This window comes from Gordonia jacobaea (assembly GCF_965344965.1).
Lineage (GTDB): Bacteria > Actinomycetota > Actinomycetes > Mycobacteriales > Mycobacteriaceae > Gordonia > Gordonia jacobaea.
In genome coordinates this window covers 344,847-459,047 of the sequence record NZ_CBDRLS010000005.1, presented here as the reverse complement: position 1 = coordinate 459,047, position 114,201 = coordinate 344,847, and the positions used below count along the sequence as shown (strand labels likewise).

Here is a 114,201-nt window from a genome sequence, read left to right as displayed (position 1 = left end):
GCACCTTCGCCGTGGCCTACCTCCCCCGCTGACCACCCCACCCACCGACCAACCCAACAACCGCGATGATGCGCGTACCGTCGGATCCAGTGGGTCCATCTCCCGCGGGTCCGCGGAAAGTGCGTTGCACATGAACCAGCCAGTACCAGTTCCGCCACCACCGCCCACGCCGACGCCGGCTCCTGAGCCGATTCCGGAACCCCCGCCAGAGCCGCCAATCCCGGTCCCTGCGCCGGAACCGATTCCTGATCCAAGCCCGACTCCTCCGTCACCAGAACCACCCGAGCGGCCCCTCGTGATCTGAAAGCTTGGGTCAGGACCAACGACGCTAACAGAGCGCCAAAGTCGGTGAGACACTGTAAACATGCCACGTCGAGCAGTGCTGATCAGAGCGATCAACGTCGGTGGTGCGAAGGTTCCGATGAAGGAATTGCGCAGCATCGCAGGCGATCTCGGAGCAACCGACATCTCGACCTACATCGCTTCCGGCAACCTGATCTGCACGCCACCGGCGGCGCCGAACCATTTCGACAGAGCGCTCGAGGCGGCAATCGAGCAGCGCTACGGATTCTTCCGCGAAGTGATCAGCCGTTCGCGCGACGAACTCGTGACCGCTCTCGACACCCACCCGTTCGACGTCGTCGACGAGAAGTTCTCGTACGTCTACTTTTTGGTGGATACGCCACCGGAGGATCGACTGAAAGCGTTTTCGGACAAGGTCTTCGGCAACGATCTCTCCCAGGTCATCGGCTCCGATCTCCACATCCGCTACGCGGAGGGCGCAGGCACCTCGAAGCTGACGGCACCTGTGATCGCACGGGGACTCGGCGTGCAGGGCACAGGACGCAACCTACGGACAGTCCGCAAGCTGATCGAGCTGACCGCCTAGTGTCAGGCCCGCCCGATCGTGCTGATCGCGGCGTCGATATCGCTGCGCTGCTGCTCCGCGGGCGTCTCCCACAGCTTCTTCGGTAGTTCCTCGAGTTCGACGATGGCGGCGTCGATCGCTTCGAGTTCCGAGTCCCGCTCCTCCTCGGGGAGGGTCGAGACGTGAATGAGCTTGTCGTCCAAGTCGAACACTGCCGCGTCGAGACGATCGCGCTCGGCCACCAGGCCGGCGTCGTTGGCGATCCACGGGTTCTGGTGGACGTCGGCGATGGCATAGCGGATTCGACGGTGCATCCGCGCCTCACGTGACGTCGACGTCGTCCAGTCATCAGGGGCGCGGCTCGGCTGGCCGGGGATGAGGTCGTTGGAGCGCGCGAAGCGTCGAACCCGCTTGTCGGAATCGACGGCGAACCACGCCGCTCCTGCCAGAATGATCAACGCGACCGCAATGGTCACGATGATGACTATCCACGCGACCGCGCTCATGATTGGACTCCCTGCACCGACATCTCACCCGACACGGACATAGTCCGACCTTAGCCGTGGTGTCGCGCCGCGACGTCGGGATGCGCGCGTGTCCTCGACTTCCACGCGTTCTCCCCGTACGTCGAGTAGAGCGGGTTGGCCGGATCCTCTTCGACGCCGCGCGAGAGTTGTGCGAGGTCGGGCGGTAGGGCGAGCGTCGGGACCCGGGCGTCGAGCGCCGGATTGAGGAAATACGGGATCGAGATCCGGTCGGTTCCCGGCGCCGGAGCGAGTACCCGGTGCCGCGTCGCCCGCAGGAAGCCGCCCGTCGCGACCTCGAGCAGTTCTCCGATGTTCACGATGAACGCACCCTTGAGCGGCGGTGCGTCGATCCACTCGTCGGCACCCGCCTCCACCTGTAGGCCGGTCGAATCCGGTTCGACGAGCAGCAGCGTGAGCACACCTGAATCCTTGTGCGCGCCAACGCCTTGCGATGTCTGCGTGGTGCCCGGATAACGCACCACCTTGATCAGAGTGGCCGGTGCCGTCGCGAAGGCGTCGTCGAAGACGGTCGCATCGCCGGTGAGTGCGTGCGCCCAGTGACGCAGCAGTTCGAGCCCAACCTCCGACAGGGCGGCGTCCCACTTCTCGAACGCGGGACGCAGCTCCGGAAGGGCAGACGGCCACAGGTTCGGCCCCTGCAGATTCCAATACCCCTGCGCATTCTCGATCACGTCGCGCTCGGGTCCGATATCGATCTGCTCGCGCCAGTCGACCTCCGAGTTGGTCAGTTCGCCACCAAGGCGCGAGTAACCACGGAAATGCGGACTCTCGAGCTGGCTGATCTCCTCCTTGGCTTGAGCGGGAAGCGCGAAGAAGCGCCTGGCCAGCGCCAAGATCTCGTCGATCTGCTGTTGCGGGACGCCGTGTCCGACGAGGTAGAAGAAGCCGACTCGATGCGTCGCGTCGAGGAGCGCGGATTCGAACCCCGCGGGATCGGAGGCGGCCGTCGAGAGGTCGATGATCGGTAGACCCATCAGTCCATTATCTACCCGAGCTAAAACGGGGCCTTACGCGCTCGGCGCCTTCGCCGCCGCGACCGCGGCCGTGTTGACGCGCGTCAGGGCTCGGTGCAACTCTTCGAGATCAGACAGCTCGACGCCCAGTGCATCGACGACGGCCCCGGGAATCGACAGCGCCTGCTCACGCAGTGCACGACCCGACGACGTGAGCTCGACGTCGACGTTGCGTTCGTCATCGCCGCGACGCCTGCGCACGATGAGTTGCTGTTGTTCGAGTCGCTTGAGAAGCGGAGAAAGGGTCGCGGAGTCGAGCTGCAGCACCGCACCGATATCTTTGACCGCCCTCGGTTCCGACTCCCAGAGCGCGAGCATGACCAGATACTGCGGATGCGTCAGGCCGAGCGGATCAAGCAATCGGCGATAGATGCGCAGTACCGAACGATTCGCCACGGCCAACGCGAAACAGACCTGCCGCTCCAGGAGTAGCGGGTTGGTGTCCATGTCGTGCGGATCGGCCGTGTCCTGCGAACTCACCTATTCAGTGTGTCATATTCAATCGTTCGCTATCGATTGGCGAGGTGCTCAGGCGGCAGTGCTCGGTGCTTCGGGGTCGGGCTGCGACGGCCTACCCGCGACGAGGTCGGCAAGCTTCAGTCCATAGGAACCGAATTGCGCGTCGAAATGCTCCGCGCGGTACGTGGCACGGTCCAGTTTGGCCTTCGAATAGTGCTTGCGTGCCCAACGAGAACCCGGGCGCGCCAACCGAACTGCGCCGATCCACGCGACCGGCGGGAGGTACGCCCCGATGACGGCCGTCGAATACTTGCCCTTGGCCACGCAGACGAGCAGCACACCGATGTGCACGACGAGGACCACGAGAATCACCACGTGGCCTGCGCCGAACCGGGCCGACTCGTCGTCGTCGGTGGTGACGGGATTGAGACCGAGCAGCAGTAGCCCGAGTGCCGCCACGGTGAGGGCAACGACCTGCACCGAGAGTTGGCCCTCACGCGACCAGTACACGTCCTGCATGTGCAGGATCATCGCGAACTCGTCGAGCACCAGCGACGCCCCGATGCCGATCAGCACTGCCGCGATCTCGCCGGCGGGCGCAGTGCCGTCGGCCGCCACGGACGTGATGGCGCCGATGATCAACAGGATGATCCCGGGTACCGCGTGATGGATGTGCACGCCACCGGAGACGTTGTTGCGGAACGGCCCCTTGCCGGCACGGATCAGGCGGGTGATGACGCGGGTGATGACGAACGTCAGCAGGAACGCCACGAACAGCAGCGCCAGTGGTAGTCCCGCCGGACCGTGGTTCATCGCTTCGGCGTGATCCCGGTGCGTTGCTGCTCGATCTTGAGGCAACGATCCTCGACGTAGAGCAGTCCGGCTTCCTCGGCGATCGCACGCGCCTCCGGCGACGTGATCCCCAGTTGCAACCAGAGCGCCTTGGCGCCCGCGGCAACGGCCTCGCGAGCGATCTGCGGGCAGTCGGCCGACGGCCGGAACACGTCGACGAACTCCACCTGCTCCGGAACGTCGGCGAGAGTCGGGTAGACGGTCTCTCCGACAATCGTCTCGGCAGTGGGATTGACCGGGATGATGCGCCAGCCAAGCGACTTCATCAGGGCGGGAACCCCGTTCGACGGCTTGGCAGGGTTGGCGCTTGCCCCGACGACGGTGATCGTGTCGAAGGTGCGCAGGATCTGTTCGGCGACATCATCGGTGCTCATGGTGCCCAAGTCTAGGTGTGCACTCCCTGCGCAGCGGGCTGCTCGCCTTCCTCACTCGTCAACCACGCAACCAGCGACGCACCGATGATGGCGCACACGAAGCCGACGACCGCGAGCCACTCCAGTCCGTCGACGGCCTTGTCGCCTAGGAACACCACACCGACGATGGCGGGAAGACCTGTCTCTCCGACGACGAGCACTGCGGTGACGGCGTTGACCGGTCCGATCTGCAGCGCAAGGGTCTGGATGTAGAACGCCATGGCACCCGCGATCGCGATGGTCCATGCTGCCGGATCTTTCAGCACCGTGAGGGGGTCGAACGGGGAGACGCCGTCGAGCACACGCACCGCGACTGCCAGCGCGCCGTACATGAGACCCGCGATCGCGCCTCCGAAGATGGCTCCGCGACTTCCGAGTGCCCGCATGACCGCGACGCCGAGTACCGCAACCGCCGTGGTGATCACGAACAGCGCCCAGTGGAATTTCATGTCAGCGTGTGTCGACGCCTCTTTGGACGCCGATGCGCCGAGTACACACAGCGCGAACACGACGAGCAGGATCGCCGCCCAGTCTTTTGCGCGCAGTGCGGTATGGAGCATCACCGTGCCCAACAGTGCGGTCACGATGAGATTGCCCGCCACGATCGACTGCGCGAGGAACAGCGGCAGGAATCGCGCCGCGATCGCGCCACCGATGAAACCGAGCATCACGGTCAGCGTGCCGAGGAGAAACGTCGGATTGGTGAACGCGGCTAGCGCACCGCTCGCCGATCCGCTGTTGCCGGAACCCTGTGCCGCCTCTTGTGCCCCTTTGGCACGCAGGACCGTCGAGAGTCCGTATGCCAATGCAGCCAGACACGCCGCGACGATACCGATGACGTACATGTCACTCGTCGGGGTAGGGCTGATGCGCTCTGCGAGGGTCGCCGTAGGTGATCGCTCGTTCGCTTCGAGTTCCGGTGATCAGCGTGGCCGACCAGGTCACCAGCGCGCCCATGCGGTTCCGAACGCCCGCGAGGAAGGCCACGTGGATCACTCCCCACGCGAGCCAGCCCAACGTTCCCGACATTTCCAGCGGACCACTCTGCACGATGGCATTTCGTCGCGCGATGTAGGCGGCATTTCCGAGGTCGTGATACTTGAACGGCTTACGTTCTGATTGTCCCGCAACGAGATCCGCGATCACGCCACCCACGTGACGTCCACCCTGCATGGCCACCTCTGCCACGCCCGGCAGTTTGTTCAACGACGACGTGTCGCCCGCGACGAATACCTCGGGGTGTCCTTCGACGGAGAGGTCGTCGCGCACCGGAATCCGACCGGAGCGGTCGGCCTCGACGCCGAGCGCCTTGGCGAGAGTCCGCGCGAACGGGACAGCCTCGACGCCCGCTGTCCACAACGTCGTCCTGGCTTTGTATGTCGTGGTCTCGTCGGTCTTCTTGTCCTTGGTCGTGACCGTGTCCTCGCCGACGTCGACGACATGGACCCCGAGATGGGTTTCGACGCCGATCTTGTCGAGGGTGCGCTGCGCCTTCTTGGACAGCGACTCGGTGAACGACGGCAGGATGCGATCAGCTCCGTGGAAGAGGAGAACCCGGGCTTCGGTCGGGTCTATCGAATCGAACTCTCGACCGAGTGCGAGCGTCGCCAATTCGCGTATCTGTCCGGCGATTTCGACGCCGGTAGGGCCCGCGCCTGCGACAGCGAAGGTGAGCCACTTCCGACGCTCCTCGGGATCGGTGAGCGTCTCGGCAATCTCGAAGGCGCCCAACACTTGTCGTCGAATCGCAAGTGCGTCGTCGAGCGTCTTCATGCCGATCGAGTTCTCGATCGCGTCGTCGCAGCCGTGATACGCGGTCCGCATGCCGGTCCCGACGACGAGGTAGTCGTAGCTGATCTCGGCGGGACTGCCGTCGGCACCGAGAACGGTGAGAACCTTTGCCGCGACGTCGATGTCGTCGGCCTCGCCGAGCACCACGTTGACGTTGCGCTGACGTCGAAGCAGATGCCTGATCGGGCTGGTGATGGCACCTTCCGAGAGCACCCCGGTTGCGCACTGGTAGAGAAGCGGCTGGAAGAGGTGGCTGGTGCCGCGATCGACGACGGTGATCGAGACCGGCACCTTCCTGAGTCGCCGAGCTGCGTGTACTCCGGCGAACCCGGCTCCGATGATCACTACGTGTGGCTTGGAGGCCATGCTTCAGGCTCCCGTGTGAGAGGTGGTGGCGGTGCGGGAGGTGACCGCGTACGTCGCGGCGCCGAATGCACCGGTCACCGCGAAGACCGATGGCCATGCGCCGATCTTCTTCGCGAGTGGGTGTGACAGCCCGAACGCTGCGAGGTAGCCCGTGAGAAGTCCGGCCGCCGGTCCCGGACCCCTGCTCAGCCACTGGCGCGTGCACCAGGCGCCCGCGATTCCGAGGACCACGCCCCCGAGTGGACGTTTGCCGGTGTACCTTGCGGTCGCATATCCGCCGATCAAGCCAGCACTGGCAACACCGACAGTGGGATCCACATGCATGCCGGTCAGCCTAGCAATGGTTGCGGCTGCGCCGCGTGGTTGCGCGTCGAGCTGAGCGCCCACTCGACCGACGCCGATTCCTGCCACACTGGAGCCATGGGTGACCAACCCGCAATCGTGCTCGTGTCGTCCGGCCACGCAGAGCAACTTCGCGGCGAGTTCGGCCGGTACCTCCGTGACTATCGCATCGAGTGTGCGGAGTCGGCCGTCGGAGCGGTCGTGCTCCTCGGCAGCCTTGTGGGCGAGGGTGTTCCGGTGGCGCAGATCGTCGTCGAGTCCGAGTTGCCCGACATGTCGGTGTTCGAGGCGCTGAGCACTTTCCGAAGCATCGTGCCGACGGCCAAGCGTGTCGTCGTCATCTCGTGGGAGAACTTCGGCGCCCACATCGAGTTGCTGCGACCCGCCCTTGCGAAGGGCAAATTCGACACATTCTTGCTCATGCCGCGCGGCGCTCGCGACGAAGAATTCCACTACGCGATCACCGAGATGCTCTCGGATTGGGGAGCGACTGTCGCGACCCCGGTCGTCGATTCCGTTCGTGTCATCAGCGACTCGGCGTCGGCGCTCACGCTCGGCATCAGGGACATCCTCGACCGCATGGGGATGCCCAATCGGGTGTACCCCAGCGACAGCGTCGAGGGGCAGGCAGCCATCGCGCTGTACGACTCGGGTGGCGCGCCCGTTCCGTTTCCGCTCGTCCACTCCATGGCCCCGAAGTTGCGTAACCGTGTGATCTCTCCGGGCACAGCCCGCGACGTGTCGGCGCTCATCTACGGGCGGCCGTCGGATGTGGACGAGGACGAGATCGTCGACCTGGCGGTCGTCGGCGCGGGACCTGCGGGACTTGCTGCAGCCGTGTACGGCGCTTCGGAAGGCTTGTCGACGGTGGTTCTGGAATCCGATGTCGTTGGGGGACAAGCGGGTACGAGTTCGATGATCCGTAACTACCTCGGCTTCCCGCGCGGCATCTCCGGGATGCGTCTCGCGCAACGAGCCCGCACGCAGGCAACACGTTTCGGTGCGCGCTTCTACTCCGGCTGGCCGGTCGACGAACTGCGACTCGGCGTCGACGATGCACCGCATCGCCTCTGCACCCAAGGTGGAGACGTGCTTGCGAGAAGTGTGCTCATCGCGAGCGGTGTCGCGTATCGACGGCTCGGTGTCGAATCGCTGGAATCGCTTGTCGGGTCTGGTGTGAACTACGGTGCGGGGATGTCCGCGGCACGCGAGATGGACGGCCGTGACGTGTTCGTCGTCGGTGGCGGCAACTCTGCCGGACAGGCCGCGATTCATCTCGCCCGCTTCGCGCGCTCGGTGACGATACTGATTCGACGAGCAGACCTCACCGAGACGATGTCGCAGTATTTGATCGGCGAGATCGCCTACCACCCGCGGATCAGCGTGCGTGGCACCACCGAGGTCATCGACGGCGGTGGCGATGGTCAACTCGAATGGCTCGAGTTGTGCGACACCGTCACTCGCGCCAGCGAACGGGTGAACGCAGGCGGACTGTTCTTGCTGATCGGCGCCGAACCTCACTGCGACTGGCTGCCCGACAGTATTGCGCTCGACGACCGCGGATTCGTGCTGACCGGACGCGACGTTCCGAAGGATCAGTGGCCTGGCGAACTGCCGCCGCCGAATCTTGCCACAAGTGCCGCAGGGGTTTTCGCCGCCGGCGACATCAGGGCACAGTCGATGAAGCGTGTCGCTGCAGCGAGCGGCGAGGGTGCAAGTGCTGTCCCGATGGTGCACGCGTGGTTGGCGGCACGAAGGACGGCATCAGCCGAGAGCTGACTTACTTGCGTTGCAGCACTTCTCGCGTGTCGAGGTCGTCGAGGAACTCTTCGACGCGCGGCCACGTCTGTTCCGCGGCGGCGTCGCCTGCGATCAGACCGAGATGACTGGTCTCGACCGTCTGGAAGTGCACTTCGGTTGACCTGCCGAGAAGTTCGACCCCGTGGTGGGCGGCTTCCCAGCTCGCGATGGCGTCGCGGTGGCTGCCGAAGAGCTGGATGGGCTTGCGGATCGTCGTGAGATCGACGACGCGACCATCGAAATCGACTACGCCCGAGGCCAATTCGTCCCGGAAGACGAAGTTCTCCCACATCTGGAGCGATACCTTGCCCGCGTAACCGGGCATGGCGTTCTGGAATCGGTCGATGACCTGCATGCGGGCGAGTGCCTCGTGGTCGTCGGCGTTGCGCATGATGTAGAGCGGCTTCTTCAGTTCACGGTCGGCGGCCAGCGCCCTGTACGCAATACGCACCAGTGGCGCGGGAATCCCACCCATCACCTTGAGCGCGCCCGTGATCGGCGCGCCTCCGACCGGTCGCATGACCCGCTTGACGAGCGGGTACGGCGTCACGGCGTCGTAGTCGAGCGGCGTACCGATAGCGGTGAGGGAACGCACCGGCAGGTCCGGGTGCGCTGCGAGCATCAGGAGCGACACGGTCCCGCCCAGGCTCCACGCGGCGACGTCGAGCTCGTCGGCGGAGTAATCCGCGAGCACTCGGTCGATCGCCTGCGGGACGATGTCGTCGAAGTAGGTCTCGAAGCCGACCTGACGGTGCGCCTGCCCGACGTCACCGAAGTCGACGACGTACGGGATGCGACCCGCGGCGAGGAGATGCTCGACGGCCGACTGTCCCGGCCCGAGGTCGTAGCAGCGAGCAGGCACCGCGAGTGGCGGGACCAGCAGGATCGGCGGCCTTCCCGACGCGCGGGCGGCCGCGACCTGCTCGGTGGTGCCGTAGCGGCGCAGCGTGCGCTGCGGATCGTCGAAGAGGGTGACGTGAGGGGTCTCGGTGTCTGGCGCTACCTGATGTCCGCCGAGGATGCGTGCCAGTGTCTGCACTCGTTTCCAGCGTGACGCGGCCATCTGCACTCCTCTATCGCGGTGATCGAACAGCAATCTACGCGACGGGCCGACCGGCATACTCGGGGTATGGAGGCAACAGGTTCAGGATTGGTGGCTATCGTCGGAACGTTGAATCTCGACCTGGTCGTCACACTCGCTCGTAGACCGGCCGTCGGCGAGACCGTCCTCGGTCGGTCGTTGACCGAGCGTCCCGGCGGCAAGGGAGCCAATCAGGCACGGGCAGCCGCCGCAGTCGTGTCAACCGCTCTGGTGGGGGCGACGGGTACCGACGCCGCCGGAGACCGGATGGTGTCTGATCTCGTCGACGCGGGCGTCGACGTCACCTACGTGCGTCGGGTGTCGGGCACCAGCGGCCATGCGGTCATCGAGGTCGACGACGATGGCGACAACAGCATCATCGTGATCTCCGGCGCCAACAGCGAACTGACCCCCGACAATGTCGGCGCGGCACTCGATGCACTGCACCCGGCCGTCGTGATCACACAGTTGGAATCACCCACCGAGGTCACCGCTGCAGCCGCGAAGTGGTGCCACGACAACGAGATTCGTTTCGTCCTCAATCCCAGCCCGACGGCACCCGTTGACTCGTCGATACTCAGCGAGGCCGACCCGCTGATCGTCAATCAGATCGAGGCGGCGTACTACGCCGATTCGACAGACGATGCCGAGCCGGCTGATCTCGCGCGAAAGTTGTTGACTATCAGCAGATCAGTCATCATCACGCGAGGTGGCGACGACGTGGTGGTCGCCGGGAGCGAATCTCTGGACATTCTCGACGTTCCACAGGTCGACGTCGTGGACACCACGGGCGCGGGCGACGTCTTCGCGGGCACGCTTGTCGCGCATCTGGCCAACGGCGCAACACTTCTCGACGCCGCACGCGCCGCGAACAGGGCGTCGGCCGATCACGTTTCCGCGTCGAGATGAGGCGCGTTGGCTGTGGGCCGCAGCATCGACAGCCGGCTGAGCGTGCGGGCCGCGTCGGGCGGCGGGGGCAGCGCGCGGAGGATGTTATGTGGAGTTCCCCGGGACACGACGTGCAGGACGACGTCCCGGTCACAACAGATGTCGACCAGATTTCCCAACCGGCGCAGCGGTTCTCGATCAGTGCAGGCAAGATCTGGTACGTCGCGGAGAGTGATTTCGCGGAAGCGCTCGGTCATCGCGAGGTACTCCCGCATTCCGAGCGGCCGTTCGCAGAGCTCTGCGAACGTCACTGCAGCCGACGTGGCGTTGTGTAGTACCTCGACCGACTGGCCGTTTATATCGATACTCGCGGGGAGCATCCGCGCGATCTCCTCAGACTCCGACGGCGACCAGGTTCCGGATGCGAAGCCTCGTCGCGACGCGCCGTCGAGTCGTCGGTAGTCGTCACCCTCACCGATCCAGATGACCGAGAACTCTCGCTCGACAATATCGATTGCCTGGTGAAACCGATGGTGCAGCAATGGGTTTGGCAGTAGCTTTTGTGGCGCATAGTTTGACGTCGCGATGAACAGTGTCCCGTCGCGGGCGATGCGTCGAAGAGTTGCGGTGAGGTAGATGGCGTCGGCGACATCGTGGACGTGAAACTCGTCGAACATGATCGCCGTTGAGCCACCGAGCAACTCGTCGAGCGCGTCGTCGACAGTCCATCTGGTCGATGCGATGAGTTCGTCGATCGCGGCGAAGAACTCGTAGAAGTGGAAGCGACGCTTTGATGTGGTGGGGATGGCGTTGAAGTACAGGGACGACAACGCGGTCTTGCCCCGTCCCGGATCTCCCCAGAGGTAGAAACCGTTGCCGACATTCCGCGCCATCGACGTGGTCGCTTCACGCTGCGCGACGTCGAGTTTCAGCTCCGACTCAGCGACGGCGACGAGGAACGCCTCACGCATTGCTTCCGCAGCTTTCTGCCTCGCGCGATGTCGCATCTAGTCACCTCGTCTCGGTTACTCTATATTTGTAGAGTAACCGAACGGAGATGTCGATGCCCCGACCCGGCGACCGCCGCCCACTCATCTGCGACCAGGCGATCACGCTGCTGGCCGACGGTGGCGCACGCGCGTTGACACACGGCGCCATCGACCGGGCGGCCGGACTGCCGAAGGGCTCGACGTCGTATTACTTCCGGACTCGTGAGGCGTTGATCTCTGCGACCATCGAACGAATCCGTACGCACTCACGTGAAGCCATGACCAACGCCGAGCCGGTCAGTGACATAACGGCCGACGTCGCAGCGGTGTTCATCACGGAGCAGCTGGTGGCGTTCGATGGCGTTCGACGCGCCGATGCTCTCGCGGTGTTCGCGCTCCTGCCCGAAGTTCGTGAAAATGATTCGCTGCGAGACGAACTCGGCTCATGCTTGTTCTCAATGGAACGCGCAACCGCTCTGCTCGAGGTCTTGGGATCATCGACGCCGCGTGAGGACGCCGCCGACCTCATCGCATTCCTCTCCGGGATGCTGTTCGACATGTTCTTCGGAGTACGCAGCCACAACGTCGGCGGCGCCCGCCCGGCATCGGACTCTGTCGAGAGAATGCTCCGGCGAATGATCTCCGCCCCAGGATGATTGGCGCGGGGCGCGTCTAGCCCCCACTAGTAGAGAAGGAGAAGCGTGTGCAGCGACCGTCGCGTGCAGTCGTGTTGTCGGGATGCTCGGGCGGCGGCAAGTCAACTGTGCTGGAGGACTTGGCGTCTCGCGGATTCACGACGATTGACGAACCTGGCAGACGGATCGTTCGCGACGAGCTCGCAACTGGTGGTCTAGCGTTGCCATGGGTGGACGCCACTGGCTTCGCTCACCGCTGCATAGATACTGCACGAGCCGACCTTGCCCACCACGAGCGCGATCAGTGGGTGTTCTTCGACCGCGGCCTCGTCGACGCCGACACCGCTCTGCGTCACTACGAGGACGGTCATTGCACGGGTTCATCGGCATGCTCGATCGAGGAACTGCAGAGCTACCACAAGCGGGTCTTCTTCACGCCGCCGTGGCCGGAGCTCTACGCCAATGACGAAGAACGCCAACTGAATTTCGCTGACGCTGTCGACGAGTACTCACGTTTGCTCGACGCCTATGAACGGCTCGGCTACAGCATCACCGTTCTGCCGAAAGTAGGCGTCACCGGGCGCTCAGACCTGATACTCGCCGAGCTGGACCTCCTGTGACTCGCTCTGATCCATAGAGCCTGGCCGACTTCGGAATCCGTTGCGCGACTTCGCCGCAAGACGGATTCCACAGCCCGCCGCGCACGGAACGAAAATTGTCAGACCCCGTCTGTATGTTCGATGTATGTCCTTGGAAACCTTCTCCGACCCGGCCGCCGCGGCCGCCGCCACAGGCGTGCCCGCGTCGCAGCCGCCGGTGCTCGCGCGTGTTGCCGAGGACGAATCCCTGTCGAAAACCGATCTGGTCGAGGTGATCGCGCACTGCGCGTCGACCATCGCCTCGGCACAGTTCCGCCTGTTGACGGCGATCAGCCTCATCCACGAGGAACACGAAGAAGACTACGGCGCCGAAATCGGCGAACTCACCGACGGCCGAGCCGACTCACCAGAACAGTTGCGCGAGTTCGCTGCTCGCGGCCGTTCGGGTGAGGACCCCCGCGCGCAGTACGGCCCGAACGGCCTGGAACGCACCATCGCCGACGTCGGCGCAGTGTTGTTGCTACCGCCGGGTCGGGCACGCGAACTGATCATCGACGCCCACGCCCTGCGCTACCGACTCCCCTACACCTCCTCACTCCTGGCGTCTGGGCGCATCGATCTGCAGCGGTTCCATATCGCTGTCGCCCGCACCAGCCTGTGCGGCTCGGACACCATCGCCGAGGTCGACGCCCGCCTCACCGCCGCCCTCTCGGCACGCGACCATCTATCGACAACCCGCTTTGCCGCGCTCGTCGATTCGGTTGTCGCCCAGGTCGATGCCGACGCCGTCAAACGCCGTCGTGCCCGCATCGACGCCGACCGCAACATCCAGGTGCGTCCCGATCGGTGGACCCCCGGCCAAGCCCGACTGACCGGCACCGTGCCCGCCGCCTCCGGGGTGTTGATCGACCAACGCCTCACCCAACTCGCCAACAGCGTCCACGACGCCGACCCCCGTACCCACGCACAACGTCGCGCCGACGCGTTGACCGCGTTCGCCAACGGCGACACCACCCTCGCCTGCCGATGCGACACCTGCACCACCCCCAACACCGAACCTGCTGACTCAGACTCCGACCCGACGCCAGCACCAATGCCGGTGGGTCCGCGCGCGATGATCCATGTGGTGGCGAATCAGTCCACCCTTGATGGTCAGGACGATCAGCCCGGCTACCTCGACGGGGTCGGAGTCATCGACGCCGACACCGTCCGCGAGTTGGCCGCAGACGCAGCATTCGACTACCTCGACACGGGCGCCGGCGTCGGCGCTCTGGATCCGCGCCACCCCGACCACGCCGCGGCCGCCCGCGCCGCCTTGCGCTACGTGCCCAGCAAAAAACTCCTCTCGCTGGTCCGCTCGGGGGAACTGTGTTGCACGTTTCCCGGGTGCACCAACCCGGTGTGGCAGGCCGACGTCGACCACAGCACCCCGTTTGACCACCACAACCCGTCCAGCGGTGGGTTGACCGTGCGCGCAAACCTCAAACCGTTGTGCCGGTTTCATCACCGAACCAAAACGTTCAGTCGATGGCGTGACTATCAACTCGACCTGCAGACAGCGATTTTCGTATCCCCCACCGGGCACACCTTTGTCGGCAACGCCTTCGGCGGACTCGACCTGTTCCCCAAACTCATCACCGACAAGCCACCCGATCACCCCGCGCGCCGAACCATCGACACCATCCACGCCCAACGACGCGCCAAAGTCACACGCGCCGAAGAAAAGTGGAACGAAGAAAACCCGCCTCCCTACTGATCAAAATGCAGTGCATGTGAGCGGTCGCGGCTGCTAACGTCACGCCCGCTATGGAGGTGAACGTTGAGTAGATCCGCGCCGTCGAGTGAGTCCCTGTCATTGGGTGAGCCCGACTGCTTTCATGTGTCGTCCGTCCTCAACAGAGACTCGATCGCGGCCCACGGTCTCGACGTTAGGCGGATGGGTGCTGCGCGAGGCATCGCCGGCAGTCGCCGACCCGAGCAAGACGGCTGCTTCATTGCGCGCGGAACGTGGCAGCGCGACTACTTCGTCAACATGAACAACACCGGCGGGCCAGTCGACGTGTGGCGAGTCTCGAAAATCGATCCCGAAGCGTTTGTGACCTCACCCGAGGGATACAGCTACGTGCCCGGCGCCATTGCGGCATCACAACTTGTCCTCACCGACACGGACATCCACCCGCGGGCGTGAGCCGCGCGAATATCGCGACTTCGACCTGGCGTTTCGCGGTCAGCCCCGCCCCGCGCCCAGCTTGTCGGCAGGGGTGAACGGGGTGGGAACCGAGCCCACGTCGACGGCAAGCGCGAGGGTCTCGCCGATCGTCGGTGCGTGCTTGAACAGGTTGTGCCCAGCGAGGGCGAAAACCGGTCCGTTCTGCCAGATCCCGACGCCGTCGTCGCCCCACGGCAGGGCGGTGACCCAACAGTGCACGATGCCGGTCGGCGTCGGATCGAATCCTGGGAGTGCGCGCGACACATAGGCGCGGGCGTCGTGGGCATGGCGCGCGAGGGCGTCGCCGTCAACGATCGCGCCGTCGACGTCGGCATCGACCGAATCGGCGAGACCGAGGCCGTACGCCGACCTGTCCGGATAGGCGGCCGCGTAAATCCCACTGAAACCGAAGGCGTCACTACCGTCCTGCAACGTCGGAAGCCGACCAGCGCCATCGCGCACTGCGAACGAAACCCGCACGTGCGCACCGAGTTTCACCGGGATCTCGATCCCGACGCCGCGCGCCAGCGCCGCGGTTCCACGCCCGGCACACACGACGGCCGCGGCGTGCTCACCCACCACCGTGGGGCAACGAACCTGCACGCCGTCGTCGACACTCCTCAGCGAGATGACCTGTTCGCGCACAACGCAATCGCCCAGGTTCTGACTGAGTAGTTCGATGGCCGTGCGCGTGTGGATGGAGCCCGCAGAGGGATCGAACACCGCCGGGCCGTCGTAGTCGGCCAACTGCGGCAGTAGCGAGTGCAACTCTTCCGATCCGATCTCACGCGCACCGATCTCCGAATACTGTTGCATTGCAGGCAATCTCCGTAACGCGGCGTCGCCGAGAGCAAGACCGCCGTCGCCGGACACCAAGGGTGCACCGAGTTCGTCTTCCCATCGGCGCCAGTGCGCTCGAGCGCGCACAGCGAGTTCGACGAGGCGCGGGTCGTCGTGCGCGTGCCGGAAGATCCGTGACTGCCCGGCCGACTGGCCGAATCCCGGCGTTCCGGTCTCGTACACCGTGACGGTCGATCCCTGTTGGGCGAGTTGATATGCAGTCGAGAGTCCGATGATCCCGGCGCCGATCACTGCAACGTCTGACGTCAGTGCCATGCCCTCACCGTACGTCCGCCCTGCGCATCCGCGTGCGGACCTTCGCACCCATCTCGACGCGTACGGTCGAAGTAGGGGAGAACAAACGAGAGGAATCGTGTCACATGGCAGACGAACTCAATGGGATCACCGTCGCCTTTCTGGTCGCACCGGAGGGCATCGAGCAGGTCGAGTTGACCGAACCGTGGCGCGCCGTCGAAGAAACCGGCGGTACACCGAAACTCGTATCCACCAGCGACGGCGAGGTGCAAGCATTCAACCACCTCGACGCCGCCGACAAGTTCACCGTCGACGCGACAACCGATTCGGTCACAGCAGCCGACTTCGACGCGCTGGTCCTACCGGGTGGCGTCTCGAATCCGGATTTCCTGCGGACAGACGCATCTGCGGTCGCATTCGCCAAGGGCTTCTTCGAGGCGGGCAAACCCGTCGCGGCAATCTGCCACGCACCATGGACGCTCGTCGAAGCCGACGTCGTGCGCGGACGCACACTCACCTCGTGGCCGAGCCTGCAGACCGACCTTCGCAATGCGGGCGCCACCTGGGTCGACGAGGAGTTGGTTGTCGACCGCGACGGCCCGAACACCCTGATCACCAGCCGCAAGCCCGACGACCTACCGGTGTTCGACGCCGCACTGGTCGCCGAGTTCGGACGGAGCACGGTCGCGCACTGACACCTCCGACGCGCCCTACAGTCGGATATGTCGGATACCAACCTGCAGACGACGCGCCTGGTAGCGTGCCGCACCCAATCGAGGGTGCTCCAGCGGTAAGTCGAGATCGTCTGCGATCTGCTCGACCACTTCGTCGATACTCAGATCATCGGTGGGGATATGGGTTGCGAATCTGCTGTCCTGCAACGCAACGACGCAGCGCTGTGCTTGCTGCATCGCCCACGTCTCATCGGTGCCGATCAGACGTCCGACGACGGACGCCAATCTAGATCTCAAGCGCTTGTGAATCACCTCGACCGACGCAGTCAATGCGTAGTGGCGCACGTCGACGCCTTCGGCGCGTAAGCCTCCCACTACTTCATCGAAGTAAGTCGTATCGACCAGCGTCATCGGGACGATTACTGGGCACCGGGTCTCGTGGTCTGCCTGTGCAAGGGTCTCGACTACCCCGGATCGCCCCTGCGGACGGTCTTGAAAGTCAGCTCGGCTGGTCGCCGGAAGCATCTTATGAATAGCGAATCCCAGGAGCTCGGGATCGGCGACATGCGAGGCCGCGAGCCTACGACTCAGTTCATGAGCGGTCTGCGTTTTGCCGACCCCGAAAGCGCCGTTGATCCAGATGATCATGCGCCGAAGCTACCGCGCCAAACCCGACCTACCTGTCCCGCGCGTCGAGCTCGGCGGCGATGTCGGCGGGAAAGCCGCCCGTGGCGACCGGACCCCACGACGTCGGGGTGATGCGGATCAGCGACTTGTTCTGCACCCGCATCGCCGCGCGGTATTCGTCCCAGTCGGGGTGCTCACCGGAGATCGATCGGAAGTAGTCGACGAGCCCGTCCTCGGCGTCGGGCATGTCCAACACCTCCGCGGTGCCATTCACCTGGACCCAGGGTCCGTTCCATTCGTCGGACACGACACACACGCTGACCGTCGAATCACGTTTGGCATTAGTTGTTTTCGCTCGGCCCGGGTAGGTCGCGATGACGATGCGGCCGTCTTCGTCGACTCCGCCGGTCACCGGCGAGAGCTGCGGCGAGCCGTCGCGCCTGCGAGTGAGCAGCAGTAGATGATGACGCGGGCGAACGAAATCGAGAAGCGCATCACGGTCGACGGCGTCGGCGGTCGCAATTGTTTTGGCCATGTCTCGACCATACGTTCTGTGCCCCGACACAACCTCTGCCCCGACACAGAAGGCCGCGCGCGTGCAACAACACACATCGCTGTGCCCTCGGCCTTAGAGTTGACGAACCAGTCTCGGCAGGCGACGGACACCGAGTGTCCGGGATGCGAGAGGAACTCAGATGTCCGTCACGGCTCCAGAACGTCCGACAGGTCTTCGCGAACTCACGCTGCGCGGGGTGATCCTCGGCGGCGTCATCACCCTGGTCTTCACGGCGGCCAACGTCTACCTCGGCCTCAAGGTCGGACTCACGTTCGCCACGGCGATCCCCGCAGCAGTCATCTCGATGGCTGTGCTGCGCAACTTCGCACACCACTCCATCGTCGAGAACAACATCGTCCAGACCATCGCGTCGGCCGCGGGAACGCTCTCGGCGATCATCTTCGTGATCCCCGGCCTCGTCATGGTCGGCTACTGGACGGGCTTCCCCTACTGGATCACCGTCGCGGTCTGCCTCGTCGGCGGCATTCTCGGCGTGATGTATTCGATCCCGCTGCGCCGCGCACTCGTCACCGGATCGGACCTCCCCTACCCCGAAGGCGTTGCCGCCGCAGAGGTCCTCAAGGTCGGTGACACCGCAGAGGGAGGTCGACGCAACCGAATCGGACTGCGCGCCATCACGATCAGTGGCATCACGTCGGCGGTCTTCGCACTACTCGGCAACCTCAAACTGATCAGCACCGACGTCTCAACGGCATTCCGGGTGGGTTCGGGCGGCACGATGGTCGGTGCGGGACTTCAACTCTCACTCATCGGCATCGGCCATCTCGTCGGACTCACCGTCGGCCTCGCCATGTTCCTCGGTGTCATCATCTCGTACGGCGTCATCCTCCCGATCAAATCCGCCGGAGAGTTCGCCGCCAACTCCGACGTCGCAGACGTCGTCAGCACAGTGTTCAAGAACGACGTCCGATTCGTCGGTGCGGGCGCCATCGCGATCGCCGCGATCTGGACCCTGCTCAAGCTCATCGCCCCCATCGTCAAGGGCATCGTCGACGCTCTGGCCTCGGCTCGCGCACGCCGCGAGGGTGTCACCGTCGACATCACCGAGCGCGACATCCCCTTCCCCATCGTCGGCGGAACCATCGTCTTCATGCTGCTCCCGATCGGACTCCTCCTCTGGGACTTCGTACACGGCACAGCACTCTCCGGAAGTGCGGGCGGAATCATCGCCGCCACAGTTCTTTTCATCTTCATCATCGGCATGGTGATCGCTGCGGTATGCGGCTACATGGCGGGCCTCATCGGATCGTCGAACTCCCCGATCTCGGGTGTCGGCATCCTCGCCGTGATCATCGCCGCACTGCTCATCAAGTTCGTCTACGGCGCCGCCGATCCCGCGCAATCATCGACGCTCGTCGCCTTCACTCTCTTCGCAACGGCGATCGTGTTCGGCGTCGCGACCATCTCCAACGACAATCTGCAAGACCTTAAGACCGGCCAGCTGGTCGGCGCGACACCGTGGAAACAGCAGGTGGCGTTGATCATCGGCGTGTGCTTCGGTTCGCTGGTCATCCCCCCGATCCTCGGAGTGATGAACACCGCCTTCGGATTCGACGGCGCACCGGGCGCCGGAGCCGACGCCCTGCCAGCCCCCCAGGCGAGCCTGATCTCCGAGCTTGCCAAGGGTGTCTTCGGCAACGATCTCAACTGGCCGATGCTCGGCCTGGGAGTCGCCATCGGAGCGGTCGTGATCGTCATCGACGAGGTCGGCCACCGCGTCAACAAGAAGGTCGCTCTCCCCCCGCTCGCTGTCGGCATGGGGATGTACCTGCCGATGTCCGTGACGCTGATGATCACGGTCGGCGCGATTCTCGGTCACTTCTACAACAAGTGGTGCGAGCGCGTCGGCGGCGACGTCGCGCAGAAGAAGCGGATCGGCGTGCTCGTCGCGACGGGACTCATCGTCGGCGAGGCGTTGTGGAGCGTGGTCTATGCGGGCATCGTCGCGGCAACGGGCGACGATAGCGTGCTTTCGATTGTCGGCGACGGCTGGGCCAACGGCTCGCAGATCGTCGGCGTGATCGCCTTCGTCGTCGTCGTCCTCGGCATGTACAAGGTGACCGAGATCCTCGCCAAGCGCAGCGAAGACGACGACCCGGCACCGGATCTCACGAAGAAGTGAGCATGCGTCGAGAACCCGTAAGCCGCTCAGTCCACGAGGACACCGTGTTCGATGATGGCGAGAATTCCTGCGCCCCAATCGTTATCCAGCTCGACGTCCGGTAGCAGCAACGCCCGCAACATCGCTGCCCCTCCCATCATCTCGACGACGCGGTCGGGATTCGTACCCGCACGCACCTCACCCTTGTCGACCGCGGCCACGAGCCGCTCCCGAAACGCGGCGAACACACTCGCGAACCCCTCGATCACTCGACGATGCAGTTCTGGATCGGCCGCCATATCGGTCACCAACCCCGGCAACGCGGCACGGGTCACCGGCGAATTGAATACCTCGCGCGCACGGGTGACCATCACCTCGAGATCATCGGCGACGTGGCCCGTCGACGCCGACAAGACCGTCATGCCGGAGAAGGTCGCGTCGTGCACGAGATCCTGCTTGCCCGACCATCGTCGGTAGATCGCCGTCTTGGTGGTGCCCGCCCGCTCGGCGACGGCCGATACGGTCAGCCGCGCATATCCCAGTTCCACCAACAGTTCTCGCGCCGCTGCGAGCACCGCCACGTCGATCGCGCCGTCGCGGGGACGACCTTTTCCGAAAACCTTGCCATCCGTCGTCGTATCTGGTGTCATAACGCTACTCAGCGTAGCGTAATCCGGCGAAAGGACTCGCCATGAGCACCCGACCCACTCTCGAGGAACTCGACCACCTGCAGCGATCGGAACGCGATACCGCGACGATCCCGACGTTGCTGGCGGAATGGCTCAGCGAACTGCTACCGCCGGGTGCCAACCCGAGCGTGACCGTCGCCGCGGGCATCGAAGCCAACGGCATGTCGTCGGAAACCGTCATGCTCACCGGCCACTGGACCGAGAATGGCGTTGCGCGAGAACAACAGTGGGTGATGCGGATGCAGCCACGCCCCGCCGATATTCCGGTGTTCGCGGAATACCACCTCGACTACCAATTCGAGGCGATGCGCCTCGCGGCACAACTGACCGACCTGCCCATCCCCACCACGCGTTGGCTCGAACCGACCGGCGACGTACTCGGCTCACCCTTCTTCCTGATGGACCGCGTCGACGGCCTCGTCCCTCCCGACGTGATGCCCTACACCTTCGGCGACAACTGGTTCTTCGACGCCCCCGCCGACAAGCGCAGATCCCTACAGGACGCGACGATCGACTTGATCGCGACACTGCATTCAATTCCCGACGCGCAGAACACCTTTGGGTTCCTCGACCAGCGCGACGACGCGTCGTCGACTCCCCTACGTCGACGCCTCGACGCGCTACAACGCTTCTACGACTTCGCCGCAGACGATCTCGGCCGCTCACCGCTCCTCGACCGCGCAATGGTCTGGCTCGACACCCACTTCCCCACCGAGATCGCGGCCGGCGAGACGGTCTTCAACTGGGGCGACGCGCGCATCGGCAACGTGATCTATCAAGACTTCACACCCGCCGCCGTCCTCGATTGGGAGATGGCAACTCTGGGTCCACGTGAACTCGACATCGCGTGGTTGATATTCGCCCACAACGTCTTTCAAGAACTGGTCGGTCTTGCGAGCATGCCAGGTCTACCCGACGTGCTTCGCGAGGACGACGTCCGTGCCACCTACCGCAAGCTCACCGGCGTGGAGCTCGGCGACCTGCACTGGTTCTACCTGTACTCGGCGGTGATCTGGGGAGTGATCTTCATGCGCACCGCGTCACGACGCATCCACTTCGGCGAGATGGCGCCACCAACCGACATCGACGCCGAGCTGTTCTACCACCGCCCGCTATTGCAGCGACTACTCGACGAGGAGATCTGATGCTGGGACCACTCGACGAGTATCCGGTTCACCAACTGCCCCAACCGATTGCGTGGCCGGGCAGCTCCGACCGCAACTTCTACGACCGGTGCTACTTCAACGCCCACGACCGCACCGGCGACATCTTTCTCGTGACCGGCCTCGGTTACTACCCCAACCTCGGGGTCAAGGACGCGTTCGTCGTGATCCGCCGCGGCGACGAACAGACCGCGGTGCACCTGTCCGACGCGATCGATCAGAATCGACTCGACCAGCACGTCGGCGGCTACCGCATCGAGGTGATCGACCCACTCCACACGATCCGCCTCACCCTCGAACCCACCGACGGGATCTCCTTCGACCTGACGTGGAACGGACTATTCGACGTCGTGCAGGAGCTGCCGCATGTGATGCGCAGCGGCAACCGGATCACGTTGGACGCGCAGCGTTTTGCCCAGCTCGGGTCGTGGTCGGGGTGGATCCGCGTCGACGACACCGAGATCGCCGTCGAACCGTCGACGTGGATCGGGAGCCGTGATCGCTCCTGGGGCATCCGGCCTGTCGGAGAAGCCGAACCCACCGGACGTCCCGCCGACCCACCGTTCGACGGCATGTGGTGGACCTACGTCCCCATCGCATTCGACGACTTCGAGCTCGTCCTGATCGTCCAGGAGTCGCCCGACGGCATCCGCACGCTCAACGACTGTTCACGGGTCTGGAAGGACGGCCGCGTCGAGCAACTCGGCTGGCCGCGATTCGACATCCACTACCGTTCCGGGACCCGCGAGGTCACGGGCGCAACCATCGCGGCAACGGCCGCAGACGGTTCGCCGGTCACCTTCGAGGTCGACTCGCTGCTCGCGGCACCGCTGCACGTCGGCGGCGGATACGGCGGCGATTCCGACTGGCAGCACGGCATGTGGCGCGGCGAGGGATTCACCGAACGCGTCACCTACGACATGACCGACCCCGCAGTCGTCGGACGAATCGCATTCGGCGCCACCGACCACGTCGCACGTGCGCGGTGCCGCGAAGCCGACGGCACGACGCGCGAGGGCTGGGGCATGTTCGAGCACTTCTGCCTCGGCAGGCACGACCCGACGGGGTTCACCGATTGGCTCGACGTCGCCCCGTAGCGATCCCGCCGCGTCGATCGTGCGTGAGCACATGACGGGCGTGTTCAGCGTGCGTACCGTGGACTCATGAGCACACAAGAGATCACGCTTGGCAATTTCGAGGACACCATTTCGGCCGGCGGCACCGTGCTGGTCGATTTCTGGGCGGAGTGGTGCGGCCCGTGCCGACAGTTCGCCCCGACCTTCGAGAAGGCGTCGGAGACTCACCCCGACATCGTGTTCGGCAAGGTCGACACCGAGGCCGAACAGCAGCTCGCAGCGGGCTTCGGCATCCAGTCGATCCCGACGCTGATGGCTTTCCGCGACGGCGTGCTGGTCTTCAATCAGCCGGGCGCACTCCCACCGGCACAGCTCGAACAGCTCATCACCGCGGTGAACGACCTCGACATGGATCAGGTGCGCGCCGAGATCGCCGCCGCCGACGCCGCACAGGGCGGCAACCAGCAGGAGTCCTGAACTCCTAGAACCGCCCGGCGACTAGAACCTCCCGGCGACGAATCCGGCGAACAGCACGAGAAAGCCGCCGATCTCGCCGACCATCAGCGCGATCATCGACACCCGCAGAACCGGGTCTTCGCGGGCGAACTGGTTGGTGGTGTCGCGCAACATGCCGTGCATGATGTAGCTGCCGATAGCTCCGAGGAAGAACACCACCATCACCATCGCCGCGGCGAGGTTCAACCACGTCGGCCATGCGCTGAGGTAGACGAAGACAGCGACGAGAGCGGTCGCGAACGCGTAGAGCAGCGCCGACCGGTGAGCGATGTCGACGTACGGATGCGCCAGGTGATCGGGCGAGTTGCGCATCTGCTCGTACTTCCAGACCCCGAGAATCAGGGCAAGAAGAAACACCAGGCCCGACGCCCCGAGAGTGATCGCGGTCGCGTAATCGAGGTCGACGGTTGTGCGCATCGCCTAACGATATCTGTCCCGCAAATTGGGATCCGACTCCCACCACAATCCGCTCGTGGCGTCATCGGCGTCGGGGACGGCCGCCTCGTCACTCGACTCCAGCGCGGCGTCGACCTGCTTTTCGGTCTCGCGTTCGTCGGTACGGAAGCGTCGGAACAGCACCATGAGAAACGGCAGTCCGACGACGTCGCCGAGAATCCAGAGAATGCCCGCACCGATCGTCTGATCCATGCGCAGACTCGGCCCCCAGGTTCTGTGCAGTGCCGTGTAGTAGTCGACCGCCACCAGCGACCCCTGCCACAGCACGATCCCGAGCAGTCCGTCGGCGATGCTCTCGACCGTGGTGATGCCGAGCGACAGCGCCTGCGGGTATCTGCGCGGAACCGGATCGACCTGCAGGCGTGCGTAGAAGTACCCGACGCCGATCGCCACGAGGAGGAGACGCGTGGCGACGTCGACCGACTCGTCGCGCAGCACCAGCTCGTACCACCCGGTGAAGTAGATCAGCCAGGGCACGCTGAGCATCAGCGCCGACGTCGGGATCGGCCCGAGCAGCACGCGTGCAGCCCGGCTGTTCATCGCGGCGTCGAGTCGTGCACGGCCGCGCGAGCCGAGTGCTTCCCGCAGCACTGTCACGGGTCGGCCCAGGGCCAGACCGAATGGCGCAACCAGCAGTAGCAGCACGAACTGCAGCGCGCGGACCCAGAACAGGGTGTCGGCGTAGACGCCGACCACGCTGATCCCCGCGATCAGCCAGACTCCGACGCCGAGCACGGTGAACACACACGCAGACCCACGCGAGACCGTCGCACTTCGCCGCCAGCCCGCCCAGTAAGCAGCCAGGACCGCTGCCACGATCACCGTGGTGACCGTGTCGAGCCGCCAGGAGATGAGCGCGACGTCGAAGGTCAGCGGAGTTGTCGGCGCGTGCACGACTTACAAGTCTGCAAGTGCCACAGACGAATCGGCAAGAGCGTCCGGGTCGACGGGATCGCCGCCGAGGATCAGTTGCTTGATGCCGTCGAGCTGATCCCAGATGTTGACCTGCATGCCCGCGAGGACGGTGTTGTCGCCGTCGAGCCAGAAAACGACGAACTCACGACCCGGTACGTCACCTCGGAAGACGACCTTCTCGTAGCCGTCGGACAGCCCGCTGTACTCCATGCCGAGGTCGTACTGGTCGGTGAAAAAGTACGGGAGGTTCTCGTACTCGGCGCTGCCGCCGAGCATGTTGGTGACGGCGACCGCCGGTTGGTTCATCGCGTTCGCCCAGTGTTCGACGCGCACACGACGTTCGAGGATCGGATGCTCGGCATTCGCGATATCGCCGACGACGTAGATGTCGGGGTCGCTGCTACGCAAGCCCGCGTTGACCAGCACGCCGCCACCGTCGATGTCGAGTCCCGCAGACTCCGCGACGTCGAGGTTGGGAACAGCACCCGCGGCGATCAACACGGCGTCGGCAGCGATGGTGTCGCCGTCGGCGAGACGCAATCCCGTCGCCGCGCCGTTCTCGGTGGTGATCTCGGCGACCTTGACCTCGGTCCGAAGGTCGACGCCGTGCTCGCGGTGCAGGTCGGCGAAGACCTGGGCCACCTCCGGCCCCAGCGCGCGCAGCAGCGGCAGCTTCGAGGCTTCTGCGATCGCCACCTCGACCCCGCGCTCACGCGCGGAAGCAGCGACCTCCATGCCGATCCAGCCCGCCCCGACAATCGCCAGGCGCGAGCCCTCGGTGAGCGTCTCGCGGATCGCGCGGGCATCGTCGACGGTCCGCAGGTAGTGGACGCCCGAGGCGTCGGCACCCGGCAGGTCGATAACCCGCGACGACGAGCCCGTGGCCAGCAGCAACTTGTCGTAGGACACCGTCGAACCGTCGGGGAGCGACACTGTCTTGGCAGCGGCGTCGACCTTCTCGATACGGGTTCCCGGACGGAACTCGACGCGCTGGTCGAGGTACCAATCGGTGTCGTGGACCGTGAACTCGGGCAGGTCCTGCTTGCCCTGCATGAATTCCTTCGACAACGGCGGACGTTCGTACGGCAGCTCGTTCTCGACGCCGAAGATCACGACATCGCCGTCGAAATCTTGTTCACGTAGCGCCTCGGCGGCCTTTGCCCCCGCCAGCCCTCCTCCGACTATCGCAATCGTTGTCACAGCGCAGACCTTCCGCCTCGGTAAAAGAATTCCTTCGTGGTGCAGTTACTCGGACTCGACTCCAACGCTACGCGTCGACCCAGCACACGCTGGGCAAACGGCGCATGATGATCACGAAACAATCACGGCGGATTTGTCGGATTGGCGAAGTACACAGGTGTTGGTGCGTAACTATTAGCCGACTTCGTATTACCAAATGATAACGACGCGCTGTAGGCTCAATCGCGATTCCTGAATCGACTGTCACCGATCGGACGATCGGACGACTCTCGAATTCATGTTCTCCTAATGGAAGTGGTCGCTCGTGTCCCACACGCGTCGTCGGGTCCTGCCCGTCTCAGTCCTGATTGTGGCGCTGGCCCTCGTGGTCGGCTTGATCTCCGGTGCCGGTGGCGCGCGTGCGTGGGGTCCGCCCGCCAAGCAGATCAAGGGCTTCATCAACGAGCAGATCTACAACTACGGCATGGACCACCCGGTCTCTGTCCGCGCATGGCCGTCGCAAACCACCAACCCGCGCAATGCGCCGACGGTCATCTTCCTCGACGGCCTGCGCGCCACCAATGACTTCAACGGCTGGGAGCGGGAGACCAACGTCGCCTACCTGGCACTGCGTGGCTACAACGTCGTCATGCCGATCGGTGGCCAGTCGTCGTTCTATGCCGATTGGCAGCGAGCATCGGCCAGCGCAGGCCAGCGCAATCCGTACCGCTGGGAGAGCGTGCTCAAGGGCAGCCTTCCGCGGTTCCTCGACAGCCACGGCTTCCGTAACCGCACGCTCGTCGGCCTCTCGATGTCGGCGAGCCAGGCCGTGATCATCGGCAATGAGCGGCGCGATCTCTACCAGCGCGTGGTCTCGATGTCGGGCTTCATGAACCTCGTCGCGACCGGCATGCAGACCATGCTGCGCGCAGCGGCCTGGGATGCGGGCCACTACAACCTCAACGACATGTGGGGCTGGTTCCCCAACGGCCAAGCCTTCCAGCATTCGCCGACGGAAAACCTTCCGGCGATGAACGGCCTGCACCTGTGGATGTACGCGGGCACCGGCGTGTGGGGCGATCACCAGCCTCCCGGCGCCAACAACACCGACTTCTACATCACCGGATTCAACTCGACGGCGATCGAGGCGGTCTCCGGTGAGCAGAGCCGCACCTTCGCGCTCGCAGCACCGCTGTTCGGCGTGAACCTGCGCACCGACTTCCCGATCACCGGAACCCACGCCTGGGGTTACTGGCAGCAGGCGATCTGGAACATCTACAACAACGGTTGGTTCCGCAACGGATAAGCGGTGCGCGACCGGCGCCCGGATCGGTCAGGACGGATCGATACCGGTGCGCCAGTACGCCTGGGCTTTGACCGCTTTCTTGTCGAGCTTGTAGTCGGTCTTGAACACGCCCGCGATCGCGCGTGTCGCGGTCATGTCCAGCGCCACCCACGCGAAGTGGTCCGACGCGTCGAACGCCGCTGCCCGCACCTGCTCGACGATCGCGCTGCCGTCTGCCCCGCGGTCGACGTAGCTCAGCGTGTCGTGCTCACGCACCGCGATCGGCAGTTCCTTGTCGTCGCCGTGGGAGACCTCGAACCAGATCGTCGCGGGAACAGTCGGCGTCGACGCAGTCAGGGCTTCCAGGAGTGAGTTGATCGCCGGCAGCGCTGCGGGATCACCCGCGATGAGCCACCCCTTCGGCGCGGGTTCGGGAAGCGCGAACTTCGATCCCATGAACGTCGCGCTGATCACGTCTCCCGGCTGTGCCGAGAGCGCCCAGCGAGGCGCAGCGCCGTCGTGGATCGCGAACTCGATCGAGAAGGTGTCGGTTGCGGGGTCGGGATCGACGAGGGTGTATCCGCGCTGGTGGATCTTGCCGTGCTTGTTCACGAACCACATACGAATCCACATGGTCGGATGCACCGGGCGATCCTTGAGCAGTCCCCCACCGACGAAATCGACGCGGACATAGTGATCGGTGATCTGCCGCATACCTGTCACGGTGAGTTCATAGTCGTCGGCCCCCATGAGCTTGAGGACCGCGCCCTGCCAGCCACGCGACTTATTCTTCGTGGGTGATTCGACCATTTCTCGACCTTCCGTCCGCGCATCGCCGCCTGTTTGTGAGGGTAGCCTACCTTTTCTCGGTGTCGTGACCGCTCTCCGTCTCACCCATCCCGACCGATGGCCACTCCGAAGAACGTGTGTGAGTTTCCAGCCAGGCGAGGGTGCGCAATGAGCGGACAGGTCGTTGAGCTGCGAATTTGGGAGACCCCGCGGGTGAGCCGAGCAGTGAGCCGCGTGGCGATCAGCCGGCTGCAACTGCGGCGCATACCGGGTCTACGGTTCGCCAAGCTTCTCGGGACCGGTTCGGGAGAGACTTTCACCATGCGCGACGCCGACCCACATCACTGGGCACTGCTCACGGTCTGGGAAGACGGTCATGCGGCAGATGCGGGAGCGGCGTCGACGGCGATCGGTGACTGGTCGGATGTGAGCAGCAACGAGTTGAGGGTCCGCATGATGCCCCTCGCCACCAAGGGCCGTTGGTCGCGTCGTGAACCGTTCACGGTCGACGATCCATCCCGCAAACGCGAGTGGGACGGCCCGGTCGCCGCCATCACCCGCGCCCGACTCCGACCGACCCGCGCCCTTTCGTTCTGGCGCGCGGTTCCGCCCGTCGTCGCCGACCTCACCGGCAGCGATGGGCTACGCCTCGCCGTCGGAATCGGAGAGTCGCCCATCGGATTGCAGGGCACGTTCTCGCTGTGGGAGAACGCCGCCGCCCTCACCGACTTCGCCTATCGGTCCCCCGCCCACGCGAATGCGATCCGCGAGACCCGGCCACAACGCTGGTACGCGGAAGATCTGTTCGCACGCTTGGCCGTGCTCGATGTCGAGGGCAGCTACGCGGGTGGCAACTTTTCAGGAGTCCGCCCGTGACATCGCGACTGGCGTGGCTGCTCCTGGCGGCCACAATCCTTGTGCAGATCTGCTTTCCGCTGACGTCCGGCGGTACCCCCGCACTGACCACTGCGGCGGTGCTCCTGTTCGCCTCGGCCATGCTTGTCGACGCCGCGACCACTCGGGGCCTGGGTGCCGCGGCGGTCCTGCTCGTCGTCGCGGGCGGTGGCGGACTGCTCGCGGAAGCGATCGGTGTACACACAGGCTTTCCATTCGGCGAGTACGACTACACCGGAACACTCGGCCTGGAGATCGCTGGCGTACCGATCCTGGTTCCGCTGGCCTGGATCATGATGGCGTGGCCCGCGTGGAACGTCGCACGACGACTCGTCGGCAGACACGGACACGTCGCGACGGTTGCCGTGGGCGCGTGGGCACTGACCGCCTGGGACGTCTTCCTCGACCCACAGATGGTCGACGCCGGGCACTGGTACTGGCTCCACACCACGCCGAATCTTCCAGGGGTTGAGGGCATTCCGCTGACCAACTTCGGTGGATGGCTGCTCGTGTCGGTGTTGATGATGACCGTGCTCGAGGCCACCGTCGGGCGCACCGATAGCCTGCCCACGCTGCACACCGATGCCGTGCCCGTCGCCGCATACCTGTGGACCTATTTCTCGTCGGTGCTCGCCCACGCCGTCTTCTTCGGTCGAGCGCCGGTCGCGTTGACCGGGGCGCTGGTGATGGGCGTGATCGCGGTGCCGCTTGCGGTCTCGGTGGTACGCGAGATCCGCACTGCCCGACGATCGGGAGGTCACCGTGTCCACGCGGCGTGACCATCGGCTCGCGCATCGGCTGTGGCGCAATCTGATCCGCGTCGGTGCGGTCGGTGCACTTGGTGGTCTGGCCCTGACCGTCGACAACGCACGCCGCATCCGCGTTCCCGACGCCACGCTGCCGTGCGAGCCCGAGCCGCTGTGGGTGCTACTTCCCGTCCGCGACGAAGCCGCTGACGTGACGGACTGCGTTCGTTCCCTGCAGGGCGCCGCCGCGCGCTGGCCCGGCCCGTCACGCATCGTCGTACTCGACGACGAATCGACCGATGCGACACCGGAACTGCTCGCCCAGTTGAGCACTGACGACGACGGCCTGGTCGTGCTGAGAGGCGAACCACGCCCCGACGGGTGGCTCGGAAAGCCCTGGGCCTGTGCCCAATTGGCCGCGTTCGCTGCCGCCGATACAGATCCGGACCGAGCTCCCGGTGGAGTCCTCGTCTTCGTCGACGCAGACGTCCGCCTTGCCGCCGACGCGCTCGTGGCGACGGCGGCCACGATGCGGGCCGCCCATCTCGATCTGTTCTGCCCCTATCCCCTGCAGGAAACCAGCGGTGCCGCAGAGCGATTGGTGCAACCGCTACTGCAGTGGTCGTGGATGAGCACGCTGCCGCTCGGACTCGCGGAACGGTCGCCGCGACCGAGCCTGTCGGCTGCGAACGGACAGTTCCTCGCCGTCGACAAGAACGTGTATGAACGTGCGGGCGGTCATCGGGCCGTCCGTGCCGACGTTCTCGAAGACATCGGACTCCTGCGTGCCGTCAAGAACTCAGGCGGGTGCGGCGTGGTCGGCGAGGGCAGTGCTGTGGCGAGTTGCCGGATGTACGACGGCTGGGAGCAGGTACGTGCCGGCTATCGAAAGTCGTTGTGGGCGGCCTTCGGTTCGCCCTCCGGCGCGGTCGCGGTGATGACGTTCTTGATCGTCTCCTACGTCGGGCCGGCTGCAGCGGCCCTCGGAGGCTCGCGGATAGGCCTCGTCGGCTACCTCGCGGGTGTCGCATCGAGAGTCGTGACGGCTCGACGCACCGGCGGCCACGCGTGGCCCGACGCCCTGCTCCATCCGGTGTCGGTGCTGGCGCTGGCGACTCTCACCGCGGATTCGATCGTCGGACATCGACGCGGCGCGCTGCGGTGGAAGGGCCGCCCGGTGCACGCATGAGCGCGATCATCGTCGTCGGAGCAGGTGTCGGAGGACTCGCCGCTGCCGTCCGACTTTCCGCACTCGGACATGAGGTTACCGTTCTCGAACAGGCGCGTGAGATCGGCGGCAAGCTCGGCGTGATCTCGCACGACGGGTTCGTCTTCGACACCGGTCCGTCGTTGGTGACGTTGCCGCACATTCTGGAAGAGCTGTTCGCAGATACCGGTGCCCCACTGTCGGATTCGCTGACCCTGCAACGACTCGAGACAGCCGCACGCTACCGCTTTCCCGACGGCACGACCTTCGACATGCCGGGCGAGATGTCGGAGATTCCGGCCGCACTCGACGCCGCCCTCGGTGCAGGTACCGGCCACCAGTGGGCATCGTTCCTTGCGCGTGCAGAACGCATCTGGGACGCGACGCACCGCCCGTTCCTGGAATCACCGATCACCCTGCGCGACATGGCCTCCGGCGCGCTCGACGTGCGCGATCTCGCCACCGTCGCACCGTGGCGCACGTTGCGCGGGTTGGGCAATCAGTATCTGCGCGATCCCCGTCTGCGGATGCTCCTCGACCGCTACGCCACCTACACCGGGTCCGATCCCCGGCGCGCACCCGCGGCGCTCGCGAGTGTCCCCTACGCCGAGCAACGTTGGGGATCGTGGTACGTGCGTGGTGGACTCGGCTCGATCGCGACGGCACTAGCCGATAGGTTGACGGCGCTTGGCGGGAGCATCGAACTGGGCGTCGAGGTGTCGGCGCTGACCACCGATGCCCGTGGACGCGTCGACGGTGTGCGCACCGCCGATGGCAGCGTGCGTGGTGCCGATCTCGTCGTCGCCAATGCCGATGCCGCACAGGTGTATCCGACACTCGTGGCAACTCGTCAGGCACGGCGCGCCGCACGACGACTGGGCAAGACCACGCCGTCGTTCTCCGGTTTCGTACTCTTGCTCGCGCTCGACGATCCGCCGACCGATCAGCCCCATCATCACGTCCTGTTCACCGACGACTACGACGACGAGTTCGACTCGGTCTTCGGACGCGGCGGCCACGCTCGTCCGGTCACGAATCCGACGATCTACATCGCCGCAGCCGACGATCCGACGGTCAGTCCCGGACCCGGCACGGCCTCCTGGTTCGTGCTGGTCAATGCTCCGCGCCACGATCCGGCGGGCGGAACCGACTGGGACAGCAGCGGATTGGCCGACTCCTACGCCGACCACATCCTCGATCTGATGGCGCACTGCGGGGTCGATGTTCGAGACCGAGTGCGCCACCGCATCGTCGTCAGTCCCGCCGACCTCGAACGTCGGACGCTCACGCCCGGTGGATCGATCTACGGATCGTCGTCGAACGGTACGCGCGCGGCATTCCTGCGGCCCGCCAACGCATCTGGTGTACCGGGCCTCTACCTGGTCGGAGGGTCGGCCCACCCGGGCGGGGGCCTTCCGCTGGTGATGCTCTCGGCGAACATCGTCGCGGGACTGATCGGACCGGCGTGAATCCCAGGGCAAGAACCGCTGCGTCAGCCCTGCGATGGCCCGGGTGAATGATCGCCGCGCAGGCGCTTGCGGATCAGTTCTGCGCTGATCAGACACATCGGCAGCCCGATACCGGGGCGCGTCGTGCCGCCCGCGTAGTAGAGCCCGCCCACTTTCGCCGATCGGTTGTTGGCGCGCAGAAATGCGCTCTGCCACAACGTGTGTGCCGGTCCGAGCGCGCCGCCCGACCACGAGTTGAGATCGGCCTCGAAGTCGCCCGGCCCAGTCGTACGTCGGACGACGATTCGCTCGGCGAGATCGTCAACCCCGGTCCACGAGGCGACGAGGTCAATGGCACGATCGGCGATCTGCTCGATGATCGGGTCGCCCGCGCCGTCCACACCGCCACGTCCCAGGCCGGGGTCGGCAGGTACCGGGATCAACATGAAGAGATTCTCGTAACCATCCGGGGCAACGGAGTCATCGGTCGCCGACGGTCGGCATACGTACAACGACGCGGGATCGGGTACAGCCGTTGGTGTTTCGAAGATGTCGTCGAAGTTGGCTGTCCAGTCGGCGGTGAAGAACAGCGAATGATGTTGTAGCTGCGGAAGTTCGCCACGCACACCGAGGAAGACGAGCACCGCACCGGGACCGGAGGTGCGGCGGTTCCACCACCGCTGCGGAAAGGTCTGCAGCGCGCGAGGCAGCAGCCGAGTCTCGATGTGGTGGAGGTCGGCGGCACCGATGACCACGTCGGCGTCGACGATCCGCTCGTCGCCGTCGGAGTCGCTTATGCGCAGACCCGACACGTCGGCCCGGCGTCGGGATACCGAGCGCAGCTTTCCCGCGTGTTCGGTTGGGCGCGTGAGTATCTCCGACACCGTGGTGCCCGTGTGTAGCCGCACGCCCTTCTGTTTTGCCAGCGCGGCGAGCGACTCGACGAGTCGGGTGAACCCTCCGTCGGGGTAACGCACCCCCTCGTCGAGGTCGAGCCAGCTCATCAGGTGGTACATGGCGGGCGCACGCTCGGGAGACGATGCGAGGAAGACCGCGGGATAGCCGAGGATCTGTCGCAGTCTGCGGTCGGTGAAGCGTTTCGCGATGAACGTGTCCAAACTGGTGCCCAGCAACTGCACGAGCGTCTTCGCGTGGCGCAACACCTCCGGGTCGACGAACGCCCGGGGTGTGTCGAAGTTGGTGTAGAGGAAGCGGCGGACCGCGATATCGTAGGCGTGCCGCGCCGACGCAAGGTACTCCGACAGCTGTTGTCCTGCACCATCTTCGAGCTTCTCGAACAGTTCGACGGAGCGTCGTTCATCGCTGTGGACGTCCACCGGATCGGTGTGGCCCTCGAAGAACACCCGGTAGCCGGGGTCGAGTCTGATCAGATCGAGTTGCACTGCGGTCGATGTGCCGAGCAACTCGTAGAAGTGGTCGAAGACCTCCGGCATCAGCCACCACGACGGTCCGGTGTCGAACCGGAAGCCGTCGGATTCCCACGACCCCGCGCGCCCACCGAGATCGGCGCGCTGTTCGTAGAGATCGACCTCGTATCCGTCGTCGGCGAGCAGCGCAGCTGTCGCGAGTCCCGCGACGCCGCCGCCGATGATCGCCACCCGCTTCCCCTGGGGTTTAACACGCACTGCTTTCACGCGCCCACCACCGAAATCGTCGTCGTGCGGGGGTGGCCCCGCCGCAGCAAAGCGGTCGCCGCGATACGTGTCTTGGTGGCGGCGGGAACCCGAACACGCTGGCGCGCAGCCATACTCGCCGGTGTCGCGCGCAGTCTGGCGTTGAGTTCCGCGAAGAGATCATGGGCGACACACACCGCTACTCGACTTCCGCGGGGAAGTCGGGGGATGGTGTCAGCGGCGATGGTGAGGTCGGCGTCGATCTCGTCGAGCCAGCGCGTCCACGCGGCATCGGTGGGGTCGGCAGGGTCGAGACCGATCAGGTACCGACGCCCCAGATCGCCACTGTCCGTGCCGAAGTCGCGCAAGAAGTTCACCTTCTGGAACGCTGCACCCAGATGCTTTGCACCGGTGTACAACTCGTCATAACGCTGGTCCGGCGCGGCTTCGTCGGCGACGAATGCGCGCAGGCACATCAACCCCACGACCTCCGCCGAACCGTAGATGTACTCGGTGAGGCTGGCTTCGTCGTGGACGGTGCGGGTCAGGTCGGTCCGCATCGATGCGAAGAACGGTGCGGTGAGAGAGGTGTCGATGCCGACATGTCGCGCCGAACGCGCAAACGCATGGACGACGAGATTGGTGCTCGATCCCCGCTCCATCGCCGCGTTCGTTTCCGTCTCCAGCTCGTCGAGCGCCACCTGCCGTTCGTCGACGCCCTGTCCTGGTCGCGGAGCGTCGACGATCTCGTCTGCCACGCGGACAAGCGCGTAGATGTTGCGGACGTGCGATCGCGCCGGTTCGGCGAGCAGCCTCGACGCGAGGCCGAACGACGACGAGTACGAGCTGATGACCAACGCCGCGCTGGCGTCGGCGACCTCGTCGTATCTGGCGTGCGGTCGCACCAGATCGACACGCGTGCGTCTGCTCATCGGGCATCCCGAAGGTCTGACGCGCTGCGTCCGTAAGCACCGACCGCTGGACCCAGTTCGGCGATCTGGTCGACGAACCACGGGCTGAGCATCCACGGCGTGCGTCGTGCGATCTCCCAGATGTCGTCGATCGACGCCCAGGTGTACTGCATGACCTCGTCCGGGTTGGGCGCCACGTCGCCGACCGGTCGCGCCGCGTAGACCGGGCACACCTCGTTTTCGACGACGCCGCTGGCGTCGACCGCCCGGTATCGGAAGTCGGGGATGACCGGCCGCAGATCAGCGACGTCCATTCCGAGTTCGCGCTGTGAATAGCGCGCTATCGCGTCCTCGACGCTCTCGCCCGGGCGGGGATGTCCACAGAATGAGTTGGTCCACACGCCTGGCCAGGTCTTCTTCTCCAGAGCACGGCGTGTCATGAGAATGCGCCCGTCCGCGTCGACGAGGTGACACGAGAATGCGAAGTGCAACGGGGTGTCGGTGCCGTGCACGGTGAGTCGATTCGCGGTGCCACGCGGGTGGCCGTTGTCGTCGACGAGCACCACCAAGTCGTCGTTCATCGATGCTCGCAGTTCATCGATCCTCGCAGTTCATCGATCCCCACACCTCTCAATTGTCCGTTGCGGAAGCGATTCGCGCTTCGCGGGGGCTTACGGGCGTGCTCAACAGCGTCTGAACTCACGTCGGGCGAGCTCGGAAGTGTTTCGACGCCGCGCCATTTCTGGATGGGAGCTCGCGTCTGGACGGGAATTGCTGTCGGGGTCGAGCACTAGGCTGACTGCGTGCGCTTTGGAATCTGCATTCTCCCTGATCTGGACTGGCGGCGCTCCCGCCCGCTGTGGCAACGGGCCGAGCAGATGGGCTTCGACCACGCCTGGACCTACGACCACGTCGTCTGGGGCGGTCTGCCCGATTCCCGCTGGTTCTCCTGCATGCCGATACTGACCGCGGCGTCGACCGTCACCAGCACCATCGGCCTCGGGGCATTCGTCGTCTCCCCCAACTTCCGACATCCGGTTGCCTTCTCCCGCGAGGTACAGACCCTCGTCGACATCTCCGACGGCCGATTCCTACTCGGACTCGGCGCCGGCGGAACCCCCGACGACCGGCTACTCGGACAGGTGGAGCTCACCGCACGTCAGAAGGTGGATCGCCTGCAGGAATTCTCCCGACTGCTCGACCGCACACTGCGCGACGATCACGTCGACGCCGCCGGCGAGTACTACACCGCGCGCGACATGCGGCTCGTCGGCGGATCGGTGCGAGACCGGGTGCCGCTACTGATGTCGGGCAACGGACCGCGGTCGGTTCGGTTCGCCGCGAGCTTCGGCGACGGTTGGATCACCACCGGCAACACCACTTCCACTACAACCGAGGAGTGGTTCGCGGGTATCGCCCGCAACTGCGAGATCGTCGACGCCGAGCTCGCGAATCGACCGAATGGCTCCGGCTTCGCCCGGTACCTCAGCATCGATTCCGGACCCGCGCAGTCGATGGAGAGTATCGGGATGTTCGACGAGCTGACCGGCCGCGCGGCCGAGCTGGGTTTCACCGACGTCATCATGCATTGGCCACGAAACACTCCGCCGCACGTCGCCAGCGAGGCTGTGCTCGACGAGGTCGCCGCATCGAGACTCTCCTGACCTGCATGGATGCCTCGGCCGTCGCCTCAGCGATAGGCTTTTTCCCGTGACGGTACGCGCGGGCATCGTGGTGACTGGGACCGAAGTCCTGACCGGACGAATCACCGACAAGAACGGCCCGTGGGTCGCCGAACGGCTGTTCGCGATGGGCGTCGACGTCGCTCACATCACCATCTGCGGCGATCGACCGGAAGACCTCACCGCCCAACTACGGTTTCTTGCCGACGAGGGCGTGTCCTTGATCGTGACAACGGGCGGTCTCGGACCCACCGCCGACGACCTCACCGTGGCCACCGTCGCCGAGTTCACCGGCCGACCACTGCAACTCGACGAACCGCTCCGCGATCACATTGCCGACATCATCCGACGCTGGCAGGGCCGTGGCGGCAGCGAGTCCGCCAGCGCGGCAACCCTGGCCGGCATCGACAAACAGGCCATGATTCCGCAAGGCGCACAACCCATTCCACCGACAGGCACCGCACCGGGAGTTGCCGTGCCGGCAGGTGAGGACTCGCGCGCCCGCGGTCGGCTACCTGCTGTCCTCGTGCTCCCCGGACCGCCACCCGAGTTGCAGGCCATGTGGCCCAACGCCATCACAGCACCGCCGATCGTCGACGCCGTCGCCGGTCACCCCGACATGCGTCAGGACACGATCCGCATGTTCGGACTGCCAGAGGCCGACCTGGCCGAGGGGCTGCGCGCCGCACCCGGCCGCGTCCCGGGTTTCGATCAGCTCGAGATCACCACATGCCTACGACGCGGCGAACTCGAAATCGTCACGCGCTACCCGACTTCGGCCGCCGAGGATTACACCGCCCTGGCCGACTTTCTGACCGAGCTCTACCCAACCCAGACCTTCTCCACCGACGGCTCGACCATCGACGACCAGGTCGCCGCACTGCTGGCCGGACGACTGATCGCCACTGCGGAATCGTGCACCGGCGGAATGGTTGCCGCCCGACTCACCGATCGAGCGGGCTCGTCGGCCTACGTGCAGGGCGGCGTTGTCTCGTACTCGAACGACGTGAAGTTCAACAGCCTCGGCGTACCGGCGTCGATGCTCGACGAGTTCGGTGCCGTGAGCGAACCGGTTGCGGCCGCGATGGCCGAGGGCGTCATGGCTCGCCTGGGCGTCGACACCGCGATCTCCACCACCGGCATCGCTGGACCAGGCGGCGAGACACCCGGAAAGCCGGTCGGCACAGTCTGTTTCGGCATCGGCGTCGCGGGCAGGCCGACACTCACCCGCACACTGCACCTCCCGGGCAACCGGGCGGCCGTGCGCGAACGCTCGACGACGATCGCGTTCCATCTTCTCGCCGGCGCGCTGCGCGCGGATGGGGCGTCGTAAGCGGTTCGGGCTCAGAGCCTGCCGAGCAGTTCCGCCTTCTTCGCGGAGAACTCGTCGTCGGAGAGGATTCCGCGCTGGTGCAGACCGGCGAGCTGCTCGATCGCCGCGATGATCGCATCCGACCCCGCGGGCGCGGGCGGGGCATTGTCTGGCACCGGGGCGAACTGCTGGGGCGCGGCGTCGAACTGCTGGGGCGCGTCGAATTGCTGCGGCGCGGCGTCGAACTGTTCGGGTGCCGCGTGGCGTGGTTCCGGGGCGGCGGTTGGTGTCGCGGCGACGTCGTTGACGCCGAGTTCCCGCAGGCTCGTGGTGTCGAAGGTGCCGAACTGGCTTGTGAAGCTGACCGTTCCGGGCGGTCCGCTCTGCTGCTGTTGCACGCCGCCGATCTGGTGCTCGCCGGTGTCGAAGACGCGGACCACGCCGTTCACCTGCGTCGCGAGGCGTCGGGTCGCGGGGAACACCGCATACCGCGAGTCGTTCTGACCTCCTGACGAGCTGGGTACTCCCAGGTCAGCGGGCCACCAGGTGTTGGGGGCGGCGTATCCGAACGGCGTGCTGGTCGTCGCGGCCGGCGGGAACACCTGGGTGGTGTTGAGCAGTTGAGAGAGCTCGTTGCAGAGTCCGTCGACGCGGGCTTTGAGGCCGTTGTTGAACATGTCGCCGACCATCGTCATGCCGCCGCGCATCCACTGCCCGGAGCCGCCGAGCTCGGGGATGTTGAACTGGGCCATCGTGCCCCCGCCCGAGTTGACCGCGTAGAGCATGGCCACGACGGCGTCCTGCGAGAGACCGTAGCGCGCGGAGATATCGGAGATGACCTGCTGTGCCTCAGCAGTGACGCCTGGCTCCATTGTGTGCTCTTTCGTCAGCGGAATGTCGCCTACAGCGTAGTGGCCCGCGCCCGCCGGGGTCGGGGCGGAGTGGGGTCGGCCGCCGCAGGAACTAGGGGAAACACACTTTCCTCGGGTTTCACACCCTTCCCCGCGAAGCAACTCGAGGACACGTACAGAACCCGCGGAAAGAACCCTTCCCCTACTTCCAGCCCGGCCGCGCACCGCGCAGAAACCCGAGCCGCTCAGCTCCCCGACCCGCGCGCGGCGGCGGCAGTCTGCGACCAGACGCGCGCGATGATCTCGGCGGCGGGGCCGAAGTCGCTTTCGCGGAACGATGTCCCGGCCCACAGGTTGAGGAACTCCGGATCGCCGGCGAGAGCTGCGGCAGAGCGGAGTGGACTCGTCAGATGGTGCAGCTGCGGGTACTCGGCCGGGGCGAGTGGCGAGTAGCGATCGGTGAACTCGTTGCGCAGCGCACGCGCCGGTCGGCCGGAGAACGCTCGGGTCACCACGGTTTCGGTGAACCGCGAGTTGCGCAGTGCTGCACGATGCGTCGGCTTGGTGCCGGCCTCCGCACTGTCGAGGAACGCTGTGCCCAACTGCACTGCGACGGCGCCGGCGGCGAGCGCGGCGTCGACGTGCGCGCCGGTTGCGATTCCACCGGCGGCGATGATCGGGATGTCGACGAGTTCGTCGACATCCCGCACCAACTCGACCGTGGACGTCTGCGAAGGTTCCGCCGTCGCCGACAGTGTCGCACGGTGCCCACCGGCTTCGACGCCCTGCACGCAGAGCGCATCAACCCCTTGCGCCGCAGCAGCTTTCGCGTCGATCAGATCGGCCACCGTGGCAACGGCAGCTATTCCGGCGCCGTGCAGACGGTCGACGACGCTCTCGCCGGGCAGCCCAAACGTGAAAGACACCATGGGAACTCGTCGATCGATAACCAGATCGACCTTGTCCGCATACGCATCGTCATCGGATTCGACGACCCGCCCGACCTCGACGTTGTACCTTCGCGCGACGGGCTCCAACTCCTCTCGGTAGCGGAGCACCGCACCCAGATCGCGAGCCGGTCCGCCCGGAACGAAGAGGTTCACGCCGTACGAACCCACACCCGACGCGGCAACCTCATCGATCTCGCCGGCAAGGGCGTTGACCGACTTGTAGCCACCAGCCAAAAACCCGATGGCCTCCGCTTGTGCAGCCGCGATCACCAGCGCGGGCGTCGACGGACCGCCTGCCATAGGTGCGACGACGATCGGCACACGCAGGCTCATCAGGTCGAATACCTCTGCGCTGTGAGGCATCTGCAGCTCCCGTCGTACGAGTTGTGGCGGTTGATCCGACCACTGCCACCGTCGAGGCTACTCACCGCAGCCTTGTCCGGGAGCTACTCGCTGAACATGAACTGCGTCCCTGGGTCACGAGGACGCGGACTCACCAGCCTCACGGCGATGCTCGTGATCACCATCATGATGGTGGTGCTCGTGCGTGATCGGGTACAGGACGTCGACGTCGACGGCGGATGTGCGAGAGCTTCTGTTACCCAAGATGTTCCAGACCAGGACCGTCACCGTGCCCAGACCGGCGTAGAGCCCGAGGCAGATAAGCGCGGTCCCCGACCCCGCCTCAGGGAAGTAGAGCGAGTTGCGAATCAGTTGCGCACCGCCGCCGGTGGGTAGCCACTCGCCGAGCCACGCCCAGAAGGCCGGCATGAAGTTCCACGGGATCGACGCACCCGAAAGCGTCGCGCCGATAAGGAAGTAGAAGCCACCTGCCAACGATCCGATCGGCCCGAACAGCGTCACCAGGCCGGCGGTCGATCCCGCGATGGCCAGCGAGATCAGGGTGTACGTGCCGAAGAGCCGCCACTGGTCCGCAGAGCTGCCGACACCGTAGAACCAGGAGAACAGGAGCACGATCCCCGCCGACACCGCGGCATAGGCGATCAGCGCCGCCACGTGGCCGAACCCGCGTCGTAGCGACTGCGGCACTCGCGGCATCAGCCGCCCGAGGCCCAGCGATGCGATACTTCCGCCGAGCGAGATCACCTGCAGGATATAGCCGATCGATGCACCGTTGATGTCGTCTTCAGAGAGCTTGACGACGTCGACCGCCAGCGTTTGCGGGAGATTGTTGCTCACATTGGCCTCTGAGGCAACGGTTTTCAATGCAGTTGCGGGTAACGCGCCGCCGGCACTCGCCACCACCGGAACGATGCCCTGCTGCGTCACCTCGAGACCGCCGTCGACCTCCCGATCGACGATCGCCGCCCGCAACGAGTCCATGGATTCATAGGTTCGAGCATCGAACTTGCCGTCGGCTTCGACTGCGGCAGTGAGCTTTTGCACCTGCTGCTCCGGGCCGACGATCCCGATGGGTGCGTTTCGCGGCGACGGAGAATGTCCGACGCCGAGATAGAAGGCACCCAGCCCGAGCTGGGTGAGCGCACCGAGGACAACGACGGCGAGCAGCAAGCGCCGGTACTTTGCGCCGAATGACAACGGCTCGGCTTCAGTTTGGAGCATGGTCAACTACCTCAAGGTTTCGTGGACTGGATTCTCGCGAAGAACGGGAAATTGAACGAGAAGTACTGGGGAAGATCTGATTACGCGCGGAAGCCGTCGACGGCGATGCTCACCTGGGTGCGCACGTCGTCGAACGGATCACGATCCGAATGCGCACCTGTCGACGCACGGGCGATTGCCAGTGCGGCGACAGCGAAGATCATGTTGGCCGTGAGCGTTGCCCTGTCTGACACCGCGTCGTCACCGGAATCGGCAACGAGTCTCTGTGCGATCCGGTCCTGCAGTTCGGCGACCAACGCGAGTCCCGCTGCGCGGTAACGATCACCGGAGCCACCGAAGAGCAGCTCCCGGTGATAGGCGTTGCCGTTCTCGGGGTTGGCGCGTGCGTATGCGAGCAGTGGACAAACCATCTCGTAGATCGCCTCGGCTGTATCCGTTGTCGACGCCGCCGAGGCCGCGCCGTCGTCGAGTGCTCGACGCAGCTCTTCGTTGAGCACCATCAGCAGCAGTTCACCCTTGGTCGACGCGTAGCGAAAGACCGTGCCCGCCGCGACATCGGCGCGGTCGGACACTTGGCCCGTCGACACCGACTCGAAGCCGCGTTCGGCAAACAGGTCGGCTGCCGCGCGGAAGATGCGGTCCTGCTTGTCGCGCATATTGCGGGCGCGCCTACCGTCGGCGGTCGCTGCGTCGGGTGTCATGTCACCTCCAATAATGAGTGGACTCAGGAATGAGTCTACTCATTGCTACGCGCATGACAACGGCGTTAGGCTCGATTTCATGTCACCTCGCACCCTTGTCCGAATCGTCCTCGGCGCATTTATGACCTTTGCCGGAATCTCCCACCTGACCTTCGCGCGCGACGAGTTCCAGGCCCAGGTTCCCGATTGGTTTCCCATCAACACCGACGTCACCGTCCTCGCATCCGGCGTCGCCGAAATCGGCCTCGGAGCGTCGTTTCTGGCGCTGCCCAAGCACAAGCGTGTGATCGGCATCCTGCTCGCGCTGTTCTACGTCGCGATCTTCCCCGGCAACATCGCGCAGTACGTCGAGCACAAAGACGCGTTCGGACTCGACACCGACCGCAAGCGGCTCATCCGGCTGTTCTTCCAGCCGGCACTGATCGCAGCAGCGCTCTACGGGGGCGGCGTCGGTGCGAGTGGCAAGGGCGCAAGCAAGTCATGACCGACTGCGTCTTCTGCGGCATCGTCTCAGGCGACGTACCCAGCGTGAAGGTCGCCGAAACGGCGTCGACCTACGCATTCATGGACATCAACCCCGCCAACGACGGCCATCTGCTGGTGATCCCCAAGCAGCACAGCACCGATCTGCTCGACATCGGCGCCGACGATCTGAGCGCAGTCACGCTCGAGGCTCAGCGGATCGCGCGAGCGATGGTCGACGACGCGGGCGCCGACGGCGTGAACCTACTCAACTGCTGCAAGGCTCCGGCGTGGCAGACGGTGTTCCATTTCCACCTGCACGTGATCCCGCGCTATGCGGACCGCAGCGTCGACCGCCTGTCGCTGCCGTGGCAACCGGGTGTCGCGGGTGATCGAGTCGTCATGAAGGAATACGCCGAGACGTTGGCAACAGCGCTTCACTGAGCAAAGGCGCAACGTCATTGCGCCGTGGAGCTATTGCGAGTTTCGGGCAATCTCGCGGCCAATGATCTCCTTCATGATCTCAGTCGTTCCGCCGTAGATCGTCTGGATGCGACTGTCGACGTACGCCCTCGCGATGGGGTATTCCATCATGTAGCCATAGCCACCGTGCAACTGCACGCATCGGTCGACGACCCGCTTCTGCAGCTCGCTCGCCCACCACTTTGCCTGTGCAGCCTCGACCGCGGTGAGGTCGCCGGCGTTGAGTGCAAGCACAGCCTGGTCGACATAGGTTTGAGTGACGTCGAGCTCGGTCAGTATCTCAGCCAGCACGAACCGGGTGTTCTGGAAATCACCGACGGACTGCCCGAATGCCTTGCGCTCGAACACATACGTTTTCGTCCACTCGTATGCAGCGCGGGCACTCGCGATGGCACCAACCGCGATGGAAAGCCGCTCCCGAGGCAGTCGCTCCATCAGGTGCATCAGTCCACGACCTTCGGTGCCGAGCAAGTTCGCGGCAGGAACTCGCACGTCAACGAATGACAGTTCAGCGGTGTCCTGACCAGCGAGCCCGACCTTCTTCAGTTTGCGACCACGAGTGAAGCCGTCCATATCGCGTTCGACGACGAAGAGGCTGTATCCGCGGGAACCTGCGCCGGGATCGGTCCTGGCCGCGACAATCACAAGATCCGCGTGAATCCCGTTGGTGATGAAGGTCTTTTGTCCGTTGAGAACCCAATGGTCTCCGTCACGGACTGCCGTGGTCTTGATTCCCTGGAGGTCGCTGCCCGTACCCGGCTCGGTCATTGCGATGGCGCAGATCAGTTCACCACCGGCCATACCGGGGAGCCATCGTTGCTTCTGCTCTTCCGTCCCCAGGTCGCAGATGTAGGGGATGATGATGTCGTCCTGGGTGCCGAGTCCAGCACCGAACGAGGTGGTGCCGGTTCGCGCGATCTCCTCCGCCACCACATACCGGTACCGATAATCGGACTCCCCCGGACCACCGAACTCTTCGGGAACAGCCAATCCCGTGATGCCGACCTTTCCGGCCGCCAACCATGCCGCCCGGTCGATCAGCCGAGCATCTTCCCACTCCTCGTAATAAGGAATGACTTCCCGCGCGAGGAATTCACGGACAGTCTCCCGATATGCCTCATGATCCTGGTTGAAAATTGTGCGACGCATTACTTCTCCTCTGTTGTGGACCCGGCCGTGCAAGATTTTTGTCAAGGCTGTGGGCAGCTGGTGCGCGGTCAAGCGGAAAGGCTGGCGATACTTGCTGCGATCTTGCGCTTGATCAGCTTTCCGGTGGGCGTGCGAGGCAGGTCGCCGCTGAACACGATGCGACGTGGCACCTTGTATTTCGCAATCCGCTCCCGCAGATAGGCGTTCAGCTCGGCGGCAAGCGCTTCGTCCCCGACGACGCCCGCGGTCGGTTCGACGACGGCGGTCACCGTCTCGCCCATTTCCAGATCAGGAACCCCGATTACCCCGGCATCGATGACCTTCGGGTGTTCGACCAGAAGATTTTCGATTTCCTGAGGGTAGATGTTCACTCCGCCGGAGATGATCATGAATGAGTCACGATCGGTGAGGAACAGGTAGCCATCCTCGTCGAGATATCCGACGTCACCGGTGGTGGTCCAGGTCGGGTGAGTGGGATGCTGCGCCTCGCGTGTCTTATCTGGCGCATTGTGGTATTCGAATGGCAAGCTTTCGCGTTCGAAATAGACGGTGCCGATATCTCCAGCGCCCAATTCGTTGCCGTCCTCGGCGCAGATGCGTGCGACACCGAGAACGGCCTTGCCGACCGTACCGGGCTTGTGGAGCCATTCGTCGGTGTTGACCAGGGTAAGGCCGTTGAGCTCGGTGGACGAGTAGTACTCCGACAGTATCGGCCCCCACCACTCGATCATCTGCCGTTTGACCTCGACCGGGCAGGGAGCAGCCGCGTGGACCGCCACCCGCAGACTCGACACGTCGTAGCTGTCGCGGACGGTCTGCGAGAGTTTCAGCATCCGAACGAACATCGTGGGAACCCACTGGCTGTAGGTGATCCGATACCGCTGGATGTACTCGAGCGCCTTTTCCGCATCGAATCGGTCCATGACGACAACCGTGCCGCCGAGCGCTTGAACCGCTGCGCACGTACGTAGCGGGGCAGCGTGATACAGCGGCGCGGGCGACAGATATACCGTTTCCGGTCCAACGCCCCACACCGTTGCGTTCATCGCTGTCATCGTGTCGCCGGGGTCACCGATCTGGCGGTCGGGCAGTGCAGGCTTGATTCCCTTGGGGCGACCGGTGGTTCCCGAGGAATAGAGCATGTCGGCGCCCCGGGGCTGATCCGGTAGCGGCTCAGTCGATTCCGCCGCCGCTGCTCGGTCGAGGTCGGCGAAGCCGGGGAGAGCGCCTCCGAAGGAGAGGAGATGTTCGACGTCGGGCACCAAGGAACGGAATTCGTCGGCGAACGAATCGAGCGCAGCGTCGACGATCACGGCCCTGGCGCCGCAGTCGTTGATGATGTAGGCAGCCTCGGCGGCGGTGAGGTGCCAATTCACCATCGTCAGATACAGCCCCGATCGCATTGCCGCCCAGTACAAGTCGAAGACTCGTGGGGTGTTGGTGGCGAGGACGGCCAGGTGATCGCCTCGCTCGAGACCCAGACGTCGGAAGTGGCGGGCGAGTTGGATCGAGTTCGACTCGAGTTCGGCGAACGTGACGGATCTACCGGTAGCGGCCATGATCACCGCCGGCTTGTCCGGCGTGGTGTCGAGATGGGCGCCGGGATACATGCTGAATGTCTACCTCTCGGAAAAGCTTCGGATACCTTGGCAGCGGCGTTGTCAGTCGGTGAGGAAGATGGACTTGGTGTTGAAGTAGGCAAAGAGCCCTTCCGGACCCAGTTCTCGTCCGAGGCCACTGGCCTTGATCCCACCGAAAGGTGCACCGAAATCCAGGGTGTAGCCGTTCACGCCGAACGACCCTGTCTCCACCCTTCGTGCAACGTCGAGGCCGTGGTCGGCATCGGAGGTCCACACCGTTCCACCGAGCCCGTATTCGGAATCGTTGGCAATCGCGATCGCCTGCTCTTCGTCGGCGTAAGGAATCACCGACAGCACCGGCCCGAAGATTTCCTCACGGGCGATGGTGTGGTCGAGCCCGACCTCGCCGAAGACCGTCGGTTCGACGAACCATCCGCGGTCGCGGTCGGCCGGTCGCCCGCCGCCGGTGGTCAACTTCGCACCTTCGCTGCGACCGGCTTCGATGTAGGACTCGACTCTCGCCCGCTGACCAGCACTGACGAGCGGCCCGATGAACGTGCTCGGGTCGAGTGGATCACCGACCGGAAGGGAGGCCACCATGGCGGTCACCGCATCGAGCACCTCCGCGTAACGGCTCTGCGGGGCAAGAACTCTCGTCGACGCGTAGCACGTCTGACCGGTGTTGATCAGTGACGCGGTCGCCAGTCCCTGCACGGTAGCCGCCAGGTCGGCGTCGTCGAGGATCAGTGCCGCCGACTTGCCGCCGAGTTCGAGCGAGACCGGGCGCAGCAGCCGACCGCATGTCTCGGCAATCTGGCGTCCGGCTGGTGTGGATCCGGTGAAGGCGACCTTCTGCACTCCGGGGTGGGCGACGAGATGCTTTCCGATCTCCGGTCCGCCGGTGACGATATTGAGGACACCGGCGGGCAGACCCGCTGCGGCTGCGGCCTCGGCCAGCACGAAGGAATCAAGGACGGTCTCCGGAGAGGGCTTGAGGACGACGGTGCATCCCGCCGCGAGCGCCGGGGCGATCTTCATCATTGCCAGTAGCGCGGGGAAGTTCCACGGCGCGATCGCGGCGACGACACCGATCGGTTCCTTTCGCACCACCGTGGTTCCGTTGCCTGCCAACGCCGGCCGATGCTCTTCCAGCGCAGTGCCGCGGATCAGCGCAGCGTAATAGTGCAGCAGACCTGCCGGCCCCTGCCCCTCAGCGACCGTGGAGATCGCGATCGGCATTCCGTTCTGCTCACTGACGAGGCGTGCGGAAAGCTCTGCGCGACTTGCCAACTCGATAGCGAACCCGTCGAGGACATCGGCGCGTTGTGCCGGGGTGAGCGCTGACCAGGTCCGGAACGCACGACCAGCGGCAGCCACGGCGGCGTCGACGTCGGCGGTGGTGCTGGCAGGGACCTGCCCGATCTGTTCCTCTGTAGCCGCCGAGTGCACCTCGATGACGTCAGCCGATGTGGGCGCCTGCCAGTCTCCGTCGATGTACAGAGCAGCGTGATTGTGAACCATGGGGCCTCCTCGGGCCGGTGGGTGCCACGTCGAACTCCGATGCCTCGGCGGCGTCCCAAGTGATCTAGCTCATATAGCGAACGTTAAGTAACTTAGGCATGCGGCGCGCGGCTGTCAACGCATCGGGGATGTCGAAGACCGGCCGTGGCCCTAGACACACGTAGTTATCGATCGCTAAGCTAGCGTGTGTTGCCGGTCACACATCCGGCGTCGTGCCGTCGTCCAATGGAGAACACCAGATGAAGCGCTACGAACTGCGTCACCGCACCGATCACCTCGATCCCGACACGCAATACGAGGAGATCTATCGCATTCTCGCGACACAGGAATTTCCCTGGGACATCAACCAGGCGCTCAGCTTCGCGCTGTTTCGCACATACGCCGTGCCGTCCGTCGGCAGCTTGTTGTTCGGAACCGACGAGTTCACCAGCAGAACGCAAAAACGGTACGACGACACCGGCCTGATCCTCGACGCCGTCCTCGAACACGGCATCACAAGCACCGAGGGACGCTCCGGCATTCGCCGTATGAACCAAATGCACGGCGCCTACGACATCAGCAACGACGACATGCTCTACGTCCTGGCCACCTTCATCGTCACCCCCGTCCGCTGGATAGACCAGTACGGCTGGCGCAAACTCACTGCCAACGAAATCGCAGGTTCGACGAACTATTACCGCGAACTCGGCCGCTACATGGGCATCAAACAGATCCCCGTCACCTGGGACGACTTCGCCCTATTCATGGATGCTTACGAGCGCGCGCACTTCAGGTACGACGCCGGCGCTCGAGCTGTCGCCGACTCCACACTGAACCTGCTGTGCACGTTCCCCCCAAACAATTTCGCGCCCGCCGTCGCGGTCAAGCACTTCGCCTGGGCTCTGATGGACGATCCCCTCCTGGACGCGTTCCACTACCGCCGTCCCGCCCGCATCGAACGGATCCTGTCAATCGGCGCACTCAAGGTTCGCGCCCGCATCATCCGCTTCTTCCCGCCTCGCAGCACCCCCAAGTTCGCCCGCGATCTGCCCAACATCCGCAGTTACCCCGACGGATACCAAGTCGACCAACTCGGAACCTTCCCCAAAACCTGTCCCGTGCAGCACAAAACCGTGCGACACAAGACCGGGAGTGACGAGAAGCAAGGGAACACCATTCCATGACCTACCGCCTCGCTGACGAACCCCGTCGCCATGCACTCGAACGCCCCGACGCTCCAGCCCTGACCGGTCGCGGGAGTTCACTGACCTACGCCGAACTCGATCAGCGCACCAACCGTCTCGCCAACGAGCTTGCGCAGCGCGGGATCGGTCCTCAAGCTCGAGTGGCTGTCCTGGACCGCAGTTCAGTGCAGGTGGTCGAAGTACTGTTCGCGAGCGCCAAGGTGGGCGCGGTCACCGTTCCCGTCAACTGGCGGCTCACGGCGGGCGAACTCGCCGAAGTCCTCGACGACTGCGAAGCTCAAATCTTGTTCTACGACAGCACTTTCGGCGATACGGTAGCTCAGCTGCGAACCCAGGTCCCCTCGCTCACCCAGTTCGTGGTCATCGACGGTGAGGAGGACAGCGACTACGAGGCCCTCATCGCCGCCGCCGACGACACCGATCCCGGGTGGGTCGGCGACGAGGACGACATCGTGCTCCAGCTCTATACCTCAGGCACCACCGCCAAACCGAAGGGTGTGCTCAGCTCCAACAGGAATCTCGGTGCCTGTACTCGTTCCGGCGGCCCGTGGGGATTCCACTCCTCCTCGGTGAGTTTGTGTGCGATGCCCCTGTTCCACATCGGCGGCCTTGGATTTGCGCTCGTCGGCATTGCTTACGGCGCCCACAACATCATCGTGCGCGATTTCACCCCGGAGTCGCTGCTCGACACCTTCGAGCAATACCGCATCACCAACACCTTCCTGGTTCCATCGGTAATCGGAATGATGGTGGAGGTTCCCGGCGCAGCGACACGAGACTTCACGGCGTTGCGCTCGATCGCCTACGGCTCCTCACCGATCACCCCGGCGTTACTCAAGCGTGCCCTGGCTACTTTCGGACGGCCACTGTTCCAGGTGTACGGACTCACCGAGACCCACGGCGCCATTACCCAGCTCGACGCCGATGACCACACCACCGCGGGCGATCGCGTGCACCTTCTGCGCTCCGTCGGAAAACCGTACCCATGGGTGGAGCTACGAATAGTGCGCCCATATTCCACGGAGCCGGCGGATATCGACGAATCCGGAGAGATTTGTGTACGGTCCCCGCAGAACACCGTCGGCTACTTCCATCGCCCCGAGGAAACCGCAAAGGCGATCGACAACGACGGTTGGTTTCACACCGGCGATGTAGGACGATTCGATCAGGACGGCTATCTCTTCATCACCGACCGGATCAAGGACATGATCATCACCGGCGGGGAGAACGTCTATCCGATCGAAGTCGAATCGGTCATCGCCGATTACCCAGGTGTCTCCCAAGTAGCCGTCATCGGTGTTCCTGATCCGGTATGGGGAGAAGCAGTCAAAGCCGTGGTCATCGCCGCACCCGGACAGACGATCGAACCTCTCGACCTGATGACGTTCGCTCGCGATCGTCTCGCCGGCTACAAATGTCCCAAGTCGATCGACATCACGAATGCCCTCCCGCTGGGAGCAACGGGCAAGATCCTCAAGCGTGAACTGCGCAACCAGTACGCCCAGCAAGTCTCGACGAGTTAGTCTCCACGTTTCGGCGAGCGACGGTGAATGCGACTGCCGCGCTTGGGTTCAGTGACGGCTACGTAGGCGTCGAGGGTGCTCGCTTACGTGGTTTGGCTGCCGCAGAAACATAGCCAACAGCTGTCAGGGCAATTTCTGAGTACTTGGCGGCAACGACCTCCGGCGCCATGTTCCCCTCAGCGTGGTACCACCGTGGGATCGACTGGCACATCGCCAGGACGGCGCGGGCGGATTCGGCGGGGTCTGCCGTGTAGAAGATTCCTCGCTCGTTCCCATCCTCGATAATGCCGAGTACGAGCTCTTCGATTCCTTTGCGGACGACTCGATACCGGAGGCGGTTCTCCGGACTGAGGTATCGAACCTCACCTTCGAGTGCCGCCAGCCGGGAACGCGTGGTCATGCGGAGGACAATTGCCTCGATGACATTGGATAATTGTTGCGCCGGATCATCGCCCCCATCCGCTTTCGCGGAGTGCGCGCGAGCCAGAACATCGCTCGTGGAGTACTCCAGGAGGGCGAGCAAAATACCCTCCTTACTACCGTGGTGGTAGTACAGAGCCGGGATCGTCACGCCTACCCGCTGAGCAATTTCTCGCACCGAGGTTCCATGGAAGCCGTTCTCATAGAACGCATCCAAAGCGTGCACCAGGATTGGTGACAGCTTCGGCGGATCAACACTCCGCCAGTGTGGATTCCCGACGACAGACGAGCTCACCGTCGCCACCCTTGTACAATGCCCACCAGCCAGAGCCTAACCGTCGATAGTCGATGTCTTTTCGGCATCTAGTCTAGCTAGGTTCACAATCCACGAGGATCACCCGGCACAGCCACGTAACCGACCGCTCCCCCGCCGATTGCGAGTTCAGACAGAACCCGACATGACCCGCTCGGCGAGCGGGACGAGCGTCTCGACGAGAATCGTGCGGGCCTGCTTGCGGGAGAGCGTCTTTCGATCGACCCATTCACGGGCGGTGGCCTTCATCATGCCGCCCCAGCTCCGGAACACGGCGAGCGCCACCTGATGCTCGCGGCCCGTCCCGTCGAAACCGATAGCGTCGAGCACGCGTTGGGCCGCGCGATCGTCGGCCTCGTTGAGGATCGCCGCGATCTGCGGATCGTCACCGATCCCCTCGACGCCGACCGCCAACCACGTCTTTCCGTGAGTGTCGAGGACGGTCATCAGCCAGTCGACCGACGCCTCGACCCGCTCCCGCAGGGTGCCGCCCGGCAGAGTCACCGTGTCGATCTCGGGCACGATCATCATGGCACGCACGACTTCGACGTAAAGGTCGCGCTTGGTGCCGAAATAGTGGTTCAGCAGCCCGCGCGCCACTCCGGCCTCGCGGGCGAGCTCGGCCATCTGCACCGTCGCGTAGGGCTGCTCACCGAACATCCGGATGGCGACGGCCAGGATTTCATTGCGCCTGGCGTCGGGGCCGAGTCTGCGCCAACGCGGTTCATCTGCGGTGGTCACAGTGTGTGATGTTGTCACACAAGCTCGCTGCCGTCTGCCGCACGGGCGCGTAGAGCCTCACTGACGACGAATCTGGCGCCGTAGCGCGCACGGAGCTCGTCTGCGCGCGCAACGAATCCGCCCATCCCGCCCGGATACTGATTGATGTACTGCAGCGCGCCGCCGGTCCACGCCGGATACCCGATACCCATGATCGAGCCGACGTTGGCCTCGGCCACCGACCCGATGGTGCCCTCGTCGTAGCAGGCGAACGCCTCCAGTGCCGCGGCGACGAGCATCCGTTCTTTCGCGTCTTCGAACGAGATCTCGACGTCGGACCTCGTGTAGAGCTCCGCGAGGCGCGGCCACAGTCCGAGTCGCCTTCCGCTGGGGCCGTCGTAGTCGTAGAACCCGCGGCCTTCCAGGCGACCCGGGCGATCGAACTCCTCGAGCATCCTGTCCACCAACGGATACGACGCACTGGGTACGAAGTCGACGCCCCGCGCAGCGGCGTCGGCGATGAATCCCGCACGGATCTTCGCGATGGTCTTCATGTTGATCTCGTCGAACAGAGTCAACGCGCCGGCCGGGAAACCCGCCTGCAGCGCGGCTTGTTCGGCGCTGGCGGGGTGCATGCCCTCGGCCACGAGCGAGAGCGCCTCGTCGACGAACTTCGCGATGACGCGATTGGCGTAGAAGCCGTACGTGTCCTGCACGACGATGGGCGTCTTGCGGATCTGCTTCGCGAAATCCAGTGCACGAGCCAGTGATTCGTCTGAGGTTTGCTGTCCGACGACGATCTCGACGAGCGGCATCTTGTCGACCGGTGAGAAGAAGTGCAGACCGATCACGTCGGAGGGTCGGGTCACCGCACCCGCCATCTCGGCGATGGGCAGTGCCGAGGTGTTCGACGCGAGCAGGGCGTCGTCGGCGACGTAGCCTTCGACCTCGGCGAGAACCTTTTTCTTGAGTTCGACATCTTCGAACACGGCCTCGACGACGAGGTCGGCACCCTTGACGTCGGAGATGTTGTCGGTGGCCAGGATTCGGTCGAGGACTCGATCGCGTCCTTCCGCGTCGAGGCGGCCCTTGGCGACCTTGGCGTCGAGGATTCGCCGGGAGTAGTCCTTGCCGCGTTGCGCGCCTTCGATCGTGACGTCACGCAGGACGACGTCGACTCCTGCCTGCGCGGTGACGTACGCGATCGCCGCGCCCATCATGCCCGCGCCGAGGACGGCGACCTTGGTGGCCTTGCGTACCGGAACGTCGGCGGGGCGGGCGGTTCCCTTGTTGACCTTGCCCAGGTCGAAGAAGAGGGCCTTGATCATGTTGGCCGAGATCTGGCCACAGATCAGTCGCGCGCAGTAGCGCGTCTCGATGGTGAAGGCGGTGTCGATGTCGACCGAAGCGCCCTCGACTGCGGTGGCCAGCACCGAGATCGGGGCGTTCATCGGCGAGCCCTTGAGTTGCTTGCGCAGTGTCGCGGGGAATGCGGGCAGGTTGGCCGCAAGTGCGGGCGACGACGGCGTGCCACCCGGAATGCGAAATCCCTTGCGGTCCCACGGTTGCGCGGCGTCGGGGTTGGCTTTGATCCAGGTGCGTGCGGCGTCGAGCATTCTTTCTCGGGTCGAGACGACCTCGTCGATCACGCCGACCTGTAATGCCTTGCGCGGCGTCATCCGCTGTCCCTGACCCACCACGTTGAGCATCGCGTCGACCACCCCCAGCATGCGCACGACGCGTGTCACACCACCGGCGCCGGGCAGCACGCCGAACGTGACCTCGGGAAGCCCGAGCAGACTTCCTCTGGCGTCCAATGCAATTCGACGATGCGCCGCCAACGCGACCTCGAATCCGCCTCCGAGTGCTGTGCCGTTGATCGCCGCGACCACAGGCCTACCCAGGGTTTCGAGTCTGCGGAACGTCTCCTTGTAATGGTCGAGCCCTGCCGAGATGGCTTCGATGTCATCGGGGCCCGCGGTCATCAGCAGGTTGAGGTCGCCGCCCGCGAAGAACGTGTCCTTGCCCGACGCGATGATCACGCCGGTGATCGAATCCTTTTCACGCTCAAGGCGTTCGACGACGCTGCGCAGAGCTGCAGACATATCGTCGGTCATCGTGTTGGTCGGCTGGGTCTTGTCGTCGATGGTGACCGTGACGATGCCGTCCGCGTCGACGTCCCAGCCGATGATGCGGGACGTGTGAGTGGTGAAGTCGGTCAAGGGTTTCGCCTTCGTGAGTGTGTGAAATCAGATCGCCGGCAGAACTAGAGACTGCAGAGTCAGAGACTGCGCGCGATGAGGTCTTTCATGACCTCGTTGGCTCCCGCGTAGATCTTCGCGATGCGCCCGTCGACAAACAGCCGCGCGATCGGGTACTCCTCCATGTAGCCGTAGCCGCCGTGCAACTGCAGGCAACGGTCGACGACCTGTGTCTGCTGCTCCGAGCACCACAGTTTGATCATCGCGGCACCCTTGACGTCGAGTTCGCCACGCACATGCTTGTCGATCGCATCGTTGACGAAGGCGCGCATCACCTCGACGGTGGTGGCGATGTCGGCAAGCTCGAACCGCGTATTCTGCAGTGCGAAGAGCGGTTTGCCGAAGGCGTGGCGCTCACGCACGTACTCGAGCGTCAGCTCGTAGGCTGCCTCCACGACGCCGAGCGCAGCGACGCCGACGATCAGTCGCTCCTGCGGGAGTTGCTGCATCAGTTGGACGAAGCCCGTGCCCTCCGTGCCGCCCAGCAGATGCGTCGCGGGCACGCGGAGGCCGTCGAAGAAGAGCTCCGTGGTGTCCTGTCCCTTCTGGCCGATCTTCTTGAGCTTGCGTCCACGCTCGAAACCCGCTGGGTTGTCGCCTACTTCGGCAACGAGCAGTGAGACGCCCTTGGCGCCGAGCTCCGGGTCGGTCTTGGCCGCGATGATCAGTAGGTCGCACGTTGCGCCGTTGGAGATGAAAGTCTTTGCGCCCGTGATGACGTACTCGTCGCCGTCGCGCACCGCGCGGGTGCTGATGGCCTGCAGATCCGACCCGGTGCCCGGCTCGGTCATGGCGATGGCGCCGATCCACTCACCCGAGACGAGCTTGGGAATCCACCGCTTCTTCTGTTCCTCGTTCGCATACGAGAGCAGGTAGTGGGGAACGATCCCGGAGTGCACGCCGAGTTGCATCGAGAGGTCGGCGCCGCGGGCCTGTTCGCGGAAGAGTACGGCCTCGTGCGCGAATGTCGCTCCGCCACCGCCGTATTCCTCGGGTATCGACATGCCGAGCAAACCGAGTTCGCCCGCGCGTCGGTAGAGCGCGCGGTCGGGTTGACCGGCCGCCGCGAACTCCTCGTGGCGCGGCGCAACCTCTTTGGTGAAGAACTCGCGGGCGAGCGCGGTGAGGTCGGCGAGTTCGGTTGTCAGATCGTTTGTCATCGTGGTCTGCCTTCGTGGTGCTTGTCGGGAGCGCGTTCAGCGCTGATAGAGCGCGTCGATCTCGTCGGCATACTTTTTGGCGATCGGCGAACGCTTGAGCTTCATCGTCGGCGTGAGTTCGTCGCCACCCGGGGCCCAGTACGTCGGCAACACCTGCCACGCGCGGATGTGTTCGACGCGACTGAGCCGCGAGTTGGCCTGTGCTACTGCAGTTTCAATCGTGCCTAGGATCTTCGGGTGCAGTGCGAGCACTTCTGGTCGATCGTCGACGATGCTGGCCTTCTGTGCGAAAGCTGCCACCGCATCGGGGTCGAGGGTGATCAGCGCCGACACGTAGGGGCGGTTGTCGCCGATGGCGACGACGCTGCCGATCAGTGGACTGGCCGCGGTGAGCGCGCCCTCGATATTCGACGGTGACATGTTCTTTCCGCCGGAGTTGATGATCAACTCCTTCTTGCGGTCGACGATCGTCAGGAAGCCGTCGGCGTCGAGCGTCCCGATGTCGCCGGTGTGCACCCAGCCGTCGGCGTCGAGTGTCTGGCCCGTGCGTTCCGGATCGTTGCGGTAGCCGCGCATCACACCTCCGCCGCGCACCATCACCTCACCGTCGGACGCGAGCGTCACCTCGGTGCCCGGAATTGCCGTACCGACGCTCCCGTACCGCGGTCGGGCGACCGGGTTGACCGTGGTGACCGCGGACGTCTCCGACATGCCCCACGCCTCCATCACCGGAATGCCCAGTGCGAGCATGAATTCGAGCGCCGCGACGTCGACAGGGGCGGCTCCGGAGACGGCGGCGACGAGCGAATCCATCCCGAGCTTTGCACGTAGCTTCGACAGCACCAGCTTGTCGGCGATCGCAGCGGCGACGTTGTCGCGCAGGCCGAGTCGCCGTCCGCCGACCGTGGCGGCCGCCTTCTTCTTGCCTGCAGCGAGAGCCCACGCGGCCAGTGCGCCTTTGATTCCCGGCTCGGCGTCGAGCGTCGTCTCGATGCTGCCCTTGATCTTGTACCAGAGCATCGGAACGGCGACGAAGAACGTCGGGTGGACCTGACCAAGCGTCCCGACGAGTTGTTTGGTGTCGGGGAGGTCGGTGACCGTGATGCCGAAGTACATGGGTGCGTACTGGCAGATCCACCGGTTGATGAGGTGTGCGTCGGGCAGGTACGAGATGACGCGGCCGTCGGACAGGTCGCCGATCACGTCGGTGATCACCTCGAGTTGGTAGAGCAGGTTGGCGTGCGTGAGTTCGACGCCCTTGGGGTTGCCGGTGGTCCCGCTCGTGTAGATCAGCGTGAGCACGTCCGAGCGTTCGACCTGCTGGTACGTGGCGTCGAAGTCGAAGCCGTCGGGTGCGGGCGCGGCGATCAGTTCGGCGAGTGTCACGACGCCCGCGGTTCCGTCCGGCGCGTCGACGACCACGACGGCGGCGGAGCCCTTACCCGCCTCGACGATCCTCTCGAGGAACTGCGTCTCGGTGATGACGACGGACGGCTCGGCGTTGTGGAAGAGGTAGGCGATCTGCGGGGCGGCGTTGGTGTTGTAGACCGAGAAGGTCACAGCGCCGAGGTGCATCGCCGCGGCGTCGACGATGTGGAACTCGGGTCGGTTGGTGAGCATGATGCCGACGGTGTCGCCGCGCGTGACCCCGAGTACGGCGAGACCTGCAGCCACCTCGCGCACGCGCCGCCCGTACTGCGCCCAGGTCAACGACGTCGTGCCGTCAGCGGTGCGGATGGCCACCCGATCCGCATGGTCGACCACACGGCGCTGGAAGTGCGTGCACAGGGTGTCTGGTTTCGGGCTACCGGTCATCGTCGTCCTCACTCTATTTGGCGTCGCGCCAACAATCATCGAGGCTCGTTGGCGGGATGTCAATAACTTGGTCGACGCTGCGGTGGCCCCACCTCGCGTCGCGGTGTAGACCGATCTCATGGAGACACCACGGGCCGGATCGCCACTCGACTACGACACCGTCGTTGTCGGGGCGGGGATCGCGGGCTTGACCGCCGCCCGACTACTCACCCGCGCCGGCCACCGGGTCACCGTTCTCGAAGCGCGCGACCGGATCGGCGGACGCGTGCACAGCGACCGATCGGGTGGCACGGTGACCGATCGTGGCGCCTCGTGGATTCACGGAATCAACGAGGCCCCGCTGCACGCCGTCACCGAGGCCTTCGGCATGCGCACCGTCGAATTCACGGTTGGCAGCTACCAACCCGACAGTCGGCCGATCGCCTACTACGACCCTGACGGCAGACGACTCGACGACGACGCCGTTGCCGCCTTCGCTGCCGACGTGCATGCCTTCGACGACGCACTGTCGAAATTCGTCGCAACGATCGGCGCCGGGGTGTCGTACGGCGAGGCGACGGAAACGACGCTCATCGCTCTCGGTTGGAATGACGCACGAGCACAACGTGTTCGAGAGTTCGCTCGCCACCGCACCGAAGAACAGTACGGCGTGTGGATCGACGAGCTCGATGCCCACGGACTCGACGACGACGAGACGGATGGCGACGAAGTCGTGTTTCCCGACGGCTACGACCAGCTGGCCACGCACCTGGCAGACGGACTCTCGGTGACACTCAATCGTTCTGTCGCCCGCATCCATTGGGACGAGAACAGCGTCACCGTGATCGATGCCGCCGGCGAGGAGGCGTCGGCCGCACGCGTCGTCGTGACCGTACCGGTCGGAATCCTCAAATCCGGCGCGCTGACCTTTGATCCGCCACTACCTGAACCCGTTGCCGGAGCGCTGGATCGGCTCGAGATGAACGCGTTCGAGAAGGTGTTCCTGCGATTCGAATCGAAGTTCTGGGATGACGGCGTGTATGCGATTCGCCGACAGGGACCGGCCGCCCGGTGGTGGCACTCCTGGTACGACCTCTCGGCCCTTCACGGCGAGCCGACGCTGCTCACCTTCGCCGCTGGCCCTTGCGCTCGCGCGGTTCGCGAGTGGAGCGACGAGGACATCGCGGCATCGGTCCTCGACTCGCTGCGCGAAATCTACGGCGACGCTGTCCCCGAGCCGACTCGCATCGACGTAACCCGTTGGCAGGACGACCCTTTCGCGCATGGCTCCTACGCGTACATGACCGTCGGCTCGACGACCGCCGACCACGACGTGCTGGCGACACCGCTGGGCGGGGGCGTCGTGCATCTGGCAGGCGAGGCCACGTGGACCGACGACCCGGCAACGGTCACCGCTGCGCTCGAGTCGGGACGCAGAGCGGCGTCGAACATTCTCGGGCGCGACGTGCAGGTCGCCGAACTGTGGTCGCGCTGAATAACTTTCAGTGATCTGACGCCAGCTGGACGCTGATGGTCACGCGCACCTCGTCGTCGACCTTGAGCGCACCCATCATCATCGAGTACGGCTTCAGCCCGAAGTCGCGGTGGGAAACCGCGGTTTCGATTGTGGCGGTGCGCTTCCCGTCCGCATCGGCAACCTCGACGTCGAGCGGATGCTGACGTTGCTTACCGTTGATCGAGAGCGTCCCGTCTATGCGATAGCCGGCCTCGGTGGTCGTGATCGACGCGGCGTCGTAGGTGATCGTCGGCGACTTCGACGCGTTGAGCGACTTGAGCGCGTTGCTTCTGGCGAGAGACTTTTCCGGCCCGGTCAGCGGCGTGACCCCGCCCTCACCAGAGACGACGGTCAGCGAGTCGACATCGATCGAGGCGGACACGTCGGACGGCACGCCGTCGCTGAGACCGACTGACGCCGACCACTGCTGCATCTCGATGGTCAATCGGTGACCTGTTCGCGATGCCGGACCGGTCACACCGGTGTGAAGGATCAGCGTCCCGTTGGCCGGGCCGAATTGCCATGACTCCTGCGCCATTGCGCCTCCTCGAGTGTCGACGACCACCCTAGGCGCTTCCGCTGTGCCAAGGTTGTCGATGTGACTGCATCGGAAAGTCAGGGAGTCGTGCTCGGGACAGCATTCGGATTCGACGCGTGGCTCGTGACGACGCCGCACGCCACCGCGGCGATCTCGATCTTCGGTGGGCAGGTGCTCTCCTACCGGCCGACCGGAGCCGACGACGTGCTGTGGGTATCGCCGCTGGCCGCGAGGCCGCCGACTCCCATCCGTGGTGGCATTCCCGTGTGCTGGCCGTATTTCGGGAAGGAGAACCAGACCGGTGACGTGCCCTCGCACGGTTACGCGCGCACCGCGACGTGGCAGGTCGTGGAGACCGAGGTTCTTGCCGACGATGTGACGCAGGTGCGGTTGGCACCGCAGGGACTCGAGCAGCTCACGCTGCGCCTGGAGCTGATCGTGCGCGTCGGCACGACGCTGGAAATCGGTGTGCGCACCACGAACCTCGCCGACGAGCCCGCGGTGCTCACCGAGGCGCTGCACAACTACCTGCGCGTCTCGGATGCCACCGACGTCCACGTGGAGGGACTTTCGGGCAAGTCGTACGAGGACAAGTTCGACGACCTGAAGGTCAAGACGCAGGACGGCGACTGGCGCCTCCCTGACGACGTGCCGCGCAGCGATCGGCTCTACCCCGATGCGGGTGGAACCTACCGGCTCGTCGACCCGGGTCTTGGCCGGACCATCCGCGTGACCGGCGATCGCGCGCGCACCGCCGTCGTGTGGAACCCGGGGCCTGACGTCGCCTCCGGGATGGCCGACGTCGGGCCGCACTGGCGCGAGTTCGTGTGCGTCGAGACGGCCAACGCCGGTCCGGATCTCCTCACCGTCGCTGCAGGCGCGACCGTCGAGATGTGGCAGACGATCGCTCTGGAGTGAGGCTCAGGCTTTACGGAACCACGACCGCTCGTCCGCGCAGGTCGTTGGCAGCGAGCTTGCGGTACGCAGCGACGCCGTCGTCGAGGCTGAACCGCTCCACCGCGACGTCGAGGACGCCGTCGCGCGCGAGGTCGAGGACCTCGATCAGCTCCGCACGGGCGCCCCAGTAGGGCGTGCGGACCGACACCTCGTAGGGCTGTGACCAGAAGCCAACGGTCGCCGCAGCCTTGCCGTCGCCGAGTCCCACGATCGTGACGTCGCCCATCGTGCCGACGACACCCATCGCCGTGTTAATCGTCGGCTGATATCCGACGAAGTCGAAAACGGCTGTCGCGCCGTCTTTTCCGGTGATCTTGCGGACGTTCTCGACGGCGTCGGCGTCGCTGAGTACTGCCTCGTGCGCACCGACCTGCTTGGCGAAGTCGAGCTTCTCCTGCGTGACGTCGAGTGCGATGACCCGCGCCGGGGTGAGGTGCCGCAACATCTGGATGGCCACGTGTCCCAGTCCGCCCGAGCCGATCACGACGGCGGTGGTGCCGCCGAGAAGCTTGCTCAACGACGGCTTGATTGCGTGGTAGGGCGTAAGGCCGGCGTCGGTGAGCGGAACCGTGGTGACGGGATCGAGGTCACCGATGGGGACGAGGTGCCGCGGGTCGTCGACGACGACGTACTCGGCCATCGCACCGTCGTGTCCGAGTCCGGGCGGCGTGATCTGCAGGTCGGCGGCCCGCGAGCAGTAGTTCTCGAGGCCCTGCGAACAGAAGTGGCAGACTCCGCATCCCCACGGGCCGTAGATGGCGACCGCCGTGCCCTCGCTGACCGTCGAAACGCCCTGTCCCAGTTCGGCGATCACGCCGACGCCCTCGTGGCCGAGCGTCATCGGGAGCGGATACGGGAATGCGCCTTCCGGCGCGTTCAACACGAAGTCGTCGGAGTGGCACGCGCCCGCCGCGGTGACCTTGACGAGCACCTGCCCCGGACCCGGCGTGGGCTTCGGAACGTCGCGGAGCTCGGGTTCGGCTCCGGCTTTGACCATCTGTACGGCCTTCATCGGTGAACTGCCTTTCGGATCGGCGTACTCCCCTCCCTGATCTCAGGTTTACTCTCCCATCAAGAACTGTGCTTATGAGGGGTGCCGACCCGGCTCGTGGGGTCCGCGGCGGGTGCGAGCACTCCCAGCGGACCCGCTGCCAGCCGAGCCCGATCGCGGGCAGTCGAGCTCATCGACCACCGACTGCGCAACCACGTTGTCACTGCCACGGCCGTGGCTCCGCACGATGCTCGGCGTGGCCACACCACGACGTCACCGCATTGGCGATGTAGTCGCATGATGCCCTGTTCGAGAACAACTTCGACGTGATCGACGGCGCAGGGAGTCCGCCGTTCATCGTCAGGTGATACCAGCTGTCGGCACACACCTGGCCGAACCAGTGCTTGAAGATGACCGGTTCCGTCGGCTCGATTCCCGGGGTGCAGACGACCAGGACGCGGTCGACGTCGGTGTCGAGCACGAGGTCGGTCAGCGAGGAGACCACGACGTTGCGCAGCGCTCGCGTTGGGCGTGCCAGCGTGTCCAGTCCGAAGCGCGATGTCGATCTCTTGATCGAACCCCCGTCGACGAGGATCAGTCCGATCCGTGCTTCGGGCGACGGCTCGGCGTCGACGCGCACTCCCATGTCGCCCAACGCCGCGGCAATATCGGGATTGATCGGCCCGAACGTGCGGGCGGCGACATGGTGACGCGAGACCCGCGCGGCACGTTCCATCGCGATGGTCATGAGATCTCCTCCTGGTCTGCGGTACAGCGTGATGTGGGATGAGTTTCGGATCGCCCGGGTCATCGGCGAGCCATTCTCGGCAGTCGACGACGCCGCTGCGGAATGGAGTCGTAGACGCGCTGCCAGATGAGCTCGTGCTCAACAGGATCGATCACGCCTCGCTCCAATCGACGGTCGGCGGACCGCAATTCGGCGAGGGTGTCGGCGATCGACTTGGGAGTCGGCATCCCTGCGGGCAGCTCGTATCCGGGAATGGTGGTGAGGTCGACGGTGCGTACGGCGCCGGGCAGCGTTCCCGCGGTGCGTCGCGCGACCACACCCGAAACCACGAGCACGGCGGTGGCCGTCGCGAGAACCGTCGTACCCGACGCGCCGATGGAACTGAGACCGACGGCCACGGCCAGCCACGCGACGAGACCCCAGACGGGCCAGCCGCGCCACAGGCGCAGACGGCGACGCTGCATCGAGCTGATACCGGGAGGGAAGACAACCAGGCGGTAGCGGCACACGCCGTAACGGCCCGCACCTGCACTGAACGATCCCCACACCGCAGGCCCCTCGGCGAGCCGGTCGATGATCGCGGAACCCGTTGTTTCCGTACCCAATCGCCCCGTACCCAATTTCTCGGAGCCGTGTGAACTCATCGTCGTCATTCCGATAGTGCTACGCCGCGCGCTCGACGTCGGGAAGGGTCTTAACCGGTCTTTGACGAGACTTTGACGCGGCGTCGAACAGCCTTGACGGGATGCTGACAGTCGGGGTGCATGAGACCGCCCCGGAGTCGTCGAGTGACGCCGGGGCGGTCGGGGGGATTGTTAACGGGGTTGTTGACGGGTGGACTGCGGATTATCCGGCGACCCGGTTGAAGGGGTCGTGTTCGGCGATGAGCTTGTCGACGCGGGCTTCGTCGATTCGGGCACGGACCGTTGTGAGTTCTTGGCGGTCACGGACGACCTTGGCGAGCGTGAAGGTGCTGGAGGTGAGGAACAACAGCGTGATGGCGAGGAATCCGCGCTGCCAGGGGTCGATCGGGAGGTAGAGGATGCCGACACACGCGGTGGCGAGGCTGACAGCGAACGCGATGGCTGCTTGGAGAAAGAAGGCTGCGGTGGTTGCGGTCTGGGGAACTTCGTTGGAGGACGACATGCGTCAACGGTGTCAGCGACGGCAGGCGCGGCGGATGCGTAGGACTACGCGGTTCCCCTGAGTGTTCTGGGCGACTGAGGTTTCCGGGCGGTCAGGAGCCGGCCGCGTCGAGTGCGGCGCGGATCGTCCGCACCACCCCGTTGTCGGTGTTCGACGGCGCGACGTACCGCGCGGCGTCGAGGATACTTCGGTGCGCGTTGGCAACCGCGTACGACCAGTCGGCGGTGCCGAGCATTCCGAGGTCGTTGAGGTAGTCACCGAAGACCATCGTCTGCGCCGGACTGATTCCGAGCCGACGCTGCACCGCCCGAACGGCTTGCGACTTGTCGACGCCGCGCGTCATCACATCGAGCCAATGTTGTCCGGACACAACGACTTCGGCGTCGATCGGCAGTCCTGAGATCGCCGGGGCGGTGGTGTCCTCGATTCCGTCGAAGTCGTAGACCGCCACCTTGACCAGTTCGGCGTCGATGGCGGCGAGGTCGTCGACGATTCTGTTCGCGTAGTAGTAGGGGCGGATCTGTTCGAGGAACCGCTCATCGGACCGCTCGACGTACGCGACCTCCGGGCTGCACAGCACGACGCCGATGTCGGCGCCGTCGGAGTGCAGCGACCGTGCGCGGGCGAGGACCGCGGCGGCGCTGCTCGCGGCGAGCGGTTGTGTCCGCAGGATCTCGTTCTGCCGCGCCACCACCGCACCGTTCTCGGCGATCACGACGAGCCCGGGCACTGCCTCACCGAACTGGTGCAGCAGGGTCGCTGCCTGGCGTCCGCTCGCGGGACTGAACACGATGTCGCGGCTGGTCAGCTCGTCGAGCAGCGGCCAGAGTTCGTCGGGGATGTGCTTGGCGTCGTCGAGCAGAGTGCCGTCGAGGTCGGTGACGACGAGGCGCAGGTCAACGGGCACGGGCGGAATCGTGGTGGACATCGTTGTCCATTGTGGCAGTTCGGTGTCCCAGTCAGGTGTCGCAAACCCGGCCGGAACATTCTCCGGGTCCGGCCGCATCCAATCGGTACTTGCTTACGAGAAGCCACCCGAGAGGACCCCAGACGTGAAAACCACCCCGCCCCACACAACAGCCATCCGACGCACCATTCTTGCCCTGCTCGCAGGTATCGCGGCACTCCTCGCCACCGCCGGGGTCGCGGCAACCGCCCACGCCGATACCGGTGGGCGCTACCCGTCAGCGCCGATGCGCGGCGTCGACGGCGATGCGGGGCCGGTCAAGGGCAGCAACTTCAGCCCGTCGGATCGTCCGTACGTCATCTCCAACGACTTCGCAGGCATCGAGTACACCTTCGGTATTCCCGGCGACTGGTCGTGCGGCGCAGGATCGTCAGTTGTCTCGGCCAACGGCGAAGCAACATGTTTCGAGGAGGACACCACGAAGACGAGCGCGGCCGGAGGCTTGGTGGCCTACCAGAAGTGTGCGGAGTCGCGGTGCACCACAACCGACGTCAAGCGCGCCACCTCGCAGCTACGTGTCGATCGTGAAGCGTGGCGAGCTGTCGACGAAACCACCTGGTACGCAGAGCAATCCGGCACCCTCAATGGCGTCCGCAAGGTCCGCGTCGCAGTCGCCCACGTGTTCCGCACCGCAGACGGCGAGCACGGCGTCGCCTTCGCCCAGTTCGACGGTCCGCCGTCCAAGCGCGGCGAACTCCTCAAGATCATCAACAGCATTCGCGCCAACACTCCGCGATAGCACCGCCGACGCCGCGCCCCGGCCTCCCCTGCGGGAGGTCGGGGCTGGGCCATCACATCCTCACAGTCACATACGCGCGTACCGCGCAGTCACATGCGCGCGTACCGCGCCATGACGAAGCAGTAGATGCCATACGCAGCAAGGCCTATCGCCGCCAGCACGAGGAAGAACTGCCCGGCAGGCCATCCCGCAACGGTTTTCACCGCACCATCGACGCCGGTGGCTTTCGACGGATCGGCAGTGATCGCCGCGACAATCACCAGAACTCCCGCTCCGACAAGGACAAGGCCTTTCGCCGTGTACCCCACGATGCCAGTGGCATTCACGACAGGATTGCTGTCGATGGTCAGATCGTCGAAGAACGACCTCGTGACGCCCTTGTAGATGTGGTAGGCGCCAACAGCAATGATGACGATGCCTGCTACGACAAGCACGAACTTCCCGAAGCCCGAGCCCATCAATTTCGCGCTCATGCCGGCGTTCTGCTGGCCACTCGACTGCCCGTGCCCCATCGCGAATTGTGCTGCCGTCCAAGCGAATGCGAAATAGACGACAGCGAGCGCACCCGCCTTGGCCCGATCGAGCCAACCGTCATCGTCGTCGGCCTTCGGATTGGCCGGGTGCGGACCGATGATGACTTCGGCGATACGCCACAGAGCCATCGCCACGAAGGCGATCACCGCGAGCCACAAGGCAATTCGACCGCCGGTTGACGACGCAAAGATTCCGAGCGCCCCCGATTGGTCTGCATTGCCCGCGTCGCCGAACGCCAGCCTCAGCACGATGTACGCGATCAGCAGGTGCAGCAGACCGCTCACCACATGCCCGCCGCGCGCAAGCGCCTCAAACCAACCTGAATCCGTCGCTTCTTGGACGGCCTGCTTACCCGTATGTGTAGGGATGGTGATCGCCGCCCGTCAGTAGTTCAGTCGATACGCGAGTCAGCCGACCCGCATCCACGAGGAATCCTAACGTGTCGACCAAGGCGGTTTGCACCGCACGGCAAAACCGGCAAAGTACGCGGCAGACGAAGGGCTCATAGCTCAGACAGCGAACCGACCGTCGAACCCAACTGATAACGAAGAGCGTCGACGACGAGACCGATCTCGTCTCCGCTGCGCGCGACTCCGAAGAGGTAGTGGTCGGGTCGGACAAGCGCTGCGACGTCACCGGTCTCGGTCATGTGCGGTAGGTAGGTTCCGTCCAGATCGACTGCGTCGTCATCGGATTCGACGTCGGCTTCCGTCGCGACGAACCGCACGAACTTCGCGCCGAGCCTGTCGAGAAGTGCGCGCTGGTCGTCGGTGAGGAGTTCACGCGCATTGATCGTCGACGCGAGGACGAAACCGGTTCCGACGACGTCGTCGAGCAGTCCGGTGGTGCCGCGATAGGTCAGGCGGCCCTGCGGTGAGAGGTTGCCTGCTCCAGGTCCAGGCGTTCCGTCCGGAAGGCGGTACAGCAGGCCGTCGGTCAGCGTCGCCGGTGGTAGCGGCGGCAGGATCTTGTCGGGGTCGCCGCCCTGGCTCAGCATGAAGGTGTCGCGTTCGGCAACCGCGGCGGGGTCGGTGACGCAGATGACCTTGCCCAACTCGATGGACAGGTCGATCGCGTGGCGGACGTGTCGCGAGCGTTCGACGCCGTAGGTGTCGAGCAGTGCGTCGTCGGCGAGTCCGCGCAGAACGAGGTCGAGCTTGAAGCTGAGATTTGCGGCGTCGCGGATGCCCGAGCACATGCCCTGCCCCGCGAAGGGAGGCATCTGATGGGCCGCATCGCCGGCGAGAAGCATTCGCCCGGAGCGCCATTCGTCTGCCCAGCGCGCTTGGAAGGTGTAGACGGCGTGTCGCTCGAGGGTGGAGTTGCCGCGGTTCAGACCCCACGGCGTGAGCAACTCCCACGCCGTCTCCTCGGTGTTGAGGTCCTCGATGGTCTCGCCGGGCATGCGCATGAACTCCCAACGACGACGACCGGGACCGCCCGATACCGCGGTTGTCGGTCGCGCTGGATCGCAGATCTGCAGATTGATCGGATTCCACTCGCGCTCGTCGTGGGGTAGGACGTCGACGATCAGCCAGTCGAAGAAGAAGCCGAGATCGGTCATCTGCGTCGGCATGTGTGCGCGCACAAAGCTGTTCGCGCCATCGCAGCCGATCACGTAGGAGGCGGTGAACTTGGCCAGTTTGAGAGTCGGTCCGTGGGCGGTGACGACGACCGAGTCGTCGGATTGCGTCAGCTCGACGGCCTCGTGCCCGCGTCGAATGGTGATGTTCTCCGACGCCTCTGCCGCTGCGACGAGTTCAGCCTCGAGCGAGGGCTGGTTGAACATCGAGGCGCGTGGCCATCCCGACTCACCCGTGCCGCTCCAGTCGAAGCACAGCAGGGTGTTGCGGTCGGCGTTCTGCCACTCGTAGGTATCGGCCGCCTCGGAGAACTCGCCGAGGCGGTCCCGGAGGCCTGCGCGTGCAAGTAGGCGCGCGATCTCGTCGTCGTAGTGGACAGCACGCGGCTGTGCGTACGGGGCGGGCCAACGCTCCAGAACGGTTACCTGCCAACCATATTGGGCCAGGTACAGCGCCGTGGTGAGTCCCACCGGACCTGCTCCGACGATGAGGACGTCGCTTGTTCGTCCGACGTGGTTCCGCTCTGAACTGTTGTCTGACATGTCATTTCCTTGCTACTGAAACTGTCGTGGTTTATGTGGGCTTGCTGAGGTGGGCTTGGATCATCAGGTGTGCTGATCGCCGACGCGCTGGTACCAGGCCAGCAGGTCGGGGTTGTCGACGGACTTGGCGTCGATGCTGACCTGCCGTCCGGCGAGCATCGCGGTCACCGGAACCTCGAGCTTCTTTCCTGTGCGGGTGTGTGGGATGCCGGGAGCTTCGATCACCTCGTCGGGAACATGCCGTGGCGACAACCGAACTCGCACCGAGTCGCGGATGGTTGTCACCAACTCGTCGGTCAGGCTTACACCCGGCATCAGTGTGAGGAACATGGGCATCCAGTACGTCGCGTTCGGGCCGTCGACGCCGACGACCATCGCCTCGGCGACGTCGGGGATGGCTTCGACCACCTCGTAAATGTCGGCCGACCCCATACGAATACCGTTGCGGTTCAACGTCGCGTCGCTGCGACCGTGGATGATGACCGAGCCTCGGTCAGTGACCTCGAGCCAGTCTCCGTGCCGCCACGCGTTTGGGGCGACGCCATCCGCCCACTCGTGGTCGAAGTAGGCGGCTCGATACTTTGCGTCGTCGGGGTCGTTCCAGAAGGAGATCGGCATCGACGGCATGGGCTCGGTGATGACCATCTCGCCGACCTCGCCGATCAGGGGCGTGCGGTCGGGCGCCCACGATTCGAGAGCGCACCCGAGGTAGCGCACCGTCAACTCGCCGGGTACGTACGGGACCGACGGCGTGCCACCACAGAACGCGCTACACACGTCGGTGCCACCCGAGGTCGAGCTCACCGGGAGCCCAGCGGCCACGTGCTCGTCGACCCAGGTGAACAGGTCGGGGGCCAGCGGCGATCCGGTGCTGCCGATCGCGCGGAGCGACAAGTCGTGATCGCGGCCAGGCTCGAGTCCGGCCTTGCGTGACGCCTGAAGCTGTCCGGGACTGGTGCCGAAGAACGTGACCTCGTTGTCGTCGCAGATCTGCCAGAGCCTATCGGCGTCGGGCGCCAACGGGTGTCCGGAGAACGTGACGATCGTGGCTCCCATCAGAAGGCCTGCGACCTGGAAGTTCCACATCATCCAGGAGAGCGCGGTGTGCCAGAAGAACACGTCGCCCGGACCTATCTCGTTGTGCAGTCCCAGTACCTTGACGTGTTCGACGACGATGCCGCCGTGTCCGTGCACGATCCCCTTGGGCTTTCCCGTTGTGCCCGAACTGAACAGCACCCACAGCGGATGGTCGAACGGCACCTGCACCGGTTCCAGCGCGGGAGTGCCGGGGCTGGGTTCTGGCAGCTCGGTGATCACGTGACTGAGCGGAATGTCCAGCAGCTCAGCCAGTTCGACGGTGTCAGCGCTCTTATCCACCTGCTTGTCACCGAAGTGGTATCCGTCGCTCGCGAACAGAACCTTGGGTTTCAACTGCGCCAGACGACTCGCGGCACCCTCGGGTGCGTAGTCCTGACCGCAGCCCGACCAGATCGCTCCCAGGGATGCGGTGGCCAGAAACGCGATCACCGCGAACGGTTCGTCGGGAAGGTAGGCGGCAACAGTATCGCCGATGCCAACACCCCTTTCCCGCAGCAGTTCTGCCGTCGCGGAGACCCGCGCCGGAAGCTCCGACCAGGGGATGGCCACCCGCTTGCCGTCATCGGACACTCCGACGATGGCGTCTCCCGGCAGCGACGACCACCGCATCACCCGGTCGACATAGTTCAGGTGCACCTCCGGAAACCATTGCGCACCAGGCATCGTGCGGGAAGCCAACACGGGTCCCGTGCGCTCGCCGAGGTCGAAGAAGTCCCACACCGCACCCCAGAAACGGTCTGGCTCGTCGACGGAGAATCGGTGCAGGGCGTCGTAGTCGCCGGGAGCGACACCAACGGTCTTGGCGAACCGGTCGATGGTGAACATGTGCGGATCTCCTTCTCGGATCGGTCTTCTCGGCCGGCGCTTCTTCTTTCGGCTCAGCGCCGTGAACTCGTTGGTAGAGCGCCTATTCGGAGCTGTGGGAGCCGGTCATCAGGGCGGCGAGGTCTTCTGGCATGAGGAACGATGGCGGTGGCGGCGGGCCCCAGTTGAACAGGCTTCTGGCGCCCTCCCACACGCCTGGCTTCCAGAGCGCGTCGTCGACGATGCAGTCGATGTCGGAGTAGTACTCGGAGAAGTTCCCTGCCGGGTCTTTCAAATACCAGAAGAAGTTCGACCCGATGTGGTGGCGACCGAGTCCCCAGACGTGCCGTTCCGGATTGCCTTCGAGCATTGCCATTGCGCCACGGCCGATTTCGTCGATGTCGTCGACCTGCCACGAGGTGTGATGCAAGAAGTTCAGCGGCGCCTGCTGGACGAGAACGTTGTGGTGGTCTGTCGAGCATCGCATGAATGCGGCCATCGAGGGCACGGTGTCGCTGATCTTGAAGCCGAGGCCGTCGGTGAAGAACTTCTGGGTGGCTGCCTGATCGGTGGACCCGATGACGACGTGTCCGAGCTTGTGCGGGACCACCTGGCCCTGCCGCTCGATTCCGGGTGCGCGACTGTCGGGTCGGTCGACACGGCCGGGACCGTTGTAGGGCGTCGGGTCGACGATCTTCTGCTCGATGCGCGGCGCGATGGACACGACAGCTTTGAACCCGGCGATGGGTTCGGTTGCGGTGAGTGAGCCGTCGGACCGCTCGGTGTCCAGACTCAGCGCGTCGAGTTGCCGTTGAACGCGGTCGAGGTCGTCGGGATCGTCGACGCCGACGCCGATTTCGACGAGTCGACGCTGCGTCGAATGTGTGAGACGGAACTGCTCGCCGCCGTCGGAGGTGGCAAAGGCGTTGTCACCCAACGGGGTGAGACCGAACTCGGTGTAGTACGCCGCGGCGGCGTCGACGTCGGGGACGCCGATCGTGATGGTGGTCAGTCTGTGCAGAGGCATGTGCTTTCCTTTCTCCGCCGGCTACGCGAACGCCGTCGTGTGTCGCTTGCCGGGGACGCATTTTTGGCGCAGCTCCCCGATTCCCTCTATGCGCGTGACGATTTCCTCGCCCACGCGCAGGAATCGCTGCGGGCTGCGACCACCGCCGACGCCGCTGGGCGTTCCGGTGAAGATCAGGTCGCCGGGCAAGAGGGGCAGAACAGCCGAGAGTCGTTCGATCAGAACGGGAATCGAGAAGATCAGTTCACTCGTCCGTCCGTGCTGCATCGTCTCTCCGTCAACAGTGCAACTGATGTCGAGGTCGGCGGGATCGGCGAACTCGTCGAGTGTGACCACCGCCGGGCCGATCGGCGAGAAACCGGGGAATGACTTGCCGAGGCTGAACTGCGGTGCCGGAGGGACCAATTGGCGGGTCCGCTCGGAGAAGTCTTGCCCGACGGTGAGTCCGGCGACGTGGTCCCACGCGTTCTCTGCCGATACGTCACGTGCGGCGCGACCAATGACAACGACGAGTTCGGCTTCCCAGTCGACGGTGTCGGTGGGCAACTCCAGGTCACCGACCGGGCCGGCCAGCGAGGTGCGGAACTTGGTGAAGACGGGCGGTTCGGCGGGGAAGTCCAACCCGGATTCGACGGCGTGGTCTCGATAGTTGAGGCCGATCGCGAAGATCTGCGCGGGCTCTGGCACTGGCGCTCCCAGATCCGCGTCGTCGTAGGGCGTACCTGCCGGCAGGTCGGCACTTCGAGCCCACGCCACGAACTCGTCCCACTTCGCGTAGACGGCCGTCGGGTCGGCGCCGAACTGTCCTGCGCTGGCCTTCTCGACGTCGACCGCACCCGTATCGGTGAGCAGCGCCAACCGCCCGCCGAGATTGCTAATTCTCATTCGCTTCGTCCTTAGTCACGTCTCGTGTACTGCAGCCCACGCCATTCTTGGTGTCGAACGTGAGCTGGCTCACTAGCTCGATGCCAGTATGCAGGCATCTCCGTCGGCAAAGCAAGTAAAAAAAGATATTCATGCCGAACATCGGCTGGATGGCGCTTTGTCGGATACCCTCGGTTCATGACCCTGAGTCCCGAGAAGGCGACGCTCGCCGCGACAGTCCACGACAGACTTCGCGACGAGTTGCTGCGCGGCGACCTGCCGCCGGGATCGAAGGTGCACATCAGCGAGACCGCCACGCGATACGGCGTGAGCCCCAGCGTGCTGCGCGAGGCGTTGACTCGACTTGCCGAGCGGGGGCTCGTCGTCGCGATGCCGCAGCGTGGGTTCACCGTCGCCGATCTCTCAGTCGACGCACTGCTCGATCTGACTCGTGCGCGCACCCTCATCGAGGCGATGGCGTTGCGAGAATCTATCGCCGACGGCGACCTGAACTGGGAAACCGACGTGCTGGGCGGGCATCACAGGCTTCAGCGCACGCCATTGACCGACGCGGACGGAATCATCAACCCGCAGTGGTCAGTTGCCCATCGACAGTTCCATCACGCGCTGCTCGCCGGAGGAACCAGCACGCGCCTCACCGCAATAGCCGACGGATTGCGGGACTGCTCGGATCTTTACATCCATTGGTCGAGGGCGCTCGCCCACGACGATCATCGCGACGCCGCCGCCGAGCACCAGCAGATCGCCGATCTGACCCTCGCCCGCGACGCCGACGGCGCCGCCGCAGCGCTCGTCGCACATATCGAGCGCACCACCGAAGCGCTTGTGGGCTACGCGAACTCAGCGGCGAAGCTTGGCGAGGCGTCGGATCGGGAGTGAATAGCTCCAGCCATCAGGGGTGAGCTCGGCCTCCGCACGCATCGGTCAGGCAGCGGCCCGAGGGTAGGGATGTCGCTCGTAGAACCGAAGGTGGGCGCGCGCCGCGGCGTCCCACGTCAATCCGCGCGCGAGGCGCCGACCCGCGTCGACGTCCGGGTGATGTCCGTTGAGCGCGGCGTCGAGGTGCATGGCCAATGACGTCGGATCGGTCGCATAGGTGACGACGTCTCCGAAAACCTCACGCAGGATGGGTAGTTCGCGGACGGTGACCGGTCGGCCTGCTGCCAAGGCCTCCATCGCTGCCAGACCAAAGCCTTCCTTCACTGAGGGGAATGCGAAAGCGTCACATGCCGCGACGAGTGAGGGGAGCACGTGCTCGTCGACGGCCCCGAGGACGATCGGTGTCACGCCGAGCTCGGCTTGGCGGCGGTCGAACTCGGCACGATAGCCGCGATAGTCGAAAAGCGTTTCGCCACCGGCGAATACCAGCGATAGATCGGGGTGGTCGTGACGAAGCAGCGCGTAGGCCTCGAGAAGATCGATACTCCCCTTGCGCGGTTCGATGCCCCCGACCGCCAGGATGTAGCGACCCAATTTCGCTTGCCACTGCTCTCGTGCGACAACGGCCGAACGGCTGTGCTCGGCTGCCGCTGCGAAGCGTTCGTAATCGACGCCGTTGGGAATGACGGTTGGAGTGAAACCCCATCCGTCGTTGACCTCCTTGGCGACTGCCTGCGACACGCAGATGCGGGCGTAGGGGTTGACCACAGCCTTCTCGTGGCATTCGACGAGCACCGGCGTGGTGAACTGGTCGAGGTGGTGAATCGTGCGGATGCACGTTCCGACCGCGTTCGCGCTGATGCAGTCCTGAGCATGCACAATGTCATAGTCGCTGGGGTCGAACGCATTTCGGATGGCATCGATTGATCGCAGAATGCGATCGGTGACCGTCTCGTCGGGAATGTCGGCGAACGGGACCAGGTGTTGGGTGACTGCGGCGTCGACGCTGCGGAAGAACCCCGAGTCACCCCCTCGCGCAAGACTCCACACGTCGACATCGGCACCTTGCTCGACCAGAGATTCCGCGAGGTTGAGGGTATGCACGACTCCACCACGCGGTTTGGTCGAGTAGGTCAACAGTGCGATGCGCATTCAGCGAGACTCCGCACTCGACGCGGAATAGATGTCCGGCCGGAGTTCGGACAGATGGTTGAGGACTCTGCGGGCACGAGCGATGTCGGCCTCCACGTCGACCTCGACCTTGGCCAGTCCACCCTTGGATCGCGTGGTCGCCAGGATGTCGCCACCGGGACCGACGACCTTGGCCTGTCCGAGGAATTGCAGCGACCCGGTCACCCCGGTGAGGTTGGAGGACACCATGAATACTTGGTTCTCCGCGGCGCGAGCGCAGTCGTAGAGATCGAACAGCCGAGACTGCCGGTCAGCGGGCAGCCGAGCTGCGCGGTCGGTGACGCTGGCCGGCCACGCCGAGAGAGACGCGATGATCCCGGCGCCGTCGAGCGCGAGCTTTCGGGCCGACTCGGGGAACGTCTTGTCGTAGTCGATCAACATGCCGATGCGTCCGACCGGTGTGGAGAAAGTGGAGAACCTGTCACCAGCCGCATACGCCTTCGATTCACCGGCGGGCTGATGCACTTTGCGATGCCAGCCCAGCACGCCGTCACCGGTCAAGCACGCCGCCGCGTTGTAGTGGACGTCGCCATCGCGCTCGGTGTACCCGATACACACGGTCATGTCGCGGGCGGCCTCGGCGATGGCAGCCAGCTCCGGTCCGTCAGGGTCCAGTGCTGGCGGTAGGTCGTCGAGATCCGGGGATCGCAGATCGCCGATATAGCCGCCGAGTGCAGCGTCGGGAAAGACGAGCAGATCGACTCCGTCACGCGCGGCCGCCTCGATGATGCCGACTGCCTTGGACACACCTCGATCAACGTCGCGGCCGAAGTGGCCCGCGAGCGCGCCGATCGTGACGGTTCCCATGTCAGCGCACTTTACTCACGTCACACGAGGTGCGCCGGTGCACATTCGACAGCTTTCTCATGCTCGACCCAGTCCCGTCACAGCAGAGGCTATCGCTTCGGTACGACGACCGTCCGGCCACTTCAGCCGGATTCCTGTCGTTTCGGTGAGGCGACCACAGCCGGCCGCGACGGCAGGGCCGTGCGCCCGAGTGATCGGACTGCGGTCGGCCATCAGCATGGCGTAACCCGGGAAGCAGGTGAGCCAGGCACCCATTGAGGCGTCGGCCGGTCGCGGGATCGCGGCCACGTCGAGTTCGGCCCCGGTGCCCGACGCCTCGGCCAGCATTCCCAACGTTCCGACCAGTCCGGCCATGCTGACATCCTTCGCAGCGGCGGGTCGCAGCTGCGCCACGGCGGATGCCATCTCACCGAGCTCATGTGCTGTTCGCGAGCTCGTCGAATCCCACTGTTGACCGAAATAGCCTGGGCGCCAAGAACCTCCGAGATCGGCGAGCAGCGACACGTGGTCGCCGACCCGTCCACCGCCAGCGGCGACTGGGGATTCTGTGCGACCCATTGCAGTCAGCGAGAGCGCCGCGGGTACACCGACCTGAGTGTGGCCGCCCAAAATCGGGGTTCGCCAGGCGTGTGCCGCTGCCGAGATGCCTCGCACGATCCGATTCAGATGCGCAACGGTTGGCGCGCCGACCGCGTCGAGCATGCCGACAGCATGAGCACCCATGGCCGAAAGGTCGTTGATGTTGACCAGGACCGAGCACCACCCCGCCCATTCGGGGTCACGCTCGACCATCGACGGGACGATCGCATCGCAGGCGGCAAGTAGGTCGCTGTCCGGTACGGGGACGGCGTCGTCGCCACGGAATCCTGCGGGGCCGAGACCGCCTTCCTGCTCAGCGAAGGGACGAAGTGATTGGGCGAGAACCGCTTTGGTGGAATCGACCTGGCCTTGAATTCGGCCGATCGGCCACGACTTGTGGCGATGTGCCCGGCCGTTGATGGTGGGACCGGCACCGTGGTCCTCCCAACCCAGCGAGGCAAACAGCCGGCTGTAGCGGTCCTGGACGGTGGCATCGAAACGCAGAACGTCGCGGCTCTCGACCAAGGCACAGGCGGCTGTGATCAGTGCGGCACCGATACCGGCCGCGTGTGCGCTGTCCGCGACAACCAGCCGACTCCCCGACCACCAGCCGATGTCGATCGAGGTACACGGCGATACCCGGACACCGCCGAGAACAGCGTTGTCTGCGGCGACTGCGATCAGGATCGTGGTGCGCGGATCGTCGTCGCAGTCATCGTGATCGGAGTGTGTGAACAGCCCCTGCCGCTCGACGAACTCGCAGTGGCGCAATCGTCGATAGTCGCCGATCTCGGAGTTCGTCTCGGCGACCCGGATGAGAAACGGCGGTGCTGAGACTCGGGGAGAGCCGGCAAGAATCGACAATTCTGTTGCGGCGGGGCGTACGGACTGGGTGGGCGTGGTGCGGCCGTCGAGCATCTCATGCCCCTACGCTCTGCAGAATGCTGCAGGCACCGCATGCCGCGCAGCCCGCTCGTTGGTCAGCCCCGGCCATCCCGATCAGTTGCAGGTGCGCAGCGACTTCTCGGCTGACCTGCTCGACGATGCGCGGCTCGGGGGCGGTCGCTCCGTCGATGTCGACGGCAAGTGTCCCTCGATGGGGGCGGAACGGGACGATGAAGGGATAGACTCCGGCGTCGGCGAGTTCCTTTGCCCCCGAGATCATCTCGTCCACATCTTCGCCGAGCCCGACGAGCAGGTACGTCGAGACCTGGTTGCGTCCAAAGACGCGTACGGCCTCACGCCAGGCATCCCAGTACTCGCTGAGCGGCACGGTTGACTTGCCTGGCATCCAGCGCCGTCGGACGTCGTCGTCGAGTGACTCGACGTGGATGCCGGCGGCGTCGGCCCCGGCCGCGCGCAGATCACCGATGGTCGACAGATCGGCCGGCGGCTCGCATTGCACTTGAATTGGTAGCTCGGGGACCGCTGCTTTGACCGCTCGGACACAGCGCGCCAGGTGGCGTGCGCCGCGATCCCGGCCGGCCGATGTTCCGGTGGTCATCACCATGTTCGTCACACCATCGAGGTCGACTGCTGCTCGCGCCACCCGGGCGAGGTCCTCTGGCTTCTTGACTGCGACGGTGTCGCCGGATCGCAACGACTCCTCGATCGAGCAGAAGCGGCACCGCTGGTCTTCGCCGTAACGAATGCAGGTCTGCAGCACGGTGGTCGCCAAGACGTTACGTCCGTGCAGTTTGGCGATCTTGTCGTAGGCGACGCCGTCCTCGGTCTGCAGGTCGTAGAAGCGTGGTCGGCCGATGACTGCGACGTCGAGCCCGGAATCGACTCCGTCGTAGAGAATCTGATCGCCGTCGAAGACGAACGGGCTGTTGGGATTTCGGGGTATTGCCGCATGCAGTCCGTCGATGACGAGGTGACCATCGTCAGTCGGTCCGGCTCCGCCTGAGCGATTGACCGGTGGGGTGCCCCGGATGCCGAGGAGCGCCAGGTCGACGCGGGTGGATGTAGTGGTGGATGCGGTCATCGTGGGTTCCGTTCGTGTCGAGGGGGTCAGGCCGACGCGCGCTGACCGCAGCCGGCCAGCGCGCGTCGTCGAATCTTGCCCGCGTCGTTGCGGAGTGGCGATGTGGTGAGGATGACGCGCACAGGACGCCAGTCGGAGCCAAAGTGGTGTTGGACATGATCTGCGATGAGTGCTGCGGACGCATCGTTGTCGGCGATATCGACGCTAACCGAGAGATGTTGCCTGCCAGCCGAATCCACATCGGCGAACGCAACCGCGCCGCGCACGAAAGGCAATTGTTCGACGACTTGCTCGATATCGGCCGGGTACACCGCGGCGTCGGCACTACGAATGACGTCGGCTGCTCGGTCCAGCACGTAGAGATAGCCGTCGGCGTCGAGAAAGCCGATGTCGCCGAGGGTATCCCAACCATCTGCGCGGCGGCGCGACTGCGCACCCAGGTAACTGTAGGACGGTCCGTCTCCGCGGCGCATCCAGATCAATCCCGTTTCGCCGGTGTTCGCACGGGTGCCGTCGTCGCGTCGAATAGCGATCTCGGTGCCCCCGATCGGCCGACCGACAGTGCCGGGGTGCGCAAGCCACTCGTGACCTGTCGCCATTGTGACGCCGTTGGATTCGCTACCCGCGTACACCTCGACAACGCGGTGCGCGCCCAGCCACTTGATCAGTGCGCGCTTGTCGGGCACAGGACACCGTCCGCCGATGTGCAGAATCGATGCCAACGAAGTGATGTCGTGTTCGGCACGTATCTCCTCCGGTAGGCGGACCAGCCGCCGGATCGACGGAGGCGAGAGGACTGTCCAGGTCACCGAATGTCTGTCGACCAACTCGAGGAATCGGCGCTCGTCGAAGTCCGGTTCGACGATCAGGCGATGGCCGGCGGTCAAGCCCCGGAACGCGTAGGTGAAGGCGGTCGAATGCCACAGCGGAGAGGTGACCAACTGTGTTGCCGCGCAGGGGAAGAACGGCGCCACTCGAGCACCAGGGTCAACCAGTGCGGGATTCAAAGAACGAACGATCTTCGGGAGTCCTGTGCTCCCGGAGGATGCGGGCGCCTTCCACGAACTTGCCCAGACATCGGGAAGCGCGTCTGCAGGCAGCTCACGGGCATCGTTCTCGTCGACCGTGACTGTATGCGGAGATACGTTGTCGCCGATGGCAACTCGAGGCTGGGCAATCTGTTCGAGCATTTCCCGCTCGTCTGCGGGCATCGCCGGGTCGAGCGGCATCGGCGTGGCGCCCGCACGCCACACCGCGACGCACGCAACTACGAAGGCAGCACTGTTGGGTAAGGCCACTTCAACGAGATCGTCGTGGGCGACGTGATGGCGCTGCAAGAGGTGAGCCAGCCGGTTGGCCCGCACGTCAATCTCACCGGCGGTCACAGACCCGTGGGCGTCGATGACCATGACTTCGCCCGGCGAGGTACGGGCGCGATCAGCGAATACCGAGGAGATCGACTGCACAGTCATATCGGTTACCTGTGGTCCCGGTTAGCCGACGGCGAGTCTGAGCCCGGGCAGACCGAGTGCGCCGGTGACGGATTCAGCGATATGGCGTGCGTCGCGGTCGATCCCGAGGAACCGTCCCGAGCCCCAGGTATGCATCCACGGGAGGCCGATGAAGCTCAGTCCTGGTACCTGGGTGATGCCGCGCGTCTGCATCGGCCGGCCCGCACCGTCGAATGCGCTTGCCTCGATCCAGCGGTAGTCCGGTCGGTACCCGATCGCCCACACGATGCTGGTGATGCCCTCGGCAACCAGGTCGACCGCGGAGGGTTCGGTTTCGGGTTCCCAAACTGGCTCGTAGCGCGAGGCGGGAGGCGCGTCGATTCCGGCTTTCTCGATGTAGCGGTCGATGTCGGCGCAGATCGAGTTGTACACCGCGTCGGCCTGATCGAGTGATTCGCGCAGCGTCGGCGCGAACCTCAGGACCGTGTCCTTGCCGTCGGTCAGATGCCCGTAGAGCTTCATCCCTTCGACGGCGAACTGTCGCAGATCGACGTCTCGTCCGCCGTCGCGGCCGGTGACGTAGTGATTTGTCTTCTCCTGTGCCGCTTTGCCTCCGGGAAACTGTTCGGTCGGTGTGTCATAGATGCCCATGTCCGCCAACCAGGTCATGCAGTCGCGGCCTCGGTAAGTGCGCGCAACCCTCGGCGCGTTGCCGATGGCGAGATGCACTTGCCGACCTGCGAGGTGGAGGTCCTCGGCGATTTGTGCGCCGGATTGTCCGGACCCGACGACGAGAACGGCGCCGGGTGGAAGCTGATCAGGTGTGAAGTACTGCTCTGAGTGGATCTGCTTTACAGAAGCGTCCAACGACGGCGCGAACGACGGCACCACCGGCAGCGGGTAGCCGCCAGTCGCGACGACGACCTGTTCACAGGTCAGCAATTCGACAGATTCCTCGGTGGTGAGGGTGAGCTCGAAGCCTGTACCGATGGTTCGCAGGCGAGTTACCGTGGTGTGTTCTCGCAGTGGGGCAGTGAAGGTTTCACGCCATCCGGCCAGCCATTGGACAACTTCGTTGCGGGTCATGAAGCCGTCGGGGTCCGGGCCGTCGTAGGCGTAGCCGGGAAGCCGGCAATGCCAGTTCGGAGTGACGAGGGTGAAGTTGTCCCACCGCTTGGACTGCCATGCATGGACGGCGGTCCGAGATTCGATCACGGTGTGCTCGATACCCGCGCGGCCGAGATACCAGCTGACCGACAGGCCTGCTTGTCCGCCGCCGATGATCGCCACCGGGATGTGGGTGGTGTGGGGTGTGGAATGAGCTGGTGCGCTCATAATGTCTCCAGAATGTGGTCAGGAAGTGGGTAGTGCCGGATGCATGTCGAGAACCTCGACGGTCGACTCGTCGTCGTATCGGCGGGCTGTGTTGTTGATGTCCTCAGCGGTTGCAGCGGCAGACGTACAAGCGAATCCATACTTGGCGCGGACGCGCTCAGCGGCTTCGCCGAGGGCGGCGTCGGTACGGGTTCGGAATTCAGCCACCGTGTAACTACTGCCGACATTGAGGTGGTCGTGCATGACGAGACTCGGCGAATAGCATTGCTGCACAGCGCCATCGGGCCACCTCACGGTGAACGTCATCTCAGGCATGAGCGAGGTCCCGCCATCCCGCGGTTCCGGTGGGGTCGACCTCGACGAGTTCACCGTAGACGTCCGGACGACGATCTCGCAGGTGGAACATCCCGCCTCGCATCGCTCTGAAGGTCCCGGCGATGTCGACGTCGGCTACGGCGAGTCCGCTTTCGAGCAGCGTGGTGTCGAGGATGTTGCCGCCCGGATCGACGATCTTGGCGTTGCCGACGTACCGCAACGAACCGAACGTTCCCGATTGGTTTGCGGCAACCCAGAACACCTGGTTATCGAGGGCACGGGCTGTATCGAAGAGATTGAACCGGTAAGTCCAGCGATCGTCCTGCAGATTCTCCGCGGTCGCTGTACGCGCCGCCGGCCACGCCGAAAGACTTGCGATGATCTCGGCACCGTTGAGTGCCATGATGCGCGCAGCTTCGGGAAATGCTTTGTCATAACAGATTTGGAGTCCGACGCGCCCCACTGGAGTGTCGAAGACTCCGTACTCCGAACCCGACGAGTAGGACATGTTTTCGCCAAGCGGTTGGTGCACTTTGCGATAGTTTCCGTAGATCTGGTCGCCGTCGAGGACTGCGGCCGCGTTGTAGCGCGTCACGCCGTCCTCAGCGAGTTCGCAAAAGCCTATGGCGATCACCATGTCGCCGACAATCTCCTGCACGCGTGCGATTTCGGGACCGTCGAGGCGGATGGCCGGCGGCAACGATCGCTTGGTGTTCTTGACGGTGTCGCCGTGGTTACCGAGCGATGAGAGGTATCCCCCGATCGCAGCCTCGGGAAACACCAGGAACTCGACACCTCGTGCGCGGGCCTGCGCCACATAGTCGGCGATTGTCTGATAGTTCTGTTCAAGGTCTCGCGTGAAGTTCGCGGCGACTGTACCAATAGTGGTCATGTGAATGTCTCTCGGGGAGTGGGGATCTCGACGATCAGACCATGTAGGTGGAGTTGATGATCGCACCCTTGCGGGCGTAGTGAATCAGCGCGTCCTGCACGTCGAGCGGATGTGCCGGAATGACGCCCTCGATCAGATCCTCTTCCCGACCACCGTGCAACGCGAGACCGAAGCGACACGCAAAGACGGTTCCACCCTCCTTGATGAAGGTCTCCAACGCGTCGTTGATGTTCTGCTCGCCGGGGAAACCGGAGTCACCGGTCTTCGGAAACCCGCGTGTGGCAAGGCAATTGATTGCTCCGGGACCGTAGAAGTAGATAGCCGACTCGAAGCCCTTGCGTAGCGCGCGGGTGGCCTGCAGCACTGCGACGAACGATACCGAGGACTCGTGCGCGATGCCGTGGACGAGCGTGAAGTAGGTTTCGCCCTCCTCCGCCTGGTAGTCGGGGAAGATCTTGGTGCCGCCGTAGATATTCGAACCCTTGGGCAGGGAGGGATGCGGAATCTCGGCAAGAGACTTCGCAATGTTCTCGGTGATGGTGTCGTCGAACATGGCCATGGGGTTACTCCTCGATGAGACGGGCGAGACCGCCGTCGTGTGATGGGGGTGTGCGGGCGACACTGCCCACTGGCGAAAGAAGTGATGGTCGGATGGCTTGGGATACTTGACGTTCCGACTGACAACAGTTCACGCCCGATTTATTACGTGATGGTTACTGATGGAAAAATTGGCGCCCGGATCGAGTTAACGTGAGCGTGCGGGTTCCACCCCTCACGATTCGGGGAACCTCTGAATACTGAAACGGTGCGTTCGGCCCTGCGCTGAAGGCAAGAGGTACCTAGCTTCGTCTCATGAGTATCGGCGGCTATTCCTGCGCGCGGTTGCATCTGCGGGAGAAGCACCAGGTGTATGTCGGCCGGACCGGCGGAGGCTCACACCTCGCTGGTGGGCTCCTCACGCTCGCGCCGACGGTCTCCTTGCAAGGATTTGATCCGACGCTCCTCGCGTAGGGCCTCGACGTGCTTGGTGCGCTCGGCGGCGAGCCAGTCGGGCATCTCTTCGAGCAACGCGTTGATCTGCTCGGTCGTCAACGCCTCGGTCACCTCGCCCCGGACCAGCCCGGAGTTGGAGATCCCGAGTTTGGCGGCTACCAGATTCTTCGGGTGCGGTCCGTTGGTACGCAGATCGCGCAACCACTGCGGCGGATCGGCCTGCCAGGCCGACACCTGTTCCCGGGTTATCGTTCCGGAGCGAAACTCGTCGGGTGTCGCGGGAAGGTAGATGTCGAGCTTCTTGGCGGCGGTGGCCGGCTTCATGGACTGCGAGCTCATACTCGCAGCGTATCCCCGGTAGCCTCGGGGCGTGAATTCGCCCGTCGATCCCGATGAGTCCAGCGCTGTGGTCTTCCGGCTCGCATTTGTGCCGGGTGCCACACCGGGGAAGTGGATCCGCATTTTCGGGGAGCGCCACCCGGACGTTCGACTCGACCTTGTACCGATTGCGGTCGCCGACACCGCCGCAGCGCTTATCGACCGCAGCGTCGACATTGCGATCACCAGGCTGCCCGACGCACTCTCACATGCCGACCTGGGTCCGCACCACATCATCGCCCTGTACGAAGAAACAACGGTGGCGGTGATGGGTAAGGACAGTGTGCTCACCGCAGGTGACGAGTTGTCGCGGGCCGACCTTGCCGACGAGAACCTGCTCTGGCCCCTCGATGAACCGCTCGTCGTCACCGAACGTCCCGGTAACGCCGTGGACCATCGGCCGGAGACGACCGCCGACGCGATCGAACTCGTGGCCAGCGGGATGGGGGTGGTGCTGGTGCCGCAATCGCTGGCGCGTTTGCACCACCGCCGCGACCTCGACTATCGCCCGGTCACCGACGTCCCGACAAGCACCGTCGGACTGCTGTGGCCGCAGCCCACTTCGGATCTGGCGGCGGAGTTCATCGGGATTGTGCGTGGACGCAAGGCCACATCGTCGCGTGGCACGTCCGAATCGCCACCGAAGCGGTCGGCGAAAGAGAAGGCGGCCGCCAAGCGGGCATCTCGCGAAGCGGCCGGAACGATACCGACACGCGGAAAAGCAAAGGCGCGTAAAACTCGACGGTCGCGGTGAAACCTACTGTTGGGCTGCGCATTTCGAATCCAAACTTCTGCACGGCTGTCCACCTCGACCACCGCTCAGGCGAACCGCTCAACGGACTCGCCGATCCGTTACCGCCGCGCGTCCCTGTTGCGCGCGAAGGCTTCTCAGCGAACCGTGGCGTCGAAGTTCTGGGTGAACACGCCATCGGGATCCCACTCGTGCTTGATCGTGCGCAGCCGCGCGAGGGTCGGGGCGGGGAACGCAGCGTCGATGTCTTCTGGCCGGTGGTTTGACTCGAAACTGAGGTAGATGCCGTCTCGGCGAGCGTGGATCGGTTCCCACGCGTCGTCGAACGCCCAGGAGGCGTGATCGGCGACAGCGGTGACCGAGAAGTTCTGGTGGCGGTGGGCATACGCGGTGGCATCTGCAGGCACGTCGTTGATCGCCCCTCCCGCAGAACGGATCTGGATCATCTGCGCACCGTTGGATGCGAGGAGTTCGCCGATGTCGGCGGCGAGATCATCGTCGAGATGTTCGACGAGTGCCGTGTGCATGACGGCGGGTTGCTGGCCGACGTGGGGCGCACCGGACGTGAGCGGGACGGCCGGGTAGGGAACCAATTCGGCTCGTGCGCCGACGATGCCGGGCAGGTCCGTGAACGGTGTGAGCGCGCGGGTCGCCGCCGCCGCGTCGTCGCCGGCATAGACAACCGTCGCTTGCGCGAATGGTCGCGCACCGGCACCGATGTACAGGAACGCCGAGATTTCGCGAGGAGCGGTCTCGACCTCACGTCCCCAATCGGCGAGAAACGTTGCCACGTCGGAGATGTCGTACGCCAGCGCCGCCCGCGCCACCGTGGGCGTGGTGCCGGCCTCGAACTCGAATCGGGTGACGATCCCGACGTTGGCGCCTGCGCCGCGGATCGCCCAGAACAGGTCGGGGTGCTCGTCGTGTGACACCCGCATGATGCGCCCGTCGGCGGTGACGATCTCGGCCGCGCGTATGCGGTCGATCGTCAACCCTTGTGCTCGTCCGAGCAGTCCGATTCCGCCGGTGGTCGCCAGGCCACCAACACCGACATCGCCTGAGTCTCCGGAAGTCAGGGCCAGCCCCCAGCCGTAGAGGTTGCGAGCGACAGCGCCCCACCGCGCACCTGCTCCGATGGCCACCGTCGCCGAACCCACATGCTCCACATGATCGAGGTGCCGCAGATCGATGACGGTCCCTCCGTCATTGGTGGCGATGCTGCTGATCCCGTGCCCACCGCTGCGGATCGCGAACGGATCACCCTGCCCCACAGCGATTTCCAATGCACGAGCCGTTTGGTCTGCGTCGACCGGCAGAAGCACACGGGCCGGACTGCCCGTGGCCGAGTAGACGTGCCGAACATCTTCGTAGCCGGGGTCGCCGGGAGTAATGATGTGAAGCTCATCGGTCGTGCCCATCAGTGCGCCTCCGGTCCGACACGCTTGTCCGTGAGGTAGTGCACCGTGGTGTCGGACAGGGGGCTGGTCCCGACGACCAACGCCGCGACATGTGCGCCGACCTCCTCGCCGTCGAGCCACGTCGGATCGTCGACGCCTGCACGCTGCCGCGCACGGGTCCGTACGACGCCCAAGATGACCTGATAGAACCGCGGGCCACGGCCATCCAGTTCCGCGGCGATCGTCCGCGTCAGCGACTTCGACGCCGCCGCACTCAATGCGACACCGGCTGCTCCCGGGAACGGGATGTCGGCACTCATTCCATTGAGCTGCAAGATCATTCCAGTGCGCGCCGTGTGCGGCAGAAAGCCGCGAAAGAGCCGGAAGACGGTCGTCAGATTGGCATCGAGCAGGTGTTGCCACTCGTCGTCGTTGAGGGACAGTGCGGGTCTGCGCCCCTGATTCCCCCACGACGCGACCGCGACGACGACTCCGTCGAACGTTCCATAGGTTGTGGCGAGTGCCTCGATCTGCGCGTCGAGATCGGGCGCTGACGCGTCCAGAATCTCGGTGTGCAGCCGCTGATCGGTCTCCGCGTCGACGACGTTCGCCCGCAGCTCATCGAGTCGGGCGCGATCACGGCCGGTCGCGATGACCGTCGCGCCATCGTCGAGCAGTGTCCGAACGACGCCTTCGCCCACGCCCCCGGAGCCGCCGACGACAACGACTGTCTTTCCCTGAAGGTCCGGTGTGGTCAATTCCCAGGCCGGGTGTACTGCAGTGGTCATGCTTGCGCTCCTTGCGTGTTGGCGGCGACTCGCGCCGCGTTGGTTTCCAGTGCGGTCAGGGCGTCTCCGAGCGCGGCCAGCTGCGCGTCGGTGAGTGCATCACCGAACCACTGTTTGGCCGCCCGCAGATGTGGTCCGACGGCCCTTCGGTGGGCGCGGCGACCGTCATCGGTCAGCGAGATCGTCGACGCGCGACCATCACCATCGATCTCCGGTCCGCGCTCGAGCAGGCCCCGTTTCTCCATCCGACCGAGTTGGTGTGCAAGTCGGCTGGAGTCCCAACCCATCTCCCGTGCGCAATCCGACGGCCGCGCAGATCCGCCGGCCTCGACGAGATGAGCCAACACGGTGAATTCCTGCTCGGAGAGGCCAGCGTCTTTCAGTCCCCGACCAACCTCGCGTCGCAGGGTCTCGGTCACGGTCTGTAAGCGCTGCCAGACGTCGAGCTGGCGGGCCGATAGATGATTAGCTGACATGTCAGGTAAAACCCCAGTAGGTGTCGATCTATTCCCGTTAGTTCAGAGCGGTATGCCCCACGCCTCATTGACGCGGAACCAGGGGTCCGACTTACTGCCCCTTGCGCACCAGAGCCACACCTGCGGGGTCGGCAATTTCTCCGCCCCGACGACGCAAGCTGGCCAGCACCGGTTCCTGCGTTGCCGAGTCGACAAAGCGGTATCCGTTGTCTGCGGCCCGAGGCAGATAGCTGTATCCCCACTGCGCGAGCGAGGCCATGACAGTACTCAGCGCGTGGCCGGCCTCGGTCAGCTCGTAGGCCTGCCGACGACGGTCACCGACTTCCTGATACTCCACCTGCTCGAATACGCCTGCGGCAACCAACGACGCCAACCGCGCACTGAGGACGTCGGGCGCGATCCCGAGTTCTGATCGGAACTCCGAGAACCGCGTTCTACCCCGCAAGGCCTCTCGGATGATGAGCACCGACCACCGTTCGCCCAACACCCCCATGGCGCGAGCTATTGGGCACGCATCGTCCGTCCACGCTGTTCTTGGCACGCGTCGATTGTCACACACCCTAACTTGGCTTATACAACCCAGGAGTTCTCCTGTGCCGCTGCACATGGCGGCCCGGGATTGATCAGGAATCGTCCTCGACCACGGTGAGGACGGTCTTGCCGGGTCCGGCCTTACTGGCCTGTGCCTGCCCGGCGTCCGCCAACGGGAAAGTGGCTGCCACCACAGGCTGCAACCGCGCTTCCGATACCAGTTTCGCCAACTCGGTCATACCGAGCCGGTCGGCCTCCACGAACAGGCCGGCCAATCGAATTCCCTTGCCGGTAGCCGATTCCGCGACGTCGGGCAATGACTGGGGAAGCGTGGATACGAGGATGCCGCCGGGCTTGAGTGCCTGCACAGCCTTGCTCGGATAGTCGTGTCCAATAACGTCGAAAACCACATCCAGATCGGTGACGACATCAACGAAATCTGTTGTCGTGTAATCGATCACCTCGTCGACGCCCAACCCGGTGAGAAAGTCGGCGCTTGCCGCGCCTGCCACTGCGTAGACGTAGGCGCCGCGGGCCTTGGCGATCTGGACTGCCAAGTGCCCGACTCCACCTGCGGCGCCGGTGATCAGGACTCTGCTCCCCTGCCCCACATGTGCCGTCTCGACCAGAGCTTGCCACGCGGTGAGTCCCGCCAGTGGCAATGCCGCTGCGTGCACGTGGTCGAGAGCCGCGGGCTTCGGCACGAAGACACGGGTGGGCGCGACGACGTACTCGGCGTACGCGCCGTGCCCCTGCGGAAATGGCAATAGCCCGACCACTTCGTCTCCCGGCGCAAACAGTGTCGACCCGAGTCCGACCTTTTCGACCGTCCCCGACACATCCCAGCCGAGAACGAATGGCGGCTTTCCGACGAACATGCCGGTTTCGCGGTTCATCGCATCGACGGGGTTCACGCCCGCAGCGTGCACCCGAACGAGGATCTGGCCGAGCCCTGGAGTAGGGGTGTCGATATCGACCTCGGTAAGCACTTCTGGTCCGCCGAGCCTGTCCTGGCTGATAGCGCGCATGAGAATCGGAGTCCTTTCATCGAGGTGTCAGGTCGAACAGTTGGTCCAAGAGCTGGTCGAGGTCTGCAACGACTCTCTGCCCACCCTTGCTCAGGTTGGCGGCGACGGGTATCCGTCAGATGACTGTGCGTCGGTCCGCCACAGTCATCTGACGGATACCTGTCGCGACGTACTTTGGATCAAGCTCGTCCGTGGAGACCCCCGAGCGATAGCGAGACTGAAGTGGCGACAACAACAACGGTGAGCGGAGCAACTGCCGTAGTGACCGGTGGACGACGCGGATTGGGTAAGGCCATCGTCGACGAACTCCTCGCCCGCGGAGCGGCCAAGGTGTACGCAACCAGCCGTACACCGGAAGCAAGCGACGACGCACGGATCGCCAACGTGGCACTCGACGTCACAGTTGAATCGTCGGTATCGGCCCTCGCAGACACGGCGGCCGATGCCACGATCATCGTCAACAATGCAGGTCTACTCGCCGGGCAGTCGCTGCTGAGGTCACCGATCGACGACATCGAAGCCACCATGGAGACCAACTTTTTCGGCCCGCTGCGTGTGACTCGAGGGTTTGTGCCGAAACTCGTAGCTGCCGACGAAGCCGCCACGATTGTCAATGTCGCCTCGGTGCTCGCGTGGATACCCGGCTCCGGGGCGTACGGCTGCTCCAAAGCCGCGCTGTGGTCGGCGACGAATTCACTGCGCTTGGAGCTCGAACCGCAGAACATCAACGTCGTGGGGGTGTATCTCGGCTACACCGACACAGACATGGTGTCGGGCCTCGACGTCCCGAAGAACGATCCTGCAGATGTCGCCCGTCAGATCGTCGACGCCATCGAAGCCGGCGCACCCGAAGTGATTGCCGACGACGTCACGCGCGCCGCCCGCAGTTCCGTCTTTCGCTGACGTCTGCGCGATGAGTTGCAACGCATGACCGACGAAACGACACACGGAAGGATCCTCGATGCCAACGTTGTTCCTCGAAGACCTGACGCCGGGCCAGAGCTTTTCCGGCACAACGACGATCCAGATAACCGCGGAGGACATCCAGCGGTTCGCTGCCGAGTTCGATCCTCAACCGTTCCATCTCAGCAACGCGGGTGCGACCGATTCCGTCTTCGGGACGCTGGCCGCCAGCGGCTGGCACACTGCCGCAGTCACCATGCGGTTGCTCGTCGACAGCGAGTTCCGGCCCTCGGGAGGAGTCGTCGGAGCCGGATTCGATGATCTGCAGTGGCCGCTACCGGTGCGTCCGGGCGACGAATTGCGAGTCACGAGTGAAGTCCTCGAGGTCCGCCGATCGAGATCGAATCCACACATCGGCATCGCCAAGGTTCGTACCGTCACGCTGAATCAGAATGATCAGCCGGTACAGGTATCAGTGGGCAATCTCGTGATCCCGGCGCGCGATATTCCGAAAGAGCCTGGTACGCAGACTGACTGACCGACTGCACAGTTAATACCTACAAATTGCAGTATAGAAGGAGTGTTAGCGATGCCAGAGCTGACATACGACGTCTTGGTTCTCGACGGCACGCCACGTTCCGGGGACATGCGCCTCCCGAGCGGGGAGTCCATCGTCTCCTCGCCACTCTCAGTCACACTCGTGCAAGGCAGTTCGGATGCAGTTCTCGTCGACGCGCCGTACACCTATGGTCAAGTTGAGCGGGTTCGCAACTGGATCCGTGATTCGGGACGAAACCTCATCGCCGTCTATATCACCCACGCGCACGGCGACCACTGGCTCGGAGTGCACGAACTTCTCCGCGAATTCGGCGACGTGCCGGTGTACACCACTGCCGGCCCCTTATCGCGGATGCCCGGCGAAGCAACAGAGGGGCGAGATCGGTTGTGGGACCGCGTGTTCGGTGGTCTGATTCCGCCGTCTCCCGTCATCGCGCAGTTGTTCCCTACCGACGGACTGCAACTCGAAGGTCACGACCTGATTCCGGTCGACCTCGGCCACACCGACACTGCAGACACGACCGCGCTCTGGGTGCCCGATCTGCGACTGTTACTCGCCGGAGACTCCGTCTATAACGGCGTCCACCAGTATGTCCTGGAGACACCTGACGGCGGCTTCGATTCCTGGCTCGCCGCACTTGACACCATCGCCGCTCTCGAGCCGGCCTTCGTCGTCGCCGGACACAAGGCCCCAGGGAGCGACGACGATCCGCGATGCATCGACGAGACCCGCGACTACCTGGTCTTTGCCCGCGAACTGCTCGCAACTGTCGACCGGCCTGACGAGTATTACAAGCGGATGCTTCGGCGATACCCGAAGCGAGTCAACGCAGGACCCGTCTGGTACTGCGCGCTCGGTCTGCTCACCGGTCGATAACACATTTTCGGTTAGGTAAATCAGCGCGATTACACCCCTGTGCAGTCAACAAACGTATACCGCAGGCAGGAAGGCCCGAACAGAATCTGTCTCGGGGCGTCATCAATCGTGTTCGCTCCCAATGCCGCCATCCGTGAGGGAGACTCAGATGCCATTCATAACCGCTGCCGACGGCGCCCAGATCTTCTACAAGAAATGGGGGTCGGGCCGCCCGGTGATCTTCAGCCACGGATGGCCATTGAGCGCTGACGCGTGGGACGTCGAGATGAAACTCCTTGCCGACCATGGCTATTGCGCAATCGCTCATGACCGTCGCGGACACGGCAGATCCGAGCAGACGTGGACCGGCAACGACATGGATACCTACGCCGCAGACCTCGCCGGACTCGTCGATGCCCTGGATCTGACCGATATTTCACTCGTCGGGCATTCCACCGGAGGGGGCGAGGTCGTGCGTTATGCGGCCCGCCACGGTCAGGGTCGGGTCAGCAAGATTGTCACGGTCGGAGCGGTACCGCCGGTCATGGTGCGTTCCGAACGGAACCCCGAGGGCACTCCGATCGAGGCATTCGACGACATCCGCGCCAACGTTCTCGCCGACCGCTCAGCCTTCTGGCAAGACCTTGCTCTGCCGTTCTATGGCTTCAATCGCGAAGGGGCGGAAGTCTCCAAGGGACTCATCGACGAATTCTGGCGTCTGGGCATGCAGGCGGGACTCTCTGCCGCCTACGACTGCGTTGCCCAGTTCTCCGAAACCGACTTCACCGAGGATCTCCAGAACCTTCAGGTACCAATCCTGATCGCTCATGGGGACGACGATCAGATCGTGCCCATCCACGATTCCGCGGCCAAGGCAATCGACCTGGTCAAACACGGCACTCTTCGCATCTACCCCGGTGCGTCGCACGGTATCCACGGCGCCTATCAAGCGGCGCTGGGGCGCGACATCGTGGAGTTCCTCGGCGAGTGACGACACCGGTTACAAGTCGACGCCTTCGGTAGGTGTAGAGACGCAATCCCTCTGGGTTGGAATAGCCTATTCAGGATGCTAGGGTCCAATTGTGACTCTCCTGCAGTCGGATATGCGGACAGGAAACAGCACCGACGCACGCCGGCGAACTGATCGCTCGAGCGGTCCGGCGGGGGTTACCCGAGCCGGATCAATGATCGGTCGCGTCGAAGAGTTCGAGGCCATTGTCACTGCCGCTTCCTGCGCCCGAGAGCAGGGATGTGCCCTCGTCGTCGAGGGACATCCCGGAATCGGTAAGACGACGCTGCTCACCTCGTCGGCACGATGGGGCAAGGACAACGGGTTCACGGTTCTGTGCTGCGCCGGAGTCCAGTGCCAGACCAAGGTGGGCTACGCCGCAGTACACGAGTTGGTACGCCCGATTCTCGGAAATGCCGAATCCCTTCCGCCACACCAGAAGCGCGCACTCCTCGGTGCGCTCGGATTGGGCGAGCCTGTCGAGTCAGACCCACTCCTGATCGGCGTCGCGGTGCTCGGGCTGATCGAGGAGGCGTCGGCGCGGCGTCCGCTGATGCTCATCGTCGACGACGCTCACTGGCTCGACGGCTCGTCTCTGCATGTGTTGACGTTCGTCGGGCGCCGAATCTCATCGGCAGCAGCGGTCTTGCTGTGCGCGGCTCGCCCGGGGCTCGACGGTGAATCGGCCCGGCTCGTGTCTCTACCTCGTCTGACGTTGGGTCCTGTCGACGAATCGGCCTCACGGGCTCTGCTCGCCGAGGCACTCGCGGCCGGACCGGCGTTGAGTGAGCTGGCCCAGCGTAGGGTGCTCCACGAGGCGGCTGGCAATCCTCTGGCCATTGCCGAGCTCGCGAAAGCCGTCGCCGCGACGGACGACCACCATCTCTGGGGTGGAACGCCGCCACTGCCAACCACCCGACGCATTGAAAGGATCTTCCTCGAACAACTCGGCGTACTACCCGAACCCAGCAGGCAGATGCTCGCACTCGTCTCGGCGAGCGACGCGACGTCGTTGACAGAAGTGTTGGACGCCGCACGGCACGTCGACCTACCCGAGACCTGCTTGGACCCGTTGGAACGCACGGGCTTGATCACTGTCGATGACGGCGTCATCAAGGTGCGACATCCTCTGATCCGATCGGTGGCGTACAGCGCAGCGACGTTATCGCAGCGTTCGACGTTCCATCGCGCGCTCGCTGAAGCCACCAGCGACCCAGCGCAGGCCACCTGGCAACGAGCCGCCGCCTCTTACGGGCGAGACGAGGTCATCGCTACAGAACTCGAGTACGTAGCGCGCGCCGCAGGACAGCGGGGCGCCAACGCCGAAGCCGCCGCGGCGTGGCGGCGCGCGGCGATGCTGTCGACCACACCGTGTGGGCGCGTGCGCCGCCTGGTGCGCGCGATCGAACCGGCTTGTCGAGCGGGGTTGACCACGGAGGCGATCAACATTGTCGACGAGGCCGAACCGTTGGCCACCGGCCTGGATGATCTCGTCGAACTCGCCACCGCCCGTTTCACTCTCGGCGTCACCGCCGGTGTCGCGATGCCCGCGATCGCCGACTTGCTGTCGTTGGCAGATCGACTCGCAGACGCCGACACACCGGAGCACCATCTTGCACGCGTCAACTTGGTGGCCGCTGCCGCGGCACAGTGTCGGATGCACGGCCTCGACGAGGGCGATCGCCACCTCGTGGCAGACAGTCTGCACCGTCTGGAAGTCCTTGAAGAGCCCGCGGTTGAGGTCGCGTTGGCGACCGTCGACGACACCAAATACGCACACCAGTTCCGTTCGCACGCAACGACTCTTCACGCCGCTGCCAACGACGACACCATGCTGCTGATGTCGATGGGCTTGGCCGCCGAATCGGTCTCTGATCTGTCGACGGCTCAGCAATGTTGGGACAGAGCTATTCGAGTTGCACGCACCAGCGGAGCGCCGAGCATCGAATGCGAGGCACTGCGCGGATCAGCGCGCGCACAGATCATCTCAGGCAGGCTCCCCGAGGCGGCGATGAGCGCGCAAACCGCGTTGCGCATCGCAACCGACTGCGACATGTCTCTCAGCATGGGGAGCGCCGCAGCACTACTTGCGCGCGCTCATGCGTGGCGCGGGCGCTCCGCCGACGCACAGAGCGCACTGGCAATCGCTCGTCAGCACCTCCCTGTGGACACATCACTACTCTGGATCGACGATCTGGCTTGGGCCAGTGGTCTTCTCGCTCTCATCCGGCACGATTACGACGAGGCGTTCACGGAATTGTCGAAGATGGCGCGGGACCGTAGCTCCCGTCGGTGGGCCATTGCAGATCTGACGGAGGCAGCGGTGGCGAGCCACCAAGTCGGCAGTATTGGCAGTTTAGTGGACGAAATCGGCACTGAGGCAGCAACATTGGGGTCTCCATATCTGCTCGCCCTGGTGAATCGGAGCCGAGCATTGTTGGACGGCAACGGTATCGACGCCGAAGAACACTTCCGGACAGCACTGCACGACGCTGCCCGTGCCGAAGCGTCGCTGGAGTACGCGCGAACCCAACTGAACTACGGACAGTGGCTGCGTCGGCAGCGTCGGATCGTCGATTCACGGGTTCAACTTTCGGCGGCCCTCAGGGCGTTCCAATCGCGCGACGCCGAGCCGTGGGTGCAACGGACCCGCACCGAACTTCGGGCAGCCGGGGTGCAGTCGCCCGGAGATTTGACACCCACGAACGACATAGAAGCCGAGTTGACCCCACAGGAAATGCAAATCGCGCGCCTGGCCGCGTCAGGGCTCAGCAACCGTCAGATCGCTGATCAGATCTACGTGTCGCACCGAACAGTTGCCGCACACCTCTATAAGGTATTTCCCAAACTCGGGATCAGTAGCCGGAACCAGATCCGAGACGTCCTCGGCGAACGCGAGCGCCATTGAATTGGCACCTACGCCAGTCCTGGTGCGCGTTCAGCCGATGATGTTGTCCGCCACCCAAAGTGCCGCATGCGCCGGGAAGGGCGGGGGCAGGATGAGAACTATGTGCGTGAAGCCCGCGTCGACGACCTCAGCGATAGCCGCCCGCGTCTGAGCGGGATGCTCATAGGACGTCGGCAACGCGACCGATCGTACGATCGACGCCGAGTCGCGACCGATTTCGTCGCACATTCGATTGAGCAGCGCATTGCGCTCGACCATCTCTGCGATGTCGCCGCCCGGCATGTTCCAGATGTCCGCATGCTGTGCGACCACCCGCAGTGTTGCCTGCGATCGCCCACCGATCAGCAGGGGTGGGTGCGGACGCTGCAGCGGCTTGGGATTACCCACCGCCCCGGTCAACACGACGTGCGCGCCAGTGAAGTCGAACGGATCGTCCTCCGTCCAGAGTCTTTTGATTACTTCGCATGCCTCGGCGAGCGCTTCCACCGATTGACCGAAACTGTTGTACGGCAACCCGTTTGCCTCGTACTCACGGCGGGCTATCGGCATGCGAGGATTGGAGCCCGCGCCGATACCGAAGTCCAGCCGACCGTCGGACACGACATCGACGGTCGCCGCGATCTTCGCCAGCATCGCCGGCGGACGAAAGCGGTTGCTCGTCACCAGCATTCCGACTCGTACTCTCTCGGTGACCGCGGCCAGCGCCGAGAGTAACGTCCATCCTTCGAAGATGGGTCCCTCGAGCGGTCCCCCAATCGGCAGGAGATGGTCGAAAAGCCACATGTGTTCGATCGCCGGTACGCCGTCGGCTTCTTGCCACACCTGGAGTAGGTCGGAGTAGTCAACCTGTTGCGGCGCAGTCAGAATCCCGAACGATGGCATCACACGTCTCCCTCGGCCCGGGTGCCTACCACGCCACCGGACCGTTGACATCGGTGAACGTACCGGTGGGTCCGTCCGCCGTTATCGACGCCATACGCACGGCGGAGACGGCGCCTTCAGCGGGAGTCAGGACTCCCCTGTGTCCGTTGAGGTCGGTGGCGACGAAGCCGGGGCACACCGCGTTGACGAGGATGTTGTCAGCGGCAAGATCCCTCGCGTACTGCAGGGTGATCGCGGTCAGCGCCGTCTTGGACGGGACGTAACCCAGTGCGACCGGGGCCGACTCGAAGGTCTGCGGATCCGTCATCATCGTGAACGACCCCGCACTGCTGGACACGTAGACGATGCGCGCGGCCTTCGACTTCCGCAGCAGCGGCAGGAAGGCACTCGTCACGTTGATGACGCCGAATACGTTGGTCTCGAACACGAATCGGATGTCATCGACGTTGGCCGAGCGAGGCAGCTGACCGGAGAAGTCCGAACCCGGCCGGTGGCTGATACCGGCATTGTTGACCAGTGCGTCGACCCGCCCGAACAGGCTCTCCACCGTTTTCGCAGCGGCCGCAGCCGACGCGGAATCGGTGACGTCGAGAGCGACGGCGACCGCCTCGCCGCCACTAGCGCGGATTTCCGCGACGACCTGCTCCCCGGCTTCCTGGTTGCGCGCCCCGACCACCACCGCGTCGCCCAGTTCGGCGAGCTGCTTGGCGATCTCCCGGCCGATCCCCTTGTTTGCGCCGGTTACCACTGCGATCTGCTTGTCACTCATCGGTTCTCCCTGAGTTCGACGTTCACGGCGCCGCTTCCAGGCACTTACTAACCGGAGCGGTACTCCACTTAAAGTAGCGGATAGCCTATCCGGTTGACAAGGTTTGATTGCACCCCGGAGCTACGTCGGGATGCGAAGGCCGTCCAGGAAGGTCGCGAGAATCGGCCGACGGTAGCGCGCGTCTCCGGGAATGGCCGCGATGGCGACAACGGAATCGAGAATCTGTTCCAGTGACAGGTCGCCGCGGACTTCCTGCGCGTGCTGCGCAGCGATGAGCAGTGGTCGGCCGGAAGCGACCACTCGCGCTCGGCTGGTGTCGAACATCGTCTCGTCGCCGTCGACATGGGCCAGCAGGTCCGCGGCGAATGGGCGCTTATTCAGCGCGAACGTCATGAAACTCCGCAGCCAGTACTCGAGCCTTGCGGCAGGCGTGTCGCCCTGCGCGTCCTCGCCTGCGTCGCAGATGACCTGGACCTCGCCCTGGTAGAGCGCATCGAGCAGAGCGCGGCGGTCGGCGAAGTTGCGGTAGACGGTCGCCATGCCCACGCCTGCGCGGCGGGAGATCTCGGCCATGGACACGTCGCTGCCGGATTCCTCGAACGCCGAGCGGGCAGCGGCGAGGATCTTGTCGCGGTTTCGCTCGGCGTCGGCGCGGCGAGAAGAGGCCTGCGCAGCCGAAGGGGGCCTCGCTGCGTTCATTCGTGGTTAGCCTATCCGGTTAGTGATGCGGATCGTGCGTCCGCTACGGGTAAAGCATAGAGGTTTCGGCGCGGGGTCGAGCGGGCGCAGCAGCACCGACTGCCGCTGTCGCCAGTAGTTGAGACTGGTGCGCTGGGGCGACAGCCGTGTTGAGACTCGAGTTCCGGCCGATGTTGAGACTCAGCAGGTTAGGATTACCTCGAACTTGCGGGACACTGTCCGCGAAAGTCCTGACGCACCATCCACATCCAGACCGGCCAGGCCCGCAGTAGTCACCGCCGCCGACACCATCCGCGGGGAGTTCCAACAAGACCTCAAAGCGACCCGCGATGTACGCACTGGCTATAAACGTCAGGTCGCAGCCACATCGGCAACATAAGCACCAACCGATTCGCAGGGACATGCCATCCGCTTCATGCAACGCCAAGGCACGTGGGTTCCGAATCTAGCTCTGCAGCCGCTGATCCTGACTGACACGACACCACTTGCGATCAAGCGACGGTCACACGCCTAAGCATTTCACCCCATCACCTCGATCAGCTCGGGCAGGATCGGCCTGACGAATTGATTCGCGTGGGTCATCGCACTACGGAGCGTAGCCAGGTTCGGACGATTCAGCTCGTCACGGACTGACTTCTCCCAGATAGCTGGATCTAGTCAGCCCAGCAGGTTCCGGTCTTCTCCACTCGACTCCGACAGTGCACAGATGCGGTGGCAGAACGCAGGTCGTCGATGTAGCGCGGCCTCGACTGGCACGCGCCCGAATCCTTCCGCGACTACCGATGGAACGATGACGACAGATGCTTCAGCGTAGGCCGATGCGGGTGACTCCATCCGCGGAAGGCAGATGACGTTGCCGGGGTGCGGCTGGTTGACCCATTCTGGTCGACGCCAGCCCGTCAGACCCAAGAACCGAACTTCGGGCATCATCTCAGCGAGTTGCAAGAAGAGGGCAGAACCCTTCTCCTGAATCGGGTTGACCATCAGGACAGTTGGAACGGCGGGTAAGGCAGCCAATGGCGTGTCAGGAGCCTCGAAGGACGGATGCACCACATTCCTAACAGGCGCCGACGATCGGAAGTATTGGCGTAGGTACTCCGAGGCGTAGATTGTTCGATCAGCGCCCGCGTTGTGTGTCTCGGCGCCATATTCGCCCGAATCCTGTACCCAAGCTAGCGTCGGGACTGCCATTTTGCGGGCGATATCGATCACGCGCATCGCTCCCGCGCATGAAGTCAGAGTCGTTGACACGTCATCTTGTACTTTCGCCGCATCTCGACGATGCTGCACTCTCGTTGGGTGGTTCGATCGCACGGTGGACAGCGCAGGGAGATCGGGTAACCGTGCTCACCATATTTGGTGGTTCGGATCAATCAACCGATGCCGAGAATGCTCTGTTGAGAAGGCAACTCGGACTTTGGGGTATCGACTCGTACAGAAGTCGGCGATCCGAGGACTCCGAGGCCATGGCCGTATTGGGTGCAACGCCGCAATCCGACAACTCCGGGTCGTGGTCGCCGTGGCTTTCGTATCCAGCCGAGACACCATGGGCACTGACACAGGTACTCATCGATGCGATTATCGAGTGCTTCAACGAGTCTCCGCAAGCGGTCAATCGGATGAATCGTCGCACGCGGACCTTCCGTGGCAGTGCGCCCGTATACTTGAACTCCCTGGTCGACCTGGCGACTTATGACCGCAATCCGGAGGTTAGTTTTGAGGCCTGAACAGTTGTATGCGATTGTCGCAGAACGGTTTCGCACTGCAACCGAGGATGAAACGATCAGGCAGGTCTTAGAAATTGTGTCAGTTGAGTGGGACACAATTCGCCAACGAAGTGCCACCGCAGAAGATGCCGAAGCGTGCCGATTGGCGATGCTGCTGGCCGTGAAACTGAACTTGCCGACCGTGCCGGTCTGGAAGGCACGAGCAATGTCCCGATACGTCGCCATCGGCTGGCAGGAAGGTGTGGGAGCGCTTCTATTGAGCGAGGCGTTGAGCGTTCTCGCTCGCGTCAATGACGATTATTCGGCTGGACGGCACCTCGACAGAGTTCGACCCAGTGCTGAGGCGCTGGCGATTCTCGACGAACTATCTCACTTCACCAGTCAACCTGGAACCACCATCAAGTTGGGCCCAGGCTCCCCAAGCCCAGACCTTGTTGCGCGCTTCATGCATGAGAACCGCGGATTTCTGCTCTTGGTCGCGGATCGACTGCCAGACGCACGCGATAGCTTCCTGCGTGCACTGGCCATCGCCGAAAGTCCGCGGGGTCGGTTGAAATGCGAGCTCTGGCTCACCGCTACTGAATACCTGCAGCACGTCGACGAAGGCTGCAGCGTGGATTCTTACTCGGCCAAAACTTTGACCCTGAGAACCCAGGCCCACGAACTCAATTGTCTGGACCTAGCCGACACAGCATCTTTCAATGCCTCCGAGATGAGGAAGCGGAGCCGCCACCTTCTTCCCTACGCAATAGTCTGAACTCCCGAACGGTGATCAGACGCCACGTCTCCGGGAATCTGGTCAGGCTATCCCGTGCCAAGAGACGCGAGGCGAGTCCGAGAACGATCGGACATCCATGGGTGGCCGCGGCGAGGCCGAACTATATCCAAAGGCCATCACTCCCACCAGATCGTTCTGCAGTCCGAGTACCGCAGCGATCTCTGATTCGGCAATCACAACATCGCCTAGGAACGAAACTGCCAGCCCAAGAGCGTTGCCCGCAATCCACATGTTCTCGATCGCAGCACCGATCCCCATCAGTTCGAGACCGTAGCCGGCCAAAGCGCCCGCGAGCGCCTGCTGCTGGGCTGCGAGCAACGTACGACGCCCGGCGCTGAACGCTCCGAGATTCTCTATCCAGATGGTCGCCGGTACGTCGCGCAGGACCTGGGCTGATTCGATGACGGTCGACTTGTAATGCGGGTACGGCTCGCCTGTTCGCGGATCGTGCGGCACGTAGCTGTCGACGTCAGAGGCGCCCGCCACCACATCTGCCAGAATGTCCAGTGTCGCGCGCTCAGTCACAACATGGAAGCGCCAGGGCTGCGCATTCTTGGACGAGGGCGCGGCAAGTCCACAGGCGATAACACGTTCGATGATGTCGCGGCCAACGGAACGGTCCTCAAATCCGTACCTAATGCTCCGTCGGTTCATCAGCGCAGTCAGGATCGCGTCGGTCTCGGTCATCGTAGGTACGATACGATCCGAAGGCTCCCGCAGCAGTGCTAGGTGTTAGGCGAAGGCGAGAAGTGGCGTCCCAGAATCTTACGGAAGCTCAGCTTCTGAAGTTCGAGCTCATGGACAAGGGCGTAGTTCTGTCCGACGATGCCGTCGCAGCACTCGCGGACCTGAACCAAAATCGCTCCTTGAGCCCCCACGACTACGCCTCGACGTCTGGTGTCATTCTCAACTTGGACGACGATGTCTGGGTAAATGCTCCGATAGAGCTCTACAACCCGAACTTCGTGTCAAGGACACCATACGTGCTGGACTTCGACGGCGGGTTCGCTGTCGAGGGCGCGGGCTTAGCGAGCAGGGCAAGCTTCTGGCCGCAACCCGAGTATCACGGATCGACGCTCAACATCGGACCGCTCAACCACTACGTGGTCACGCACGGAGACCGAGCGCGCCTCTCGCCGGTGCGCAGCTGCTCGATGACATGCACGTTCTGCAACATCCCGTACGACGACCCGATTTCCGTCTACACCCTCAAACCGGTGGATGCCATTGTTTCGGCAGCCAAGGTCGCATTGGACGATCCCTTGCAGCCGGCACGACACATGCTGATCTCTGGGGGAACGCCGAAGCCCAAAGACATCCCCTGGATGCAAGAGTTGTACGCGACAGTCTTAGAGGCGTTCCCTGGCACCCAAGTGGACTTGATGATGGTGCCGCTGCCGGGGCTGTTCGACCTCCCGCGACTCGCCTCGCTTGGTCTGCACGAGGTGTCGATCAACATCGAGTTGTTCAACCGGGACAGAGCCCGGGAGTACATGCGAAACAAGTTCAATCAGGGGCTGGACTTCTATCTGGACTTCATTGAATCTGCAACCGACGAACTTGGTCCCGGCCGCGCGCGATCGATGCTGATGGTCGGATTGGAGAGCATTGAGGACACACTGGCGGGGGTCCGCGCAATTGCCGAGCGCGGCGGCACTCCGGTCCTCAGCCCGTTCCGACCTGACATGTCCACACCGCTGAAGAACGAGAAGCCACCGTCCGCCGAGTTCATGCGAGAGACGTTTGAACGTGCAAGCGAGATCGTCTCCGAATTCGGAGTGTTCCTCGGGCCGGACTGTCCGCCGTGTAGTCACAACACGCTGAACTTCGCGACTGGCGTGGATGGGCACATCAGTTACCCTCATGACCGACCGGTCATGCTGGGAGCGAGAGGGTGACCCTCTACCGTTGCGTTACGGACTTCCGAGCGGACCAAATTGATCAAATCCTCGACCGTGCTGCGCGAGTCAAGTCCGGCGAGGCACCTCTCGCAATCACGCAGCGGACCATCGTCGGACTCGCATTTCTTGAGCCATCGCTCAGGACCCGTACAGGCTTCGCCGCCGCGGCGATTCGGCTTGGTGCGACCCCGATCGAAGTGCTCGGCCTGCGAGCCAGCGCCGTATCAATGCCAGAGTCAGTTGAGGACACCATACGCACGCTCTCGGGTTATGCGGATGTCATCGTCGCTCGAGTGGATCAACCACTGGTGGTGCCTGACGGGGTCAAGGTCCCCGTGCTGAATGGCGGTGACGGAGGGCCGGCCGCCGAACATCCGTCACAGGCCCTGATCGATCTATTCGCGCTAAGTCAGCTTCCAGTACCTATCAGCCAACAAACAATCGCGATATGCGGCGACCTTCGCATGCGCGCTGCGCGTAGCCTCCTACGCCTGCTCGCCGGACGTCGACCTAATCGACTCGTATTGATCACAGATCCAAAACTCCGTGAAGGTTTCGACTGCCCGTCCGAGCTGACTGAGTTGATTGATTACAGATCCCTCGATGAGATTTCCGACGTTGACGCACTCTACGTCGTCGGAATCCCGCATGGCGCGATTCACGAGGAAGAACGCACACGATTGAGAGTTACAGTCGCCCAGCTAGACACGTTGCCTTCACACGCAAGGGTCTACTCTCCGCTTCCCCTGATCGATGAGATGGACCGCACAACATCCCGCCACCCCCGTGTTCGCGCATTTGATCAGAGCGACGATGGGCTATACGTCCGACTCGCGATACTAGAAATGCTACTCGATTTGCATCCGACGCCGTGGTCGCAACGCGGAACTGCGTCACCCGATCAAACAACAGACTAGCTCGGAACTAGCACTCGAACAGACAAAGCACCGGACACCGGCCTCGAGTCGTCCAACTATTTTGTAGGCCCACAGCCGATAAAGTCAGCCCTCAACCTCGAAGCGGGCAGGGCGACTTCGATAATCAACTTTCCTACTTGTATCCACTACTTTTTGTAGCGAATCACCGAGCGAGTCCGCTCCCCACGAGACACTCTTAGCCCTTACCGGGGTAGCGACATTGATCAAGCCATGCGCCCACCCCGAGGGCAGGTTGACAACGAAACTATCACGATCGGACGCATTGAATAGCTGCCAAACAACACAGTCGTCGAAATCGGCTGATCCACTGATACCAACTCCAAACCATGTATTAATAATGTGTGAATCGATAGCAGTGATTCTAAACGCCCCTTGAGTCGAATCACTTTCATCGTCGATAGGTCGCGTGATGGTTAACCCACGAATAGCGGCATCAAATAGTTCCAGTTTGACCGCCTTCTGCTCCGACATCTCCACCGATGTTCCAGCAACATGGCGTAGTGACAGCGTGCCTCCCTCGAGGAAAGTGCAATCGCGAACCTTGAGCGAGCTCAATCTGCCACCAAGCATCATCAAGGAACCGCGCTGACGTTCAAAGAGGATCGCCCGCGAATCCCATTGCGCTTGAACGGGCTTTGCAGGAACACCTGCCGTCATTGAATAGACTGACATCTCGCGTGAAGGATCAATTCTCGGCTCGTTGTGCCAGCACAGCGATGCAAACGAGCTCGAATCTGCGCCGTCCACAAAGAAGGAAGGCTGTCTCTTCATCTTGCTCTTTAAATCCGCGAACTTGGACGTTTTCAACTCTTCGGAAGACGGAGCCTCTATTAGCGAACCTACTATCTCGCATCCCAGAAACTCCACATCGTCCAGAGTGCAATTGATGAACTGAACACCTTCAAACCTGCACCTACGGAAAGTGCTACCACGGAAATCGCAGTTGATAAACACCGTGTTTCGGAACTCGGCGGTGACAACGCACAGGAGCCACCGGAGGTTCATATGCATCCGCCCGCTGATAACGGTTTCAACCTCGCTCGCAAAGCTGGCACCCTCCGCATCATGCCAGTTCAGCCTCTCGCCGCGCAGCGCTGAGTACTGATTGATCGCTACCTCTGGTCGAATCAAACTGATGAATGATGAAGTACGAAAGTCTGATTGTGAACGAAGCTGGTGAGGGTGAGCCCACGCCGTCAACCCGTCACCGAAGAGGTCATGGACAAGACTCACCATAGATCTCGTTTCATCGGGTGTGGAAACTCGTACTAGTTCACACGTTCGAAGCCACTCCACGCCAAAGAAAAACGACCGATACTCCTCGACCAGACAGACGTCAGCCGAGCGCCCCATTAGCACGCCCGCTGTAAGATCAGTCGCCTCCCAGCTCGCGGACATCGGGTCGCTGCGTGCGCCCAACAAACTGGAAGCAGAAGCCTGAAGCCAATCGATGGGCGTGGCAGACTCCGAACCGGACAGTTCGAGCCCGCCCTTTCTTCGGTTTGATTTCCTCAGTTCTCGACGCGGGGCCGACGAATCGACGGCGTCCGCAAGAGTTATGCGTGCCGCAACACTTGCTGGAGACACTTCCCGTTCGAGTTGAGCGCCTATCTCTCGCTGCAGCACCAGTTGCGCGAGTTCAGTCCGAGAATGCGCAACCTTGAAACCGCCGCTCGAAAGGTGCATGCTCATCGCACGCACATAGTGCTCGGCCCTTACAGTCAGGGTGCTGTCAATTCCCATCCACCCGTTAGGGCTGTCAGGTTCGCATGCCCGCCGACACGCCTCTAGCGAGAGCTTTACGGAGGTCGTGACAGCCCGCCGGTAGACCGGCCCTAGGCTGCCCGCGCGGACTGGCGACTCTCTCAGGTTATCGACATCCGCCAATTCGATTAGCATGCCGTCTTTACTCATCCACAAAGCATGCAAAGCTGCTTGAAGATGAAGGAGACCGAAGTCTGATGAATCGGACTCCTTGCGTTCACCTTGCCATGCTTTTACCAGCGCGTCCTTGGCTTCGGAAGAAATCGCTGGCGCCGAACCTGGACGATTGCCGCTCTCAATAATAGCGTCAATGTCTTCTCGACTAACCAGAGGGTCCAGAACATACCGAGCCTGCTGAAAGGGCCCCAAATGAAGGCCGGCCGCACCGTTGAGCTGATGCTCGTATTCAATTCTAAGTGAGATGACGATACGAATGCGCGTATCCGCAGCAGTACGCTCAATCCAGCGTAGGATGCGCTGATAAAGCGGCCATTGATAGCGGATAAGCTCCTCGAACTGATCCAGAATAATCACACACTCGTCCGGGTAATATGCATCTAACTGGTCGGTCAGACTCGCACCGCCCGGACGCAAATCAATACCTGGTGGTAAGTCATCGTTCAATTGCCGAGATATTAGATCCTCTGCACTAGAAACACCACTTCCCTGATTCCAGTCATCGCAAAGGAGGACTACATAGCCAGAGTCTCGAAGCGCAGGCTCCAAATCAATCTCCAGAAGTGAAGTCTTTCCGTCACCAGTTGCTCCGGTAAGTACAACGACATCAGTGTTGAATACGAGCCGGGAGAACTTTCGTGCATCCGCCTTCCTGCCAACTAGAGAATCTATGTGATCGCGGACTCCCCGCATAGGGCGAGGTCCAGGCCAAGGAGAAGAAAGGGAGGCCTCAACCCTCTCACGCCATCGCACGACAACACTCATTTCGCTGCCTCCGCCAAGAGACAAACGCTTTTCGGATCGCGCCGGCTCTCTGGTGCCGCCAGGTGAAGCGCGTAGTGGTTCAGGGAATCAACAATCTCTTGGTAGCGAGCTCGCACCGCGTCCAACCCTAGCCAATGAAATATCTCCCGTTCTCGCGGTAACGAACGCGTATTGACCACAAGTCCATTTCGTTTGAGAGCCTCGCTGCGATGCTCGCGCGATATTCCATCCCTTAATGCCGAAGCGCCGACAATTGATGCCGCACGATGCCTCACTCCCTCGTCTGCCAGCTGCACACCAACAAGTAGCCAAAAGCGCGCATCCGTGTTTCGCATCGCCTTCAGAAGAGAATCGGGTAACCCGAGGTGGTAAATCTTTCCATGGTCACGCCTAGAAGCCAAGTCTGCAGTCCACTGGTGGAGCGAGGTATTCTCATCCAGTAGAACAGTGCTCTCGAGTACTATCTGATCTCCAACTAGACCCAAGTCCAGATCGTCGTCGTACCGGTAGTTTGACAGTCCAAGTCTGTCGCGAATGGAGTCACCCAGAGCTACCTTCTGGTCATTCCTGTAACTATCAGCTGGGGGCCCATCCAGCAATGGTGCGCCAGCTAGTCGTACTACGATCGGCATACCAAGCTTTTCGACATCTAGATCTTGATCAACTAGCGCCCAGTTGTCAGGCTTCAGAAGAGGCTCCATACTTGCATCTCCGTGAGCAGGTGTGACAATGGAGTACAGCCATACAAATGTCGCTGTGTCACCATCTGATTTCCGAACTTGAAATGGGAGGACAATAACGAAGGGACTACGCTTTTCCAGAAGCGCCATCTCCAATTCTAAGTCAAAAGATGTGACGTATCCTACGGCCGGGGGATATGTCGCGACATGAAGCCCACGGTCTCTCTGTCCGTGGTATAGCGCTGCTGCTTGGCCACTATTGCTCCTATCGTCTCCACCCCGTTCAGCCCCTTCTACCGCAGCCGCCTGTCGCCGTTCTTCCAAACCAGACTGAGCAATCAGAATTTCCGCGATCGCATCGTAGAACCGGTCGCGCTCGCTCCTAGAACCCTCGCCAACACGCCTAGATCGTGTCTCCCAGGACTTATCACTAGCAGACTTAAGACTCTTCTTAAGCCAGTTTCGGGCGCCCCCCAGATTGGTAATAAATGGCCAATGATGATCGCGTTCCGCGACTTCGAATTTAAAGCTCAGGTGAAGAAGCAGCTCGTTCCATCCTGCATACTGACCAGTTTTATGCGTCATAAAGTGCCACGCGATCTCCGACATAAGGGCGGCGTCTGCCGCTCGTATCTTCCGGGTTTTGTCATCGGCAGCAAAAAGGTCGATGCTCACTAAATCGAGAAAACGAGCAACGAATGTCAAGTCATCGTCGTTAGATATACTTTCGTGCAATTTTGCAATCGCGCGGCTGAGCGGTTCGAGGAGCACCTCATGGATTTCAATAGAAAGTGGGTCGGAACGACTAATTAGTAATGAGTCCCCGAAGCTGTTTATCGGACACTCATTAATCGATCCGACGCTATAGTACAGTCTCGTCATCAGGTAGGCACATGAAACCGCACCTGCTGCCCTCCGCCCAGACACGTCCCGTGTAGCCTGCGCAGAGCGGGGAAAATTCTCTACTTCGGGAATATGGGCTCGCGTAAGCTGCTTAGCGAACTCAAATACCGCTGAGCTAAGTGGCGTACCGTCTGGGAGCAGCTCCTGTGGCCCGAAGTGGGCAGCTACCGCAGCTGGCCCCTGCGCGATACTCCGCGTCGTCTCATCGCCATCTCCAAGTGCGAGACAGCCACTGCCAATCATTGGTGTGACCCAGGGGAATCCGCCTCGGATCTTCGCGCTAGTCGCCTGATACTGAAGCTGCTTTAGGCGCAACTTTCGGGCGGGAGAGTCGGGAGAAGCCGGATTCAACTGCTCGTTCTTTAGCCGGCTCTCAGCCACGTCCACTTCGGATTTCATCAACGACTCGTACAACGCGCCTAGAATCAGGCAAAGAGATTTCTCTCCCGGATCTCCGCGATCCGCGAGATACTTCGCCCAACTGTCAAAGTAGACAGCCTCTTTCGTTCTTACGACCCTGAAACCCACTGTAGACTACCCTTTCGGACCTTCTTGAGCCACCCGCCATTGACCAATAATCGCCTCCAGAGAAGGGTCCAAGTCATAACCCGTCTCCGTTACACGCCTGCGCATCATCAATCGAACAACTGCTGAGCCACAATCATTGAGCACCCCATCAGGAGTCACTAGGTCTGCACGCGTCGACCGCTCAATCACACTCAGGTGGTCGACCAGTGCCAAGGCATCGGTCTGTGAGCGAGTCTCGCCGGTCCAATGGACTACTAAGTTCACGAGATCCGGAGTTTCCCGAACTCGAGTGCGCAGAGAAGCGCAGTCCTTTGGGCAGGATATGTCGAGCCAAGCAGCAACGTGCTCGAGCATCAGGCATGCCTCGCCAGCTTCGATGGATAACCTGCACGAGGCGTGCGTTGATCCTTGGAACCTGGGGTTTACCTCGGTGAAGAGAGGTACCGAGTCCTTCACAAGGTAGTCGACACCGAAGCTCCCGCGGTATCCATGGTCGCGGAGCCAGCTGCCAATTCGGGTAGTTGAGACTTCGATCTGATCCACAGCGCCGGGCGACAAACTGGATGCCGCGCCGAAATCATTCCCACAGTAGCCGAATTCACGAGTGACGCATGAATCGATACCGATCAACTGCACCGATGGATGGTGAACGGTCACACCGTCCTTCCAGACCGTCGCACCAACGTTGACCGGCAGGGCTCCATCAATGAACGGAGCGACGCTCACGAAGGCTTCGTTGACGGTCGGCCAAGCGCCTACAAGATCATCGAATGTAGCTAGGTGCGTGAATCCCTCACCGCCCGACGTACGACTCTTACGCAAGACAATTGATTTCCCGTCGGCGCCGGCCAGTTGTCGGGCTTTGAGTTGATCCTGATCGGCAATGTACACCCAAGGTATCTGCGGAATGTCGAGTTTCTTGATTCCAACCTCAACCCATGGCTTGTGCTCAAACGCTGCCTGTTGTGCTCCAGATATACCAAGATTGATAGACGATTCCCCCCGCCGCGCAAAGAACGCGGCAGACAAAAACTGCGAAGGCCGATATGGCAACAATGCGATGCTTCCGTTCAAGGCTCGCAAAAGTTCGTGCCGAAATTCCAGGGTTGGTTCATCTCTGAGATGATCATCAATGTCCCATATCTCAGGGTCGACTCGGACACCCGTCAAGTCCTCATAGGCAACCGTTTGCAGTCGACCTCGCATCGCATACGCGCCAGCTATCGCGAACGAAGCGGCAAGCTGTGGCAAATCAGCTAGAGGCTCGGTATCGTCTCCTCGAAGCCCAGCCCATACTAGTCGCCGAGGGCCCAGCCGACGCTCGACCTCAGCAAGCAAGACTGCACGCTCGACCACCTGCATTGTCCTTTCAAGAGTGCGGAGTTTTTCGGAACTCTAAGACCGATTCGCAGTGCTCTGGGGGGCGGCAACCCGACGATCGAGGCTGCCGACATCCTTGGGCCTCTGTTGATTAATCATCAAGACGTCCATGCACTGTATGCTTGCCCTAGTAGCGGACGCCGGGTGCGAGGAGGCACTCGCTCCCACTGTAGTCCTTCAAAGGTTGGAACAGCCGACTTAGCGAATGGAATCACTATCCTACATTCCAGAGAGTCGTCAACAGACTCCCAGATTCTCGTCGAACTGTCTCCGTCAACCTCGACACACATCTGACGGCCATTGGGACCCATGCCAACTGCGAGAGCCAGCAGTCGCCCGCCTGTGCACCCCCCCGCTAAACCTGACACATCGAGTCCAGGAAATGCGTCGCACACTGTCCGCCCGTCTCGCGGATTCAGCGACGCCAGCAATACTCGGGTTCCTCGAAGAACTGCAAACCTCGATTGTTGTTCCGATAGCCTTCGGATAATCGAAAGCTGCACGGTGGGCCTGGTGACATGGCAAAGCCACGTACCTTCAGCCGAAGTCCAGACGAAAAGAGCTCCATGCCTCCCTGCACTACCGACGGCAACAAGTCGTCCCGCTGATGGTAGGTCTCCGGCAACAGGAAAAGGCCACATCATGACACTTCCCGATGATCTAACCGCGTCCGCGAATCTGACGATTGATCCGTCACTCGTGGCGAGAAGCCGACCATCAACAGAGCACGCGGCCTGGGTCATGTCGTCTGCCTGTTCAGCCGCCACAAGGTCGATTCCCGCCAATCCCACTACGGGCACCAGATCAACCGCGCCCGACGTTCTAACGCATAGTCGAACGCTGCCCGTCTGACTTCCTTCCCCGACCCCATGTTCACGAGCATCTGGGATCTGTCCCGGTGTATCGCCGCTATGTGACGCCTGCGCGGTATTATCACTGCGAATATCAGCTTCGCCAGAGCCTGTGCTGGTCGGTACGTCTGTACTGTCGCCCAGAATATTGCTTATGTTCGACCTGAGGGTGGGCTTGCCCTTCGTCAGCACATCTAGCAGTCTCGCCAATCCTTCCCGATCGTCTCGATGCAGCTCTGTGAGAATCTCGTGCCAGTAGGTGCCTATCTTCTCAGCCGGCGCGATGCCGATCATTACGCCGGCGTCGTCGAGCGCTGGCTGTATATCGCGTGCGCGCTGATAGGAACGTGCAAGTGTGTCACGCAATTCCCCGCATTTGTCATCATCCCACGCAGCTAGATTCCAACTTGTCACAACTTGCCGCCCGCGGGAATACCCTTGGTTCGCAGACGCTCGACGATGAACTTGATGGAACGACCCTGGTTTCTTATATTAACTCGATCTGCGTCTGGAGCCCTGACTGAATAATGGTGCAGTCCTATGACTTGCCACGATTCATTGAATACAGGGGAGCCCGAGGATCCTTTGTCAGTATCAGTCCAGTACTGGAAGTAACGCTCAGAGGTATAGCGCACAAGATTATGGTTGAAAGCAACTTTCTTAGTTTGGCCATACGGGTGCTGAATTATGAATACCCTGTCGTCAACTTCAGGGGCCGGTGCATCTGCAAGATTCAGACAACCATACCGCTCAGCCATTGGATCAACTGTGCGGACTACTGCCCAATCATCCTCATGTTCCCCCACTATCGAATCTGGATCACATTCCGCGACGAACACAGATTTGGGCATTCCTGAAGCGTCAGTTTCGTAATCGAACCAGGCTTCGACTTTCTGAGCCCGGCAACCGGACTTGTCATACAGAACATGCAGACATGTTAGAATCAGGTCGTCTCCAATCAAGAACCCAGTACCACTGGCACGCCCGGTTTGATATGTAGCAATCAATCGACATACACTTCGCGCGCGATCCAGACCCAAGCTCAGGCTAGATATCTCGAGAAATGAGGGCTGCCCTGCGACGACTATGGCTTCTTGCTTGCCATCGGTACTAAAATGCTTCCAAGTGGTCAGCTGAGTGCGAGGAATGTCTTCCGACTGGTCGTCCAGCACTTGGTCGACGAGCAGTTCGCCAATTCGCACAGACAGCGCCGGGACTTGATCCGCTACTTTTCGTAGGAGGAGCGGAACCTTACCTTGCGCTGACGCCAGATCTAGTACGGACCGCCAGGTGAGCGCAGGGCGCGAATCCCATGCTATCTCATGGGGCGGTATGCCAGCTTCCTGAATTACTCGCTCGATCTCACTCGGTCGATAGATTACTTCGAGTATTCGCAGAGCTTCCTGGACTTTTCTGCTCTGCCAGTCTATCGGATAGTTAAGGTTGAGAGTCATCCACCATCATGCTTCCGATAGTTTGACGTGACTAGACCAACAAGGCCGCCTGTCACAACTCCCAAGACACCAACTAACCCTTCTGGCATAGGTCGGTCGGTCATTGCCAGCCCCAGCCATCCTATTACGCCGATAATCAACACCGATCCAAGAATTGAGATAACGATGAGATAGAGAGTGCGATTGCTTTCATCGACCGGCCCTAAAGACTCTTGCTGTCCGCCCTCAGGTATCTCTGCGTACTCTCCCGCCATTACGTGTCGCCCTTCCTTCCTCCAATGATCGTTAACCACAAGTGATCACCCATATCTCTCTTCTACCAGCCCGGTGTCACTCTGCGGCTGGCCACGCAGTCGTACCAGCAAACAATAGCCGAAAAGTCGCAACAGCCTCGCGACTCGTGGATCTCCGGGGTGGCGTTCTGGCAACTCGGAGTACCAGGTCGAGGATATCCTGGCCTCGATGCGGCGGCGACGTTCGAGTAGGACCGGGAAGAACGATCCCGAGCGCAGTTTGGGGATCTTGACCTCGACATCACCGGCCGGGGTCGACAGCGTCTTGGCGCGGTGCCCGTTGCGGTGCACCGTGCGTTGCGCGGCACGCTCGTAGCGGCCGGCGCCGATCTTCTCGGTGGGTTCGGCCTCGACAAATTGTTGCACGCGGTGATCATGGAGGCCTACGTGCACGGGGTCTCGAGGATCTGTGGTGAGCTCGATACCGAGATCAAGCGATTCCGGGAACGCTCACTGGCCCACACGCAGTTCCCGTACGCGTTCGCTGATGCCACCCCTTCTGCAAGGTGCGTGTCGGAGCGCACGTGGTCTCTCAGGCACTGGTAGTGGCCACCGGGGTGTCGATCGACGGCTCCCGGGAAGTGCTCGGCACCGCGATGGGGACGACGGCGCGCAGCCTGCCGGTGGGTGAGCACCTGCTTGCTCCACAGCACCGGCGCAGCCTTCACCTGATTGCGGGTGAACACACCGGCCGCCGAATAGTCGGTGACACCGAGTCCTTCCAGTTCTGGCGCGAGTTCTTCGCCTCGTTGGAGGCCCGCGGCCTCTCCGGGGTGCAGTTGGTGATCTCTGACGCCCATGCCGGATTGAAAGCTGCTGTGGCACAACAGTTCACGAATACTACGTGGCAGCGGTGCCGGGTGCATTTCATGCGGAATCTGCGCGGTGTGGTCTCGTCGAAACAGACTCCGGTGGTGACCGCGGCGGTCAAGACGATCTTGGCTCACACCGAACCCGCCGACATCGAGGCGCAGTGGGATCAGGTTGCCGACACCCTCGAAGCATCGTTTCCGAAGGTGACCACGATGATGCGTGAGGCCATTACCGAAGTGTTGACGTTCACCGCGTTCCCCAAAGCGCACTGGCAGAAGATCTGGTCGAACAATCCGATCGAACGGCTCAACAAAGAAGTCAAACGCCGCGCTGATGTCGTGGAGATCTTCCCCAACTCTGCGGCCTTCCTACGGTTGGCCACCGCGGTGGTGATCGAGGCTCACGACGAGTGGCAAGTCACCCGCCGCTACCTCTCAGATGTGTCGATGATCGAACTCCAGAAGGTCGTCGCCGCCAAGCAACACGCCGCCGCACTACTAGACCAATCCCACCAAATCGGTTAACGTTCAACATGACTCGTTGATCACAACGCGTGAATCCATGCCGATCCGAAGTCCACCACTCCACGGGACACTATCAGAAGCAATGCAGATATCTTCAGACCACTCTGGAAGACGACCTGTTCATACGAACCCGCGCCAATGGAAGCGCGCGCTCAATCGGCCTTTAGGTATCAAACTATGTGAACTCGTCGAAGCCAACATCGACCGACTCCGAGCGATCGCCAACAGAATCCCGATCTAGCAATCAGATCCTCACGACGCAACTGGACCGGGATCGAAACGCGGAGAACTTTCTCCTGTTTCGTTAGAGGCACACGCATGTTCTGCGCCGTCGATTCGCAGTTCACTGGCGCCACATCGACACGAATCCGAAAAACTTAAGGCAGCATCGGTTTTGGCCGTCAGATCACGAGGTTCTACCTCAAAAGCAACAACGTCACGTGACAAAGTGATAGCCTCACACCCGTACTCACGCAGTGCAGTCTCAACATTCCCTCGTTGCCAGACTAGCCAGTCTCAACACTGCCCAGTCGGCCTCGACTTGTCTCAACACGCGCGGACAGCAGCAACAAGGCCAACTACCCCCGCGCCATGTCGACGAAGCGGCTCAAATGTAGTTGGTGCGCAACGGTTATCGTGGCGGTGGGACCATTGCGGTGTTTGCCGACGATGATGTCGGCCTCGCCTGCGCGCGGGTCGTCGCGTTCAAACGCGTCGGGGCGGTGGAGCAGGATAACCATGTCGGCGTCCTGCTCGAGCGATCCCGACTCACGAAGGTCCGACACCTGCGGCTTCTTGTCGGTGCGCTGTTCTGGACCACGGTTGAGCTGGCTGATCGCGACCACGGGAACCTCGAGTTCCTTTGCGAGCAGCTTCAATTGGCGGCTGAACTCCGAGACTTCCTGCTGACGCGACTCGACCTTCTTGCCCGACGTCATCAGCTGCATGTAGTCCACCACAACGAGTTTCAGATCGTGGCGTTGCTTGAGGCGACGAGCTTTGGCGCGGATCTCCATCATGGTGAGGTTCGGCGAGTCGTCGATGAACAGCGGCGCCTCGGAGATCTCACCCATGCGGCGTGCGAGGCGCGTCCAGTCGTCGTCGGACATCGAACCGCCACGCATGTCGCCGAGCTTGATCTTGGCTTCGGCCGAGAGGAGTCGCATCACGATCTCGACCTTGCTCATTTCCAAGGAGAACATCGCGGCCGTCATCTGATGGCCGATCGAGCACGACCGGATGAAGTCCATGGCGAGCGTCGAATTGTGCGTGGGCACCATCGCCTCACCGGCGAGGTACATGTGTTCGTCGTTGTCGACCTGCACGCACCGCACCGGGACGCTACGGACCGGGCGCACGGCGACGACGCGTCGAACTCCCGACTGCATGCGAAGTTCCTTGTGGCGCAACGCTTTATGGTAAACGGTGAAGACGTCGTCGTCGCCGGTGTCGACACGGAGCCAGCCGGTGGCCGACCTCTTGTATGTGTAGCCGAGTCCGGCGACGAGGTCGGCGATGACGGCGGTCATGTGTCGGGTGGCGGCGGGAACGATGATCCATCCGTCCTCGTCGACGCTCGCGCGGGCGTCGAGGAGTCCGGCGAGTAGTGCTCGACGCTGTGCGATCGACCCGCGCAGATACTCATACGGAATACGACCACCGAGGTCTGACATCAGCGCCATGACGTCGACGTCGCCCTCGGCGTCGATGCGGATGCCGATCTCGGGGTCGTCGAATGCCATTCCGGCAAGTGCAGCAACGGTATACGGACCGTAGGCGAAGTTCTTGCGCGGCAACTCGAGCGGCTCGGTGTTGCGGACCATGGCGCACCCGACGTGCACCCGCAGATCGGCGGTGGTGAGGGTGCGTCGCTCATCGTCGACCTCAGCGACCCACTGGTGCTGCTCGTCGGCGACGAGCACGCTGCCGTCGCTGAACTCCACCTCGAAGCACGGCCGCTCCGTCATGACCTCGGTCGCGGCAACGACGCGCGTGGGCCTTCCGTGCGGATCGATGAGCTCGTCGCCGACGCTCACCGTGCCCATCGTGGTCCATCCGGTCGGAGTCGGTAGCGGAGTGTCGAGCGAGAGCGCTTTGCCGACACCCGGGCGGGCCGCCACGATGATCATCTGCCCGGGGTGAAGTCCGTTGGTGAGCTTGTCCAGGTCGGCGAAACCCGTTGGCACACCGAGTGAAATACCACCGCGGGAGGCGATGGAGTCGATCTCGTCCATCGTCGGCTGCAGCAACTCTTCGAGCGGCACGTAGTCTTCGGCGGTACGCCGCTCGGTGACCTCGTACACCTCGGCCTGCGCGCGGTCGACCACCTCGGCGACATCCTGACCGTCGGCACCGGAGTAGCCGAACTGCACGATGCGCGTGCCTGCCTCGACGAGGCGTCGAAGAATGGCTTTCTCGGCGACGATCTCGGCGTAGTAGCCGGCGTTGGCCGCGGTGGGCACGGTGGAGATGAGGGTGTGCAGATAGGGTGCGCCTCCGATGCGACGCAGCTCGCCCGCGCGCTCGAGCTCTGCGGCGACCGTCACGGCGTCGGCGGGTTCGCCCTTGCCGTACAGCTCGAGGATCGCCTCGTAGACGGCCTGGTGCGCCGGGCGGTAGAAGTCGTTGGTGCGGATCTTTTCGATGACGTCGGCGATCGCGTCTTTCGAGAGCATCATGCCGCCGAGAACGGACTGCTCGGCCGCCATGTCTTGCGGCGGTTGACGGCCATACTCCTCGACCGGCATGTCTGGCTCGTCTGGTCGTCCGGAATCCCGAGCCGCACCGTGGCCGCGATCATCGACAACTGCCACGTGTGCCAACCTTTCGAAATCGAACCCTGACGATGGACGGCCCCCCAACCGTCAACTCGTCGACACGGCGGTGTGCTGACGACTCCGCCGTCCCCCGGAAGCCTGACTGGCTGAGTCGTCTTTGTTCATACCCGAGGGGTCTGACAGGTCGGACCGTACATCGCGACGCGCAACACCATCGGGCACTGATGGAAGACAGTAGGAGTTCGTCTCGTCGCACTCAAACGCGCTTGTGGACGAACTTGTGGATGGCCTGTGGACGGCTCGCGCGCAACCGCGCGTCAGTTGTGCAGCCGCTGTGGAGAACGTTGGGGAGTAGATGTGTGTGTAACTCGATCTTCGCAGGTCAGATGCTGTGTGCGATTTCCACAACGAAGAACTTTTCTCGGCTCGGCGTGTCTTGGGAAACTCACAGCCGGGCGTGTTGTGGGCGGGTGACAACCACCACCGAGCAACAACGCAGTGAACAGTGGGTGTGACCTGCGCAACAACACAGTTGATGCGCGGCGATTCGCCTTCGCCGCGCCGCGCAACCCGCCACTGTCTGAGTTTTGCCCTCGCCCGAGGCTGCGATGTGGTGCACTGGCCCCGTGCCGACGACCCGCAGACGCCACCGGATGTCTCGCTCCCGTCTGGCGTCGTGTGTTCTGGCGGCCGCAGCACTTCTCGTGCCGCTACTGAACGCATCTCCGGCATCCGCAGCACCCCCACCGCTGCCCGCCGCGTTCGATCTGTCGCGCTACACACCAGTCGATCCGACGCCGTTGCGCTCGCTGGCCTACGACGACAACGGACGGTCGTTCTTCACCACCGGACGGTGGAACTGCCAGATCGGCCCGACGTTCCGCTCGGTGGGCTGCCAGGGCCGGCCCGCGACCGCACCTCCGGGCGTCCAGGGCGCGGCCATCACCGCCGACGCCCAGGGGCCGTGGTGGGTACCTAAACCCGATCTGCTGACCGGCACCTCATACCGATTCGGCTCGACGTCGG

At 63.5% G+C, this 114,201-nt stretch carries 108 protein-coding genes and 2 pseudogenes (2 of these 110 running past the window's edge); 40 read left to right on the top strand and 70 right to left on the bottom strand.

Annotation, left to right across the window (positions count from 1 at the left end):
* Positions 1-32, top strand: the end of a protein-coding gene (locus ACRVY7_RS19020; protein WP_064864049.1) for a methyltransferase domain-containing protein. 745 nt of this gene lie to the left of the window's left edge; the window shows 32 of its 777 coding nt (coding positions 746-777); the start codon falls outside the window, past its left edge; the stop codon is at positions 30-32.
* Between the two features lie 332 nt (positions 33-364).
* Positions 365-889: a DUF1697 domain-containing protein gene (locus tag ACRVY7_RS19015; protein WP_049699368.1), complete on the top strand. Its 525-nt coding sequence runs from the start codon at positions 365-367 to the stop codon at positions 887-889.
* 2 nt (positions 890-891) lie between these two features.
* On the opposite strand, the gene ACRVY7_RS19010 is transcribed toward ACRVY7_RS19015, so the two are convergent.
* From ACRVY7_RS19010 to ACRVY7_RS18975, 8 genes are all read right to left on the bottom strand, one after another.
* Positions 892-1,374, bottom strand: coding sequence for a hypothetical protein (locus ACRVY7_RS19010; protein ID WP_064868162.1), 483 nt, complete (start codon positions 1,372-1,374; stop codon positions 892-894).
* A 50-nt stretch (positions 1,375-1,424) separates the two neighbouring features.
* On the bottom strand, positions 1,425-2,390 hold the full coding sequence (locus ACRVY7_RS19005) for an isopenicillin N synthase family dioxygenase (RefSeq protein ID WP_431818220.1): 966 nt from the start codon (positions 2,388-2,390) through the stop codon (positions 1,425-1,427).
* 33 nt (positions 2,391-2,423) lie between these two features.
* Positions 2,424-2,876: a MarR family winged helix-turn-helix transcriptional regulator gene (locus ACRVY7_RS19000; protein ID WP_049699483.1), complete on the bottom strand. Its 453-nt coding sequence runs from the start codon at positions 2,874-2,876 to the stop codon at positions 2,424-2,426.
* An 81-nt stretch (positions 2,877-2,957) separates the two neighbouring features.
* Positions 2,958-3,701, bottom strand: a complete 744-nt coding sequence (locus ACRVY7_RS18995; RefSeq protein WP_431818219.1) for a hypothetical protein — start codon at positions 3,699-3,701, stop codon at positions 2,958-2,960.
* Entirely contained in the window at positions 3,698-4,114 is a 417-nt protein-coding gene (locus tag ACRVY7_RS18990; protein WP_431818218.1) for a CoA-binding protein, read from the bottom strand. Before ACRVY7_RS18990 ends, ACRVY7_RS18995 begins: the two co-directional genes overlap by 4 nt.
* A gap of 11 nt (positions 4,115-4,125) precedes the next feature.
* Positions 4,126-4,998 carry a hypothetical protein gene (locus ACRVY7_RS18985; RefSeq protein ID WP_431818217.1) on the bottom strand — a complete coding sequence of 291 codons (873 nt, stop codon included), beginning with the start codon at positions 4,996-4,998 and terminating at the stop codon, positions 4,126-4,128.
* Between the two features lies 1 nt (position 4,999).
* Positions 5,000-6,310 carry an NAD(P)/FAD-dependent oxidoreductase gene (locus tag ACRVY7_RS18980; protein WP_431818216.1) on the bottom strand — a complete coding sequence of 437 codons (1,311 nt, stop codon included), beginning with the start codon at positions 6,308-6,310 and terminating at the stop codon, positions 5,000-5,002.
* Between the two features lie 3 nt (positions 6,311-6,313).
* Positions 6,314-6,634 (bottom strand): hypothetical protein, encoded by a 321-nt coding sequence (locus ACRVY7_RS18975; RefSeq protein ID WP_431818215.1) that lies wholly within the window; start codon positions 6,632-6,634, stop codon positions 6,314-6,316.
* A 96-nt stretch (positions 6,635-6,730) separates the two neighbouring features.
* Between ACRVY7_RS18975 and ACRVY7_RS18970 the strand changes: the two genes are divergently transcribed.
* Positions 6,731-8,431, top strand: a complete 1,701-nt coding sequence (locus ACRVY7_RS18970) for an NAD(P)/FAD-dependent oxidoreductase (protein ID WP_431818214.1) — start codon at positions 6,731-6,733, stop codon at positions 8,429-8,431.
* 1 nt (position 8,432) lies between these two features.
* Here the strand turns inward: ACRVY7_RS18970 and ACRVY7_RS18965 are convergent, their stop codons facing one another.
* The gene (locus ACRVY7_RS18965; RefSeq protein WP_431818213.1) at positions 8,433-9,515 is read right to left on the bottom strand and encodes an alpha/beta hydrolase; all 1,083 of its coding nucleotides are present in this window, start codon (positions 9,513-9,515) and stop codon (positions 8,433-8,435) included.
* A gap of 66 nt (positions 9,516-9,581) precedes the next feature.
* Here ACRVY7_RS18965 and ACRVY7_RS18960 point away from each other — a divergent pair, with 66 nt between their 5' ends.
* Positions 9,582-10,442: a PfkB family carbohydrate kinase gene (locus tag ACRVY7_RS18960; RefSeq protein ID WP_431818212.1), complete on the top strand. Its 861-nt coding sequence runs from the start codon at positions 9,582-9,584 to the stop codon at positions 10,440-10,442.
* Here ACRVY7_RS18960 and zapE read toward each other — a convergent pair.
* Positions 10,421-11,428, bottom strand: a complete 1,008-nt coding sequence (gene zapE / locus ACRVY7_RS18955) for a cell division protein ZapE (protein ID WP_431818211.1) — start codon at positions 11,426-11,428, stop codon at positions 10,421-10,423. The genes ACRVY7_RS18960 and zapE overlap by 22 nt on opposite strands.
* A 56-nt stretch (positions 11,429-11,484) precedes the next feature.
* Here zapE and ACRVY7_RS18950 point away from each other — a divergent pair, with 56 nt between their 5' ends.
* The 4 genes from ACRVY7_RS18950 to ACRVY7_RS18935 all read left to right on the top strand — a co-directional run bounded on the left by ACRVY7_RS18950 (position 11,485) and on the right by ACRVY7_RS18935 (position 14,832).
* Positions 11,485-12,066, top strand: coding sequence for a TetR/AcrR family transcriptional regulator (locus ACRVY7_RS18950; protein ID WP_431818210.1), 582 nt, complete (start codon positions 11,485-11,487; stop codon positions 12,064-12,066).
* Between the two features lie 47 nt (positions 12,067-12,113).
* Complete coding sequence (locus ACRVY7_RS18945; protein ID WP_431818209.1) at positions 12,114-12,665, top strand: AAA family ATPase; 552 nt, start codon at positions 12,114-12,116, stop codon at positions 12,663-12,665.
* 124 nt (positions 12,666-12,789) lie between these two features.
* A complete protein-coding gene (locus tag ACRVY7_RS18940) occupies positions 12,790-14,400 on the top strand; it encodes an HNH endonuclease signature motif containing protein (RefSeq protein WP_431818208.1) in 1,611 nt (536 codons plus the stop codon).
* Between the two features lie 180 nt (positions 14,401-14,580).
* Complete coding sequence (locus tag ACRVY7_RS18935; RefSeq protein WP_431818207.1) at positions 14,581-14,832, top strand: hypothetical protein; 252 nt, start codon at positions 14,581-14,583, stop codon at positions 14,830-14,832.
* Positions 14,833-14,871: 39 nt separating this feature from the next.
* Here ACRVY7_RS18935 and ACRVY7_RS18930 read toward each other — a convergent pair whose 3' ends face one another.
* Positions 14,872-15,969, bottom strand: a complete 1,098-nt coding sequence (locus tag ACRVY7_RS18930; RefSeq protein ID WP_431818206.1) for an NAD(P)/FAD-dependent oxidoreductase — start codon at positions 15,967-15,969, stop codon at positions 14,872-14,874.
* A gap of 104 nt (positions 15,970-16,073) precedes the next feature.
* Here ACRVY7_RS18930 and ACRVY7_RS18925 point away from each other — a divergent pair, with 104 nt between their 5' ends.
* Complete coding sequence (locus ACRVY7_RS18925; protein WP_431818205.1) at positions 16,074-16,643, top strand: type 1 glutamine amidotransferase domain-containing protein; 570 nt, start codon at positions 16,074-16,076, stop codon at positions 16,641-16,643.
* A gap of 15 nt (positions 16,644-16,658) precedes the next feature.
* On the opposite strand, the gene ACRVY7_RS18920 is transcribed toward ACRVY7_RS18925, so the two are convergent.
* Complete coding sequence (locus tag ACRVY7_RS18920) at positions 16,659-17,270, bottom strand: AAA family ATPase (protein WP_431818204.1); 612 nt, start codon at positions 17,268-17,270, stop codon at positions 16,659-16,661.
* A 28-nt stretch (positions 17,271-17,298) separates the two neighbouring features.
* Positions 17,299-17,784, bottom strand: a complete 486-nt coding sequence (locus ACRVY7_RS18915; protein WP_431818203.1) for a PPOX class F420-dependent oxidoreductase — start codon at positions 17,782-17,784, stop codon at positions 17,299-17,301.
* Between the two features lie 160 nt (positions 17,785-17,944).
* Here ACRVY7_RS18915 and ACRVY7_RS18910 point away from each other — a divergent pair, with 160 nt between their 5' ends.
* Positions 17,945-19,948, top strand: coding sequence for an OPT family oligopeptide transporter (locus ACRVY7_RS18910; RefSeq protein WP_431818202.1), 2,004 nt, complete (start codon positions 17,945-17,947; stop codon positions 19,946-19,948).
* 26 nt (positions 19,949-19,974) lie between these two features.
* Here the strand turns inward: ACRVY7_RS18910 and ACRVY7_RS18905 are convergent, their stop codons facing one another.
* Positions 19,975-20,577 (bottom strand): TetR/AcrR family transcriptional regulator, encoded by a 603-nt coding sequence (locus tag ACRVY7_RS18905; RefSeq protein WP_431818201.1) that lies wholly within the window; start codon positions 20,575-20,577, stop codon positions 19,975-19,977.
* 41 nt (positions 20,578-20,618) lie between these two features.
* Here ACRVY7_RS18905 and ACRVY7_RS18900 point away from each other — a divergent pair, with 41 nt between their 5' ends.
* The 3 genes from ACRVY7_RS18900 to trxA all read left to right on the top strand — a co-directional run bounded on the left by ACRVY7_RS18900 (position 20,619) and on the right by trxA (position 23,332).
* On the top strand, positions 20,619-21,761 hold the full coding sequence (locus tag ACRVY7_RS18900; RefSeq protein WP_431818200.1) for a phosphotransferase family protein: 1,143 nt from the start codon (positions 20,619-20,621) through the stop codon (positions 21,759-21,761).
* A complete protein-coding gene (locus ACRVY7_RS18895; RefSeq protein ID WP_431818199.1) occupies positions 21,761-22,876 on the top strand; it encodes an Rv3169 family protein in 1,116 nt (371 codons plus the stop codon). The genes ACRVY7_RS18900 and ACRVY7_RS18895 overlap by 1 nt, the downstream gene beginning before the upstream one ends.
* Before the next feature lie 66 nt (positions 22,877-22,942).
* Positions 22,943-23,332 (top strand): thioredoxin, encoded by a 390-nt coding sequence (gene trxA, locus ACRVY7_RS18890; RefSeq protein ID WP_049699348.1) that lies wholly within the window; start codon positions 22,943-22,945, stop codon positions 23,330-23,332.
* Between the two features lie 21 nt (positions 23,333-23,353).
* Here trxA and ACRVY7_RS18885 read toward each other — a convergent pair whose 3' ends face one another.
* Genes ACRVY7_RS18885 through ACRVY7_RS18875 form a run of 3 tightly spaced genes read right to left on the bottom strand, consistent with a single transcriptional unit; the run spans position 23,354 to position 25,942 of the window.
* Positions 23,354-23,788 carry a hypothetical protein gene (locus ACRVY7_RS18885; protein ID WP_064865014.1) on the bottom strand — a complete coding sequence of 145 codons (435 nt, stop codon included), beginning with the start codon at positions 23,786-23,788 and terminating at the stop codon, positions 23,354-23,356.
* Between the two features lie 3 nt (positions 23,789-23,791).
* Positions 23,792-24,721 carry a cytochrome c oxidase assembly protein gene (locus tag ACRVY7_RS18880; RefSeq protein ID WP_431818198.1) on the bottom strand — a complete coding sequence of 310 codons (930 nt, stop codon included), beginning with the start codon at positions 24,719-24,721 and terminating at the stop codon, positions 23,792-23,794.
* 3 nt (positions 24,722-24,724) lie between these two features.
* Entirely contained in the window at positions 24,725-25,942 is a 1,218-nt protein-coding gene (locus ACRVY7_RS18875) for an NAD(P)/FAD-dependent oxidoreductase (protein WP_431818197.1), read from the bottom strand.
* A gap of 304 nt (positions 25,943-26,246) precedes the next feature.
* Between ACRVY7_RS18875 and ACRVY7_RS18870 the strand changes: the two genes are divergently transcribed.
* Complete coding sequence (locus ACRVY7_RS18870; protein ID WP_431818196.1) at positions 26,247-27,227, top strand: alpha/beta hydrolase-fold protein; 981 nt, start codon at positions 26,247-26,249, stop codon at positions 27,225-27,227.
* A 27-nt stretch (positions 27,228-27,254) separates the two neighbouring features.
* On the opposite strand, the gene ACRVY7_RS18865 is transcribed toward ACRVY7_RS18870, so the two are convergent.
* The gene (locus ACRVY7_RS18865; RefSeq protein WP_431818195.1) at positions 27,255-28,016 is read right to left on the bottom strand and encodes a siderophore-interacting protein; all 762 of its coding nucleotides are present in this window, start codon (positions 28,014-28,016) and stop codon (positions 27,255-27,257) included.
* A 147-nt stretch (positions 28,017-28,163) separates the two neighbouring features.
* Here ACRVY7_RS18865 and ACRVY7_RS18860 point away from each other — a divergent pair, with 147 nt between their 5' ends.
* From ACRVY7_RS18860 to ACRVY7_RS18845, 4 genes are read left to right on the top strand one after another with little or no spacing between them, the layout of a single operon-like run.
* Positions 28,164-28,871 carry a monooxygenase gene (locus tag ACRVY7_RS18860; protein ID WP_431818194.1) on the top strand — a complete coding sequence of 236 codons (708 nt, stop codon included), beginning with the start codon at positions 28,164-28,166 and terminating at the stop codon, positions 28,869-28,871.
* On the top strand, positions 28,868-29,668 hold the full coding sequence (locus tag ACRVY7_RS18855; RefSeq protein ID WP_431818193.1) for a carotenoid biosynthesis protein: 801 nt from the start codon (positions 28,868-28,870) through the stop codon (positions 29,666-29,668). The genes ACRVY7_RS18860 and ACRVY7_RS18855 overlap by 4 nt, the downstream gene beginning before the upstream one ends.
* Positions 29,652-30,824: a glycosyltransferase family 2 protein gene (locus tag ACRVY7_RS18850; RefSeq protein ID WP_431818192.1), complete on the top strand. Its 1,173-nt coding sequence runs from the start codon at positions 29,652-29,654 to the stop codon at positions 30,822-30,824. The genes ACRVY7_RS18855 and ACRVY7_RS18850 overlap by 17 nt, the downstream gene beginning before the upstream one ends.
* Positions 30,821-32,311 carry a phytoene desaturase family protein gene (locus ACRVY7_RS18845; RefSeq protein ID WP_431818191.1) on the top strand — a complete coding sequence of 497 codons (1,491 nt, stop codon included), beginning with the start codon at positions 30,821-30,823 and terminating at the stop codon, positions 32,309-32,311. Before ACRVY7_RS18850 ends, ACRVY7_RS18845 begins: the two co-directional genes overlap by 4 nt.
* Positions 32,312-32,334: 23 nt before the next feature.
* Here ACRVY7_RS18845 and crtI read toward each other — a convergent pair whose 3' ends face one another.
* The 3 genes from crtI to idi are packed head-to-tail and all read right to left on the bottom strand — an operon-like array spanning position 32,335 to position 35,416.
* Entirely contained in the window at positions 32,335-33,945 is a 1,611-nt protein-coding gene (gene crtI / locus ACRVY7_RS18840) for a phytoene desaturase family protein (protein WP_431818190.1), read from the bottom strand.
* A complete protein-coding gene (locus ACRVY7_RS18835; RefSeq protein WP_431818189.1) occupies positions 33,942-34,856 on the bottom strand; it encodes a phytoene/squalene synthase family protein in 915 nt (304 codons plus the stop codon). The genes crtI and ACRVY7_RS18835 overlap by 4 nt, the downstream gene beginning before the upstream one ends.
* Positions 34,853-35,416, bottom strand: a complete 564-nt coding sequence (gene idi / locus ACRVY7_RS18830; RefSeq protein WP_431818188.1) for an isopentenyl-diphosphate Delta-isomerase — start codon at positions 35,414-35,416, stop codon at positions 34,853-34,855. The genes ACRVY7_RS18835 and idi overlap by 4 nt, the downstream gene beginning before the upstream one ends.
* A gap of 222 nt (positions 35,417-35,638) precedes the next feature.
* On the opposite strand from idi, the gene ACRVY7_RS18825 reads away from it, so the two are divergent.
* Positions 35,639-36,499: an LLM class flavin-dependent oxidoreductase gene (locus ACRVY7_RS18825; RefSeq protein WP_431818187.1), complete on the top strand. Its 861-nt coding sequence runs from the start codon at positions 35,639-35,641 to the stop codon at positions 36,497-36,499.
* A 46-nt stretch (positions 36,500-36,545) separates the two neighbouring features.
* Positions 36,546-37,850 carry a competence/damage-inducible protein A gene (locus tag ACRVY7_RS18820; protein WP_431818186.1) on the top strand — a complete coding sequence of 435 codons (1,305 nt, stop codon included), beginning with the start codon at positions 36,546-36,548 and terminating at the stop codon, positions 37,848-37,850.
* 11 nt (positions 37,851-37,861) lie between these two features.
* Here the strand turns inward: ACRVY7_RS18820 and ACRVY7_RS18815 are convergent, their stop codons facing one another.
* From ACRVY7_RS18815 to ACRVY7_RS18800, 4 genes are all read right to left on the bottom strand, one after another.
* Positions 37,862-38,701, bottom strand: a complete 840-nt coding sequence (locus ACRVY7_RS18815) for an SHOCT domain-containing protein (protein WP_431818185.1) — start codon at positions 38,699-38,701, stop codon at positions 37,862-37,864.
* A 224-nt stretch (positions 38,702-38,925) separates the two neighbouring features.
* Entirely contained in the window at positions 38,926-39,993 is a 1,068-nt protein-coding gene (locus ACRVY7_RS18810) for an NAD(P)H-dependent flavin oxidoreductase (protein ID WP_431818184.1), read from the bottom strand.
* 114 nt (positions 39,994-40,107) lie between these two features.
* Positions 40,108-41,214: an ABC transporter permease gene (locus ACRVY7_RS18805; RefSeq protein ID WP_431818183.1), complete on the bottom strand. Its 1,107-nt coding sequence runs from the start codon at positions 41,212-41,214 to the stop codon at positions 40,108-40,110.
* An 80-nt stretch (positions 41,215-41,294) separates the two neighbouring features.
* On the bottom strand, positions 41,295-41,915 hold the full coding sequence (locus ACRVY7_RS18800; RefSeq protein ID WP_431818182.1) for a TetR/AcrR family transcriptional regulator: 621 nt from the start codon (positions 41,913-41,915) through the stop codon (positions 41,295-41,297).
* A gap of 79 nt (positions 41,916-41,994) precedes the next feature.
* On the opposite strand from ACRVY7_RS18800, the gene ACRVY7_RS18795 reads away from it, so the two are divergent.
* Together ACRVY7_RS18795 and ACRVY7_RS18790 are read left to right on the top strand one after the other, a co-directional pair.
* A complete protein-coding gene (locus ACRVY7_RS18795; RefSeq protein WP_049699333.1) occupies positions 41,995-42,399 on the top strand; it encodes a DoxX family protein in 405 nt (134 codons plus the stop codon).
* Positions 42,396-42,821: an HIT family protein gene (locus ACRVY7_RS18790; RefSeq protein ID WP_431818181.1), complete on the top strand. Its 426-nt coding sequence runs from the start codon at positions 42,396-42,398 to the stop codon at positions 42,819-42,821. Before ACRVY7_RS18795 ends, ACRVY7_RS18790 begins: the two co-directional genes overlap by 4 nt.
* 30 nt (positions 42,822-42,851) lie before the next feature.
* Here ACRVY7_RS18790 and ACRVY7_RS18785 read toward each other — a convergent pair whose 3' ends face one another.
* The 3 genes from ACRVY7_RS18785 to ACRVY7_RS18775 all read right to left on the bottom strand — a co-directional run bounded on the left by ACRVY7_RS18785 (position 42,852) and on the right by ACRVY7_RS18775 (position 47,110).
* The gene (locus tag ACRVY7_RS18785) at positions 42,852-44,009 is read right to left on the bottom strand and encodes an acyl-CoA dehydrogenase family protein (RefSeq protein ID WP_431818180.1); all 1,158 of its coding nucleotides are present in this window, start codon (positions 44,007-44,009) and stop codon (positions 42,852-42,854) included.
* A gap of 68 nt (positions 44,010-44,077) precedes the next feature.
* A complete protein-coding gene (locus ACRVY7_RS18780) occupies positions 44,078-45,619 on the bottom strand; it encodes an acyl-CoA synthetase (RefSeq protein ID WP_431818179.1) in 1,542 nt (513 codons plus the stop codon).
* Positions 45,620-45,670: 51 nt separating this feature from the next.
* A complete protein-coding gene (locus tag ACRVY7_RS18775) occupies positions 45,671-47,110 on the bottom strand; it encodes an aldehyde dehydrogenase (RefSeq protein WP_049699329.1) in 1,440 nt (479 codons plus the stop codon).
* A gap of 239 nt (positions 47,111-47,349) precedes the next feature.
* On the opposite strand from ACRVY7_RS18775, the gene ACRVY7_RS18770 reads away from it, so the two are divergent.
* Positions 47,350-48,273 (top strand): oxygenase MpaB family protein, encoded by a 924-nt coding sequence (locus ACRVY7_RS18770; RefSeq protein ID WP_431818178.1) that lies wholly within the window; start codon positions 47,350-47,352, stop codon positions 48,271-48,273.
* Positions 48,270-49,817, top strand: coding sequence for a long-chain-fatty-acid--CoA ligase (locus tag ACRVY7_RS18765; RefSeq protein ID WP_431818177.1), 1,548 nt, complete (start codon positions 48,270-48,272; stop codon positions 49,815-49,817). The genes ACRVY7_RS18770 and ACRVY7_RS18765 overlap by 4 nt, the downstream gene beginning before the upstream one ends.
* Positions 49,818-49,875: 58 nt before the next feature.
* Here ACRVY7_RS18765 and ACRVY7_RS18760 read toward each other — a convergent pair whose 3' ends face one another.
* The 5 genes from ACRVY7_RS18760 to ACRVY7_RS18740 all read right to left on the bottom strand — a co-directional run bounded on the left by ACRVY7_RS18760 (position 49,876) and on the right by ACRVY7_RS18740 (position 56,506).
* Positions 49,876-50,541 carry a TetR/AcrR family transcriptional regulator gene (locus tag ACRVY7_RS18760; protein WP_431818176.1) on the bottom strand — a complete coding sequence of 222 codons (666 nt, stop codon included), beginning with the start codon at positions 50,539-50,541 and terminating at the stop codon, positions 49,876-49,878.
* A 138-nt stretch (positions 50,542-50,679) separates the two neighbouring features.
* Positions 50,680-51,291: a TetR/AcrR family transcriptional regulator gene (locus ACRVY7_RS18755; protein WP_431818175.1), complete on the bottom strand. Its 612-nt coding sequence runs from the start codon at positions 51,289-51,291 to the stop codon at positions 50,680-50,682.
* A gap of 14 nt (positions 51,292-51,305) precedes the next feature.
* Positions 51,306-53,492, bottom strand: a complete 2,187-nt coding sequence (locus ACRVY7_RS18750; RefSeq protein WP_431818174.1) for a 3-hydroxyacyl-CoA dehydrogenase NAD-binding domain-containing protein — start codon at positions 53,490-53,492, stop codon at positions 51,306-51,308.
* Positions 53,493-53,551: 59 nt separating this feature from the next.
* Positions 53,552-54,691: an acyl-CoA dehydrogenase family protein gene (locus ACRVY7_RS18745; protein ID WP_431818173.1), complete on the bottom strand. Its 1,140-nt coding sequence runs from the start codon at positions 54,689-54,691 to the stop codon at positions 53,552-53,554.
* A gap of 36 nt (positions 54,692-54,727) precedes the next feature.
* Positions 54,728-56,506, bottom strand: coding sequence for an AMP-dependent synthetase/ligase (locus ACRVY7_RS18740; protein WP_431818172.1), 1,779 nt, complete (start codon positions 56,504-56,506; stop codon positions 54,728-54,730).
* 118 nt (positions 56,507-56,624) lie between these two features.
* On the opposite strand from ACRVY7_RS18740, the gene ACRVY7_RS18735 reads away from it, so the two are divergent.
* A complete protein-coding gene (locus tag ACRVY7_RS18735; RefSeq protein WP_431818171.1) occupies positions 56,625-57,980 on the top strand; it encodes a flavin monoamine oxidase family protein in 1,356 nt (451 codons plus the stop codon).
* Between the two features lie 7 nt (positions 57,981-57,987).
* Here ACRVY7_RS18735 and ACRVY7_RS18730 read toward each other — a convergent pair whose 3' ends face one another.
* The gene (locus ACRVY7_RS18730; RefSeq protein WP_431818170.1) at positions 57,988-58,539 is read right to left on the bottom strand and encodes a YceI family protein; all 552 of its coding nucleotides are present in this window, start codon (positions 58,537-58,539) and stop codon (positions 57,988-57,990) included.
* A 60-nt stretch (positions 58,540-58,599) separates the two neighbouring features.
* On the opposite strand from ACRVY7_RS18730, the gene ACRVY7_RS18725 reads away from it, so the two are divergent.
* A complete protein-coding gene (locus ACRVY7_RS18725) occupies positions 58,600-59,457 on the top strand; it encodes a D-hexose-6-phosphate mutarotase (protein ID WP_431818169.1) in 858 nt (285 codons plus the stop codon).
* Positions 59,458-59,467: 10 nt separating this feature from the next.
* On the opposite strand, the gene ACRVY7_RS18720 is transcribed toward ACRVY7_RS18725, so the two are convergent.
* The 5 genes from ACRVY7_RS18720 to ACRVY7_RS18700 form a co-directional block, all read right to left on the bottom strand.
* A complete protein-coding gene (locus ACRVY7_RS18720; protein ID WP_431818168.1) occupies positions 59,468-60,508 on the bottom strand; it encodes an NAD(P)-dependent alcohol dehydrogenase in 1,041 nt (346 codons plus the stop codon).
* Between the two features lie 199 nt (positions 60,509-60,707).
* Complete coding sequence (locus tag ACRVY7_RS18715; RefSeq protein ID WP_431818167.1) at positions 60,708-61,235, bottom strand: hypothetical protein; 528 nt, start codon at positions 61,233-61,235, stop codon at positions 60,708-60,710.
* A gap of 59 nt (positions 61,236-61,294) precedes the next feature.
* Positions 61,295-61,879 (bottom strand): DUF6611 family protein, encoded by a 585-nt coding sequence (locus tag ACRVY7_RS18710; protein WP_431818166.1) that lies wholly within the window; start codon positions 61,877-61,879, stop codon positions 61,295-61,297.
* A 202-nt stretch (positions 61,880-62,081) separates the two neighbouring features.
* On the bottom strand, positions 62,082-62,381 hold the full coding sequence (locus ACRVY7_RS18705; RefSeq protein ID WP_064868664.1) for a YiaA/YiaB family inner membrane protein: 300 nt from the start codon (positions 62,379-62,381) through the stop codon (positions 62,082-62,084).
* Positions 62,382-62,472: 91 nt separating this feature from the next.
* The gene (locus tag ACRVY7_RS18700) at positions 62,473-63,309 is read right to left on the bottom strand and encodes a Cof-type HAD-IIB family hydrolase (RefSeq protein ID WP_431818165.1); all 837 of its coding nucleotides are present in this window, start codon (positions 63,307-63,309) and stop codon (positions 62,473-62,475) included.
* A 124-nt stretch (positions 63,310-63,433) separates the two neighbouring features.
* Between ACRVY7_RS18700 and ACRVY7_RS18695 the strand changes: the two genes are divergently transcribed.
* Positions 63,434-64,087 (top strand): hypothetical protein, encoded by a 654-nt coding sequence (locus tag ACRVY7_RS18695; protein ID WP_431818164.1) that lies wholly within the window; start codon positions 63,434-63,436, stop codon positions 64,085-64,087.
* An 89-nt stretch (positions 64,088-64,176) separates the two neighbouring features.
* On the opposite strand, the gene ACRVY7_RS18690 is transcribed toward ACRVY7_RS18695, so the two are convergent.
* The 5 genes from ACRVY7_RS18690 to ACRVY7_RS18670 form a co-directional block, all read right to left on the bottom strand.
* On the bottom strand, positions 64,177-64,908 hold the full coding sequence (locus ACRVY7_RS18690; protein ID WP_064868670.1) for a DUF1206 domain-containing protein: 732 nt from the start codon (positions 64,906-64,908) through the stop codon (positions 64,177-64,179).
* Between the two features lie 215 nt (positions 64,909-65,123).
* A complete protein-coding gene (mhpA, locus tag ACRVY7_RS18685) occupies positions 65,124-66,746 on the bottom strand; it encodes a bifunctional 3-(3-hydroxy-phenyl)propionate/3-hydroxycinnamic acid hydroxylase MhpA (protein ID WP_431818163.1) in 1,623 nt (540 codons plus the stop codon).
* Positions 66,747-66,809: 63 nt separating this feature from the next.
* On the bottom strand, positions 66,810-68,669 hold the full coding sequence (locus ACRVY7_RS18680; protein ID WP_431818162.1) for an acetoacetate--CoA ligase: 1,860 nt from the start codon (positions 68,667-68,669) through the stop codon (positions 66,810-66,812).
* Positions 68,670-68,751: 82 nt separating this feature from the next.
* Positions 68,752-69,675: a VOC family protein gene (locus tag ACRVY7_RS18675; protein ID WP_431818161.1), complete on the bottom strand. Its 924-nt coding sequence runs from the start codon at positions 69,673-69,675 to the stop codon at positions 68,752-68,754.
* A gap of 21 nt (positions 69,676-69,696) precedes the next feature.
* Complete coding sequence (locus ACRVY7_RS18670; RefSeq protein ID WP_431818160.1) at positions 69,697-70,560, bottom strand: fumarylacetoacetate hydrolase family protein; 864 nt, start codon at positions 70,558-70,560, stop codon at positions 69,697-69,699.
* A 177-nt stretch (positions 70,561-70,737) separates the two neighbouring features.
* Here ACRVY7_RS18670 and ACRVY7_RS18665 point away from each other — a divergent pair, with 177 nt between their 5' ends.
* Positions 70,738-71,439 carry a GntR family transcriptional regulator gene (locus ACRVY7_RS18665; protein WP_431818159.1) on the top strand — a complete coding sequence of 234 codons (702 nt, stop codon included), beginning with the start codon at positions 70,738-70,740 and terminating at the stop codon, positions 71,437-71,439.
* A gap of 45 nt (positions 71,440-71,484) precedes the next feature.
* Here ACRVY7_RS18665 and ACRVY7_RS18660 read toward each other — a convergent pair whose 3' ends face one another.
* From ACRVY7_RS18660 to ACRVY7_RS18615, 10 genes are all read right to left on the bottom strand, one after another.
* Complete coding sequence (locus ACRVY7_RS18660) at positions 71,485-72,591, bottom strand: MSMEG_0565 family glycosyltransferase (RefSeq protein WP_431818158.1); 1,107 nt, start codon at positions 72,589-72,591, stop codon at positions 71,485-71,487.
* Positions 72,592-73,437, bottom strand: coding sequence for a carbon-nitrogen hydrolase family protein (locus tag ACRVY7_RS18655; RefSeq protein ID WP_005203415.1), 846 nt, complete (start codon positions 73,435-73,437; stop codon positions 72,592-72,594). It abuts the gene before it with no gap.
* Positions 73,438-73,494: 57 nt separating this feature from the next.
* Complete coding sequence (locus ACRVY7_RS18650; RefSeq protein WP_431818157.1) at positions 73,495-74,934, bottom strand: MSMEG_0567/sll0787 family protein; 1,440 nt, start codon at positions 74,932-74,934, stop codon at positions 73,495-73,497.
* A 1-nt stretch (position 74,935) separates the two neighbouring features.
* On the bottom strand, positions 74,936-76,003 hold the full coding sequence (locus tag ACRVY7_RS18645) for an MSMEG_0568 family radical SAM protein (RefSeq protein ID WP_431818156.1): 1,068 nt from the start codon (positions 76,001-76,003) through the stop codon (positions 74,936-74,938).
* A 26-nt stretch (positions 76,004-76,029) separates the two neighbouring features.
* Positions 76,030-77,475, bottom strand: a complete 1,446-nt coding sequence (locus ACRVY7_RS18640; protein WP_431818155.1) for an AMP-binding protein — start codon at positions 77,473-77,475, stop codon at positions 76,030-76,032.
* 21 nt (positions 77,476-77,496) lie between these two features.
* On the bottom strand, positions 77,497-78,789 hold the full coding sequence (locus ACRVY7_RS18635; RefSeq protein ID WP_431818154.1) for an MSMEG_0569 family flavin-dependent oxidoreductase: 1,293 nt from the start codon (positions 78,787-78,789) through the stop codon (positions 77,497-77,499).
* A gap of 18 nt (positions 78,790-78,807) precedes the next feature.
* Positions 78,808-79,104 (bottom strand): MSMEG_0570 family nitrogen starvation response protein, encoded by a 297-nt coding sequence (locus tag ACRVY7_RS18630; RefSeq protein WP_049699301.1) that lies wholly within the window; start codon positions 79,102-79,104, stop codon positions 78,808-78,810.
* Entirely contained in the window at positions 79,097-79,996 is a 900-nt protein-coding gene (locus tag ACRVY7_RS18625; RefSeq protein ID WP_049699300.1) for a carbon-nitrogen hydrolase family protein, read from the bottom strand. The genes ACRVY7_RS18630 and ACRVY7_RS18625 overlap by 8 nt, the downstream gene beginning before the upstream one ends.
* Positions 79,997-80,030: 34 nt before the next feature.
* Positions 80,031-80,555 carry an MSMEG_0572/Sll0783 family nitrogen starvation response protein gene (locus ACRVY7_RS18620; RefSeq protein WP_005203430.1) on the bottom strand — a complete coding sequence of 175 codons (525 nt, stop codon included), beginning with the start codon at positions 80,553-80,555 and terminating at the stop codon, positions 80,031-80,033.
* 374 nt (positions 80,556-80,929) lie between these two features.
* On the bottom strand, positions 80,930-81,313 hold the full coding sequence (locus ACRVY7_RS18615; RefSeq protein ID WP_431818256.1) for a DUF5997 family protein: 384 nt from the start codon (positions 81,311-81,313) through the stop codon (positions 80,930-80,932).
* Positions 81,314-81,359: 46 nt separating this feature from the next.
* On the opposite strand from ACRVY7_RS18615, the gene ACRVY7_RS18610 reads away from it, so the two are divergent.
* The gene (locus tag ACRVY7_RS18610) at positions 81,360-82,121 is read left to right on the top strand and encodes a LysR family substrate-binding domain-containing protein (RefSeq protein ID WP_431818153.1); all 762 of its coding nucleotides are present in this window, start codon (positions 81,360-81,362) and stop codon (positions 82,119-82,121) included.
* 134 nt (positions 82,122-82,255) lie between these two features.
* Here the strand turns inward: ACRVY7_RS18610 and ACRVY7_RS18605 are convergent, their stop codons facing one another.
* The 5 genes from ACRVY7_RS18605 to ACRVY7_RS18585 form a co-directional block, all read right to left on the bottom strand.
* Positions 82,256-83,536, bottom strand: coding sequence for an FAD-binding oxidoreductase (locus ACRVY7_RS18605; RefSeq protein ID WP_431818152.1), 1,281 nt, complete (start codon positions 83,534-83,536; stop codon positions 82,256-82,258).
* Positions 83,536-84,303: an SDR family NAD(P)-dependent oxidoreductase gene (locus ACRVY7_RS18600; RefSeq protein WP_431818151.1), complete on the bottom strand. Its 768-nt coding sequence runs from the start codon at positions 84,301-84,303 to the stop codon at positions 83,536-83,538. Before ACRVY7_RS18600 ends, ACRVY7_RS18605 begins: the two co-directional genes overlap by 1 nt.
* The gene (locus ACRVY7_RS18595) at positions 84,300-84,779 is read right to left on the bottom strand and encodes a MarR family winged helix-turn-helix transcriptional regulator (RefSeq protein ID WP_064868712.1); all 480 of its coding nucleotides are present in this window, start codon (positions 84,777-84,779) and stop codon (positions 84,300-84,302) included. Before ACRVY7_RS18595 ends, ACRVY7_RS18600 begins: the two co-directional genes overlap by 4 nt.
* 91 nt (positions 84,780-84,870) lie before the next feature.
* Positions 84,871-85,320 (bottom strand): winged helix-turn-helix transcriptional regulator, encoded by a 450-nt coding sequence (locus ACRVY7_RS18590; RefSeq protein ID WP_431818150.1) that lies wholly within the window; start codon positions 85,318-85,320, stop codon positions 84,871-84,873.
* Between the two features lie 82 nt (positions 85,321-85,402).
* A complete protein-coding gene (locus ACRVY7_RS18585; RefSeq protein ID WP_431818149.1) occupies positions 85,403-86,338 on the bottom strand; it encodes an NADP-dependent oxidoreductase in 936 nt (311 codons plus the stop codon).
* Positions 86,339-86,560: 222 nt separating this feature from the next.
* On the opposite strand from ACRVY7_RS18585, the gene ACRVY7_RS18580 reads away from it, so the two are divergent.
* The 5 genes from ACRVY7_RS18580 to ACRVY7_RS18560 all read left to right on the top strand — a co-directional run bounded on the left by ACRVY7_RS18580 (position 86,561) and on the right by ACRVY7_RS18560 (position 92,572).
* The gene (locus tag ACRVY7_RS18580; protein WP_431818148.1) at positions 86,561-87,241 is read left to right on the top strand and encodes an SDR family oxidoreductase; all 681 of its coding nucleotides are present in this window, start codon (positions 86,561-86,563) and stop codon (positions 87,239-87,241) included.
* Positions 87,242-87,299: 58 nt separating this feature from the next.
* Positions 87,300-87,779, top strand: coding sequence for a MaoC family dehydratase (locus ACRVY7_RS18575; protein WP_431818147.1), 480 nt, complete (start codon positions 87,300-87,302; stop codon positions 87,777-87,779).
* A gap of 51 nt (positions 87,780-87,830) precedes the next feature.
* Positions 87,831-88,676, top strand: coding sequence for an MBL fold metallo-hydrolase (locus tag ACRVY7_RS18570; protein WP_431818146.1), 846 nt, complete (start codon positions 87,831-87,833; stop codon positions 88,674-88,676).
* 148 nt (positions 88,677-88,824) lie between these two features.
* A complete protein-coding gene (locus tag ACRVY7_RS18565) occupies positions 88,825-89,646 on the top strand; it encodes an alpha/beta fold hydrolase (RefSeq protein ID WP_431818145.1) in 822 nt (273 codons plus the stop codon).
* A gap of 193 nt (positions 89,647-89,839) precedes the next feature.
* On the top strand, positions 89,840-92,572 hold the full coding sequence (locus ACRVY7_RS18560) for an AAA family ATPase (RefSeq protein ID WP_431818144.1): 2,733 nt from the start codon (positions 89,840-89,842) through the stop codon (positions 92,570-92,572).
* Positions 92,573-92,602: 30 nt separating this feature from the next.
* Here the strand turns inward: ACRVY7_RS18560 and ACRVY7_RS18555 are convergent, their stop codons facing one another.
* The 4 genes from ACRVY7_RS18555 to ACRVY7_RS18540 form a co-directional block, all read right to left on the bottom strand.
* Positions 92,603-93,454 carry an LLM class flavin-dependent oxidoreductase gene (locus ACRVY7_RS18555; RefSeq protein WP_431818143.1) on the bottom strand — a complete coding sequence of 284 codons (852 nt, stop codon included), beginning with the start codon at positions 93,452-93,454 and terminating at the stop codon, positions 92,603-92,605.
* 25 nt (positions 93,455-93,479) lie between these two features.
* Entirely contained in the window at positions 93,480-94,223 is a 744-nt protein-coding gene (locus ACRVY7_RS18550) for an SDR family NAD(P)-dependent oxidoreductase (RefSeq protein ID WP_431818142.1), read from the bottom strand.
* Between the two features lie 120 nt (positions 94,224-94,343).
* Entirely contained in the window at positions 94,344-94,922 is a 579-nt protein-coding gene (locus ACRVY7_RS18545; RefSeq protein WP_431818141.1) for a TetR/AcrR family transcriptional regulator, read from the bottom strand.
* Positions 94,923-95,579: 657 nt separating this feature from the next.
* A complete protein-coding gene (locus tag ACRVY7_RS18540; protein ID WP_431818140.1) occupies positions 95,580-96,140 on the bottom strand; it encodes a glycosyltransferase in 561 nt (186 codons plus the stop codon).
* 11 nt (positions 96,141-96,151) lie between these two features.
* Here ACRVY7_RS18540 and ACRVY7_RS18535 point away from each other — a divergent pair, with 11 nt between their 5' ends.
* Complete coding sequence (locus ACRVY7_RS18535) at positions 96,152-96,649, top strand: PIG-L deacetylase family protein (protein ID WP_431818139.1); 498 nt, start codon at positions 96,152-96,154, stop codon at positions 96,647-96,649.
* The gene (locus ACRVY7_RS18530) at positions 96,639-97,406 is read left to right on the top strand and encodes a hypothetical protein (RefSeq protein WP_431818138.1); all 768 of its coding nucleotides are present in this window, start codon (positions 96,639-96,641) and stop codon (positions 97,404-97,406) included. The genes ACRVY7_RS18535 and ACRVY7_RS18530 overlap by 11 nt, the downstream gene beginning before the upstream one ends.
* Positions 97,407-97,448: 42 nt before the next feature.
* Here ACRVY7_RS18530 and ACRVY7_RS18525 read toward each other — a convergent pair whose 3' ends face one another.
* A complete protein-coding gene (locus ACRVY7_RS18525; protein WP_431818137.1) occupies positions 97,449-98,114 on the bottom strand; it encodes a nitroreductase family protein in 666 nt (221 codons plus the stop codon).
* 62 nt (positions 98,115-98,176) lie between these two features.
* On the opposite strand from ACRVY7_RS18525, the gene ACRVY7_RS18520 reads away from it, so the two are divergent.
* A complete protein-coding gene (locus ACRVY7_RS18520) occupies positions 98,177-99,325 on the top strand; it encodes a radical SAM protein (RefSeq protein ID WP_431818136.1) in 1,149 nt (382 codons plus the stop codon).
* A complete protein-coding gene (locus ACRVY7_RS18515; protein ID WP_431818135.1) occupies positions 99,322-100,245 on the top strand; it encodes an aspartate carbamoyltransferase in 924 nt (307 codons plus the stop codon). Before ACRVY7_RS18520 ends, ACRVY7_RS18515 begins: the two co-directional genes overlap by 4 nt.
* A gap of 84 nt (positions 100,246-100,329) precedes the next feature.
* On the opposite strand, the gene ACRVY7_RS18510 is transcribed toward ACRVY7_RS18515, so the two are convergent.
* The 5 genes and pseudogenes from ACRVY7_RS18510 to ACRVY7_RS18490 all read right to left on the bottom strand — a co-directional run.
* Positions 100,330-102,900, bottom strand: a complete 2,571-nt coding sequence (locus ACRVY7_RS18510) for an nSTAND1 domain-containing NTPase (RefSeq protein WP_431818255.1) — start codon at positions 102,898-102,900, stop codon at positions 100,330-100,332.
* 68 nt (positions 102,901-102,968) lie between these two features.
* Positions 102,969-104,534 (bottom strand): hypothetical protein, encoded by a 1,566-nt coding sequence (locus ACRVY7_RS18505; protein WP_431818134.1) that lies wholly within the window; start codon positions 104,532-104,534, stop codon positions 102,969-102,971.
* A gap of 555 nt (positions 104,535-105,089) precedes the next feature.
* Positions 105,090-106,439, bottom strand: coding sequence for an ATP-grasp domain-containing protein (locus ACRVY7_RS18500; RefSeq protein ID WP_431818133.1), 1,350 nt, complete (start codon positions 106,437-106,439; stop codon positions 105,090-105,092).
* Positions 106,440-107,724: 1,285 nt separating this feature from the next.
* On the bottom strand, positions 107,725-108,768 hold the full coding sequence (locus ACRVY7_RS18495; protein WP_431818132.1) for a trypsin-like peptidase domain-containing protein: 1,044 nt from the start codon (positions 108,766-108,768) through the stop codon (positions 107,725-107,727).
* A gap of 458 nt (positions 108,769-109,226) precedes the next feature.
* Positions 109,227-109,409 (bottom strand): annotated as a pseudogene (locus tag ACRVY7_RS18490) (transposase); the annotation flags it as partial.
* Between ACRVY7_RS18490 and ACRVY7_RS18485 the strand changes: the two are divergent.
* Positions 109,410-110,398, top strand: a pseudogene (locus ACRVY7_RS18485) (IS256 family transposase); the annotation flags it as partial. It abuts the pseudogene before it with no gap.
* A 578-nt stretch (positions 110,399-110,976) separates the two neighbouring features.
* On the opposite strand, the gene dnaB reads toward ACRVY7_RS18485, so the two are convergent.
* Entirely contained in the window at positions 110,977-113,211 is a 2,235-nt protein-coding gene (dnaB, locus tag ACRVY7_RS18480; RefSeq protein ID WP_039854383.1) for a replicative DNA helicase, read from the bottom strand.
* 617 nt (positions 113,212-113,828) lie between these two features.
* Between dnaB and ACRVY7_RS18475 the strand changes: the two genes are divergently transcribed.
* Positions 113,829-114,201: the 5' portion of a hypothetical protein gene (locus ACRVY7_RS18475; RefSeq protein ID WP_431818131.1), read on the top strand. 248 nt of this gene lie beyond the right edge of the window; the window shows 373 of its 621 coding nt (coding positions 1-373); its start codon is at positions 113,829-113,831; its stop codon lies off the right edge, out of view.

Bases quoted from the DNA above. Each gene is read 5' to 3' on its own strand.
- ACRVY7_RS18570 (WP_431818146.1), top strand. From the start codon at position 87,831: ATGCCAGAGCTGACATACGACGTCTTGGTTCTCGACGGCACGCCACGT.
- ACRVY7_RS18660 (WP_431818158.1), bottom strand. From the start codon at position 72,591: ATGCGCATCGCACTGTTGACCTACTCGACCAAACCGCGTGGTGGAGTC.
- ACRVY7_RS18930 (WP_431818206.1), bottom strand. From the start codon at position 15,969: ATGGCACTGACGTCAGACGTTGCAGTGATCGGCGCCGGGATCATCGGA.
- ACRVY7_RS18615 (WP_431818256.1), bottom strand. From the start codon at position 81,313: ATGAAGCCGGCCACCGCCGCCAAGAAGCTCGACATCTACCTTCCCGCG.
- ACRVY7_RS18670 (WP_431818160.1), bottom strand. From the start codon at position 70,560: ATGAGAATTAGCAATCTCGGCGGGCGGTTGGCGCTGCTCACCGATACG.
- ACRVY7_RS18805 (WP_431818183.1), bottom strand. From the start codon at position 41,214: ATGCTCCAAACTGAAGCCGAGCCGTTGTCATTCGGCGCAAAGTACCGG.
- ACRVY7_RS18555 (WP_431818143.1), bottom strand. From the start codon at position 93,454: ATGCCATCGTTCGGGATTCTGACTGCGCCGCAACAGGTTGACTACTCC.
- ACRVY7_RS18735 (WP_431818171.1), top strand. From the start codon at position 56,625: ATGGAGACACCACGGGCCGGATCGCCACTCGACTACGACACCGTCGTT.
- ACRVY7_RS18985 (WP_431818217.1), bottom strand. From the start codon at position 4,998: ATGTACGTCATCGGTATCGTCGCGGCGTGTCTGGCTGCATTGGCATAC.
- ACRVY7_RS18710 (WP_431818166.1), bottom strand. From the start codon at position 61,879: ATGAGTTCACACGGCTCCGAGAAATTGGGTACGGGGCGATTGGGTACG.
- ACRVY7_RS18535 (WP_431818139.1), top strand. From the start codon at position 96,152: ATGAAGTCAGAGTCGTTGACACGTCATCTTGTACTTTCGCCGCATCTC.
- ACRVY7_RS18800 (WP_431818182.1), bottom strand. From the start codon at position 41,915: ATGACACCCGACGCAGCGACCGCCGACGGTAGGCGCGCCCGCAATATG.
- ACRVY7_RS18665 (WP_431818159.1), top strand. From the start codon at position 70,738: ATGACCCTGAGTCCCGAGAAGGCGACGCTCGCCGCGACAGTCCACGAC.
- ACRVY7_RS18550 (WP_431818142.1), bottom strand. From the start codon at position 94,223: ATGAGTGACAAGCAGATCGCAGTGGTAACCGGCGCAAACAAGGGGATC.
- ACRVY7_RS18780 (WP_431818179.1), bottom strand. From the start codon at position 45,619: ATGTATCCCGGCGCCCATCTCGACACCACGCCGGACAAGCCGGCGGTG.
- ACRVY7_RS18845 (WP_431818191.1), top strand. From the start codon at position 30,821: ATGAGCGCGATCATCGTCGTCGGAGCAGGTGTCGGAGGACTCGCCGCT.
- ACRVY7_RS18630 (WP_049699301.1), bottom strand. From the start codon at position 79,104: ATGCCTGAGATGACGTTCACCGTGAGGTGGCCCGATGGCGCTGTGCAG.
- ACRVY7_RS18860 (WP_431818194.1), top strand. From the start codon at position 28,164: ATGAGCGGACAGGTCGTTGAGCTGCGAATTTGGGAGACCCCGCGGGTG.
- ACRVY7_RS18995 (WP_431818219.1), bottom strand. From the start codon at position 3,701: ATGAACCACGGTCCGGCGGGACTACCACTGGCGCTGCTGTTCGTGGCG.
- ACRVY7_RS18815 (WP_431818185.1), bottom strand. From the start codon at position 38,701: ATGGAGCCAGGCGTCACTGCTGAGGCACAGCAGGTCATCTCCGATATC.
- ACRVY7_RS18915 (WP_431818203.1), bottom strand. From the start codon at position 17,784: ATGGCCAAAACAATTGCGACCGCCGACGCCGTCGACCGTGATGCGCTT.
- ACRVY7_RS18620 (WP_005203430.1), bottom strand. From the start codon at position 80,555: ATGGCCATGTTCGACGACACCATCACCGAGAACATTGCGAAGTCTCTT.
- ACRVY7_RS18585 (WP_431818149.1), bottom strand. From the start codon at position 86,338: ATGCGCGCTATCAGCCAGGACAGGCTCGGCGGACCAGAAGTGCTTACC.
- ACRVY7_RS18705 (WP_064868664.1), bottom strand. From the start codon at position 62,381: ATGTCGTCCTCCAACGAAGTTCCCCAGACCGCAACCACCGCAGCCTTC.
- ACRVY7_RS18575 (WP_431818147.1), top strand. From the start codon at position 87,300: ATGCCAACGTTGTTCCTCGAAGACCTGACGCCGGGCCAGAGCTTTTCC.
- ACRVY7_RS18900 (WP_431818200.1), top strand. From the start codon at position 20,619: ATGAGCACCCGACCCACTCTCGAGGAACTCGACCACCTGCAGCGATCG.
- ACRVY7_RS18885 (WP_064865014.1), bottom strand. From the start codon at position 23,788: ATGCGCACAACCGTCGACCTCGATTACGCGACCGCGATCACTCTCGGG.
- ACRVY7_RS18510 (WP_431818255.1), bottom strand. From the start codon at position 102,900: ATGCGGGGAGTCCGCGATCACATAGATTCTCTAGTTGGCAGGAAGGCG.
- ACRVY7_RS18635 (WP_431818154.1), bottom strand. From the start codon at position 78,789: ATGAGCGCACCAGCTCATTCCACACCCCACACCACCCACATCCCGGTG.
- ACRVY7_RS18715 (WP_431818167.1), bottom strand. From the start codon at position 61,235: ATGACCATCGCGATGGAACGTGCCGCGCGGGTCTCGCGTCACCATGTC.
- ACRVY7_RS18730 (WP_431818170.1), bottom strand. From the start codon at position 58,539: ATGGCGCAGGAGTCATGGCAATTCGGCCCGGCCAACGGGACGCTGATC.
- ACRVY7_RS18680 (WP_431818162.1), bottom strand. From the start codon at position 68,669: ATGTTCACCATCGACCGGTTCGCCAAGACCGTTGGTGTCGCTCCCGGC.
- ACRVY7_RS18740 (WP_431818172.1), bottom strand. From the start codon at position 56,506: ATGACCGGTAGCCCGAAACCAGACACCCTGTGCACGCACTTCCAGCGC.
- ACRVY7_RS18950 (WP_431818210.1), top strand. From the start codon at position 11,485: ATGCCCCGACCCGGCGACCGCCGCCCACTCATCTGCGACCAGGCGATC.
- ACRVY7_RS19000 (WP_049699483.1), bottom strand. From the start codon at position 2,876: ATGGACACCAACCCGCTACTCCTGGAGCGGCAGGTCTGTTTCGCGTTG.
- ACRVY7_RS18745 (WP_431818173.1), bottom strand. From the start codon at position 54,691: ATGACAAACGATCTGACAACCGAACTCGCCGACCTCACCGCGCTCGCC.
- ACRVY7_RS18790 (WP_431818181.1), top strand. From the start codon at position 42,396: ATGACCGACTGCGTCTTCTGCGGCATCGTCTCAGGCGACGTACCCAGC.
- ACRVY7_RS18625 (WP_049699300.1), bottom strand. From the start codon at position 79,996: ATGACCACTATTGGTACAGTCGCCGCGAACTTCACGCGAGACCTTGAA.
- ACRVY7_RS18935 (WP_431818207.1), top strand. From the start codon at position 14,581: ATGGGTGCTGCGCGAGGCATCGCCGGCAGTCGCCGACCCGAGCAAGAC.
- ACRVY7_RS18640 (WP_431818155.1), bottom strand. From the start codon at position 77,475: ATGACTGTGCAGTCGATCTCCTCGGTATTCGCTGATCGCGCCCGTACC.
- ACRVY7_RS18560 (WP_431818144.1), top strand. From the start codon at position 89,840: ATGATCGGTCGCGTCGAAGAGTTCGAGGCCATTGTCACTGCCGCTTCC.
- ACRVY7_RS19005 (WP_431818220.1), bottom strand. From the start codon at position 2,390: ATGGGTCTACCGATCATCGACCTCTCGACGGCCGCCTCCGATCCCGCG.
- ACRVY7_RS18540 (WP_431818140.1), bottom strand. From the start codon at position 96,140: ATGCGCGTGATCGATATCGCCCGCAAAATGGCAGTCCCGACGCTAGCT.
- ACRVY7_RS18980 (WP_431818216.1), bottom strand. From the start codon at position 6,310: ATGGCCTCCAAGCCACACGTAGTGATCATCGGAGCCGGGTTCGCCGGA.
- ACRVY7_RS18505 (WP_431818134.1), bottom strand. From the start codon at position 104,534: ATGACGAGACTGTACTATAGCGTCGGATCGATTAATGAGTGTCCGATA.
- ACRVY7_RS18720 (WP_431818168.1), bottom strand. From the start codon at position 60,508: ATGAAGGCCGTACAGATGGTCAAAGCCGGAGCCGAACCCGAGCTCCGC.
- ACRVY7_RS18495 (WP_431818132.1), bottom strand. From the start codon at position 108,768: ATGACTCTCAACCTTAACTATCCGATAGACTGGCAGAGCAGAAAAGTC.
- ACRVY7_RS18865 (WP_431818195.1), bottom strand. From the start codon at position 28,016: ATGGTCGAATCACCCACGAAGAATAAGTCGCGTGGCTGGCAGGGCGCG.
- ACRVY7_RS18810 (WP_431818184.1), bottom strand. From the start codon at position 39,993: ATGCCTCACAGCGCAGAGGTATTCGACCTGATGAGCCTGCGTGTGCCG.
- ACRVY7_RS18940 (WP_431818208.1), top strand. From the start codon at position 12,790: ATGTCCTTGGAAACCTTCTCCGACCCGGCCGCCGCGGCCGCCGCCACA.
- ACRVY7_RS18965 (WP_431818213.1), bottom strand. From the start codon at position 9,515: ATGGCCGCGTCACGCTGGAAACGAGTGCAGACACTGGCACGCATCCTC.
- zapE (WP_431818211.1), bottom strand. From the start codon at position 11,428: ATGCGACATCGCGCGAGGCAGAAAGCTGCGGAAGCAATGCGTGAGGCG.
- ACRVY7_RS18770 (WP_431818178.1), top strand. From the start codon at position 47,350: ATGAAGCGCTACGAACTGCGTCACCGCACCGATCACCTCGATCCCGAC.
- ACRVY7_RS18765 (WP_431818177.1), top strand. From the start codon at position 48,270: ATGACCTACCGCCTCGCTGACGAACCCCGTCGCCATGCACTCGAACGC.
- ACRVY7_RS18650 (WP_431818157.1), bottom strand. From the start codon at position 74,934: ATGCTCGACGGCCGCACCACGCCCACCCAGTCCGTACGCCCCGCCGCA.
- ACRVY7_RS18970 (WP_431818214.1), top strand. From the start codon at position 6,731: ATGGGTGACCAACCCGCAATCGTGCTCGTGTCGTCCGGCCACGCAGAG.
- ACRVY7_RS18775 (WP_049699329.1), bottom strand. From the start codon at position 47,110: ATGGTTCACAATCACGCTGCTCTGTACATCGACGGAGACTGGCAGGCG.
- ACRVY7_RS18655 (WP_005203415.1), bottom strand. From the start codon at position 73,437: ATGGGAACCGTCACGATCGGCGCGCTCGCGGGCCACTTCGGCCGCGAC.
- ACRVY7_RS18905 (WP_431818201.1), bottom strand. From the start codon at position 20,577: ATGACACCAGATACGACGACGGATGGCAAGGTTTTCGGAAAAGGTCGT.
- ACRVY7_RS18920 (WP_431818204.1), bottom strand. From the start codon at position 17,270: ATGATCATCTGGATCAACGGCGCTTTCGGGGTCGGCAAAACGCAGACC.
- ACRVY7_RS18525 (WP_431818137.1), bottom strand. From the start codon at position 98,114: ATGACCGAGACCGACGCGATCCTGACTGCGCTGATGAACCGACGGAGC.
- ACRVY7_RS18925 (WP_431818205.1), top strand. From the start codon at position 16,074: ATGGCAGACGAACTCAATGGGATCACCGTCGCCTTTCTGGTCGCACCG.
- idi (WP_431818188.1), bottom strand. From the start codon at position 35,416: ATGAACGACGACTTGGTGGTGCTCGTCGACGACAACGGCCACCCGCGT.
- ACRVY7_RS18675 (WP_431818161.1), bottom strand. From the start codon at position 69,675: ATGCCTCTGCACAGACTGACCACCATCACGATCGGCGTCCCCGACGTC.
- ACRVY7_RS18795 (WP_049699333.1), top strand. From the start codon at position 41,995: ATGTCACCTCGCACCCTTGTCCGAATCGTCCTCGGCGCATTTATGACC.
- ACRVY7_RS18700 (WP_431818165.1), bottom strand. From the start codon at position 63,309: ATGTCCACCACGATTCCGCCCGTGCCCGTTGACCTGCGCCTCGTCGTC.
- ACRVY7_RS18895 (WP_431818199.1), top strand. From the start codon at position 21,761: ATGCTGGGACCACTCGACGAGTATCCGGTTCACCAACTGCCCCAACCG.
- ACRVY7_RS18645 (WP_431818156.1), bottom strand. From the start codon at position 76,003: ATGACCGCATCCACCACTACATCCACCCGCGTCGACCTGGCGCTCCTC.
- ACRVY7_RS18605 (WP_431818152.1), bottom strand. From the start codon at position 83,536: ATGGGCACGACCGATGAGCTTCACATCATTACTCCCGGCGACCCCGGC.
- mhpA (WP_431818163.1), bottom strand. From the start codon at position 66,746: ATGTCAGACAACAGTTCAGAGCGGAACCACGTCGGACGAACAAGCGAC.
- ACRVY7_RS18910 (WP_431818202.1), top strand. From the start codon at position 17,945: ATGTCCGTCACGGCTCCAGAACGTCCGACAGGTCTTCGCGAACTCACG.
- ACRVY7_RS18595 (WP_064868712.1), bottom strand. From the start codon at position 84,779: ATGTCAGCTAATCATCTATCGGCCCGCCAGCTCGACGTCTGGCAGCGC.
- trxA (WP_049699348.1), top strand. From the start codon at position 22,943: ATGAGCACACAAGAGATCACGCTTGGCAATTTCGAGGACACCATTTCG.
- ACRVY7_RS18960 (WP_431818212.1), top strand. From the start codon at position 9,582: ATGGAGGCAACAGGTTCAGGATTGGTGGCTATCGTCGGAACGTTGAAT.
- ACRVY7_RS18545 (WP_431818141.1), bottom strand. From the start codon at position 94,922: ATGAACGCAGCGAGGCCCCCTTCGGCTGCGCAGGCCTCTTCTCGCCGC.
- ACRVY7_RS19010 (WP_064868162.1), bottom strand. From the start codon at position 1,374: ATGAGCGCGGTCGCGTGGATAGTCATCATCGTGACCATTGCGGTCGCG.
- ACRVY7_RS18975 (WP_431818215.1), bottom strand. From the start codon at position 6,634: ATGCATGTGGATCCCACTGTCGGTGTTGCCAGTGCTGGCTTGATCGGC.
- ACRVY7_RS18835 (WP_431818189.1), bottom strand. From the start codon at position 34,856: ATGAGCAGACGCACGCGTGTCGATCTGGTGCGACCGCACGCCAGATAC.
- ACRVY7_RS18990 (WP_431818218.1), bottom strand. From the start codon at position 4,114: ATGAGCACCGATGATGTCGCCGAACAGATCCTGCGCACCTTCGACACG.
- ACRVY7_RS19015 (WP_049699368.1), top strand. From the start codon at position 365: ATGCCACGTCGAGCAGTGCTGATCAGAGCGATCAACGTCGGTGGTGCG.
- ACRVY7_RS18785 (WP_431818180.1), bottom strand. From the start codon at position 44,009: ATGCGTCGCACAATTTTCAACCAGGATCATGAGGCATATCGGGAGACT.
- ACRVY7_RS18565 (WP_431818145.1), top strand. From the start codon at position 88,825: ATGCCATTCATAACCGCTGCCGACGGCGCCCAGATCTTCTACAAGAAA.
- ACRVY7_RS18600 (WP_431818151.1), bottom strand. From the start codon at position 84,303: ATGACCACTGCAGTACACCCGGCCTGGGAATTGACCACACCGGACCTT.